General features: G+C 73.7%; 107 protein-coding genes and 1 riboswitch (2 of these 108 running past the window's edge). Of the genes, 53 read left to right on the forward strand and 54 right to left on the reverse strand.

Annotation, left to right across the window (positions count from 1 at the left end; genetic code table 11):
* A protein-coding gene (locus tag EEW87_RS13480; RefSeq protein WP_163562459.1) for an alpha/beta fold hydrolase crosses the window boundary here: on the forward strand, positions 1 to 81 show its final stretch. Its footprint begins 732 nt before the window's first position; only the last 81 of its 813 coding nucleotides appear in the window; its start codon lies beyond the left edge, outside the window; its stop codon occupies positions 79 to 81.
* Positions 82 to 114: 33 nt separating this feature from the next.
* Here the strand turns inward: EEW87_RS13480 and EEW87_RS13485 are convergent, their stop codons facing one another.
* From EEW87_RS13485 to EEW87_RS13495, 3 genes are read right to left on the reverse strand one after another with little or no spacing between them, the layout of a single operon-like run.
* Entirely contained in the window at positions 115 to 2,877 is a 2,763-nt protein-coding gene (locus EEW87_RS13485) for a multicopper oxidase domain-containing protein (protein ID WP_123092545.1), read from the reverse strand.
* Entirely contained in the window at positions 2,874 to 3,329 is a 456-nt protein-coding gene (locus tag EEW87_RS13490; RefSeq protein WP_123092544.1) for a hemerythrin domain-containing protein, read from the reverse strand. Before EEW87_RS13490 ends, EEW87_RS13485 begins: the two co-directional genes overlap by 4 nt.
* 21 nt (positions 3,330 to 3,350) lie before the next feature.
* Positions 3,351 to 3,647, reverse strand: coding sequence for a DUF2249 domain-containing protein (locus tag EEW87_RS13495; protein ID WP_123092543.1), 297 nt, complete (start codon positions 3,645 to 3,647; stop codon positions 3,351 to 3,353).
* A 61-nt stretch (positions 3,648 to 3,708) separates the two neighbouring features.
* Here EEW87_RS13495 and EEW87_RS13500 point away from each other — a divergent pair, with 61 nt between their 5' ends.
* From EEW87_RS13500 to EEW87_RS13535, 8 genes are all read left to right on the forward strand, one after another.
* The gene (locus EEW87_RS13500; RefSeq protein ID WP_123092542.1) at positions 3,709 to 4,383 is read left to right on the forward strand and encodes a helix-turn-helix transcriptional regulator; all 675 of its coding nucleotides are present in this window, start codon (positions 3,709 to 3,711) and stop codon (positions 4,381 to 4,383) included.
* Between the two features lie 97 nt (positions 4,384 to 4,480).
* Positions 4,481 to 6,097, forward strand: a complete 1,617-nt coding sequence (locus tag EEW87_RS13505; protein ID WP_123092541.1) for a flavin-containing monooxygenase — start codon at positions 4,481 to 4,483, stop codon at positions 6,095 to 6,097.
* Complete coding sequence (locus EEW87_RS13510; protein WP_123092540.1) at positions 6,094 to 6,972, forward strand: SDR family NAD(P)-dependent oxidoreductase; 879 nt, start codon at positions 6,094 to 6,096, stop codon at positions 6,970 to 6,972. The genes EEW87_RS13505 and EEW87_RS13510 overlap by 4 nt, the downstream gene beginning before the upstream one ends.
* Positions 6,973 to 7,152: 180 nt before the next feature.
* Positions 7,153 to 8,154 carry an NAD(P)H-dependent flavin oxidoreductase gene (locus EEW87_RS13515; RefSeq protein ID WP_123092539.1) on the forward strand — a complete coding sequence of 334 codons (1,002 nt, stop codon included), beginning with the start codon at positions 7,153 to 7,155 and terminating at the stop codon, positions 8,152 to 8,154.
* Positions 8,151 to 8,987 (forward strand): fumarylacetoacetate hydrolase family protein, encoded by an 837-nt coding sequence (locus tag EEW87_RS13520; protein WP_123092538.1) that lies wholly within the window; start codon positions 8,151 to 8,153, stop codon positions 8,985 to 8,987. Before EEW87_RS13515 ends, EEW87_RS13520 begins: the two co-directional genes overlap by 4 nt.
* Before the next feature lie 59 nt (positions 8,988 to 9,046).
* Positions 9,047 to 9,952 (forward strand): crotonase/enoyl-CoA hydratase family protein, encoded by a 906-nt coding sequence (locus EEW87_RS13525; RefSeq protein WP_123092537.1) that lies wholly within the window; start codon positions 9,047 to 9,049, stop codon positions 9,950 to 9,952.
* A gap of 150 nt (positions 9,953 to 10,102) precedes the next feature.
* Positions 10,103 to 10,942, forward strand: coding sequence for an aldo/keto reductase (locus EEW87_RS13530; RefSeq protein WP_123092536.1), 840 nt, complete (start codon positions 10,103 to 10,105; stop codon positions 10,940 to 10,942).
* Positions 10,943 to 10,955: 13 nt separating this feature from the next.
* Entirely contained in the window at positions 10,956 to 12,308 is a 1,353-nt protein-coding gene (locus tag EEW87_RS13535) for an aspartate aminotransferase family protein (protein WP_123092535.1), read from the forward strand.
* 18 nt (positions 12,309 to 12,326) lie between these two features.
* On the opposite strand, the gene EEW87_RS13540 is transcribed toward EEW87_RS13535, so the two are convergent.
* Together EEW87_RS13540 and EEW87_RS13545 are read right to left on the reverse strand one after the other, a co-directional pair.
* A complete protein-coding gene (locus EEW87_RS13540; protein ID WP_068271687.1) occupies positions 12,327 to 12,521 on the reverse strand; it encodes a hypothetical protein in 195 nt (64 codons plus the stop codon).
* A gap of 87 nt (positions 12,522 to 12,608) precedes the next feature.
* A complete protein-coding gene (locus tag EEW87_RS13545) occupies positions 12,609 to 13,907 on the reverse strand; it encodes an MFS transporter (protein WP_240341603.1) in 1,299 nt (432 codons plus the stop codon).
* Between the two features lie 110 nt (positions 13,908 to 14,017).
* Between EEW87_RS13545 and aztD the strand changes: the two genes are divergently transcribed.
* Positions 14,018 to 15,334, forward strand: a complete 1,317-nt coding sequence (gene aztD / locus EEW87_RS13550; protein ID WP_123092533.1) for a zinc metallochaperone AztD — start codon at positions 14,018 to 14,020, stop codon at positions 15,332 to 15,334.
* A 34-nt stretch (positions 15,335 to 15,368) separates the two neighbouring features.
* Positions 15,369 to 15,656: an HGxxPAAW family protein gene (locus EEW87_RS13555; RefSeq protein ID WP_123092532.1), complete on the forward strand. Its 288-nt coding sequence runs from the start codon at positions 15,369 to 15,371 to the stop codon at positions 15,654 to 15,656.
* Between the two features lie 76 nt (positions 15,657 to 15,732).
* Here EEW87_RS13555 and EEW87_RS13560 read toward each other — a convergent pair whose 3' ends face one another.
* Complete coding sequence (locus EEW87_RS13560) at positions 15,733 to 17,844, reverse strand: NAD(+) synthase (RefSeq protein WP_123092531.1); 2,112 nt, start codon at positions 17,842 to 17,844, stop codon at positions 15,733 to 15,735.
* 195 nt (positions 17,845 to 18,039) lie between these two features.
* Between EEW87_RS13560 and EEW87_RS13565 the strand changes: the two genes are divergently transcribed.
* Positions 18,040 to 19,386 (forward strand): cryptochrome/photolyase family protein, encoded by a 1,347-nt coding sequence (locus EEW87_RS13565; RefSeq protein WP_123092530.1) that lies wholly within the window; start codon positions 18,040 to 18,042, stop codon positions 19,384 to 19,386.
* Positions 19,387 to 19,395: 9 nt separating this feature from the next.
* Here EEW87_RS13565 and EEW87_RS13570 read toward each other — a convergent pair whose 3' ends face one another.
* The gene (locus tag EEW87_RS13570; protein WP_123092529.1) at positions 19,396 to 20,301 is read right to left on the reverse strand and encodes a LysR family transcriptional regulator; all 906 of its coding nucleotides are present in this window, start codon (positions 20,299 to 20,301) and stop codon (positions 19,396 to 19,398) included.
* An 83-nt stretch (positions 20,302 to 20,384) separates the two neighbouring features.
* On the opposite strand from EEW87_RS13570, the gene EEW87_RS13575 reads away from it, so the two are divergent.
* Positions 20,385 to 20,648, forward strand: a complete 264-nt coding sequence (locus tag EEW87_RS13575) for a hypothetical protein (protein WP_068271709.1) — start codon at positions 20,385 to 20,387, stop codon at positions 20,646 to 20,648.
* Between the two features lie 85 nt (positions 20,649 to 20,733).
* Here EEW87_RS13575 and ppdK read toward each other — a convergent pair whose 3' ends face one another.
* The 4 genes from ppdK to EEW87_RS13595 all read right to left on the reverse strand — a co-directional run bounded on the left by ppdK (position 20,734) and on the right by EEW87_RS13595 (position 26,473).
* The gene (ppdK, locus tag EEW87_RS13580) at positions 20,734 to 23,454 is read right to left on the reverse strand and encodes a pyruvate, phosphate dikinase (RefSeq protein ID WP_123092528.1); all 2,721 of its coding nucleotides are present in this window, start codon (positions 23,452 to 23,454) and stop codon (positions 20,734 to 20,736) included.
* Positions 23,455 to 23,610: 156 nt separating this feature from the next.
* Entirely contained in the window at positions 23,611 to 24,663 is a 1,053-nt protein-coding gene (locus tag EEW87_RS13585; RefSeq protein ID WP_123092527.1) for an NAD(P)H-binding protein, read from the reverse strand.
* A 60-nt stretch (positions 24,664 to 24,723) separates the two neighbouring features.
* Positions 24,724 to 25,233 carry a GNAT family N-acetyltransferase gene (locus EEW87_RS13590; RefSeq protein ID WP_123092526.1) on the reverse strand — a complete coding sequence of 170 codons (510 nt, stop codon included), beginning with the start codon at positions 25,231 to 25,233 and terminating at the stop codon, positions 24,724 to 24,726.
* A gap of 4 nt (positions 25,234 to 25,237) precedes the next feature.
* Entirely contained in the window at positions 25,238 to 26,473 is a 1,236-nt protein-coding gene (locus EEW87_RS13595; RefSeq protein WP_240341604.1) for an MFS transporter, read from the reverse strand.
* A 325-nt stretch (positions 26,474 to 26,798) separates the two neighbouring features.
* On the opposite strand from EEW87_RS13595, the gene EEW87_RS13600 reads away from it, so the two are divergent.
* The 3 genes from EEW87_RS13600 to EEW87_RS13610 all read left to right on the forward strand — a co-directional run bounded on the left by EEW87_RS13600 (position 26,799) and on the right by EEW87_RS13610 (position 29,583).
* The gene (locus EEW87_RS13600) at positions 26,799 to 27,539 is read left to right on the forward strand and encodes a hypothetical protein (RefSeq protein WP_123092524.1); all 741 of its coding nucleotides are present in this window, start codon (positions 26,799 to 26,801) and stop codon (positions 27,537 to 27,539) included.
* Between the two features lie 92 nt (positions 27,540 to 27,631).
* Positions 27,632 to 28,444: a crotonase/enoyl-CoA hydratase family protein gene (locus EEW87_RS13605; protein WP_123092523.1), complete on the forward strand. Its 813-nt coding sequence runs from the start codon at positions 27,632 to 27,634 to the stop codon at positions 28,442 to 28,444.
* 59 nt (positions 28,445 to 28,503) lie between these two features.
* Entirely contained in the window at positions 28,504 to 29,583 is a 1,080-nt protein-coding gene (locus EEW87_RS13610) for a GNAT family N-acetyltransferase (RefSeq protein ID WP_240341605.1), read from the forward strand.
* A 24-nt stretch (positions 29,584 to 29,607) separates the two neighbouring features.
* Here the strand turns inward: EEW87_RS13610 and EEW87_RS13615 are convergent, their stop codons facing one another.
* Entirely contained in the window at positions 29,608 to 30,858 is a 1,251-nt protein-coding gene (locus EEW87_RS13615; RefSeq protein ID WP_123092521.1) for a saccharopine dehydrogenase family protein, read from the reverse strand.
* 123 nt (positions 30,859 to 30,981) lie between these two features.
* A complete protein-coding gene (locus EEW87_RS13620; RefSeq protein ID WP_163562460.1) occupies positions 30,982 to 31,434 on the reverse strand; it encodes a hypothetical protein in 453 nt (150 codons plus the stop codon).
* A 6-nt stretch (positions 31,435 to 31,440) separates the two neighbouring features.
* Here EEW87_RS13620 and EEW87_RS13625 point away from each other — a divergent pair, with 6 nt between their 5' ends.
* Together EEW87_RS13625 and EEW87_RS13630 are read left to right on the forward strand one after the other, a co-directional pair.
* Positions 31,441 to 32,676: a cupin domain-containing protein gene (locus EEW87_RS13625; RefSeq protein WP_240341606.1), complete on the forward strand. Its 1,236-nt coding sequence runs from the start codon at positions 31,441 to 31,443 to the stop codon at positions 32,674 to 32,676.
* 34 nt (positions 32,677 to 32,710) lie between these two features.
* Positions 32,711 to 33,589 (forward strand): sucrase ferredoxin, encoded by an 879-nt coding sequence (locus EEW87_RS13630; RefSeq protein WP_123092519.1) that lies wholly within the window; start codon positions 32,711 to 32,713, stop codon positions 33,587 to 33,589.
* Here the strand turns inward: EEW87_RS13630 and EEW87_RS13635 are convergent.
* Positions 33,566 to 35,095 (reverse strand): metallophosphoesterase family protein, encoded by a 1,530-nt coding sequence (locus EEW87_RS13635; protein ID WP_163562461.1) that lies wholly within the window; start codon positions 35,093 to 35,095, stop codon positions 33,566 to 33,568. The two genes, EEW87_RS13630 and EEW87_RS13635, sit on opposite strands and share 24 nt — an antisense overlap.
* A 51-nt stretch (positions 35,096 to 35,146) precedes the next feature.
* Here EEW87_RS13635 and EEW87_RS13640 point away from each other — a divergent pair, with 51 nt between their 5' ends.
* The gene (locus EEW87_RS13640; RefSeq protein ID WP_123092518.1) at positions 35,147 to 36,808 is read left to right on the forward strand and encodes an FAD-binding dehydrogenase; all 1,662 of its coding nucleotides are present in this window, start codon (positions 35,147 to 35,149) and stop codon (positions 36,806 to 36,808) included.
* A gap of 129 nt (positions 36,809 to 36,937) precedes the next feature.
* Here EEW87_RS13640 and EEW87_RS13645 read toward each other — a convergent pair whose 3' ends face one another.
* The 5 genes from EEW87_RS13645 to EEW87_RS13665 form a co-directional block, all read right to left on the reverse strand.
* Positions 36,938 to 39,739, reverse strand: coding sequence for an ABC transporter permease (locus EEW87_RS13645; protein ID WP_123092517.1), 2,802 nt, complete (start codon positions 39,737 to 39,739; stop codon positions 36,938 to 36,940).
* Positions 39,736 to 40,500: an ABC transporter ATP-binding protein gene (locus EEW87_RS13650; RefSeq protein ID WP_123092516.1), complete on the reverse strand. Its 765-nt coding sequence runs from the start codon at positions 40,498 to 40,500 to the stop codon at positions 39,736 to 39,738. The genes EEW87_RS13645 and EEW87_RS13650 overlap by 4 nt, the downstream gene beginning before the upstream one ends.
* On the reverse strand, positions 40,497 to 41,147 hold the full coding sequence (locus EEW87_RS13655) for a PadR family transcriptional regulator (RefSeq protein ID WP_123092515.1): 651 nt from the start codon (positions 41,145 to 41,147) through the stop codon (positions 40,497 to 40,499). The genes EEW87_RS13650 and EEW87_RS13655 overlap by 4 nt, the downstream gene beginning before the upstream one ends.
* 200 nt (positions 41,148 to 41,347) lie before the next feature.
* The gene (locus EEW87_RS13660; RefSeq protein ID WP_123092598.1) at positions 41,348 to 42,325 is read right to left on the reverse strand and encodes an NAD(P)H-quinone oxidoreductase; all 978 of its coding nucleotides are present in this window, start codon (positions 42,323 to 42,325) and stop codon (positions 41,348 to 41,350) included.
* A gap of 41 nt (positions 42,326 to 42,366) precedes the next feature.
* Complete coding sequence (locus EEW87_RS13665; RefSeq protein ID WP_123092514.1) at positions 42,367 to 42,645, reverse strand: DUF4235 domain-containing protein; 279 nt, start codon at positions 42,643 to 42,645, stop codon at positions 42,367 to 42,369.
* A 94-nt stretch (positions 42,646 to 42,739) separates the two neighbouring features.
* Positions 42,740 to 42,844: riboswitch (TPP riboswitch) on the forward strand.
* On the opposite strand from EEW87_RS13665, the gene EEW87_RS13670 reads away from it, so the two are divergent.
* From EEW87_RS13670 to EEW87_RS13680, 3 genes are all read left to right on the forward strand, one after another.
* Positions 42,837 to 43,958 carry a thiamine ABC transporter substrate-binding protein gene (locus EEW87_RS13670; protein ID WP_123092513.1) on the forward strand — a complete coding sequence of 374 codons (1,122 nt, stop codon included), beginning with the start codon at positions 42,837 to 42,839 and terminating at the stop codon, positions 43,956 to 43,958. Its footprint overlaps the riboswitch before it by 8 nt.
* Positions 43,937 to 45,601 (forward strand): ABC transporter permease, encoded by a 1,665-nt coding sequence (locus EEW87_RS13675; protein ID WP_240341607.1) that lies wholly within the window; start codon positions 43,937 to 43,939, stop codon positions 45,599 to 45,601. Before EEW87_RS13670 ends, EEW87_RS13675 begins: the two co-directional genes overlap by 22 nt.
* On the forward strand, positions 45,601 to 46,266 hold the full coding sequence (locus tag EEW87_RS13680; RefSeq protein WP_123092512.1) for an ABC transporter ATP-binding protein: 666 nt from the start codon (positions 45,601 to 45,603) through the stop codon (positions 46,264 to 46,266). The genes EEW87_RS13675 and EEW87_RS13680 overlap by 1 nt, the downstream gene beginning before the upstream one ends.
* Before the next feature lie 110 nt (positions 46,267 to 46,376).
* On the opposite strand, the gene EEW87_RS13685 is transcribed toward EEW87_RS13680, so the two are convergent.
* The 12 genes from EEW87_RS13685 to EEW87_RS13740 form a co-directional block, all read right to left on the reverse strand.
* Complete coding sequence (locus EEW87_RS13685; protein ID WP_123092511.1) at positions 46,377 to 46,961, reverse strand: hypothetical protein; 585 nt, start codon at positions 46,959 to 46,961, stop codon at positions 46,377 to 46,379.
* Entirely contained in the window at positions 46,958 to 47,881 is a 924-nt protein-coding gene (locus EEW87_RS13690) for a PKD domain-containing protein (protein WP_148041594.1), read from the reverse strand. The genes EEW87_RS13685 and EEW87_RS13690 overlap by 4 nt, the downstream gene beginning before the upstream one ends.
* Before the next feature lie 23 nt (positions 47,882 to 47,904).
* Positions 47,905 to 51,219, reverse strand: coding sequence for a LysM peptidoglycan-binding domain-containing protein (locus tag EEW87_RS13695; protein WP_123092509.1), 3,315 nt, complete (start codon positions 51,217 to 51,219; stop codon positions 47,905 to 47,907).
* Entirely contained in the window at positions 51,216 to 51,668 is a 453-nt protein-coding gene (locus tag EEW87_RS13700) for a TadE/TadG family type IV pilus assembly protein (protein ID WP_123092508.1), read from the reverse strand. Before EEW87_RS13700 ends, EEW87_RS13695 begins: the two co-directional genes overlap by 4 nt.
* Before the next feature lie 3 nt (positions 51,669 to 51,671).
* Positions 51,672 to 52,106, reverse strand: a complete 435-nt coding sequence (locus tag EEW87_RS13705; protein WP_123092507.1) for a TadE/TadG family type IV pilus assembly protein — start codon at positions 52,104 to 52,106, stop codon at positions 51,672 to 51,674.
* The gene (locus EEW87_RS13710) at positions 52,103 to 52,591 is read right to left on the reverse strand and encodes a TadE family protein (protein WP_123092506.1); all 489 of its coding nucleotides are present in this window, start codon (positions 52,589 to 52,591) and stop codon (positions 52,103 to 52,105) included. Before EEW87_RS13710 ends, EEW87_RS13705 begins: the two co-directional genes overlap by 4 nt.
* Positions 52,588 to 52,800, reverse strand: a complete 213-nt coding sequence (locus EEW87_RS13715; RefSeq protein WP_205473734.1) for a hypothetical protein — start codon at positions 52,798 to 52,800, stop codon at positions 52,588 to 52,590. Before EEW87_RS13715 ends, EEW87_RS13710 begins: the two co-directional genes overlap by 4 nt.
* A 124-nt stretch (positions 52,801 to 52,924) precedes the next feature.
* Positions 52,925 to 53,839 (reverse strand): type II secretion system F family protein, encoded by a 915-nt coding sequence (locus EEW87_RS13720; RefSeq protein WP_123092505.1) that lies wholly within the window; start codon positions 53,837 to 53,839, stop codon positions 52,925 to 52,927.
* On the reverse strand, positions 53,836 to 54,708 hold the full coding sequence (locus tag EEW87_RS13725) for a type II secretion system F family protein (protein ID WP_229300246.1): 873 nt from the start codon (positions 54,706 to 54,708) through the stop codon (positions 53,836 to 53,838). The genes EEW87_RS13720 and EEW87_RS13725 overlap by 4 nt, the downstream gene beginning before the upstream one ends.
* On the reverse strand, positions 54,705 to 56,360 hold the full coding sequence (locus EEW87_RS13730; RefSeq protein ID WP_123092504.1) for a TadA family conjugal transfer-associated ATPase: 1,656 nt from the start codon (positions 56,358 to 56,360) through the stop codon (positions 54,705 to 54,707). The genes EEW87_RS13725 and EEW87_RS13730 overlap by 4 nt, the downstream gene beginning before the upstream one ends.
* Entirely contained in the window at positions 56,353 to 57,150 is a 798-nt protein-coding gene (locus EEW87_RS13735; RefSeq protein WP_191564058.1) for a CpaE/TadZ family protein, read from the reverse strand. Before EEW87_RS13735 ends, EEW87_RS13730 begins: the two co-directional genes overlap by 8 nt.
* Complete coding sequence (locus EEW87_RS13740; RefSeq protein ID WP_123092503.1) at positions 57,150 to 57,953, reverse strand: SAF domain-containing protein; 804 nt, start codon at positions 57,951 to 57,953, stop codon at positions 57,150 to 57,152. The genes EEW87_RS13735 and EEW87_RS13740 overlap by 1 nt, the downstream gene beginning before the upstream one ends.
* A gap of 173 nt (positions 57,954 to 58,126) precedes the next feature.
* On the opposite strand from EEW87_RS13740, the gene EEW87_RS13745 reads away from it, so the two are divergent.
* Positions 58,127 to 58,609, forward strand: coding sequence for a flavodoxin family protein (locus EEW87_RS13745; protein WP_123092594.1), 483 nt, complete (start codon positions 58,127 to 58,129; stop codon positions 58,607 to 58,609).
* 12 nt (positions 58,610 to 58,621) lie between these two features.
* On the opposite strand, the gene EEW87_RS13750 is transcribed toward EEW87_RS13745, so the two are convergent.
* Together EEW87_RS13750 and EEW87_RS13755 are read right to left on the reverse strand one after the other, a co-directional pair.
* Entirely contained in the window at positions 58,622 to 59,140 is a 519-nt protein-coding gene (locus EEW87_RS13750) for a hypothetical protein (RefSeq protein ID WP_123092502.1), read from the reverse strand.
* A 12-nt stretch (positions 59,141 to 59,152) separates the two neighbouring features.
* Positions 59,153 to 59,980: a hypothetical protein gene (locus EEW87_RS13755; protein ID WP_123092501.1), complete on the reverse strand. Its 828-nt coding sequence runs from the start codon at positions 59,978 to 59,980 to the stop codon at positions 59,153 to 59,155.
* A 62-nt stretch (positions 59,981 to 60,042) separates the two neighbouring features.
* Between EEW87_RS13755 and EEW87_RS13760 the strand changes: the two genes are divergently transcribed.
* The 3 genes from EEW87_RS13760 (at position 60,043) to EEW87_RS13770 (ending at position 64,594) form a co-directional block, all read left to right on the forward strand.
* Positions 60,043 to 60,807, forward strand: coding sequence for a DUF1361 domain-containing protein (locus EEW87_RS13760; protein ID WP_123092500.1), 765 nt, complete (start codon positions 60,043 to 60,045; stop codon positions 60,805 to 60,807).
* A gap of 31 nt (positions 60,808 to 60,838) precedes the next feature.
* A complete protein-coding gene (ppc, locus tag EEW87_RS13765) occupies positions 60,839 to 63,547 on the forward strand; it encodes a phosphoenolpyruvate carboxylase (RefSeq protein WP_123092593.1) in 2,709 nt (902 codons plus the stop codon).
* A 99-nt stretch (positions 63,548 to 63,646) separates the two neighbouring features.
* Positions 63,647 to 64,594 carry an SDR family oxidoreductase gene (locus tag EEW87_RS13770; protein ID WP_123092499.1) on the forward strand — a complete coding sequence of 316 codons (948 nt, stop codon included), beginning with the start codon at positions 63,647 to 63,649 and terminating at the stop codon, positions 64,592 to 64,594.
* A gap of 9 nt (positions 64,595 to 64,603) precedes the next feature.
* On the opposite strand, the gene EEW87_RS13775 is transcribed toward EEW87_RS13770, so the two are convergent.
* On the reverse strand, positions 64,604 to 65,383 hold the full coding sequence (locus tag EEW87_RS13775; protein ID WP_123092592.1) for an NAD-dependent epimerase/dehydratase family protein: 780 nt from the start codon (positions 65,381 to 65,383) through the stop codon (positions 64,604 to 64,606).
* 76 nt (positions 65,384 to 65,459) lie between these two features.
* Here EEW87_RS13775 and EEW87_RS13780 point away from each other — a divergent pair, with 76 nt between their 5' ends.
* Positions 65,460 to 66,665 (forward strand): MFS transporter, encoded by a 1,206-nt coding sequence (locus tag EEW87_RS13780; RefSeq protein ID WP_123092498.1) that lies wholly within the window; start codon positions 65,460 to 65,462, stop codon positions 66,663 to 66,665.
* Here the strand turns inward: EEW87_RS13780 and EEW87_RS13785 are convergent.
* Genes EEW87_RS13785 through EEW87_RS13795 form a run of 3 tightly spaced genes read right to left on the reverse strand, consistent with a single transcriptional unit; the run spans position 66,662 to position 68,306 of the window.
* Positions 66,662 to 67,318, reverse strand: a complete 657-nt coding sequence (locus EEW87_RS13785) for a maleylpyruvate isomerase family mycothiol-dependent enzyme (RefSeq protein WP_123092497.1) — start codon at positions 67,316 to 67,318, stop codon at positions 66,662 to 66,664. The genes EEW87_RS13780 and EEW87_RS13785 overlap by 4 nt on opposite strands.
* On the reverse strand, positions 67,315 to 67,893 hold the full coding sequence (locus EEW87_RS13790; RefSeq protein WP_123092496.1) for a DinB family protein: 579 nt from the start codon (positions 67,891 to 67,893) through the stop codon (positions 67,315 to 67,317). The genes EEW87_RS13785 and EEW87_RS13790 overlap by 4 nt, the downstream gene beginning before the upstream one ends.
* Before the next feature lie 5 nt (positions 67,894 to 67,898).
* Positions 67,899 to 68,306 (reverse strand): VOC family protein, encoded by a 408-nt coding sequence (locus tag EEW87_RS13795; RefSeq protein WP_123092495.1) that lies wholly within the window; start codon positions 68,304 to 68,306, stop codon positions 67,899 to 67,901.
* A 144-nt stretch (positions 68,307 to 68,450) separates the two neighbouring features.
* Here EEW87_RS13795 and EEW87_RS13800 point away from each other — a divergent pair, with 144 nt between their 5' ends.
* Both EEW87_RS13800 and EEW87_RS13805 read left to right on the forward strand, forming a co-directional pair.
* Positions 68,451 to 68,957: a DUF3995 domain-containing protein gene (locus EEW87_RS13800; RefSeq protein WP_123092494.1), complete on the forward strand. Its 507-nt coding sequence runs from the start codon at positions 68,451 to 68,453 to the stop codon at positions 68,955 to 68,957.
* A 93-nt stretch (positions 68,958 to 69,050) separates the two neighbouring features.
* On the forward strand, positions 69,051 to 70,202 hold the full coding sequence (locus EEW87_RS13805; RefSeq protein WP_123092493.1) for a geranylgeranyl reductase family protein: 1,152 nt from the start codon (positions 69,051 to 69,053) through the stop codon (positions 70,200 to 70,202).
* Positions 70,203 to 70,208: 6 nt separating this feature from the next.
* On the opposite strand, the gene EEW87_RS13810 is transcribed toward EEW87_RS13805, so the two are convergent.
* A complete protein-coding gene (locus EEW87_RS13810; protein ID WP_123092492.1) occupies positions 70,209 to 70,709 on the reverse strand; it encodes an SRPBCC family protein in 501 nt (166 codons plus the stop codon).
* Between the two features lie 90 nt (positions 70,710 to 70,799).
* Positions 70,800 to 72,323, reverse strand: coding sequence for a SulP family inorganic anion transporter (locus EEW87_RS13815; RefSeq protein WP_123092491.1), 1,524 nt, complete (start codon positions 72,321 to 72,323; stop codon positions 70,800 to 70,802).
* A 149-nt stretch (positions 72,324 to 72,472) separates the two neighbouring features.
* On the opposite strand from EEW87_RS13815, the gene EEW87_RS13820 reads away from it, so the two are divergent.
* On the forward strand, positions 72,473 to 72,901 hold the full coding sequence (locus EEW87_RS13820; protein ID WP_123092490.1) for a MerR family transcriptional regulator: 429 nt from the start codon (positions 72,473 to 72,475) through the stop codon (positions 72,899 to 72,901).
* A 114-nt stretch (positions 72,902 to 73,015) separates the two neighbouring features.
* Here EEW87_RS13820 and nhaA read toward each other — a convergent pair whose 3' ends face one another.
* Positions 73,016 to 74,284 carry a Na+/H+ antiporter NhaA gene (gene nhaA / locus EEW87_RS13825; protein WP_123092489.1) on the reverse strand — a complete coding sequence of 423 codons (1,269 nt, stop codon included), beginning with the start codon at positions 74,282 to 74,284 and terminating at the stop codon, positions 73,016 to 73,018.
* A 63-nt stretch (positions 74,285 to 74,347) separates the two neighbouring features.
* Complete coding sequence (locus tag EEW87_RS13830; RefSeq protein WP_163562348.1) at positions 74,348 to 74,503, reverse strand: hypothetical protein; 156 nt, start codon at positions 74,501 to 74,503, stop codon at positions 74,348 to 74,350.
* A 354-nt stretch (positions 74,504 to 74,857) separates the two neighbouring features.
* Between EEW87_RS13830 and dnaK the strand changes: the two genes are divergently transcribed.
* From dnaK to EEW87_RS13860, 6 genes are all read left to right on the forward strand, one after another.
* Positions 74,858 to 76,750 (forward strand): molecular chaperone DnaK, encoded by a 1,893-nt coding sequence (dnaK, locus tag EEW87_RS13835; RefSeq protein WP_068271851.1) that lies wholly within the window; start codon positions 74,858 to 74,860, stop codon positions 76,748 to 76,750.
* On the forward strand, positions 76,747 to 77,397 hold the full coding sequence (grpE, locus tag EEW87_RS13840; RefSeq protein ID WP_201464962.1) for a nucleotide exchange factor GrpE: 651 nt from the start codon (positions 76,747 to 76,749) through the stop codon (positions 77,395 to 77,397). Before dnaK ends, grpE begins: the two co-directional genes overlap by 4 nt.
* Positions 77,398 to 77,429: 32 nt before the next feature.
* Positions 77,430 to 78,458, forward strand: coding sequence for a DnaJ C-terminal domain-containing protein (locus EEW87_RS13845; RefSeq protein WP_123092488.1), 1,029 nt, complete (start codon positions 77,430 to 77,432; stop codon positions 78,456 to 78,458).
* A 3-nt stretch (positions 78,459 to 78,461) separates the two neighbouring features.
* Positions 78,462 to 78,908 (forward strand): heat shock protein transcriptional repressor HspR, encoded by a 447-nt coding sequence (locus EEW87_RS13850; protein ID WP_123092487.1) that lies wholly within the window; start codon positions 78,462 to 78,464, stop codon positions 78,906 to 78,908.
* Positions 78,909 to 79,146: 238 nt separating this feature from the next.
* The gene (locus EEW87_RS13855) at positions 79,147 to 79,572 is read left to right on the forward strand and encodes a hypothetical protein (protein ID WP_123092486.1); all 426 of its coding nucleotides are present in this window, start codon (positions 79,147 to 79,149) and stop codon (positions 79,570 to 79,572) included.
* An 11-nt stretch (positions 79,573 to 79,583) separates the two neighbouring features.
* Positions 79,584 to 79,787, forward strand: coding sequence for a helix-turn-helix transcriptional regulator (locus EEW87_RS13860; protein WP_123092485.1), 204 nt, complete (start codon positions 79,584 to 79,586; stop codon positions 79,785 to 79,787).
* Here the strand turns inward: EEW87_RS13860 and EEW87_RS13865 are convergent.
* Together EEW87_RS13865 and EEW87_RS13870 are read right to left on the reverse strand one after the other, a co-directional pair.
* Positions 79,763 to 80,566 (reverse strand): tryptophan-rich sensory protein, encoded by an 804-nt coding sequence (locus EEW87_RS13865; RefSeq protein ID WP_123092484.1) that lies wholly within the window; start codon positions 80,564 to 80,566, stop codon positions 79,763 to 79,765. The genes EEW87_RS13860 and EEW87_RS13865 overlap by 25 nt on opposite strands.
* 28 nt (positions 80,567 to 80,594) lie before the next feature.
* Positions 80,595 to 81,428 (reverse strand): SGNH/GDSL hydrolase family protein, encoded by an 834-nt coding sequence (locus tag EEW87_RS13870; RefSeq protein WP_225985074.1) that lies wholly within the window; start codon positions 81,426 to 81,428, stop codon positions 80,595 to 80,597.
* Between the two features lie 188 nt (positions 81,429 to 81,616).
* Between EEW87_RS13870 and EEW87_RS13875 the strand changes: the two genes are divergently transcribed.
* Positions 81,617 to 82,180, forward strand: coding sequence for a TIGR03086 family metal-binding protein (locus EEW87_RS13875; protein ID WP_123092590.1), 564 nt, complete (start codon positions 81,617 to 81,619; stop codon positions 82,178 to 82,180).
* A 42-nt stretch (positions 82,181 to 82,222) separates the two neighbouring features.
* Here EEW87_RS13875 and EEW87_RS13880 read toward each other — a convergent pair whose 3' ends face one another.
* On the reverse strand, positions 82,223 to 82,684 hold the full coding sequence (locus EEW87_RS13880; protein WP_123092482.1) for an SRPBCC family protein: 462 nt from the start codon (positions 82,682 to 82,684) through the stop codon (positions 82,223 to 82,225).
* A 65-nt stretch (positions 82,685 to 82,749) separates the two neighbouring features.
* Between EEW87_RS13880 and EEW87_RS13885 the strand changes: the two genes are divergently transcribed.
* Both EEW87_RS13885 and EEW87_RS13890 read left to right on the forward strand, forming a co-directional pair.
* Positions 82,750 to 83,022 carry a ribonuclease E inhibitor RraB gene (locus EEW87_RS13885; RefSeq protein WP_123092589.1) on the forward strand — a complete coding sequence of 91 codons (273 nt, stop codon included), beginning with the start codon at positions 82,750 to 82,752 and terminating at the stop codon, positions 83,020 to 83,022.
* 148 nt (positions 83,023 to 83,170) lie between these two features.
* Complete coding sequence (locus EEW87_RS13890; protein ID WP_123092481.1) at positions 83,171 to 84,655, forward strand: LCP family protein; 1,485 nt, start codon at positions 83,171 to 83,173, stop codon at positions 84,653 to 84,655.
* Positions 84,656 to 84,724: 69 nt separating this feature from the next.
* Here the strand turns inward: EEW87_RS13890 and EEW87_RS13895 are convergent, their stop codons facing one another.
* On the reverse strand, positions 84,725 to 85,636 hold the full coding sequence (locus EEW87_RS13895) for a LysR substrate-binding domain-containing protein (RefSeq protein WP_123092480.1): 912 nt from the start codon (positions 85,634 to 85,636) through the stop codon (positions 84,725 to 84,727).
* 131 nt (positions 85,637 to 85,767) lie between these two features.
* Between EEW87_RS13895 and EEW87_RS13900 the strand changes: the two genes are divergently transcribed.
* The 3 genes from EEW87_RS13900 to EEW87_RS13910 are packed head-to-tail and all read left to right on the forward strand — an operon-like array spanning position 85,768 to position 88,658.
* Positions 85,768 to 86,919 (forward strand): acyl-CoA dehydrogenase family protein, encoded by a 1,152-nt coding sequence (locus EEW87_RS13900; RefSeq protein WP_123092479.1) that lies wholly within the window; start codon positions 85,768 to 85,770, stop codon positions 86,917 to 86,919.
* 54 nt (positions 86,920 to 86,973) lie between these two features.
* Positions 86,974 to 88,200 (forward strand): acetyl-CoA C-acetyltransferase, encoded by a 1,227-nt coding sequence (locus tag EEW87_RS13905; protein ID WP_123092478.1) that lies wholly within the window; start codon positions 86,974 to 86,976, stop codon positions 88,198 to 88,200.
* On the forward strand, positions 88,197 to 88,658 hold the full coding sequence (locus EEW87_RS13910; protein WP_123092477.1) for a MaoC family dehydratase: 462 nt from the start codon (positions 88,197 to 88,199) through the stop codon (positions 88,656 to 88,658). The genes EEW87_RS13905 and EEW87_RS13910 overlap by 4 nt, the downstream gene beginning before the upstream one ends.
* A 130-nt stretch (positions 88,659 to 88,788) precedes the next feature.
* Here the strand turns inward: EEW87_RS13910 and EEW87_RS13915 are convergent, their stop codons facing one another.
* From EEW87_RS13915 to EEW87_RS13940, 6 genes are read right to left on the reverse strand one after another with little or no spacing between them, the layout of a single operon-like run.
* Complete coding sequence (locus EEW87_RS13915; RefSeq protein ID WP_123092476.1) at positions 88,789 to 89,877, reverse strand: acyl-CoA dehydrogenase family protein; 1,089 nt, start codon at positions 89,875 to 89,877, stop codon at positions 88,789 to 88,791.
* A 3-nt stretch (positions 89,878 to 89,880) separates the two neighbouring features.
* Entirely contained in the window at positions 89,881 to 91,050 is a 1,170-nt protein-coding gene (locus EEW87_RS13920) for an acyl-CoA dehydrogenase family protein (protein WP_123092475.1), read from the reverse strand.
* A gap of 38 nt (positions 91,051 to 91,088) precedes the next feature.
* A complete protein-coding gene (locus tag EEW87_RS13925) occupies positions 91,089 to 91,793 on the reverse strand; it encodes a class I SAM-dependent methyltransferase (protein WP_123092474.1) in 705 nt (234 codons plus the stop codon).
* Positions 91,790 to 92,569 (reverse strand): ABC transporter ATP-binding protein, encoded by a 780-nt coding sequence (locus EEW87_RS13930; protein ID WP_123092473.1) that lies wholly within the window; start codon positions 92,567 to 92,569, stop codon positions 91,790 to 91,792. Before EEW87_RS13930 ends, EEW87_RS13925 begins: the two co-directional genes overlap by 4 nt.
* A complete protein-coding gene (locus tag EEW87_RS13935) occupies positions 92,566 to 93,567 on the reverse strand; it encodes an ABC transporter substrate-binding protein (RefSeq protein WP_123092472.1) in 1,002 nt (333 codons plus the stop codon). Before EEW87_RS13935 ends, EEW87_RS13930 begins: the two co-directional genes overlap by 4 nt.
* A 16-nt stretch (positions 93,568 to 93,583) precedes the next feature.
* Entirely contained in the window at positions 93,584 to 94,711 is a 1,128-nt protein-coding gene (locus EEW87_RS13940; RefSeq protein ID WP_123092471.1) for a FecCD family ABC transporter permease, read from the reverse strand.
* A gap of 158 nt (positions 94,712 to 94,869) precedes the next feature.
* Between EEW87_RS13940 and clpB the strand changes: the two genes are divergently transcribed.
* Entirely contained in the window at positions 94,870 to 97,443 is a 2,574-nt protein-coding gene (gene clpB / locus EEW87_RS13945) for an ATP-dependent chaperone ClpB (RefSeq protein WP_123092470.1), read from the forward strand.
* Positions 97,444 to 97,503: 60 nt separating this feature from the next.
* Here the strand turns inward: clpB and EEW87_RS13950 are convergent, their stop codons facing one another.
* A complete protein-coding gene (locus EEW87_RS13950) occupies positions 97,504 to 98,778 on the reverse strand; it encodes an MFS transporter (RefSeq protein ID WP_123092588.1) in 1,275 nt (424 codons plus the stop codon).
* 125 nt (positions 98,779 to 98,903) lie between these two features.
* On the opposite strand from EEW87_RS13950, the gene EEW87_RS13955 reads away from it, so the two are divergent.
* Complete coding sequence (locus tag EEW87_RS13955) at positions 98,904 to 99,590, forward strand: LppX_LprAFG lipoprotein (RefSeq protein WP_148041593.1); 687 nt, start codon at positions 98,904 to 98,906, stop codon at positions 99,588 to 99,590.
* Positions 99,587 to 101,281: an MFS transporter gene (locus EEW87_RS13960; protein WP_240341608.1), complete on the forward strand. Its 1,695-nt coding sequence runs from the start codon at positions 99,587 to 99,589 to the stop codon at positions 101,279 to 101,281. The genes EEW87_RS13955 and EEW87_RS13960 overlap by 4 nt, the downstream gene beginning before the upstream one ends.
* Here the strand turns inward: EEW87_RS13960 and EEW87_RS13965 are convergent.
* Both EEW87_RS13965 and EEW87_RS13970 read right to left on the reverse strand, forming a co-directional pair.
* Complete coding sequence (locus EEW87_RS13965) at positions 101,259 to 102,152, reverse strand: alpha/beta fold hydrolase (RefSeq protein WP_123092468.1); 894 nt, start codon at positions 102,150 to 102,152, stop codon at positions 101,259 to 101,261. The two genes, EEW87_RS13960 and EEW87_RS13965, sit on opposite strands and share 23 nt — an antisense overlap.
* Positions 102,153 to 102,157: 5 nt before the next feature.
* Complete coding sequence (locus EEW87_RS13970) at positions 102,158 to 102,949, reverse strand: exodeoxyribonuclease III (RefSeq protein ID WP_191680801.1); 792 nt, start codon at positions 102,947 to 102,949, stop codon at positions 102,158 to 102,160.
* Between the two features lie 268 nt (positions 102,950 to 103,217).
* On the opposite strand from EEW87_RS13970, the gene EEW87_RS13975 reads away from it, so the two are divergent.
* The 8 genes from EEW87_RS13975 to EEW87_RS14010 all read left to right on the forward strand — a co-directional run.
* Positions 103,218 to 103,970, forward strand: coding sequence for a dienelactone hydrolase family protein (locus tag EEW87_RS13975; protein WP_123092466.1), 753 nt, complete (start codon positions 103,218 to 103,220; stop codon positions 103,968 to 103,970).
* Positions 103,967 to 104,734: an SDR family NAD(P)-dependent oxidoreductase gene (locus EEW87_RS13980; protein ID WP_123092465.1), complete on the forward strand. Its 768-nt coding sequence runs from the start codon at positions 103,967 to 103,969 to the stop codon at positions 104,732 to 104,734. Before EEW87_RS13975 ends, EEW87_RS13980 begins: the two co-directional genes overlap by 4 nt.
* A 177-nt stretch (positions 104,735 to 104,911) precedes the next feature.
* Complete coding sequence (pyrE, locus tag EEW87_RS13985; protein ID WP_123092464.1) at positions 104,912 to 105,469, forward strand: orotate phosphoribosyltransferase; 558 nt, start codon at positions 104,912 to 104,914, stop codon at positions 105,467 to 105,469.
* 150 nt (positions 105,470 to 105,619) lie between these two features.
* Positions 105,620 to 106,672: an ABC transporter substrate-binding protein gene (locus EEW87_RS13990; RefSeq protein WP_123092463.1), complete on the forward strand. Its 1,053-nt coding sequence runs from the start codon at positions 105,620 to 105,622 to the stop codon at positions 106,670 to 106,672.
* Positions 106,669 to 107,661, forward strand: a complete 993-nt coding sequence (locus EEW87_RS13995) for a FecCD family ABC transporter permease (protein WP_123092462.1) — start codon at positions 106,669 to 106,671, stop codon at positions 107,659 to 107,661. Before EEW87_RS13990 ends, EEW87_RS13995 begins: the two co-directional genes overlap by 4 nt.
* Positions 107,658 to 108,698, forward strand: a complete 1,041-nt coding sequence (locus EEW87_RS14000; RefSeq protein WP_123092461.1) for a FecCD family ABC transporter permease — start codon at positions 107,658 to 107,660, stop codon at positions 108,696 to 108,698. The genes EEW87_RS13995 and EEW87_RS14000 overlap by 4 nt, the downstream gene beginning before the upstream one ends.
* Positions 108,695 to 109,558 (forward strand): ABC transporter ATP-binding protein, encoded by an 864-nt coding sequence (locus EEW87_RS14005; protein ID WP_068271951.1) that lies wholly within the window; start codon positions 108,695 to 108,697, stop codon positions 109,556 to 109,558. The genes EEW87_RS14000 and EEW87_RS14005 overlap by 4 nt, the downstream gene beginning before the upstream one ends.
* Positions 109,555 to 110,178 carry the 5' portion of a siderophore-interacting protein gene (locus tag EEW87_RS14010; RefSeq protein ID WP_123092460.1) on the forward strand. It continues 255 nt past the right edge of the window, so only the first 624 of its 879 coding nucleotides appear in the window; its start codon is at positions 109,555 to 109,557; its stop codon lies beyond the right edge, outside the window. The genes EEW87_RS14005 and EEW87_RS14010 overlap by 4 nt, the downstream gene beginning before the upstream one ends.

Here is a 110,178-nt window from a genome sequence, read left to right on the forward strand (position 1 = left end):
GTCGACGACCCGGACGCGGTGCTCGCCGTGGCAACGTCGACCTTCGCCCGGGCCGCCGACCCGGCCCCGTCGACGAGCTGACGGGTCCCCCTTCGCGCTGCCGTCGCGCCGGTCTCAGCGCCGGTCTGTGACCTCGAAGACCCCGTGCGCGCCCCGCTCGGCGTCGGCCATGACGTGGCTGACGAAGGGGTAGCGCCCGGCCTGGACGAAGCGCGTCTCGACGAAACCGCCCTGCGCCGGCAGCAGTCCTAGGGCCTGCGCTCCACCGGCACCCGCGTCGCGCCGGTCGAGCGTGGAGGCGCCCTCGAGCCACGTCGTGTCGAGCTGGCCGCCGACGACGTGGAAGGAGGTCGGCCGGCTCGGTCCCGCGGCGAGCAGCCAGATGCGCACGCGCTCGCCGACCCGGGCCGGCAGCGGCTGCGCGTCGTACTGGAAGGCCGCGCCGTTGAAGGTCATCAGGCTCGGCCGGTCGCCCGCCGCGGCCTCGGCGTCGACCGGACGGACCCCGTCGGCGTCCGGAGCCCCGAGGTGCATCTCCGAGGCGACGAGGACGTAGCTGCGGTCGACCTCGGTCAGGTCCTCGGGCTCGATGACGACCGCGCCGTGCATGCCGGCCCCGATGTGGGTCGACATCGGCATCGTCGAGCAGTGGTACATCCACATCCCGGCCCGCGTCGCCGTGAAGGTGTAGGTGAGCCGCTCGCCGGGCGCGATGGTGCGCATCGGCCGGTCGGGGGCGAGCTCGCCGGCGTGGAGGTCGACCGAGTGCCCCATGGAGCCGTCGTTGACGAGGGTGATGACGAAGCGGTCGCCGACCCGCCCGTGGAGCACCGGCCCAGGACCGGTGCGGCCGGACCCGTCGTCGAAGGTCCACCGCGTCGCCCGGACCCCGGGCGCGACCTCCGCGGTCGTCTCGCGCACGGTGAGCGTCACGCGGTGCACCCGGTCGTCGTCGAGCGGCGGGAGGACGGCGTCGGCGGCCTCGAAGCCGTCGGACCAGCGCGCGGTCGGGTCGAGGGCGAAGGGGGACCCTCCCGAGCCGGCCGTGCCCGGAGCGGCCGCTCCCGCGGCGTCGTCGTGGCCGGTGTGCCCGCCGCCGTCGGACCCCTGCGTGCCACCTGCGGGCTCGCCGCGGACCGCGACGGTGAAGGTCATCCCCATGAGCCGGTGCCCGGTGACCGAGCAGAAGCCCTCGCGGGTGCTGCCGACGACGCCGAGGTCGAGCGTCGAGCTCTCGCCCTCGCCGATGCGCTCGGAGCGGTGCTCGTCGTCGAAGACGAGGTCGTGCCGGGTCGAGGCGTCGGTGCTGCGCACGGTGATGACGACGCGGTCGCCGGGGTCGACGTCGACCCGGCTGGGCTCGAAGGTCATGTCGGCGGTCGCCGTGACCTCGACGTCGCGGGTGACGCCGGTCGGGGCCACCTGCTCGCTCGCGGCCGCCGGGACGTCGGCGCCGAGCACGGGGGCCGTCGCCGGGCCGGCCGCGACGGCGAGCGCGAGCGCGGCCAGCCCGGCGCCGAGCTGGTGCACCGGGACCGGTGCGTCGAGCACGGCGGCGACCTCCGCGCGGCCCTGGGAGGGCGAGGGCGGGGGCTCCCCCTTCGCCGTGCGCTCGGCGATCGCACGACGCTGCGCGATGCACGCCCGGATGGCCCGGAAGAGCAGCGGGACGAAGGCGACGAGGGCGAGGAGCACGAGGACCGAGCACAGGACGCGCGCGCCGGAGGGCACGGGGAGCAGGCACAGCACGAGCCCGCCGTTGACGACGACGAGGCGCAGGACCCACCACCGGTCCATCTCGCGCATGCCAGCACGCACGACCGACGGACCGCCCCCGATGACCGACGGCACGAGGTGGCTCAGCGCGCCGAGCAGCACCTGGAGCATGAAGCCGATGACGAAGACCGCCGCGACGGCGTCGTACCCGGTGGCGGCATCGGCCCAGGTGGGTGCGGTGGCCACCCGCCACGCGACGGCGAGGACCCCGGCGACGAGCCAGAGCAGCCCGGCGGCCACGGATGCCGGGGCGTGGTGGCGCGTCGGCCGAGCACGGGCCGGGCCAGCCATCGAGGACGCCGACCGGGCGAGGCCGGCGAGGTAGACGAGCAGCCCGACCGCGACGAGCGGCCGGCTGCCGACGAGCGCGGCGGTGACGGCGAGGGCCAGCCCGCCGACGAGGACCGGCAGGGCGGTGCGTGCCCGCCGCTCGGCGTCGGCGTCCATCGGGGCGCGCAGCATCGTCGGCCACAGCGTGACGACGGTCGCGACGACCGTGATCCCCAGCCAGCCGAGGACGTTGACGAGGGAGTGCGCGACGACGAGGCGCGCGTGCATCTCGTCGTCCGGCCCGCGGGCGAGCAGGGTGCCCAGGAGCGCGCCGACCGGCAGGCAGGTCGCGGCGACGAGGTAAGAGCGCACGGTGACCCGGAAGCGGCCCGGCAGTGCGTGGCGCAGCCGTCGCCACAGGGCGACCGCGTGCCAGGCCACCGCCGCGACGACGAGGGTGGCGCCGACGACCGTCGCGGGCCACAGGGCGCTCGGCACGCCGACGAGCACGAGGACGGCCCCGGCGTGCAGCAGGAGCAGCCGCCGCCCCTGCGCCGCCCGGGGGTCGAGATCGGGCGCGGTCTTGAGCAGGGTCGTCGCGAAGTGGGTGCTCCACACCATGACCGAGTGGCTCATCGCGCCGAGCGCGACCATGTGCACCATGAGCCACGTCGACCCCGGGACGAAGGGGTGGACGAGCGCCGTCGTCGCGGCGAGGACGAGCCAGACGAGCCCGGGCCGGTCGCGCAGGCCCCACGTGCCACGTGTCGGGCGGCCGGGGGCGCCAGGCGACGCCGAGGGGCGGGCCGTCGTGCCCCCGGCGGTGCTCACCGGTGGGCCCGGTGACGCGGTGCGGGCGTGAGCGCGTCGACCCGCTCCCAGTCCTGCGCGGAGAGGCCGACGGCGGCGGCGGGGAAGAGGCCGTTCTCCTCCTTGTGGATGTGCTCGCGCAGGTCGGCGTAGAGGCGGTCGACGACCGAGTGGTCACCCGCGCGCAGCGCGCTCAGCTGTGCGTCCAGCTGCTCGTGCTCGGCGCACAGCCCCTCGACGTGGTCGGCGAAGGTCTCGTCCTCGCGCAGCACGGCGAAGAGGCCGACCTCCTCGGCCCGGGTGTGCGGGTCGAGCAGGCCGCGGACGAGGTCGACGAGCGCGACGACCTGCTCCCGGGGGACGCCGTCGTGCACAGCCCGCCGCAGCAGCCCGGCCGTGTTGATGACCTCGACGTGCTCGGCGGTGAAGCGCCCGACGACCTCGAAGGTCTCGCACCCGCAGTACGTGCACATGGCGTCTGCCTCCTCGTGCGGTCAGGCCCGCGTGAGGCGCAGGGTCCAGACCTCGGGGCCGCGCTCCAGGTAGGTGACCGACCAGGTGCCCGGCTCGCGGGCGTCGACCTGCGCGAGGAGGGGCACCGGGTCGTGGTGCGCGACGAGGTCGATCGAGCCGCCCGACGGGATCGCGCCGAGCGCGCCGATGACGGCGGCGTGCCGGACGGCGCGGGGGATCGACCGCACGTCGAGCGCGGGCACCCCCTCGTCCGTGCAGCCGCAGGCGCACTCGTGCTGGGCGGCTGCCAGGGGCAGGGTGCGGGTCGGCTCGGTCATGGGTCCTCCTGCGTCGTGGGCAGGGGTAGACCCTCCGCCCGATATTTAATACGGTGTCTTCATGAAAAATACTCCTCCGCTCGGACCGGCGCCAGCTCGGGGTGCGCCGGGGGAGTCCGGGCTCACGACGGCGCAGCGCCGCACCCTCCTCGCGCTCCAGGAGGCCGGCGGCCCGCGCTCGGTCGTGGAGGTCGCCGCGGCCACGGGAGTGCACCCGAACACCGTGCGCGCGCACCTCGAGGCGCTCGTCGCGTCCGGCCACGTCGAGCGAGCCCGGCGCCATGCGGGTGGCCGTGGGCGGCCCAGCGCCGTCTACGCCGCCGAGCCCTCCGACCACTCGGTGCGCGAGTACCGCGCGCTCGCGACGGCCTTCGTCGAGCAGCTCGCGTCCGGCCCGGGGACGGGGGAGCGGCTGCGCGACATCTCGCGCGCCGTGGGACGCACGTGGAGCGGGCACCGCGACGTCGAGCCCGTCGACGGCGACGACGCCCGCCCGGTGGTCGTCGGCGCCCTGCGCCGGCTCGGCTTCGCCCCTGACGACACCGACCCCGACCACGTGCGGCTGCGCACGTGCCCCCTGCTCGACGTGGCCCAGGTCCACCCCGACGTCGTGTGCCAGGTCCATCTCGGGCTCGTCGACGGGCTCCTGCGTCGTGCCGGTGACGACGCGACGCAGGCCGGGCTCGCCCCCTTCGCCGAGCCGGGGGCCTGCGTCCTGCACCTCGAGCGGCCCTGACCGGGCTCTCGGCTGCCGGGGCCGGCGATCTGCCGGGCGGTGATCTGCCGGGCGGTGATCGGCGGCAGCGCCCAGGTCGGTGGGGCAGAGTGGTCCCATGAGTGTTACTCGTGAGTACGACCAGGCTGCTGCCGCGGTGCGGCGCGGCCCGGCCGACCTGCCCGACGAGCTCGACGTCCTCGTCGTCGGTGCCGGCATCTCCGGCATCGGGGCCGCCTACCGCCTGCTCGAGCGCGACCCCGACCTCGACCTCGCCGTCCTCGAGGCGCGCGACAGCAGCGGCGGCACGTGGGACCTCTTCCGCTACCCGGGCGTGCGCTCGGACTCCGACATGTACTCGCTGTCCTTCCCCTTCCGCCCGTGGGACCGGGAGCAGTCGATCGCCGACGGCGCCTCGATCCTCGAGTACCTGCGCGAGACCGCCGCCGACAGCGGCATCGCCGAGCGGACCTACCTCGGGTGCTCGGTCGTCGCCGCCAGCTGGTCGAGCCAGGCGCAGCGGTGGTCCGTCGAGGTCGAGGGAGCCGACGGGTCGGCCCGCGTGGTGCGGGCCCGGTACGTGCACCTGGGGTCGGGCTACTACGACTACGACAGCCCGCACGACCCGGGCTTCGTCGGGGTCGAGGACTTCGCCGGCGAGGTCGTGCACCCGCAGCACTGGCCGCAGGACCTCGACCTCGCCGGGCGGCGCGTCGTCGTCATCGGTTCGGGGGCGACCGCGGTCTCGCTCGTCCCCGCAGCGGCGCAGACGGCCGCGTCGGTGACGATGCTGCAGCGCACCCCGAGCTACGTCATCGCCGTCCCGGCGAGCGACCGGCTCGTCGAGCGCCTGCGCCGCGTGCTGCCCCCCGGTCCGGTGCAGCAGGTGGCCCGCACGAAGAACGTCCTCGTCCAGCGCTTCCTCTACGTCCTGTCCCGGGTGCGCCCCTCGGCGGCGCGGGGGATCGTGCTCGGCGCGCTGCGGCGGGTGCTGCCCCAGGACGTCGTCGACGAGCACTTCACCCCGCCGTACGACGTGTGGGACCAGCGGCTGTGCGCCGTGCGCGACGGCGACCTCTTCACCGCGATCCGTTCCGGCTCGGTCGAGGTCGTCACCGGGCACGTCGACCGCTTCGAGCACGGCGGGATCCGTCTGCAGGACGGGCGGCTCGTCGAGGCCGACGTCGTCGTCACCGCGACCGGCCTGCGGCTCAAGGCGCTCGGCGGCATCCGCCTCACGGTGGACGACCGCGCGGTCGACATCGGGCGCACCTTCGCCTACCGCGGGCTCATGCTCAGCGGGGTGCCGAACATGTCGATGACCGTCGGCTACGTCAACGCGTCGTGGACGCTGCGCGCCGACCTCGTGTCGGGCTTCGTCGCCCGGCTCGTGCACCACATGCGCGAGCACGGCATCGGCGCCGCCGTGCCCGTCGCGCCCGAGGGGATGACCCCCGCCCCGATCCTCGACCTCACCTCCGGGTACGTGCAGCGCGCCGTCGGCGCCTTCCCGAAGGTGGGCGACCGTGACCCCTGGACGATGGAGCAGAGCTACATGAAGGACCGCCGCGCGTTCCGCGCCGCCGACGTCACCCAGGACATGCACCTCGTGCCGCTCGGCGCGGTGGGCGTGCACCTGCCCACCGGGGCTGCCGCCCCGGCGACCGTCGACCTCCCGGGGTCGTCGAGCAACACCGACGACTCCGTCGGCGACCTCGTCGAGGTGAGGGCATGAGCCGCCCGGCCCTCCGGCGTCCCTCCCGGCCCCCGCTCGACGTCGCCGGTGCGACCGCCGTCGTCACCGGGGCTGCCGGCGGGATGGGCGAGCACATCGCACGGGGTCTCGGCCGGCGCGGGGCGCACCTGGCGCTCGTCGACCGCGACGCCGACGGGCTCGAGCGGGTCGGCGGGCTCGTCGGTGACGAGTCGCCCGGGGTGAGGGTGAGCACCTACGTCGCCGACCTCTCCGACCGCGACGCGGTGACCGCGCTCGCCGCCCGCCTGCGCGATGCGCACCCCGACGTGCGGGTGCTCGTCAACAATGCCGGCGTCGCCCTCGGCGGGCGTTTCGTTCAGACGAGCGAGGCCGACTTCGACTGGCTGCTCGAGGTCAACCTCCACACCCCGATCCGGCTCACCCGGGCGCTGCTGCCGCTGATGATCGAGAACGGCCAGGGCCAGGTCGTCGGCCTGTCGAGCCTCTTCGGTCTCGTCGGCCCGGCCGGTCAGACCGCCTACTCGACGAGCAAGTTCGGGCTGCGGGGCTTCAACGAGTCCCTCGCCAGCGAGCTCGACGCCGAGGACCAGCCCGTCGGTGTCACCTCGGTGCACCCGGGCGGCATCGCGACGAACATCGCCCGCAACGCGCGCACCGCGTCGGGTGTCGACCCCGACGAGGCGGCCCGCGGGCGGCGGGCCTTCGACAAGGCGCTGCGCTACCCGGCGGACAAGGCCGCCGAGGAGATCGTCGAGGCGCTCGTCGCGCGCCGCCGGCGCCTGCTCGTCGGCAACGACGCCCGGGCCCTCGACGCGCTCGCCCGGGTCGCCCCGTCCGGCTACTGGTCGGTGATGCAGTGCGGCCTCGAGCTCGCCGCCCGCCGCTCCCGCTGACCCCGCACCCCGCACCACCCCCTTCGCCGAGGTATGGCAATCGGTCGGATCTCACGGCGCATCCTGCCCGATCTCCATACCTCGGCGAAGGGGGGAGGCGTGGGGCGAGGGGGGAGGCGGGCGGTGTGACACATGCCGCGCGACTGGTGCATCCCGGCCGATCTCGGAGAGAGTGAGCCCATGACCCTCCCCGCACAGCTGCAGGGCCGGCTCCGCCTGCCGGTCGTCGCCTCGCCGATGTTCCTCGCCTCCGGGCCCGAGCTCGTCATCGGCACCAGCCGAGCGGGGGTGCTCGGCACCTTCCCGGCGCTCAACCAGCGCACGACGGCAGGCTTCGACGAGTGGCTGTGCGAGATCGAGGAGGGGCTCGCCGCCCCCGCGGCGCCGGGCGCCCCCGAGCCCGCCCCCTTCGGCGTCAACCTCATCGTCCACCGGACGAACGCGCGCATCGAGGCCGATCTCGAGCGGATCGTCGAGCACGAGGTGCCCCTCGTCATCACCAGCCTCGGTGCCGTCCAGGAGGTCGTCGACGCGGTCCACTCCTACGGCGGGCTCGTCTTCCACGACGTGACCGGTGCGGTGCACGCCCAGAAGGCCGCCGACGCGGGCGTCGACGGGATCATCCTCGTGAGCGCCGGTGCCGGCGGTCACGCGGGCGGGATCAACCCCTTCGCCCTCATCGCCGACGTGCGCCGCGTGTGGGACGGCACGCTGCTCCTCGCCGGGGCCCTGTCGAGCGGTCAGGACGTCCTCGCCGCGCAGGCGGCCGGCGCCGATCTCGCGTACATGGGCACGCGCTTCCTCGCGACGCAGGAGGCGACCGTCGCCGAGGAGTACAAGGCGATGATCACCGACCACACCGCGCAGCAGATCGTCTACACGCCCTCGATCTCCTCGATCCCGGCGAACTTCCTGCGCGGCAGCATCGAGGCCGCGGGGCTCGACCCCGAGCACCTCGCCTCGCCCGAGCGGGTCGACCTGCACCACGTGACCAACCCGCACGACGAGCACGCGAAGGAGAGCAAGGCCTGGCGCGACATCTGGTCCGCCGGCCAGGGCGTCGCGGGCATCGAGGACGTCCTGCCCGTCGCCGAGCTCGTCGACCAGCTCGCCCGTGAGTACGAGGAGGCGACGCAGCGGCTCCTCGCCGCGCTGCCCACCCGGGAGGGCGCGCCGGCATGAGGCTCGCGACGATCCGCACGGCGGGCGGCACCCGCGCCGTGCGCCGTGAGGGCGACACCCTCGTCGAGACCGGTCACGCCGACGTCGGCGCGCTGCTCGCCGACCCGGGCTGGCGCACGGCGGCCCTCGCGGACGGCCCGACCCACCCGGTCGACGGCGCCGACTTCGCCACGCTCGTCACGACGCCGAGCAAGGTCGTGTGCGTCGGTCTGAACTACACGAACCACATCGTCGAGATGGGGCACGACCTGCCGACCCACCCGACGCTCTTCGCGAAGTTCGCCGACGCACTCGTCGGCGCGCACGACGACATCCCGCTGCCGCCCGAGACCGAGGCGCTCGACTGGGAGGTCGAGCTCGGCGTGGTCGTCGGGCAGCGCGTGCGCCGGGCGAAGGGGGAGAGCGCCGAGGCGGCGATCGCGGGCTTCACCGTCGTCGACGACATCAGCTGCCGCGACTGGCAGATGCGCACCGGCGAGTGGCTCCAGGGCAAGACGTGGGACTCCTCGACGCCGGTCGGGCCCTACCTCGTCACCCCTGACGAGCTGCCCGGCGGGGTGCGCCCCGAGCTCGAGGTCTCGCTCCACGTCGACGGCGTCCTGCGTCAGCGCGACAGCACCGCCGACCTGCTCTTCGACCCCGTCGCGCTCGTCGAGCACATCTCGACGGTCGTGCGCCTCAACCCCGGTGACATCATCGCGACGGGGACCCCGGGCGGGGTCGGCCACGGCATGACGCCGCCGACCTACCTCGCGCAGGGCCAGGTCGTCGTCGCCGAGGTCGAGGGCATCGGCGCCCTGACCAACCGCGTCGTCGCCGACCCGACCGCCTGACCAGCCCGCAGCACCACCCATCAGCCCGAGGCTACGGCCCGAGGCGCGAGAGGACGACGATGACCGAGCGCACGTACGAGACCCTCACCTACGAGGTGGACGACGAGGGGATCGCGACGATCACCCTGAGCCGGCCGGAGGCGATGAACGCCTTCACCGTCCAGATGCACGAGGAGCTCGTCGACGTCTTCGGGCACGTGAGCGGTGACGACGACGCGAAGGTCGTCATCGTCACCGGGGCCGGGCGGGCCTTCTGCGCGGGCATGGACCTCTCGCGCGAGGGCAACGTCTTCGGCATCGACGAGGAGCAGGTCGTCACGCCGGCCGACATCCAGGAGCGCCCCGACGACCCCGAGCTCGTCGACGGCATCCGCGACACCGGCGGCAAGGTGTCGCTCGCGATCTTCCGCTGCACCAAGCCGGTCATCGCGGCGATCAACGGCGCGGCGGTCGGCATCGGCGCGACGATGCCGTGCGCGATGGACTTCCGGCTCGCGTCGAGCAGCGCGCGGATCGGCTTCGTCTTCGGCCGGCTCGGCATCGTGCCCGAGGCCGCGAGCAGCTGGTTCCTCCCACGCATCGTGGGCCTGGAGGCGGCGCTCGAGCTCTTCTACACCGCCGAGATCCGCACGGCGCAGGAGATGCACGACATCGGCTACCTGCGCTCGGTGCACGAGCCCGACGAGCTCATGCCCGCCGCGCGCGAGCTCGCCCGCCGCCTCGTCGCCGGCCGCTCCCCGGTGAGCACCGCGCTCATGCGCTGGATGGTCTACCGGGGCTCCGCCGCCACCCACCCGTTCGACGCTCACGCCGTGGAGTCGATCGCGATGCAGCAGACCTCGATGGGCGACGGCAAGGAGGGTGTCGCGGCCTTCCTCGCCAAGCGCGAGCCCGACTTCACCGCCCGCGCCTCGCAGATGCCGGACTTCGTGCCGTGGGACAGCCGCGACGAGATCGTCCCCTGACCTCTCTGGGCGGTGGTCTCGAGGCTCCTGCGTCGCACCTCGACCAGCGAGCGTCTCGACCAGCGAGGCCTTCGCTGGTCGAGGTGCGAAGGCCCTCCGGGGCCTGAGCCTCGAGACCGCCGCCGGGGTGGCGCGGGTAGCGTGCGAGACATGAGCGTCGCACCCACCCGCACCCTGTCGACCGACCCCGGCACCGAGGTCCCCGTCATCGGCTTCGGCACCTACCCGCTGCGCGGCAGCGAGGGTGTCGCGGCGATCGCCTCGGCCCTCGAGGTCGGCTACCGCTTCGTCGACACGGCGGTCAACTACCGCAACGAGCGCGAGGTCGCCGAGGCCGTGAAGGCCAGCGGCATCCCCCGGGAGGACGTCTGGCTGCAGACGAAGGTCCCCGGCCGCGACCACACCGGCGCGCGCCGCTGCGTCGAGACCTCCCTGCAGGTCATGGACCTCGACTACCTCGACAGCGTCGTCATCCACTGGCCCAACCCCTCGCGCGACGAGTACCTCACCGCGTGGGAGCAGCTCGTCGAGGCCCGCGAGGCCGGCCTCGTGCGTCACATCGGCGTCAGCAACTTCACCGCCGCCCACCTCGACCGTGTCGTCGAGGCCACGGGTGTCACCCCCTTCGCCAACCAGGTCGAGCTGCACCCCTACTTCCCGCAGGAGCGGATGCGCGCGGTCGACTCCGAGCGCGGCATCCTCACCCAGTCGTGGTCGCCGATCGCCCGCGGTGGCGACCTCTTCGAGGAGCAGGCGGTCGTCGCGGCCGCCGAGGCGCACGACCTCACCCCCGGCCAGGTCGTGCTCGCGTGGCACGTCGCCCTCGGCGCGATGCCCCTACCGAAGTCTGCCGACGCCCAGCGCCAGCGCGACAACCTCGCGGCCGCCTCCGTGCAGCTCGGCGAGGACGAGGTCGCCGCGATCACCGCCCTCGGACGCGCCGACGGACGTCTCTTCGACGCAGACCCCGACCACCACGAGGAGCTGTGACTAGCCTGCGGTCATGAGCGATCTGCCGCAGCTGTCCGCCGAGAGGGTCCACGAGCTCGACCGCGCCCACGTCTTCCACTCCTGGTCGGCGCAGGCGCAGATCGACCCCCTGCCGATCGCCTCGGCGTCGGGGGTGCGCTTCACCGACTACGACGGTCGCGAGTTCCTCGACTTCTCGAGCCAGCTCGTCAACGTCAACATCGGTTACCAGCACCCCCGGCTCGTCGCGGCGATCCAGGAGCAGGTCGCCCGGATGGCTACTCTCGCACCGGGATTCGCCTACGACATGCGGTCCGAGGCGGCGCGGATGATCGCCGAGCGCGCCCCCGGCGACCTCGACCACGTCTTCTTCACCAACGGCGGGGCCGAGGCCAACGAGAACGCCCTGCGGATGGCGCGCGTGCACACCGGTCGGCACAAGGTGCTCGCCGCCTACCGCAGCTATCACGGGGCCACCGCGGGGGCGATCGCCCTCACCGGTGACCCGCGCCGGTGGGCGAGCGAGCCGGGCATGCCCGGCGTCGTGCGCTACTGGGGACCGCACCTCTACCGCAGCGCCTTCCACGCGAGCACCCCGCAGGAGGAGTGCGAGCGCGCGCTCCAGCACCTGCTCGACCTCGTCGCGGTCGAGGGCCCGGGCACGATCGCCGCGATCATCCTCGAGAGCGTCGTCGGCACGAACGGCGTCCTCGTGCCGCCGGACGGCTACCTCGCCGGCGTGCGCGAGATCTGCGACGAGCACGGCATCGTCATGATCGCCGACGAGGTGATGAGCGGCTTCGCCCGCTGCGGTGAGTGGTTCGCCATCCAGCGCTGGGGCGTGACGCCCGACCTCATCACCTTCGCGAAGGGGGTCAACTCCGGCTACGTCCCCCTCGGCGGGGTGGTCGTCTCGCAGCGCATCCGCGACACCTTCGCCGACCGCCCCTACCCGGGTGGCCTGACCTACCAGGGGCACCCGCTCGCGTGCGCGAGCGCGGTCGCGTCGATGCGCATCTTCGAGGACGAAGGGGTGATCGAGGCCAGCCGTCGGGTCGGCGAGGAGGTCATCGGGCCGGAGCTCGCCCGCATCGCCGAGCGCCACCCGAGCGTCGGCGAGATTCGGGGCATGGCGACCTTCTGGGCCCTCGAGCTCGTCCGCGACCCGAGCACCCGCGAGCCGCTCGTGCCCTACAACGCGACGGGCGACGCCGCGAAGCCGATGGCGGCCTTCGCCGCGGCCTGCAAGGAGCGGGGGCTGTGGCCCTTCGTGCACATGAACCGCACGCACGTCGTGCCGCCGTGCGTCATCTCCGACGAGGACGCGCGGACCGGGCTGGCGATCCTCGACGAGGCGCTCGAGGTGGCGGACTCCTTCGTCGTCTGACGCACGGGTGACGCCGGGTCAGGGCAGCAGGTGGTCCAGGACCCGGCGCACGGGTCCGGGGTCGTCGTGATCGGTCACCGTCCAGGAGTGCCCGTCCGGGCAGGTGAGCGTGAGCTTCTCGTGGGCGCCGCTGGCGTCGAAGCGGCTGTCCGCGACGACGGACGCAGCATCGCCACCACAGGTGGGGCAGGGGCCGGCTGCGAGGATGTCCATCTCTCGACGGTGCCACGGACGCGGCGGAGGTCTCCCCACCCCTAGGGGTTGGTCCCGACCCGACGGTGCGGCTCCCCCTTCGCCGCCTCAGGCTGCGGCGACCTCACGGTCTGCGTCCACCGCACGGCGCGGGATCGTCCAGCACACGGCGGCGGCGAGCAGGCAGAGGACGGCAGCGGTCACCCACGCGTTCGCGTAGGTGCCGGTCGCCGTGCGGATCGCGCCCGCCACCCACGCGCCGGCGCCCGCCCCGACCATGTGGGCGGCGAAGACCCACCCGAAGACGACGCCCGAGCGCTGCAGCCCGAAGTGGGTGCGGCACAGCGCGACGGTGGGCGGCACCGTGGCCACCCAGTCGAGGCCGTAGAAGACGATGAAGACCCACATCCCCGGCTGCACGTGCGGGGCGAGGAGCGCGTCGATGGTCAGCAGGCTGAGGCCGCGCAGGGCGTAGTAGGCGCACAGGAGCAGGCGGGGGTCGACCTTGTCGGTGAGGTAGCCCGAGGCGATCGTGCCGACGACGTCGAAGATGCCGACGAGCGCGAGCAGCCCGGCGGCGGCCGTCGCGGGCATCCCGTGGTCGTGCGCGGCGGGCACGAGGTGGGTCTGGACGAGGCCGTTCGTCGACCACCCGCACACCCAGAAGGTCAGGGCCAGCGCCCAGAAGGCCCAGTGCCGAGAGGCCTGGCGCAGCACGCGCAGCGCGGTGACCGCGGGGTTCTCGCTCGGCGGGCCCGGGTCGGTGACGGCGTAGCCCTCGGCGACCCCGTAGGGCATGAGCCCGCGGTCGGACGGGCGGTCGGTGAGGAAGAACCCGACGAGCACGGCGACGACGAGCGAGAGCGCCGCGACGATCCCCGCGGCGGCGCGCCACCCGAGCTCGGTCGCCGTCCACGCGATGACCGGCAGGAAGAGCAGCTGACCGGTCGCGTTGGCGGCGGAGAAGAGGCCGGTGACGAGCCCCCGGTGCGCGACGAACCACCGGTTGGCGACGATCGCGCCGAAGACGAGCGCCATGGCCCCCGTGCCCAGCCCTATGACGAAGCCCCACAGCAGCCACAGGTGCCACGGCGCGGTCATGACGAGGGTGGCGCCGCTGGCGAGGCCGACGACGACGAGCGCGGTCGTCACGGTCCGCCGGATGCCGAAGCGCTCCATCACGGCAGCGGCGAAGGGGGCGGCGAGGCCGTAGAGGACGAGGTTGAGGCTCACCGCCCCGGAGGTCGTCGCGCGGTCCCAGCCGAGCTCGCGCTCGATCGGCTCCATGAGCACCCCGGTGCTCGAGCGGAAGGTCGCGGCGGCGACGAGGGCGAGCAGGGTCACGGCGGCGACCACCCAGGCAGGGTGGATCCGGCTGCGGGTCGCCGCTCTCTGCTGGGTCGTCACCCGGTCATGATGCCGCTCCTCCACGCGCTGTGCGACGGGGTGACCGCGGCTCGGTCCGCGCTCCCCTCCAGGTTGACATTTGAGAATGCTACTGACAATCATTCTCAACTATGAGACGCCTCCTGACCCCCTTCGCCCCCACCCGTCCGCTCCTCGCCGGCTCCGCCGCGCTCGCCGTCCTGCTCACCGCGGCGTGCGGCAGCAGCACGACCGGCAGCACCGACGCCGAGCCCGCTGCGACGCCCTCCGCCTCCCCGGTCCCGCGCGCCGAGGAGGTCTCGACCGCCGTCGGCGCCCCCTCGGGCAAGACGACCGAGGAGGGGCGGCGCGCCTCACGCATCGCCGTCACCCACGACGGAGGGGTCGTCGTGCTCGACGCGACCGACCTCACCCTGCTCGGTGAGTTCCCCGTCGAGGGCTACGCCCGGCTCAACCCCGCCGGCGACGAGCGCCACCTCTTCGTCACCGAGGGCGACGGCTTCCGCCTCCTCGACCTCGGCGGGTACTCGCTGCCGCACGGCGACCACGACCACCACCACGCGACCACCCCGACGCTGACCGACCTGCGCTACCCGGCGAAGCACCCCGGCCACGTCGTCGTGCACGACGGCCGCACGGTCCTCTACGGCGACGGCGACGGCCGGGTGCGGTCGATCGACCCGGAGGACCTGCGCGACGGGCCGACCGCCCTGCCGAAGGGGCGCACGTGGACCGAGCGCAGCCCCCACCACGGCGTCGCGGTCGAGCGCGAGGACGGCTCGGTGATCACGACCGTCGGCGACGAGGAGTCGCGATCCGGCGTGACGATCCGCGACGCGAAGGGGCGCACCGTCGCCTCGTCGGACGAGTGCCCGGGCGTCCACGGCGAGGCCGCGGCGCAGGACGGGGTCGTCGTCCTCGGCTGCGAGGACGGCCTGCTCGTCGTCGACGGCGACACGATCACGAAGGTCGACTCGCCCGACGACTACGGCCGGATCGGCAACCAGGCCGGGCACGACGAGTCCCCCTTCGTCCTCGGCGACTACAAGTCCGACCCCGACGCCGAGCTCGAGCGGCCGACGAGGGTCAGCATCACCGACACCCGGGACGCGTCGCTGCGGCTCGTCGACCTGCCGGCGAGCTACTCCTTCCGCTCGCTGGGTCGTGGGCCGCAGGGCGAGGCGCTCGTCCTCGGCACCGACGGCAAGCTGCACGTCATCGACCCCGAGTCGGGCGAGATCACCCGCTCGACGCAGGTGGTCGACGCGTGGGAGGAGCCGACGGAGTGGCAGCAGGCCCGCCCGACCCTGCACGTGCAGGACGAGACGGCCTACGTCACCGACCCGAGCACGAAGACCCTGCACATGGTCGACATCGCCAGCGGCGAGGTGATCCGCTCCGGCGTCCTGCCGGTCGTGCCCGACGAGGTCGACGGCACCCGGGGCTGAGCGAGCCCGGTCGGGCTCGTGGGAGGATGTGGCCATGAGTCACGCCAAGCTCTCCGCGCGCCCGACCGGTCCCCACGCGGCCGAGGACCTCGGTCACGGCTACAACATCGCCACCTGGGCCGCCGTCGCGGTCTGCCTCGTGGGCTTCACCATCGGCACCATCGGTGTCGTGCTCCTCGAGTGGTGGCTGCTCGTCGTCGGCCTCGTCATCGCCGTGCTATCGCTGGCCGTCGGCCGCGTGCTCTCGCTCATGGGCTTCGGCTCGTACTCCCGCGGGGAGGGCGACTCGCCCGAGGGCAAGGACGCGCTCGGCGTCAAGTAGCCGACCCGCACCTGCTCGACGAGACCCCCGGCCCGCCACGCGCGCCGGGGGTTCGTCGTGCCCGCGGTGCGACAGGTCAGGACTGCGGCACGCCGTCCTCGACGTCGGCGAGCCACCGCCGGGCCTCGCTGTCGCTCGGCATCCGCCAGTCACCGCGCGGCGAGAGCGTGCCGCCGGGCACGACCTTCGGGCCGTTGGGCAGCGCCGAGCGCTTGAACTGGTTGTCGAAGAAGCGCTGGACGAAGACGAGCAGCCACCGTCGGATCGTCGCGAGCTCGTAGGCGACCCGCTCCGCCTCGGGCACCGAGCTCGGCCACTCGCCGCGCTCGGCGTCGGCCCACGCGTGCTCGGCGAGGAAGGCGATCTTGCTCGGCCGGTAGCCGCGGCGCAGCACGTGGTAGAGCGTGAAGTCCTGCAGCGAGTACGGCCCGATCTTGTCCTGGGTCGACTGCGGGCGCTCGCCGTCCTTGCTCGGCACGAGCTCGGGGGAGATCTCGGTGTCGAGCACGGACAGCAGCGTCTCCGAGGCGGACTCCTCGAGCTGGCCGGAGCCGGCGACCCAGCGCACGAGGTGCTGCATGAGGGTCTTGGGCACCCCGGCGTTGACGCCGTAGTGCGACATCTGGTCGCCGACGCCGTAGGTGCACCACCCGAGGGCGAGCTCGGAGAGGTCGCCCGTGCCGAGGACGAGCCCACCGCGCTGGTTGGCGATGCGGAAGAGGTAGTCGGTGCGCAGCCCCGCCTGGACGTTCTCGAAGGTGACGTCGAAGACCTCGTCGTCCATCTCCTCGACGGGCGTGCCGGCCTGCGCGGCCTCGCCGAAGGGGTGGCCCATCCCCTCGAGCATCTGCGTCGCCGCCGGGCGGATGTCGAGCTCCTCCCACGTGATGCCGAGGGTCTCCATGAGCGCGATGGCGTTGGTCTTCGTGCGGTCCGAGGTCGCGAAGCCGGGCATCGTGATGCCGATGACGTCGGTGCGCGGCCGCTCGAGGCGGTCCATCGCCTTGACCGCGACGATGAGCGCGTGGGTGGAGTCGAGCCCGCCGCTGACGCCGATGACGATCTTCGGCGCCCAGGTCTGGCTCGTCATCGAGCGCAGCCGCTGCTCGAGCCCGCTCACCTGGATGTTGTAGGCCTCGTAGCAGTCGAGGGCGAGGCGCTCCTCGTCGTCGGGGACGAAGGGGTAGCGGTCGATCGGGCGCAGCAGGCCGAGGTCACCGGCCGGCGGGTCGAGGGTGACGTGCAGCTCGCGGTACTGGCGCGGCGAGATGCCGAGCGCGACGGCGTTGTCGTCGAAGGAGCCCTGGCGCATCCGCTCCTGGCGCAGCCGGTCGACGTCGACGTCGACCGTGGTGCGCCTGGGTCCGGCGGGGAAGCGCTCGGACTGGCCGAGCAGCTCGCCCATCTCGTAGACCATCGTCTGCCCGTCCCACGACAGGTCGGTGCTCGACTCCCCTTCGCTCGCGGCCGCGTAGAGGTAGGCGGCGGTGCAGCGCATCGAGGCCGACCGGGCGAGGAGGTGACGGTCCTCTGCGCGGGCCACGGTGATCGGCGAGGCGGAGAGGTTGAGCAGCACCGTCGCCCCGGCGAGCGAGGCCTCGTGGCTCGGCGCGATCGGCACCCAGAGGTCCTCGCACACCTCGACGTGGACGACGAGGCCGGGCACGTCGTCGACGTGGACCATGAGGTCGGTGCCGAAGGGGGCGTCGCGCAGCGCGTCGGCCCCGGGCCACGTCGGGCGGAAGGTCTCGCCGACGACGCCCGCGCCCTGTGCGAACCACCGCTTCTCGTAGAACTCGCGGTAGTTGGGCAGGTAGGACTTCGGGGCGATGCCGAGGACCTCGCCGTCGTGGAGGACGACGGCGCAGTTGTAGACCCGGTTGCCGTGGCGAAGGGGGGCGCCGACCGCGAAGACCGGACGCAGGCCCGCGGTGGCCCGGGCGAGCTGGTCGATCGCGGCCTCGGTGTCGCGCAGGAGGACGTCCTGGAGGAAGAGGTCGTCGAGCGAGTACCCGGTGAGCCCGAGCTCGGGGAAGACCGCGACGGCGACGCCCTCGTCGTGCAGCTCGCGCACGATCGCGCCGACCGCGTCGGCGTTGGCGAAGGGGTCGGCCTGCGTCACCGGCATCGTGCACGCCGCCACCCGCGCGAACCCGTGCGTGTAGATGTTGCGGAAGTCGCGAGTCATGGCCTCACCCTATGGCTCGCGCCCTTGGTGGTTGAGGTGCGAGGAGCTCTGCGACGAGCCTCGAAACCACTCCTTCAGTGGTTGAGGTGCGAGGAGCTCTGCGAGCGAGACCTGGTGGTTGAGGTGCGAGCGCCAGCGAGCGGAAGGCTGGACGCGAGGAGCCTCGGTGACGGCGGGCGGCCGTAGCGTGGCGGGGTGAGCACCTCGATCCTCTGGCTGCGCCGCGACCTCCGTCTGCACGACCACCCTGCGCTCGCCGCGGCGCACGCCGACGGGGGAGAGGTCATGCCGGTCTTCGTGCTCGACCCCAACCTCCTGGCGAAGGCCGGCAAGGTCCGCACCGCCGCCCTCGTCGAGGTCCTCCGCGCGACCGACGAGTCCTACGACGGTCACCTCGTCCTCCAGGAGGGTGACCCGGCGGAGGTCCTGCGCCGCCTGGCGACGAAGGTCGGGGCGACGCGCGTGCACATCTCGCGGGAGACCGAGCCGTGGGGCGCCGAGCGTGACGAGCGCGTCCGCGAGGCCCTGGCGCAGGACGACGTCGAGCTCGTCGAGACCGGCACCCCCTACGTCCTGGGTCCCGGCACCGTCCTCAACGGCAGCGGCAATCCCTACAAGGTCTTCACCCCCTTCGCCAAGGCCTGGCGCGACCACGACCACCCCAAGCCCTGCCCCGTCCCCGACGACCTCCGGCTCACCCGGGGCGGCGTCGACTCGGTCGACCCGCCGCACGTCGAGGCGCCCGTCGAGCTGCCCCCGCTCGGCGAGGAGGCCGCGATGCAGCGGTGGGCCGACTTCCTCGACGAGGACGTCGCCGGCTACGACGACGGCCGCGACCAGCCGGCGCTCGACTCGACGTCACGCATGTCGGTGCACCTCAAGTGGGGCGTGGTCCACCCCCGCACCCTGCTCGCCGACCTCGCCCCCCGGCGGGGCAAGGGCGTGCACACGTACGTCACCGAGCTCGCGTGGCGCGAGTTCTACGGCGACGTCCTGCACCACAACCCGCACTCGGCGACCCGCGACCTCACCGACTCCCTCGCCGGGCTGCGCTACGACGACCTCGACGACGAGACCTTCTCGGCCTGGGCGGAGGGGCGCACGGGCTACCCCTTCGTCGACGCCGGGATGCGCCAGCTCCTCGAGCAGGGGTGGATGCACAACCGGCTGCGGATGGTCACGGCGAGCTTCCTCACCAAGGACCTCCACTGCTGGTGGCCGCGCGGTGCCGCGTGGTTCATGGACCACCTCGTCGACGGCGACGTCGCGAGCAACCAGCACGGCTGGCAGTGGGTGGCCGGCACCGGCACCGACGCCTCGCCGTACTTCCGGGTCTTCAACCCGGTGACCCAGGGCGAGCGCTTCGACCCGAAGGGGGACTACGTGCGGCGGTGGGTGCCCGAGCTCGCGCACATCCCGGGCAAGGCCGTCCACCAGCCGTGGTCTCACGACGAGGGCTACGACCACGACTACCCGAAGCGGCTCGTCGACCACGCCGAGGAGCGCAAGGAGGCCCTCGACCGTCTCGAGCAGACGCGCTGACCCGTGCCGTCAGCCGCGGGGCGCGGGCTTCGTCGCGATCTCCCGCAGCAGCTCGACCGCCCGTGCCGCCGCCGGGTTGGAGCGTGCGACGGGCGCGGTGAGCGCGACGATGTCGCGCGTCGGGACCGGTCGGGTCAGGCGCACCCGCCGGACACCCGTGGGCAGACGCGTGCGGCTCGCGAGGTCCGGGATCACGGCGATCCCGACGCCCGCGGCGACGAAGGCTGCCGCCGTGTAGTGGTCCTGCGCCTCGACCGTGTACCGCGGGCGGAAGCCGGCCGCCGCGCACGCCCGGGCGATGAGCGACTCGGTGACACCGGCGGAGATGTCGCTGCTGATCCACGACTCCTCGGCGAGCTCGATCATCGGCACGCTGCGGCGACGCGCGAGACGGTGGTCCTGGGGGAGCAGGGCGACGAAGGGGTCGGACGTCAGCGGGGTGATCGAGTAGCCGGGCCGCAGCGTCTCGCGCGGGTCGTCGGGCACGACGTCGATGTCGACCGGCGGGGACTCCCCGGTGGGATAGCCCTCGGTGAGGATCATCTCGAGGACGAGGTCGGGCATCTCCGACTGCAGCCGACGGGCGATCCGCGGCAGCCACAGCGACCCGACCGAGGCGAAGTAGCCGATGGACAGCGACCCGGTGTTGCCCTCGCGCAGGTCGGTGATGACCGACTCGAGCCGCTTGACCTCCGACATGAGCGGCTCGCTCTCGGCGGCGAGGGTGCGGCCGGCTGCCGTCGGCTCGACCCCGCGGCCCACGCGCTCGAGCAGCGTGAGCCCGGTCTGCTTCTGCAGGGCGGTCATGTGCTGGCTCACGGCGCTGCCCGTCATGCCGAGCAGGTCGGCCGCGGCGCTGATCGACCCGTTGGCGACGACGGAGCGGAAGATGCGCAGCCGGTGGACGTCGATCACGTCGTTCAACCTATCAGTGCTGCTTAACGATCGAGTAGCGGAAGCAACTTGTGGTTAGTAGATGACGGCGCAACCATAGATCCATGACCAACTGGCTGAGCACCGTCCTGACCCGCCGTCCCTCCTCCTCGCGCCACGTCGGCGCCGGCTTCGACGCCGACATGATGCGCATGGCCCACGAGCTCTCGCTCATGGCCCAGCAGAGCCCGAAGTCCGGCTCGCACTCCCGCACCTCCTCGGACCGGATCGCGACCTCCCGCGAGGGCGTCACCGAGTCCTACAAGGTCTACCCGAGCGCCGTGCGCCGGATGCCGGACCGCTACCACCCCACCCTCTCCACGCGCTGACCTCGACCGCCAGCCCGGTCGCACGCCGAAGGGCCCGCCCCCAGCAGGGGGCGGGCCCTTCGGCGTGCGCCTCGCGGCGCCCAGGTCACGCGGTGCTCGATCCGACGCCGTTCATCGCCGCGGCACGGCCGGCCTCGAGCCGGGCGACGGGGACGCGGAAGGGCGAGCAGCTGACGTAGTCGAGGCCCACCTCGTGGAAGAAGTGGATCGACTCCGGGTCACCGCCGTGCTCGCCGCAGACACCGGTCTTCAGGCTCGGCTTCGTCTTGCGACCGCCCGCGACGCCCTGCCGGACGAGCTCGCCGACGCCGATGCCGTCGAGGGTCTCGAAGGGGGAGACCGCGAGCACGCCGTTCTCCATGTACGTCGTGAAGAACTCCGTCTCCACGTCGTCGCGCGAGAAGCCCCACGTCGTCTGGGTGAGGTCGTTGGTGCCGAAGGAGAAGAAGTCCGCCTCGTGGGCGATCCGCTCCGCCGTGAGCGCCGCGCGCGGCAGCTCGATCATGCAGCCGATCGGCAGGTCGAGGGTCATGCCCGCGGCCTCGCCGACCTCCTGGAGGATCTCCTGGCCCTGCTCGCGCACGAGGTGCAGCTCACGGCGCGAGCCGATGAGCGGCACCATGATCTCGGGCTGCGGGTCCTTGCCCTGGCCGCGCAGCTCGACGACCGCCTCGGCGATCGCGCGGATCTGCAGGGCGAAGAGGCCGGGGTACTTCAGGCCCAGGCGCACGCCACGCAGACCGAGCATCGGGTTCTGCTCGTGGGTCGCGCGGACCGCCTCGAGCAGGACCTTGTCGCGCTCGAGCTCGGGGCCCTCCTCGCCACGGGCCTTCGCGAGCTCGACCTTGACGGTGAGCTCGGTGAGGTCGGGGAGGAACTCGTGCAGCGGCGGGTCGATGAGCCGGATCGTCGCGGGCAGGCCGTCCATGACGGTGAGCAGCTCGACGAAGTCGGCCCGCTGGAGCGGAAGCAGCTCGGCCATGACGCTCGCCCGGGCCTCGTCGTCCTCGGCGAGGATGACGCGCTCGATGTACTCACGGCGCTCGCCGAGGAACTGGTGCTCCGTGCGGCACAGGCCGATGCCCTCGGCGCCGCGGTCGCGGGCGCGCTGGGCGTCCTCGCCGGTGTCGGCGTTGGTCCGCACGCGCAGCCGGCGACGGGCGTCGGCGTGCCGGAGCAGACGGTCGACGGCCGCGACGAGCTCGCGGGTGTCGTCGTCCTCGGCCTTGGCCTGGGCGGCCTCGAGGCCGTCGGCGATGTAGGTCATGACCGGTGAGTCGATGACGTCGACCGCACCGAGGTAGATCTGACCGGTCTTGCCGTCGATGGAGATGACGTCGCCCTCGGAGACGACGGTCTCGCCGACCGTGATCGTCTTCTTCGAGACGTCGATCTGCAGGTCCTCTGCGCCGACGACGGCGCACATGCCCATGCCGCGGGCGACGACCGCGGCGTGCGAGGTCTTGCCGCCACGGGCGGTGAGCACGCCCTGCGCGGCGATCATGCCGGGCAGGTCCTCGGGCGAGGTCTCGCGCCGCACGAGGACGACGTCCACCCCTTCGGCCGCCTTGGCCGTGGCCGAGGCGTTGTCGAACGCTACGGCACCGACCGCGGCGCCGGGGGAGGCCCCCATGCCGGTCGCGAGGAGCTGGCGCACCGCGTCCTTGTCGAACTGCGGGAAGAGCAGGTTGGTCAGCTGCTCACCGGTGACGCGCTCGAGCGCCTCGTCCATGGTGATGAGCTGCTCGTCGACGAGCTGGGTGGCGACGCGGAAGGCGGCGGCCGCCGTGCGCTTGCCGACACGGGTCTGCAGCATCCACAGCTTGCCGCGCTCGATGGTGAACTCGATGTCGCACAGGTCGCGGTAGTGCGTCTCGAGGCGGCGCATCGCCGAGCGCAGCTCGCGGTAGGCGTCGCGGTCGCGCTCCTTGAGGTCCGACAGGGCCAGGGTGTTGCGGATGCCGGCGACGACGTCCTCGCCCTGGGCGTTCGGCAGGTAGTCGCCGTACACGCCGGAGTGGCCGGAGGAGGGGTCGCGGGTGAAGCACACGCCCGTGCCGGAGGTCTCGCCGAGGTTGCCGAAGACCATGGCCTGGACGTTGACCGCGGTGCCGAGGTCGTCCGGGATGCGCTCACGACGGCGGTAGAGCATCGCGCGCTCGGTGTTCCAGCTGCGGAAGACGGCCTCGATGGCCATGTCGAGCTGCTTGCGCGGGGTCTGCGGGAAGGGCTTGCCCGTCGCGTCCTCGACGATCGCCTTGTACTCCTTGACGAGGGTGCGCAGCTGCTCGACGTCGAGCTCGACGTCGGAGGTCACCCCGGCCTCGGACTTGCGGGCGTCGAGCGCCTCGGAGAAGAGCTCGGAGTCGATGTCGAGCACCGTCTTGCCGAACATCTGGATGAGGCGGCGGTAGGAGTCCCAGGCGAAGCGCTCGTCACCGGCGAAGTCTGCGAGCGCGTGCACGGTGTCGTCGTTGAGACCGACGTTGAGGACGGTCTCCATCATCCCCGGCATGGAGAACTTCGCGCCCGAGCGCACGGAGAGCAGGAGCGGCTCCTCGCTGTCGCCGAGGGTGCGGTCGATGTGGTCCTCGACCTCGCGCAGCCGTCGGGTCACCTCGACCCGGACCTCCGGCGGGACCTTGCCCTCGCTGAGGTAGGCGCGGCACGCATCCGTGGAGATGGTGAAGCCGGGCGGGACGGGCAGACCGAGCTTGACCATCTCGGCGAGGTTGGCACCCTTGCCGCCGAGGAGGTCCTTCTGGTCCTTGTCGCCGTCGCTGAACATGTACACGTACTGCGTCATCGCTGCTCCTCGCCGTCCGGGCGCGTCGACGCGCCCGAGGATCCCTGGGGTTGGCTCATGGTGGCAGACACGAGCGGCAGTGCCGCCTCGGGGTTCCGACTGGCGGGACGGACAGGTGTGCGAAGGGGGACAGCCGGTTCCCCGGCAGCGCGAGGGTCAGGTGCCGCGCACCCGGTCCACCGCGCCACGCACGGCGTCGGCGGAGCGGGCGAGGAGAGAGGCGTCGGTGTCGCCCCCGGACGACCAGGACGGGTCCTGCGGCAGCGGTCCCATCGGGTCGGCCTGCTCCGGGTCGTCGGCGGACTCGACGCGCGGGTCGGCGAGGGAGCGACGGATCGCGTCGTCCAGCGGCACGAGCTCGTACCCCGCGGGGAGGAGGTCCCGGCGGACGTCGTCCTCGGCGGCGACCATGTCGTGGTGCAGGCTCTGGACGAGCGCCTTGACCGTCGGGGAGGGCACGTCGGTCAGGGCCGCGACGAGCGAGCCGACGAGATCGGTGGGCAGCAGCGGGACCTCGACCTGGGGTCGGGAGAGCCCGGCGATCGCAGCGTAGCGGTCGAGCAGACCGGCGTAGGACAGCGCCTCAGGGCCGCCGACGTCGTAGTGCCGGCTGGGTCCGGGGGCGTCCAGCGCGCCGACGAGCGCCTCGATGACGTCGACGACGGCGACGGGCTGGACCTGCGTGTCCATCCAGCTCGGCACGGTCTGCACCGGCACCCTCTCGCTCACCTGGCGGATGATCTCGAAGGACGTCGAGGCGCTGCCGACGAGCACGGCGGCCCGCAGGGTGATGACGACCGCCGAGCTGCGCCCGAGGATCTCCTCCACCTCGAGGCGAGAGGACACGTGGGCGCTGAGGTCGTCGTGGTCGACCTCGGGCACGATCCCGGACAGGTAGACGACCCGCTGGACGCCGTGGGCGTCGACCGCCGTCGCGACGTGCTGCGCGGCCGCACGGTCCGTGTCCTCGAAGTCGCCGCCGTCCATGCCGTGCACGAGGTAGTAGACGGCCTCGACCCCGCGGACCGCCGCGTCGACGGAGCGCTCGTCGGCGATGTCCATCTCGACGACCTCGACGCGGTCGCCCCACCACGGCGCGGGCCTGTCGAGGTCTCGGGTCGTCGTGCGCACCTCGTGCCCCTCTGCGAGGAGCCGGGGGACGAGTCGCCCTCCGACGTAGCCGGTGGCGCCGGTGACCAGGACCTTCACAGATGTGCTCCTCGCAGGGCCCGGTGGGGCCACGTCGTCGAGAGGTCGACGCTACCCGCGTCAGCCCTCCGCGAGGCCGGCGAGCGCGTGGCCGGTGAGACGCTGCGTCGTCCACTCGTCCTGCGGGAGTGCACCGGCCGCGCGGTAGAAGGCGATCGACGGCTCGTTCCAGTCCAGGACGGTCCACTCCAGGCGGGGGTAGCCGCGCTCGCGGCAGACCTGGGCGAGCGTGCGCAGCAGCGCCAGGCCGAGGCCCGACCCGCGCTGGTCGGGCTCGACGTAGAGGTCCTCGAGCCAGATGCCGTTGCGGCCGGTCCACGTCGAGAAGGTGAGGAACCACAGGGCCATGCCGACCACCCTTCGCTCCTGCGGCCCGTCGACCTCGGCGACGTGGCAGAAGGCGGTGGGTGCCCCGTCGGCGGGGAAGAGAGCCGCGGAGAGGGACTCGACGGTTGCCTCGACGGCGTCCGGCTCGCGCTCGTAGACGGCGAGCTCGGTGATGAGCCGCAGGATGTCGGGGACGTCGGCGACGGTCGCCTCTCGGACGGGGGCGCTGGTCGAGGTGCTCATGGGCTCAGCCTGCCGTGCGGGGCGCGACCTGCGCGCGGGTGTCCCGGCGGTGGGCGAGCAGGGACAGGCCGAGGACGAGCAGGCCCGCGGTGGCGAGCAGGGCGCCGACGGCGCTCGGGGCGCGCCAGCCGTAGCCCGCTGCGACGACGAGACCGCCGAGCCAGGCGCCGAGCGCGTTGGCGGTGTTGAGGGCGGCGTGGTTGCCCGCGGCGCCGAGGGTGCGCGCCGACCCGGCGACGGCCATGAGCCGCAGCTGCAGCGAGAGGACGAAGACCGAGGCGCTCGCGGAGGCGAGGAAGACGGCGCACGCGACGAGCACGACGGAGCCGGCCGACAGCGCCACGAGGAGCAGGGCGACGGCGAGGGAGAGGGCCGACCCGGCGACGGTGCGCAGCACCGAGCGGTCCGCGAGCCGTCCGCCGGCGATCGTGCCGATGACCCCGGCGACACCGAAGACGAGGAGGTAGAGCGGCACGGTCGACGCGCTCACCCCGGTCTCCTCGCGCAGCATCGGCGAGATGTAGCTGTACATCGAGAACATGCCGCCGAAGCCGATGGCGCCGACGAGGAGCGTGAGCCACACCTGCAGCGAGCGGAAGGCGCGCAGCTCGGTCCGCACGCTCGCCCCCTCCTCGGGGGCGAAGTAGGGCAGCGTGAGCAGGACGAGGACGGCCGTGACGAGCCCGACGGCGGTGACGCCCCAGTACGCGCTGCGCCACCCGAGCTCTTGCCCCATCCACGTCGAGACGGGCACGCCGACGACGGTGGCGAAGGGGATGCCGAGCATGATCTGGCTCACCGCGCGTCCGCCGCGGCCGGGGGCGGCGAGGTCGACGGCGACGATCGAGGCGACGGCGAAGAAGGCGCCGTGCGGCAGCCCGGCGAGCATCCGGGCGCCGAAGAGCACGGGATAGCTCGTCGCGAGCGCGCTCAGGGTGTTGCCGACGACGAAGGCGGCCATGAGCGCGACGAGCATCGCGCGCCGCGGGACGCGCGTGCCGAGGACGGCGATGGTGGGAGCGCCGACGACGACCCCGATCGCGTAGGCGGAGATCGTGTGGCCGGCCTCGGGGATGCTCACCCCGATCCCCTCGGCGATCTCGGGCAGCAGCCCCATGGTGACGAACTCGGTCGTCCCGATGGCGAAGCCGCCGAGGACGAGGGCGGTCATCGCGGCGCGGTGGGCGGTCGGTCCGAGGGCGGGGGGCGAAGGGGGAGCCGGGGGTGCAGCGGTCGTCACCGCAAGATTCTCCCCCTTCGCGAGGTGCGCGGCGAAACCGTCTCGGGCGGGCAGCCGGCGCCACCTGCTCGTGACGGGTGGGTATTTCTCCCCATCGACGGTGCCACCTGCACCTCCATAGCGTGGGTGCAGCGCCCCACGGGGGAGGCGCCGCGCCCGAGGCGGGACCAGCAGGGGAGGTCCCGCCTCGTGGTGTGCCCCCCTTCGCCGGTCGAGGGAGGAGGGTGAGCCCCCGCACGCAGGCCCGTGCCGACGCTGGGCAGACGCGCGAATACCGCTGGTCCGTGGGGTCATCCGCGGGTTGGGCTGTGCCACGATTACCCGCATGTCACACAACGCAGGGGGCCCCTCTGGCCCGAACGTCCCTCCGCCCCCCGGTCAGGGTCCCGGCGGTTCTTACGGCGGCCCGCAGGGCCCCGGCGGTCCTGGTGGTCCGGGTCAGCCCTACGGCGCCCCGCAGGGCGGCGCCCCCCAGAAGAAGAGCAAGACCGGCCTCATCGCCGGGATCGCGGGCGGCATCGCCCTGATCCTCGTGCTGTGCTGCGTCGGCGGCTTCTTCCTCTCCCGCGGTGACGACGACGAGTCGAGCTCGACGAGCACGAGCGCCGCCTCGACGAGCGAGAGCACCTCCGAGACCTCCTCGGAGAGCCCCAGCGAGTCCGAGACCTCTTCGGAGACCCCGAGCGAGTCCGAGACCTCGAGCGACACCTCGAGCGAGTCCAGCAGCGACAGCGGCTCCGGCGGCGACATCAGCCTGCCCTCCGAGTTCGACGGCTGGAAGAAGGTCGACACCAGCGTCAGCGCGCCGGCCGGCGGCCAGGTCGGTGCCTACACGAAGGGGTCCGAGGCCCTCTCGATCGTCACCATGGGCGAGAGCCCGGGCGTCATGGACAGCTTCGAGGGCCTGTGGTCGAACGAGGAGAAGGTCGGGGACACGTCCTGCGGCAAGTACTCGAACCAGACCCAGTGCGCGAAGGTGCAGGACGGCAACATCATCCTCATCACGCACAGCGGTGACGCGAAGACCACGGCCGGCTACCTGGACGACTTCATCGCCGCCCTCTGACCGACCGCCCGTCTCGACGGCCCTCGCCCCTCCCGGGCGGGGGCCGTCGTCGTGCCCGCCGACCCGCGGCACCCACGTCATAGGCTCCCGGCATGGCGACCTCTCACATCCGCACCACCCGTGACGGCGGCGTGGCCACCGTCGAGCTGCACCGGCCCGACAAGCTCAACGCGCTGACGCTCGACATGCTCGACGGCCTCGTCAGCACCGCCCACGAGCTCGGGCGCGACCGCTCGCTGCGGGCCGTGATCATCGCCGGCTCGGGCGAGTCCTTCTGCGCCGGGCTCGACTTCGCGACCGTCATGTCCGACCGGGCGGGTCTCTGGCGCGCCTTCGCCCCGCGGCCCTGGCGGGGGACGAACACCTTCCAGGAGGCGTGCTGGGCCTACCGCCGTCTGCCCGTGCCCGTCGTCGCCGCCGTGCACGGCAACTGCCTCGGCGGCGGGCTGCAGATCGCGCTCGGGGCCGACTTCCGGGTGACCACGCCGGACGCCCGGTGGTCGGTCCTCGAGGGCCGCTGGGGGCTCATCCCCGACATGAGCGGCATCCAGGCGCTCTCGGAGCAGGTCGGCAAGGACGTCGCGAAGCGCCTGACGATGACCGCCGAGGTGCTCGACGGCGAGCGGGCGGTCGAGCTCGGCCTGGCCAGCGAGGTGGCCCTCGACCCGCGCGAGCGCGCCGGAGCGCTCGTCGACGAGCTGCTCACCCGCAGCCCCGACGCGCTGGCCTCGGCGAAGCGTCTCTTCGAGGGCACGTGGCACCGCGGGCCGCGGCACACCTTCGCCCGCGAGCGCGTCGAGCAGCTCGGCCTCCTCGTCGCCGCCAACACCAAGCGGGCGCGCTCGGCCGCCTTCGCCCGCACGACCCCGGAGTACGCCGACCGGGGACGCCGGCTGCTGCCCTGACCCGCCCGGATGGTGCACGCGCCCCGCACCGGAGGAGGGTGCGCTGGGAGACTGGGTCGGTGACCTCACCTCACCTCCCCATGCCCGACCTCGCCCCCGGCCTGCACGTGGTGCCCCCGACCCACGACGACGTGGCGGCGCTCGCGGCCCTCGCGACCGCGCAGAGACGGGCGGTGACCGGCGGCGGGTCGGTCGGCGTCGACGAGGTCGCGATGGAGGTCACGGGCATCGGGTCGTGGACGCGTCGCCAGCTCCTCGTGCGCGACGGCGAAGGGGAGGACGCCCCCGTCGTCGCGTGGGCGAGGGTGCACGACCGTGCCGCCGGCCGGACGAACGTCGAGCTGACGGTCGCGCCCGACCGGGCGGACGGCGACGAGATCGCGGCGGCCCTGCTGCGTTGGGCCGAGGAGGTCGGCGTGACCTTCGCCGCCTTCCGCGGGCTCGGGGGCACGCTGCTCGACGTCAGCGTGCGCGCCGACGACGAGACCTACCGCCGCCGCCTCGAGGCTGCCGGGTACGAGGCGGTGCGCACCTGGCTGCAGATGAGCCGACCGGTGACCGAGGACGACGCCGGGCTCCCCGGCCCGCGCGAGGGGGTCGTCGTGCGCCGGGTCGCCACGCACGAGGACGGCATGCCGGTCGCCGAGGACGTCCAGACCGTGCACCGGATGCTCGAGGAGTCCTTCGCCGACCACTTCAACTCCTACCGGGAGTCCTTCGCGGAGTTCGTCCAGCGGCAGCGCGAGGCGACGGGTCACCGCTGGGACCACTGGTGGATCGCCGAGATCGACGTCGACGGGCAGTGGGTGCCCGGGGGCGCGGTCGTCTCCTCGGTGTCCGGCCGCGACGCCGACGGCCGGGTCGGCAGCTATGTCGACTACATCGGCGTGCACCGGCTGGCACGCGGGCGCGGGGTCGCGAAGGCCCTGCTGCACACCGTGATCCGCGACGCGCTGGAGCGGGGCCGCAACCGGGTCGCGCTCGAGGTCGACGCCGACAGCCCGACCGGTGCCGACGGGCTCTACGAGTCGATGGGGTGGGCCACCGCGTACCGCACGACGTCCTTCCACCGCCACGTGGAGGTGCCCGGGGCGGACGCCCCGGTGCCAGTGGCCAAGCCGATCGACGACGAGGGCTGAGCCCGCCGCACCGATCGGCTCGGCTCAGTCCTGCACCTCGAGCTCGAAGTCGAAGCCGCGCAGGCGCCCGGCGAGGGGCTCGGCCATCGCGGCCGCGGGGGTGAGCACGCCCCCGGGGCTGTCGAGCTCGTCGAGCGCCAGGCACAGCGCCGCCTGACCGAGCATGATCGCGGTGCCGTTGTAGCCGGGGTCGTAGGGGGCACCCACCCGGGTGCGCACCTGCTGCCCGCTCGTCGTGCCCGCGACGACCTCCATCGCGAACATGCCCCGCTCGCGGGTCTCCTCGCTCGGGCCCTCGCCGGGCTCGGGGAGCACGCGGTCGAGGACGGCGCGGGTGGGGCCGAAGGCCATGCCCCCGGCCACCCCGAGCAGCCCGGCGGTCATCGCGACGGCCTTGAGCGGCGCGGTGCGCGAGCGTCCGAAGTCGCTCACCTCCTGGTAGCGGAAGTCGCGCCCGTAGGCGTAGCCGAGCAGCGCGTTGGTCCGGCGCACGACCCGGGTGTTGTACGACGCCATGACGAAGGGGCCCGTCCACCGGCCCTCGTCGGTGCGGCGCACCGGGATCGCCCGGGTGACGCGGGAGAGGGGAGAGGACCCGCCCCGAGACCTCGGGGCCGGCTCGGCTGCCCGGTCGGGGGACAGCCCGTAGGGGTCGGCGACGGTGCGTCGGGCGGTCTCGTCCTCGCGGGCGGCGATGGCCTGCTGGCGCATCGAGTCGATCGTGCCGCCGCTCAGCCCGCCGCGCATGCGCCGCACCGACAGGGTGGTCGTCGTCAGCTCGCCGAGCCCGCGCTCGCGGGCGGCCTCGGCGGTGAGCCAGACCCCGAGGTCCGAGGGCACGGAGTCGAAGCCGCAGGACGGCACGATGCGGGCTCCTGTGCGCCCGGCGAGCTCGTGGAAGGCGTCGGCCACGTCGTGCACGAAGAGCACCTCGCCGGTGAGGTCGGCGTAGTGGGTGCCGGCCTCGGCGCACGCTCGGACGACCTCGCGGCCGTGGCGCGCGTACGGGCCCACCGTCGTGGCGAGCACCCGGGTCCGGGCGGCCAGTGCGTCGCACGCGGGTCCGTCGGAGGCGTCGAGGACGACCCGCTCCCACTCGGCGGCGACCCCGCCGAGACGCTCGGCGACCGCGTCGAGCCGGGCGCGCGAGCGACCCGCGAGGGCGACCCGGAGGCCGGCGGGCGCGTGGTCGCGCAGGTGGGCGGCGGTCAGCTCGCCGACGAAGCCGGTCGCGCCGAAGAGGACGACGTCGAGGTCACGGGTGGTCGAGGCCATGACGCGACCCTACGCGGGCGAATTTCGGGGGAGCGCAAGACGCCTCCCCGAGCTGCTGAGCAGGTAGAACGGCAGGGCAGGGATCCCCTGACCGGCCCGAGGAAGTCCCCGCGGGCCCCCGCTTCAAGGAGGACGAGCATGACTCAGCCGAACGACGAGACGGTGCCCTCGGACGCAGCCCTCGGCGGTGTCCCGACGACCAGCGGTGACGGCGGCGCGGACGGCGGTGCCGATGGTGGCGCCGACGGCGGCGCGACCCACGGCCCGGCCGACGGCGGTGCCCATGGCCCCGCGGACGGCGGCGCCGGTGCGGGTGGCGACGGCGGTGCTGACGGTGGAGCCGATGGCGGTGCCGATGGTGGCGCGGACGGCGGTGCCGATGGCGGTGCTGACGGTGGAGCCGATGGCGGTGCCGACGGCGGCGCGACCCACGGCCCGGCCGACGGCGGTGCCCACGGCCCCGCGGACGGCGGCGCCGGTGCAGGTGGCGACGGTGGCGCTGACGGTGGTGCCGATGGTGGCGCGGACGGCGGTGCCGACGGCGGCGCCGACCCCGTCGCACGTGGTCTCTGACATCTGTCGGTGAGCACCACGACCTCGGGCCGGGCCGGTCAGGTGACCGGCCTGGCCCGACTCATCCGTACCGGGCGTGACGACTTCGCCCGGGATCACTGGGGCCGCGGGCCCCTGCTGTCCACCGCCGACGAGCTCGGCGGAGGAGGCTTCGACAGCCTCCTCGGCGAGGACGCGGTCGACGAGCTGCTGACGACGCGGGGTCTGCGGACCCCCTTCGTCCGGGTGGCGAAGGCGGGTCGCACCCTCCCCGAGCGCTCCTTCACCGGACCGGCCGGTGTCGGCGCGAGCATCACCGACCAGGTCCGCGACGACGAGCTCGCGCGGCTCTTCGCCGACGGCCACACGATCGTCATGCAGGCTCTGCACCGCACGTGGGAGCCGGTGATGCGACTCGTCCAGGAGCTCTCGGACGACCTCGCGCACCCCGTGCAGGCCAACGCGTACATCACGCCGCCGCAGAGCACGGGCTTCTCCGCGCACTACGACGTGCACGACGTCTTCGTCCTGCAGATCAGCGGCGAGAAGAGGTGGCGCATCCACGCCCCCGTCCTCGTCGACCCCCTTCGCACCGAGCCGTGGGACCAGCGCGGCGACGCCGTCGCCGAGCAGGCGACGGGCGAGCCCGCGCTCGAGGCCACGATGCGGCCCGGTGACGTCCTCTACCTCCCGCGCGGGTGGCTGCACTCCGCGACCGCTCTCGGGGGCACGAGCACCCACCTCACCCTCGGCGTGCACACCTGGCAGGGCGGGCACGTCCTCGACGCCCTCGTCGACCACGCCCGTCGCGCCGTGGCCGACGACCCGCGGGTGCGCGCCTCGCTGCCCCTCGGCGTCGACCTCGGCGACCCGCACGCGCTCTCCGGCACCCTCGACCACGTGCGCGACGCCCTCGTGCGCGCCGTCCAGGAGGTGCCCGACGACGTCCTCGCGCAGAGCCTGCTCGGCCGGTCGCACGGGTCGCGCCGGGCCGCCCCCGTCGCGCCGCTGCGCACGGCGCGCGACCTCGCCGCCCTCGAGCAGGACCCGACGGGCTGGGTGCTGCGTCGGCGCGACCACCTCGGCGCCGTGCTCGACGGCGGCGTGCTGCGCAGCCGCGCCGGGACCGTGACCGTCGCCGCCGACGACTCCGCCTGCGTCACCCGTCTGCTCGACGAGGGCGTCGTCCCCGTGGGCGACCTCGGCGTCGACCTCGCCCGCCGTCTCGTCCTCGCCGGTCTGGCGACCCCGGACCGGGCGGCGTGACGAGGGCGGGAGCGCGCGGCCTAGGCTCGTGCCGATGACCCTCACCCCTGCCGACCAGCGATGGCGGTGCTCGGTCGCCGCCCGCGAGCGCGACGACGCACCGATCGGCACGGCGGTGCCCGCCCCCCGGTGGATGCTCGTCGGGCACCCGGGCCCGTGGGCCGAGAAGGCCGCACGCACCGATCCCGTGGCGGGGGTGCGCCCGGCTCTCGTCTCTCGGCTCGACGCCGTCGGGGCGCGGCTGCAGCTCATCCGCCCGCACGGCCGGTCCGAGGACTTCCAGGCCCCGTGGCCGGTCTTCCTCGTCGACTGCACGACGGGACGGATCGGGCGCTACACCTGGTCCGAGCCCGAGGATCTCGTCGAGATCGCCGCGCACTTCGCCGAGCTGCCCGAGGTCTGCACCGACCCCCTGGTCCTCGTGTGCTGCCACGGCAAGAAGGACGTGTGCTGCGCGGTCGAGGGGCGTCTCGTCGCCCGTGTCCTCGACGACATGCTGCCCGGGTCGGTGTGGGAGACCACCCACCTCGGCGGTGACCGCTTCGCCGGCAACCTCGCGATCCTCCCGGAGGGCTCGATGTACGGCCGGGTCGACGGCACGAGCGCGCCCGAGGTCGTCGTCGGTCATCTCGACGGGGTCGTCGACCTCGAGCGGTGGCGGGGCCGGTGCACGTGGAGCTCGCCCGAGCAGGTCGCGGTGCGCGACGTCCTCGCCGGCGGGGTCCGTCTGGCGGACGTCGCCTCGGCCCGGGCGAGCGCTGCGGGCCGGCACGAGTGGGACGTCGTCGTGAGCGCCGGGGGCGAGGAGCACGTCCGCCGCGTGCGGCGCGACTTCTCCGAGCCGCGGCGGCTGACATGCGGTCTCGACCTCGCGGTCATGGCGCAGTGGTCAGTCGCCGAGCGGGCGCACTGACAGCTCGCCCGTGCCGCAGGTGCGGCCCTCCGCCGGCGGCTCCATGATGCGGGCCGCGTTGAGCACCGACACCCGGTCCAGGCTCGGCCGGCCCTCGAGGACCGAGCGGTAGAGGTAGCGCGTGAGTGTCTGCCCGCGGCACTGGTCGTCGATCGTCAGCAGGTCGAAGGAGCTCGGCTGGCCGACGAGCTCCTGGTCGGCCTCGTCGAGGCGGAAGTGCGAGAGCGTGCCGCCCCCGGTGAAGGTGCCGAGAGCCACCCTGTTGCCGTCGACGTCGGGGACGTGCCCGTGGCCGTGGACGCGCAGCCGGCCGGGGGCGTCGGCGAGGGCGGGGGCCTCGTGGGAGAGCGTCAGGTCCGGCGGCTCGGCGTCGCCGAGGGCCTCGACCCATCGGTCGCGGGCGGCCTCCTGCGGCTCCGTGCTGCCGTCGTCGGCATCGCCGTAGTACCGCGGGTCGCCGAAGCCGGCGATGCGCACACCGCCGACGTCGGCGAGGGCGTAGCTGCCGTCGCCCGGGTCGGGCAGGACGACGTTGTCGACCGTCGACAGGGCGTCGAGGAGCGCGGTGTCGTCGGCGGATGTCGCGTCGTGGTTGCCGCGGACGAAGACGTAGGGGACCCCGAGCGACTCGATGCCGCGGGTGATCCGGGAGAGCCGCAGCTCCTCGACCCGGCCGAGGTTGACGAGGTCACCGGTGTCGACGACGACGTCGACGTCGCGCTCCTCGACGATCGTGCGCATGAGCGCGTACTGGTTGGAGGCGTGGATGTCGGAGACGAGCAGCACGGTGACCGCCGGGCGGGTGGCGATCTCGGTGGGCGTGTACTCGCTGCCCAGCGCGGCCGACAGGGCGAGGAGGTTGCGCAGGTAGGGCGCGGCCTGGCCGGCCCGCTCCTCGACGTCGGTGAAGAGCGAGGCGTTGTCGGCGGCCAGGCGCAGCAGACCGGTCGTCTCCAGCGCGGCGAAGCGCTCCTCGCGGTAGGTGCTCGCGGCGCCGATGCCGACGGCGGCGCACGTGAGGCCCCACACGAGCGCGGTGCCGACGACGGCCCGGGCCCCAGGTCGGCGGCGCCTCCACAGCGAGCGCACGGCGAGGACGGCGCCGGCGCCGAGCAGGGCGCCGCCGGCCATCCGCAGGCCCACGCCCACCGCGGCCTCCTCGATGACCCGGGCGCGCTCTGCCCCGCCGACGACGAGCTCGGTCGTGCTCACCCGGCCGCCGGCCACGACGTCGGTGACCTCCTCGCGGATCTGCGGCTCGACCTCGATGCCCGGGGCGAGGCCCGTGAAGTCGGCCGAGACGCTCCCCACGACCGTCTCGGCGCTGATCGAGGAGCGCTGCTCCCACGACGGCGACAGCCGGACCTGCGCGGAGTAGTAGTCGGTGCTCACCGTCGTCGGGAGCAGGACCGTCGTGACGACGCCCGTCACGAGGGCGACGAGCGCGGTGACGACGGCGGTGAGGACCACCCCGCCGACGCGGCGCACGGCGAAGGGGGACGGCATGGCTCGATGGTACGAAGGACGCCCCGGGTTACCCGCGGGTAGGATCTGGCCATGGATGCAGACGTCGTCGTCGTCGGACATGGCCTCGCCGGTCTCGTCGCCACCGCAGAGCTCGCCGACGCCGGTCGCCGGGTGCTCGTCGTCGACCAGGAGCCCCGCTCGGGGATCGGCGGCCAGGCCCACTGGTCCTTCGGCGGGCTCTTCTTCGTCGACAGCCCCGAGCAGCGCCGGATGGGCATCTCCGACAGCCACGAGCTCGCGCTCGCCGACTGGATGGGCTCGGCCGGCTTCGACCGGCCCGAGGACCACTGGCCCCGGGAGTGGGCGCAGGCCTACGTCGACTTCGCCGCCGGGGAGAAGAGGTCGTGGCTGCACCAGCAGGGCATGCGCTTCTTCCCGCTCGTCGGCTGGGCCGAGCGCGGCGACGGCACCGCGGACGGCCACGGCAACTCCGTGCCTCGCTTCCACATCACCTGGGGCACCGGACCGGGGGTCGTCGCCCCCTTCGCCGAACGGGTGGCCGCGGCCGAGCAGGCCGGCCTCGTCACCTTCGCCCACCGTCACCGCGTCGACGAGCTGCTCGTCGACGGAGGAGCGGTCACCGGGGTCCGGGGGGTCGTCCTCGCACCCGACGACCACCCCCGCGGCGAGAGCACGAACCGCGACCCCGTCGGCGACTTCGAGCTGCGCGCTCCCGCCGTCGTCGTCGCGAGCGGCGGTATCGGCGCGAACCACGACCTCGTGCGCGCGGCCTGGCCGCAGCGCCTCGGCGAGCCGCCGCGGCGGATGGTCACCGGGGTCCCGGCGCACGTCGACGGGCGGATGATCGCCATCACCGAGCAGGCCGGCGCGCGGGTCATCAACCGCGACCGGATGTGGCACTACGTCGAAGGGGTGCGCAACTGGGACCCGATCTGGCCTGGCCACGGCATCCGGATCCTGCCGGGGCCGAGCTCGATCTGGCTCGACGCGACCGGCCGCCGGCTGCCCGCGCCTCTCTTCCCCGGCTACGACACCCTCGGCACGCTCGCCCACCTGCGCCGCACCGGGCACGACCACTCGTGGTTCGTCACCAACCGCACGATCGCCGGCAAGGAGTTCGCCCTGTCGGGCTCCGAGCAGAACGCCGACCTCACCGGGCGATCCGTGCGCGCGGTCGCCCGCCGACCGGTGACCCCGGTGCCGCCCTCCGTCCAGGCCTTCCTCGACAAGGGCGTCGACTGGGTCCAGGCCGACTCGCTCGACGAGCTCGTCGCGCGGATGGGCGAGCTGCGCGAGGAGGGCGAGCCCGAGCTCGACGTCGAGACGGTGCGCCACGAGGTGCTCGCCCGGGACGCGCAGGTCGGCAACTCCTTCAGCAAGGACGCGCAGCTCGCGGCGATGGCGGTCGCCGGGCGCTACCGCGGTGACCGGCTGAGCAAGCGGGCCTACCCGCCCCACCCGATCACCGACCCCGCCCGCGGCCCGCTCGTCGCCGTGAAGCTCCACATCCTGTCGCGCAAGACGCTCGGGGGCTTCGAGACCGACCTGTCCGCCCGGGTGCTCGGCCACGACGGCGAGCCGATCCGCGGCCTGTACGCGGCGGGCGAGGCGGCGGGCTTCGGCGGCGGCGGGGTCCACGGGTATCGCGCGCTCGAGGGCACCTTCCTCGGCGGGTGCATCTTCTCCGGCCGCACCGCGGGCCGGGCGATCGCCGGCGAGCTCGCCGACTGACGCCGCCCGGGTCGAGGTGATGCGGTGCGTCCGGACGCACGACATCACCTCGACCGGGCTGATCCCCCTTCGCCCCCTGACCGAGGAGGGCGGCTCGGCCCCCTGCGCCGGGCCGCCCTCCTCGGCGGTCTAGGCCGTGCGCCGGGTCGCGTCCGGGGCCCGGCGGATGCCGGCCGCGGCGATGGCCCCGGCGAGGAGCGGCACGACGACGAGCACGACGAGCAGCGGCAGCCACGGGATGACGACGATCGGCGAGGCCACCACGGAGGTGCCCTCGACCGGGTCGAAGGACGTGCCCGTGAGCGGGACCGTGAGGGCGATGCCGGGCACTGCGCCGACGACCACCCCCAGGCAGACCCCGACCACCGCGAGGGCGAAGGTCTGCGCCCCGGCCATCCACCGGCGGGTGCGCCGGTCCGCGCCGACGGCCGCGAGGGTCGCCTGGTCGCTCTCCTGCTCCGCGAGGCTCAGCGCCGTCGACGTCGTCGTGACGACGAGGAGCACCGCGGTGAAGATGCCGAGCAGGATCGCGATGATGAGGAAGAGCGGGTTCTGGTAGCCGCGCTCGACCTGCACCCCGCCGGTGTCGCCGACCTCGGTCTGGACGCGGTCGGCGACCTCCTGGCTCACCCCGTCGTCGCTGTGACCGACGAGGGTCCCGGTGACGAGGGGCCAGCCCGCGTCGTCGGCGACCTCGTCGGGGACGAGCAGGGTGAACCCCAGGCCTCGAGCAGCGTCGTCGTCGGACTCCGGCAGGTGGACGACCGGCAGGCGGGTGGCGCTCGTGCGGCCGTCCACCTGCGCGGTGCCGGTGTCGCCGTAGCGGACGTCGCCCCGGGTGACGGTGATCTCGCCGTCGCGCACCGCCCCGGCAGTGCGGTCGCCGCCGAGGAGGACGGCAGCGCCCGACCGGACCTGGCTCGCCTCGTCGCCGTCGAGGTCGAGGCGGCGCACGATCTCGTCGGCGGGCAGGACGGCCAGGCCCGAGGCGTCGGTCAGCGACAGGCTGCCGGAGACAGAGGCGCACCGGCCGCCCTGGGCGTCCGCCGTCGCGTCAGCCGCCTGCTCGAGGGTGCACCCGGGGGGCAGGAGCTCGAGGACCGGCTGCGCCGCATCGGGGTCGGAGTCCTGCGAGCCGGGCGTGCGCGCCGTCGCGAAGGTGACGCCGGGGGCGATCTGGCCGGCGCGCGCGATGACGGCCTGCAGCGCGTCGGGCGAGGCGTAGGCGACGAGCTCGCCGGGCAGCGCGGAGGCGAGGTACTCGCGGCGGGACTGCTCGTCGTCGCTCGCGGTCGCGACGAGGGTCATCGTCAGCACGGCGGTGCCGGCGAGGATCGCGGCCACCGTCGGGGCGCTGCGGGAGCGGTGCCGGGCGAGGTCACGCGTCGCCATCCGCAGGGGCAGCGGCAGCCGGCCGCCGATCCTGGCGAGCAGGTGCAGGATGGTCGGGACGACCATGAGCGCGCCGAGCACGAGCGCGAAGGCGGCCGCCGCGATGACGAGGGCAGACAGCTGGCGCAGGGCGCCGCCGATGACGCCGGTACCGCCGAGGAGCACGAGCACGAGGCCGAGGACGAGCATCCACCGGCTGGGCGGCGGGGGAGCGTGCTGGCCCTTCATCACCCCGACGACGTCGAGCCGTGACAGGCGCTGCGCGGGCATGAGCGCCGCGATGACCGACGACAGCACGGCGAGCGCCGCGATGGCGAGGACGGCGGGCACGGGCACCTCGAAGGGCCCCATCGGCCAGCCGCGGCTGGCCGAGATCCACTGCGCCAGACCCCACGCACCGGCGACCCCGAGCCCGGCGCCGAGCACCGAGCTGAGCCCGCCGAGGACGACCGCCTGGGCGAGGACGCTGCGGCGCAGCTGGCTCGTCGTCGCGCCGTTGCTCGCGGCGAGCGCGAGGGTGCGGCGCTGACGTGCCGCGCCGACGGCGAAGGCCGGTCCGACGAGGAGGGTGACGACGAGGACGAGCAGGACGCCGCCGATGACGACGATGTCGGTGACCTGGCCGTCCTGGGAGCTCTGCTGCGCGGCGATCGTCTCGGGCAGCTCTGACGTCGCCGGGGGGTCGCGCAGGACGGCGGCGCTCGTCACCGCGAGGCCGTAGCCGCCGAGCCGTCGCACCTCCTGCCAGCCCATCGGCTCGTCGCGCTCGACGAACCACGACACGGGAGACCCGGAGCTCGCCGGACCGAGGTCGGTCGTCACGGCGTCGTAGATGCCGCCCCACGTCGTGTAGGCGCGGACGGTGCCCACGACCTCGACGGTGCGGGTCGAGTCGCGGCCGTCGACGACCTCGACGCCGCCCGACTGGGGGATCCCGCGGTCGGCCACGGTGGGCGAGACGAGGATCTCGTCGGGGGAGGTCGGCCAGCGGCCCGAGAGCAGCTCGACCTTGTCGCCGAGAGCCTCGGGGTCGGTGACGCCGAGGGCGAAGAGGCGCGGGGTGCGGTCGCCGACACGCATCGCGAGCTCGCGCTCGGTCCACGAGATGGCGCGCCCGTCGACGAGCTCGCCGATCGCCGCGGCGTCGCTCTCGACGTCGGTGCCGTCGCCGTACCCGGGGATCGGCGCCGCGGCCTCGTCCCGCGCGCTGAAGCCCTCGGAGTCCGGAGACGGGCCCTGGTCGATCGCGGACGTCTCCGGGGGCCGGACGAGCGCCGTCGTGCCGCCGACCTTGTACTGCACGTCCTCGGACATGCTGATCTGCTGCGTCGCGCCGAGGGTGAGCGCCGCGCAGATGAGCGCGGTGGGCAGGCCCACCATGAGCAGGACGACGAGGCTGCGCCCCCGGTAGCGGCCGACGTCGCGGCGGGCCATGCGCAGGGCGACGCGCCAGGACGAGACGAAGGTCCCCGTGGGGCGCTCGCCGATGCTGCCGCGCTCGGGCAGGGTGTCGCGGTCGGGACGGGTCAGGGTGCTCATGACGCGTCTCCGGGGAGCAGGTCCTCGACCCGGCCGGGGTCGCCCGTCGTGTCGACGACCCGGCCGTCGCGCAGGAAGACGACGCGGTCGGCCCACGCGGCGTGGCGGGCCTCGTGCGTGACGAGCAGGCCCGCGACGCCCTCGTCGCACCGGCGACGCAGGATGCGCAGGACCTCCTCGCCGGTCTCGCTGTCGAGCGCACCCGTCGGCTCGTCGGCGAGGACGAGGCGTCGGCCGCCGACGAGGGCACGGGCGATGGCCACCCGCTGCTGCTGACCGCCCGACATCTGGTCGGGGTAGCGGTCGGTGAGCTCCTGCAGATCGAGCATGCCCAGGGCCTCACGGGCGGCACGACGACCGGCGCGCACCCCGACCCCGTCGAGCTCGAGGGGGAGCGCGACGTTCTCGCCCGCCGTGAGCGAGGGGATGAGGTTGTAGTCCTGGAAGACGAAGCCGACGCGGCGGCGGCGCAGCTCGGCGAGCTGGCGCGGTCGCAGCTGGGCGACGTCGTGCCCCTCGATGATCACCTGTCCGCTCGTCGCCCGGTCGAGGCCGCCGGCGAGGTTGAGCAGCGTCGACTTGCCCGACCCGCTGGGGCCCATGACGGCGACGAGCTCGCCGGGCCGGATCGCGAGGTCCACCCCGCGCAGCGCGCTCACCGCGGTGTCGCCCTCGCCGTGCGTGCGGGTCACCCCGCTCAGCTGGAGGATCGCCCCCTTCGAGTCGGTGCGGGTGTCCCTGACCTGCGCCGTCGTCGTCATCGCTGCTCCCCTGCTCGTGCCGAGGCCGCCGCGGACGCGGGGGCCGTGCTGCTCGTGCCGCCGTCGGGCGGCGGCGTGGCCACCGGGCCACGCGGTCGGACCCGCTCGCGGGCGAGGCGCGACTCGACGTGGTCGAGCCAGCGCACCTCCGACTCCGCGGCGAAGATGAGGTTCTCGACGACGAGGAGCCAGGCGAGGTCGTGCCGGCCACCGCTCGTCGGACCCGACTCGTGCTGGTCGAGCGCGCTCTGCTTGAGACGGGTGAGGTCGCGCAGGTGGCGCAGGCTCGCCGTGCGCTGGGTCTGCACGAGGGTCGGCACGTCGACGCCGGGCGCGGTCACCGCGAGGGCGAGCTTGATGACGAGCTCGTCGCGGGGGCTGCTGTCGCGGACGACGGGCGTGCCCCACCAGCGCAGGACGTCGGTGCGACCCTCCTGAGTGAGGCGGTAGGTGATCCGCCCCTCCTCGTCGGGGGCGTCGGCCTGCTCGACGAGACCGTCGCGCTCGAGCCGGGCGAGGGTGGTGTAGACCTGCCCGATGTTGAGCGGCCACGTGCCGCCGGTGCGGGCCTCGAACTCCGCGCGCAGCTGCGCGCCGTACATGGGCTGCTCGTCGAGCAGTGCCAGCAGACCGAGCCGGACGGACATGAGGACCTCGCATCATCAGGGCGAATACTCGGTATGCATCGCCGGTTCGGCGAAGATATACCCGGTATGCACTCGGCGGCAAGCGGGTCGCCCGGTCGGCGCGTCCTCGCGTCCGACAGGGCCGGGTACGGCTCTCCCCCTCCGCCCGGCGGGCGAAGGGGGAGATGAGGGGCGCCTGCAGCGGCGCGGCGAGCCGGGGCTCAGGGCACGAGGAGGACCTTGCCGATGTGCTGGCTCTCCTCGAGCTCGCGGTGCGCGTCGGCGGCGCGCTCGAGCGGGTGGGTGCCCTGGATGACCGGGCGGAAGACGCCGTCCTCGATCAGGGGCCACACGTGCTCGCGGACCGCGGCGACGATGGCCGCCTTCTCCGCGGCGGGCCGGGCGCGCAGCGAGGTCGCGATGACCGCGGCCCGCTTCTTCACGAGCGACCGGAGGTCGAGCTCGGCCTTCGCGCCACCCATGAGGCCGATGTTGACGAGACGGCCGTTCGTCGCGAGAGCGTCGATGTTGCGGGCGAGGTACTTCGCGCCGATGTTGTCGAGGAGGACGTCGGCGCCGTGGCCGTCGGTCTCCTCCTTGAGCCGCTCGACGAAGTCCTCGTCCTTGTAGCTGATGAGGATGTCGGCACCGAGCTCGCGGCAGGCGTCGAGCTTGGCCTGCGAGCCGGCGGTGACGGCGACGCGGGCGCCGGCGGCCTTCGCGAGCTGGATCGCCGTCGTCCCGATGCCGGAGGAGCCCCCGTGGATGAGCAGGGTCTCGCCGGGCTGGAGGACGGCGGTCATGAAGACGTTGCTCCACACGGTGCAGACGACCTCGGGCAGACCGGCCGCGTCGACGAGCGAGACGCCCGCGGGCACCGGGAGGACCTGGGTCGCCGCGACGGCCACCGCCTCGGCGTAGCCGCCCCCGTCGAGCAGCGCGCAGACCTCGTCGCCGACGGCGAGGCCCTCGACCCCTTCGCCGATCTCCGCGACGGTGCCGCTCACCTCGAGACCGGGCAGCGGGGAGGCCCCGGGGGGCGGCGGGTAGGCGCCCTTGCGCTGGAAGAGGTCGGCCCGGTTGACCCCGGCCGCGGCCACGTCGATGACGACCTGACCAGGACCGGCCGCGGGGCGCTCGACCTCCGTGACCTGCAGGACGTCGGGCTCTCCGGGCTCAGTGATCTCGATCGCACGCATCATGGGCCCCACCCTACGGACGGGGCTCCGACGCGGGTCGCTCAGGCGCCGCCCTGCTGCATGTCCTTGGGGAGGTGGCCGGCGGAGCGCTGGTAGAGCTGCGCAGCCTTGCGGGTGGCCATCGTGCGGGCCAGGCCCATGGCCAGACCGGCGAGGGCGGCGTAGACGAGCGCCTCGCCGACGGGGCTCTCGGGGTTGCGCGGGTCGATCTCGACGTCGCGACCCGCTTTCTTCCACGCGGCGGTCACGACCTTGTTCGCGACGGTGCCCGCGGCGATGGCCAGACCGGTGCCCAGGACCTTCCAGAGTGCGTTGCCCATGACTTCCTCACCTCGACGTGCGTTGCTCACGAGCGCCCGACCTGGGCGTTCATGACTGCCCTCGGCACTCTGCCACAGCCTGGGCTATCCTCGGCCCGTACGACAGGGGAGCGCTGAGCAGCGCTGAGAGTGCGGGTAGCCGCAGACCCTCCGACCTGATCCGGTTCGCACCGGCGTAGGGAGTCACGAAGATGACCCGATCCACCCGTCCCGTCCGCCTGCTCGCGCTCGCCGCGACCAGCCTGAGCCTCGCCGCGTGCTCGTTGACCTCCGGCACCGACAGCGGGAGCGGCGGCGAGAGCTCGTCCGCCGGCTCCGGCAGCAGCACCACCGCGGCCTCGAGGTCGTGCGAGCCCGGCAGCACCCTCACCGTCCTCGCGCACGAGAGCTTCTCGCTGCCCGAGGAGGTCACAGCAGACTTCGAGGAGGAGACCGGCTGCACGGTGGAGGTCGTCACGGCCGGTGATGCCGGCCAGGTGACGAACCGCCTCGTGCTCACCAAGGGCAGTCCCGTCGCCGATGTCGTCTTCGGCATCGACAACACCTTCGCCGGGCGAGCGGTGAGCGAGGGGGTCCTCGCGCCGTACTCGCCGCAGCTGCCCCCGGGCGCCGACCAGTACGCGCTCGAGGGCGAGGGCGCCGACGTGCTCACCCCCGTCGACTTCGGCGACGTGTGCGTCAACGTCGACGACGCGTGGTTCGCCGCGAAGAAGATGGACCCGCCGAAGACCCTCGACGACCTCACCGACCCCGAGTACCGCGACCTCTTCGTCACCCCGGGTGCGTCGAGCTCGAGCCCCGGTCTCGCCTTCCTCCTCGCGACCGTCGCGGCGAAGGGCGAGGACGGCTGGCAGGACTACTGGCGCGACCTCATGGACAACGGCGCGAAGGTCACCTCGGGCTGGTCCGACGCCTACGGCGTCGACTTCACCGCCGGCGAGGGCCAGGGCGACCGCCCGGTCGTCCTGTCCTACGCGAGCTCGCCGCCCTTCACCGTGCCCGAGGGCGGGACCGAGCCGACGACCTCGGCGCTGCTCGACACGTGCTTCCGCCAGGTCGAGTACGTCGGCGTCGTCGCCGGCACCGAGCAGCCGGGCGGTGCCCAGGCGCTCGTCGACCTCATGGTCGACCCGCAGGTGCAGTCCGGCATCCCCGAGTCGATGTACATGTACCCGGTCTCGGGCGAGGTCGAGCTCCCGCGCGACTGGGCCCGGTGGGCGAAGGTCGCGCCCGAGCCCTTCGAGGTCGAGCCCGCGACGATCGAGGAGAAGCGCTCGACGTGGGTGCGCGAGTGGACGGACCTCACCTCCTGAGACGCGCGGGCTCACCGGCCGCGGCCGCGGCACTGCTCGCGCTGCTGCCGCTGGCCTTCCTCGCCGTCTTCTTCGTGCTGCCGTTGCTCGGCATGCTCGGGCGCGGCTTCGTCACCGACGGGGCGCTCGACCTCTCCGGCGTCGGTGACGTCCTCGGCCGGTCCCGCACGGCCCGGGTGCTCGCCTTCACCGCCGGCATCTCGACGCTCGCGACGGCGGTGACTCTCGCGCTCGGTGTGCCGACGGCCTACGTCCTGCACCGGCTGCGGGTCCCCGGCGCGGGCCTGCTGCGGGCGCTCGTCGTCATGCCCTTCGTCATGCCGACGGTCGTCGTGGGCGTGCTGTGGCGCGGGCTGCTCGCCTCGTCCGGCCCGCTCGGCGTCCTCGGCCTCGACGGGTCCTGGGTGGCGATCCTGCTCGCGATGGTCTTCTTCAACGTCGCCGTCGTCGTGCGCACGGTCGGCGCCGCGTGGGACGGGCTCGACCCGCGCACCGCCCAGGCCGCTGCCGCTCTCGGCGCCTCGCCCAGGCACGTCCTGCGCACGGTGACGCTGCCCGCCCTTCGCCCCGCGGTCGTCTCTGCGGCCAGCGTGGTCTTCCTCTTCTGCTCCACGGCCTTCGGCGTCGTGCTCACCCTCGGCGGGCTGCGCTACGCGACGGTCGAGACCGAGATCTACCTGCTGACGACCTCGCTGCTCGACCTGCAGGGCGCGGCGGTGCTCAGCGTGCTGCAGCTCGTCGTCGTCGTCACCCTGCTCGTGCTCTCCGAGCGCACGCGCAGCCGCGCGCGGGGGGTGCGTCGTCGCTCCCGCGCGAGCGTCCCGCGCGTGCCGGTCGCCCGCCGCCACCTGCCCGCTCTCGTCGTCGCCGCCGTCGCCGCGCTCCTCGTCCTCGCACCGCTCGTCGGCGGCGTCGTGCGCTCGCTGCGCCGGGGGTCGACGTGGACGTTCGCGAACTACGGCCAGCTGACGAGCGAGGTGCCCGGCACCGGGGCCTCGGCCTGGCACGCGCTCGGCACGTCGTGGCGGATCGCCGTCGACGCCGCGCTCCTCGCGCTCGTGCTCGGCCTGCTCGTGGCCCTCGCCGTGACGCGACGTCCGCGCTCGCGGCGGGGTCGCTCGGTCCTCGCCACCCTCGACGCGACCTTCATGCTGCCGCTCGGCGTCTCCGCGGTGACCATCGGCTTCGGCTTCCTCATCACCCTCGACCGCCCGCCGCTCGACCTGCGCTCGACGCCGCTGCTCGTGCCCGTCGCGCAGGCAATGGTCGCCCTGCCCCTCGTCGTGCGCACCATCGCGCCGGTGCTGAGAGACGTCGACCGCCGTCAGGGCGAGGCCGCGGCGACGCTCGGGGCGGGCCCCCTTCGCGCCTGGGCGACGGTCGAGCTGCCCGTGCTGTGGCGCCCGCTGCTCGCGGCCGTCGGCTTCGCGCTCGCGGTCTCGCTCGGCGAGTTCGGCGCGACCGCCTTCCTCGCCCGGCCCGACGAGCCGACCCTGCCCGTGCTCGTCTACACGCTCATGGGGCGGCCCGGCGCGGAGGCGCAGGGCGGCGCGATGGCCGCCGCCGTCCTCCTCGCCGCGGTCACCGTCGCCGTCATGGGCCTCGTCGAACGGCTGCGGCTGTCGTCCGTGGGGGCCTTCTGATGAGCGACGGGGGACCCGGCCTCACCCTCGACGGCGTCACCGTGCGCTTCGGCGCGCTGACCGCCGTCGACGACGTGAACCTGCACCTGCCGACCGGGCAGGTCCTCGCCGTGCTCGGGCCCTCGGGCTGCGGCAAGTCGACCCTGCTGCGCGCCGTCGCCGGGCTCGAGCCGCTGGCCGCCGGGCAGGTGCGCTGGGACGGGGCGGACCTCGGGACGACGCCGACGCACCGGCGCGGCTTCGCGATGATGTTCCAGGACGGGCAGCTCTTCGGGCACCTGTCGGTGGCACGCAACGTCGGGTACGGCCTGCGGCTGCAGGGTCTGCGTGGTGCCGAGCTCACCCGTGAGGTCGACCGGCTGCTCGAGCTGGTAGGTCTGTCGGGGCGCGGTGACGACGACCCGCTGACCCTCAGCGGCGGGCAGCAGCAGCGCGTGGCGCTGGCCCGCGCGCTCGGCGCCCGCCCCCGGCTGCTCCTGCTCGACGAGCCGTTGTCCGCGCTCGACCGCGAGCTGCGCGAGCGCCTCGCCGCCGACCTGCGCGAGGTGCTCGTCGAGACCGGCACGACGGGCGTGCTCGTCACCCACGACCACGCCGAGGCCGAGGTCGTCGCCGACGACGTCGTGCGGATGGCCGACGGCCGCCTCGTCCCCCCTTCGCCCTGACCCGTCGCCTCAGCTTTCCCGCCCAGGGCGGGAACATACGACTTCGGGAAGGAAATGTTCTTGCCCGAGGTCGAGCCTTCCCGCCCTGGGCGGGAAAGTGCGAAGGGGGATCAGCAGGGGGTCTTGCTCTCCTTGAACCACGACAGCCGCCAACCGTCGCGGGAGGGCCAGGAGGTGTTGCGCACCGAGAAGGTCGCGCGGACGCTGCGCAGGGCGGGGTCCTTCACCGGGGCGCCCGAGGCGTCGACGGTCTTGAGCGCGGAGCGGTCGATGCACCCGGACAGACGCACCGTGGGCCACACGGTGATCTTCTTCGAGTCGTCGAAGGTGAGGTCGAGCGAGGTGACCGTGAGATCGGTGATCTCGGTGCGGCCGGTCTGCGCCCGCTCGGCCAGGATCAGCCGGTTCGCCCGGGTCGACGCGACGGTCTTCGCTGAGCCCTCGGCGACCGCCTCGAGGGTCGCGCCGCCGGGGTCGGCAGACGGGTTGTCGAAGATGCCGTCGGCGCTCGCGAAGTAGCCCGTGACGACCCCCTTCGCCCGCTGCCGGGCGTCGTCCTCGGGCGAGATCTTCTCGACCGGCGCGCGGTCCACCCCGCCGGTCCGCACGACGAGCGGGGTGGGCTCCTGTGCGCAGCCGGCGAGCACGACGAGACCGGCCGCGGCGACGAGCGCGAGCGGACGTGACGTCCTCATGCCGCGTTGACCGTCTGCGACTCGAGGACGCGGATGATCGCCGAGCGCTCGAAGTCGAGCTGCTGCTGCTGCACCGCGTCCTGGGTGGAGTCCCGCCACTGGATCGTCCAGTAGGTGCGGATGGTCACCCGGTAGTACCCGGGCTCCTTGTACCGGTGCCCGCACGTCGGCGAGTCGCGCAGCTTGAAGGAGGGGAAGTACTCGGTGCCCTTCTTGCAGCGCACGGTCGTGCCGTCACCCATGTCCCACGTCGTGTGGGTCGTCTGTGCGCTGACGAAGTACGGCGTGCCCGGCTCGCGCACCGTGACGGGCGGGTCGGCATAGGTGTAGAGGTACTGGCCGGCGGCCCACATCCACACCGGCATGCCGACGACGCCGGCGCTGCCCTCGGCGTAGCGCCGAGCGCTAGGTGCCAGGCCGATGGGGAAGGCGACGAAGCGCATGTTGAGCACGGTCTCGGCGTTGTCGCGCGGGGTCCCCTCGGCGCGGGGAGGGTCCGCGTACCAGTACGTGCCGATGGTCAGCCCGACGCGGTTGACGCAGTCGTAGAGACGGCCGGTCGTGTGCCCCTCCCACTCGGGTCGGGAGTAGTCGACCTCGTCGTTGTTCTCCGCGAGGTAGCACTGTCGCTCGTTGTTCCACGGGCCGTTGATGCTGAAGCAGCTGATCGCGTCGTACCCAGGGGGCCCGGTGTGGCACAGCGGTCGTCGTGGCCCGTCCCCGGAGCCGCCGCCGTTGCCCCCAGGACGACCGAGGTCGAGCCGGCAGCCCGCCTGCAGCCCGAGCTTGCGGCAGATCTCGGCCTGGCTGCTCGGGGCGACCGCGAGGGCGGTGATGAGCAGCAGGGCCGTCGCGCACAGCACGGACAGCGCGCGCGAGGACCGGCGGCGGGCGGGGTCGAGACGGCGGGTCCGGGGCATGGGGCGGTGCTCCTTCGGTGAGGTCATCCGACGCCTCGCACGGCATGGGTGCGCTCGAGCTGGTCGACCTGCTCGAGCAGCCGGCGCGACCCGGTGTCGAGGTCGGCGTCGTCGGTGCCGCCGAGCTCGCGCAGACCGGCGACCGCGCCCTCGAGCAGCTCGTCGTCGAGCTCGTGGGCGGCGAGGACCTGCAGGCGCCACAGGGGCTCGGCGTGCGGCTCGACGGTGAGCCCGACGACGGTCGCGTCGTACGCGGCGCTCACCCGGCCCTCGAGCAGACGGCGTCGGGCGAGCTCGGCCGCGGCCTCGCAGATGGCCTCGATCATCGTCGATCGCAGCGGTACCGCCCAGAGGTAGTGGCGCGATCGCGACCCGACGAAGGGGCGCCCGCGCACGAGACCGAGGGCCTGCTCGAGGTCGGTGGTCTGGGCCGAGCGGGTCTCGCCGGGCAGCAGGCGCTGCCAGATGTCCCAGTCGGACGGCAGCGCTGCAGCGGCTGCACGGCCCGACTCGGGCGCCCCGGTGAGGTCGTGGGCACCGCGCTGCGGCGCGAGCTCGCCGATCCAGTCGCCGAGCGCGGCGAGGGCGCCGAGCCGGGCGCGGGCGTGGTCGTGCCCGCTGCGGTTGGGCCACATCGCGTCGTCGAGCTCGGCGTCGCTCGCGCCGGGGTGGAGGTGGAGGTAGGCCGCCAGCTCTGTGAGCCGCGCACGGTGCACCTCGCGCACATCGGGCCCGTGGTCGATGTCGACGGGGCCGAGGAGGCGAAGGACGGGCCCGGCCACCTGCGCGGCGAGGTCGGCGTCGCGCAGCGGGAAGTCGACGACCGGCGGCAGCGGCACCCCGGGGGTCGGTGTCACCTGGTTGCTCAGCCAGCGGGGAGTGCTCGCCGTCGCGGTCCACGAGCTGTCGGTCGCCCGTCGCACGGTCTCGACGAGGGCGGCGGTGTCCTCCTCGGCAGACCGCCCTGAGGTCGCTACGACCGGGGTGTTCCAGCGAAGGGGGACCCGTCGCGCCGCCGTGATCTCGTCGACGTGGCGTCGGGTGGGCTGGTCGTCCTCGCTGCTGACGACGACCCGGCCGTCGTCGTCGAGGACGACGCCGGGCGAGCCCATCGCGGCCGCGGCGGCGCCGACGGTGGCCAGCGTCGGCTCCTGCGCCGGTGCCCAGTAGTCGTCGGACTGCACGGCGAGCTGGAAGAGCTCGACGACGGCGGCGACCGCGGCGTCGTCGGCACGCTGGGCGCGCAGCTGCAGCTGGCTGGGGGCGAGGACCGCGGCGTCGGGGTCGGCGCCCACCGACAGCGACCACAGACCGTCGACGGGGGTCTCGCTCGTGTGCACGAGGGCGATGCGCGGCGAGCTGGCTGCCGCCCGCACGAGACGGTCGCGGTCGGCCGCGCTCGGCTCGCCGCTCACGAGGACGACCTCGCGCGCCGTCGTCTCAGCGGTGACGCCCGCGGCGACGAAGTAGCCGGTCGCGTCGGGCACGTGCCGCAGGCGGGGAGAGCCGATGGCGTCGACGAGCGCGGGGTCGCCGCCGACGACGGTGATCGTCGTCCGGTCGGCCCACGCGCTGCCGGCGAGGTCGAGGGCGAGGGCGGCGACGACCGCGCGGGTCGTGCGCTGCTCGCCGACGACGGCGAGGGTCTGCGCGTGCGCGAGGTCGACGAGCACGTGGGCGTCCTCGGCGTCGGTCCCGAGGGAGACGAGCGCCGGGTACGGCGGGGGCACCTGGGCCAGGGCGAGGGTGTCGAGCCCACGGGCGCGCTCCGCCGCCAGGGTCCAGACCCGGGGGTCGGCGGTCGACGTCCACGGCGCGGGGAGCACGAGCGGGCTGTCGAGCTGCACGTCGACGTGGTGGCGGGTCAGCCGCACCGACTGCAGGCCAGGCAGCGCGACGTCCTGGGCGGCGGCCGCCCGGGCGAGGTCGCGCAGCGCGAGGTCGACCGTGTCGCGGGAGTGGCCCTCCGCCGCCAGGCGCAGGGTGCCCTCGAGCGGCGTCGTCTCGCTCGTCCGGCGCCCGGCTCGCAGGCCCCGTCGGCGGGCCGCGCCGAGCAGCCCGAGCAGGCCGACGGCGGTGAGCCCGCCGATGCCGATGGCCGTGCCGGCCCAGCCGTCGTCGGGGTCGGCGACGAGCACCGGGTCGGCGGTCTCGGAGGACTCGCCGGTCGCCGGGGTGGCAGCCGCGGTCTGCCCGACGGTCGTCGCGGCGTCGCCCGCGGTGACCGCGGACCGGGCATCGGCGGCGGTCTCGGCGCCCAGGTCATCCGGCACGTCAGCGGTCGGGTCGTCGTCGGTCGTGGGGGAGGACGGCGCCGTCGTGGACGGCGCGGTCTCGGCCGACCGGGCCGCACCGGGGGACGCGGTCCCGGCGTCGGACGCGGTGCTGTCAGAGTCGGCGCCGCCGGACCCCGTGCCGTCGGACCCCGTGCCGCCGGGGACGGAGAGCTGCCAGCCGGGCTTGATGAGGTCGGGATCGGTGAGCCGCTCGCCACCGGGCTGCTCGAGGTCCGAGGAGGCCTGGGCGATCTCGTCGTACCGCGAGCCGTCGCCGAGCTCGTCCTCGGCGACCTCCCACAGGGTGTCGCCGGGCTGGACGGTCACCTCGTGACCGGCGTCGTCGGCGGAGGGCGCGGGCGTCTCGTCGGGGACCTGGAGCTCGGCGCCGGGGGTGATCCAGTGCGAGGAGATGCCGGGGTTGAGCTCGAGGATCTCGTCGTACCGGGCGCCGTCGCCGAGGTGCTGCTCGGCGATCGACCACAGCGTCTCGCCCCGCGCGACCGTGTGCGTCCGGGTGGCGACCTCCGGTGCGGCCTCGACGGAGCTCGCGGCGTCGTCGGCCGCACCGATGCCGGTCTCGGCGGTCGTGCTCGCGACCGCCGCCGCCCCGCCCGCCTGGTCGGCGACGACGCTCGCCGTCGCGCTGGCCGTGGCGGCGCTCGCCGCACCGCCGCCCGGGGACGCGCTCGCGCTGCCGGCCACGCTCGTCACGGCCGGAGCGGCGATGAAGAGCAGGGCGGCCGTCGCGACGAGGCTGCGGGCCATGCCCTGCGGCAGGGACAGGCCCGGCAGGTCGGGCGCCTGCGCGCCGGCGAGCCGGGCGACGACCTCGACGACGATGCACAGCGCGAAGAAGAGCCAGGCCAGCCAGGCCGCGTAGGTGAAGATCGTGCGGAAGACGGCGCCATCGGCGGGCTGGCGCACGGCGTCCCAGATCTCGCCGACCTGCGGGGTCGACGACGGCACGGGGCTCGCCCCGATCGCGAGCAGCAGCCACGGGACGCCGCCGAGGATCGCGAGGATCCCGACGAGCGCGAGCAGACCCCGCAGACGTCTCATCGCCGGTACTCCTCGCCGTCGAGATCGGTCTGGGCCAGGGTGGCCGTCGACTCGCCCTCGACCGTCCACGGGCCGAGGCCGATGGCGCCGAGGAAGACCGGCTCGTAGGTCGCGCGGGTCCGCACGGTGATCTCGCGACCTCCCGGCTCGAGGACGACCGAGTCGACCTCGAGACCCTGAGCGACGACGTAGTCGCGCGCGGCCTGGGTCGAGCGGTTGTCGAGCACGACGCGGTCGCCCTGGATCGCGTCGCCGGCCTCGATCTGCTGGCCGGCCGCACGTGCTGCCTCGTCGGCGACGAGATCGGCCCGCTGCGTCGCCCGGACCTGGCCGCCGCCGTCGACGACGAGCCCGAGGAGCGGGATGACGGCCAGGGTCGCACTGATGAAGTAGGCCGAGAGCGACCCGCGGTCGTCGCGGACGCGCCGGCGAAGGGGGGGACGGGCCACGACTCAGCGCTCCCGGTAGACGTCGAGCGGGCTCGTCGCCGAGCCCTCGAGCGTCACGTCGCCCAGGCCCGGGATCTCGACCCCGGAGATGTCGACCTGGCAGCTGACGGTCACGGCGACCTCGGCCGGGGTGCCGGGGTCGGTGCGGAAGGCCGCGAGGTCGACCGTCACGGCCGGGGTCCCGCGGCACTGGAGGTCCTGCTCGGCGAGGTACTCGTCGGCGGCGCGCTGCGCGTTGGCCGTCGCGGCGTCCTCGCCGCGGCTGAGCGTGGCAGAGCGTGCCGCCTCGGAGGCGGCGTTGCCGATCGCCTGCTTGGCGATGGCGACCCGTCCGCCGATGATGAGCATCGCGAGGAGCAGCACGAAGGCCGGGCCGAGGATGACGAGCTCGATCGAGGTCGACCCCCGCTCGTCGCGCACCTGTGCACGCCGGGTCACGGGCCCGCACCGCCGATCGGCAGCGGCTCTGCCGGGTCCTCGGGTCCCCCTTCGCCGACCCCGTCGGGGTTGACCGGGTTGCGGGGGGCCGAGAAGTCCTCGAGCGGGCGGGTCGAGGACTGGGTGACCTTCGGGTCCCAGCCGGGGATGACCGACAGGGTCGTGCCCGTGACGGTCACCGTCACCGCGTCGTCGGTGCGCTCGACGCTCACCTCCGGCGAGCCGAGGATGCCGTCGCCACCGGCTCGCCCGGCGAAGGACATCGCCGCCTCCTGGCCGAGGCTGTCGCTCGACCCCTTCGCCGCCGCGTCGCGGGCACCCTCCTGCGCGGAGGCCATGGCCACCCCGCGGGCGTGGTAGTAGATCGCGCCCTGGACCGTGACGAAGAGCAGCGTGAGGGCAAGGGGGAAGAGGATCACCATCTCGATGGAGACCGACCCTCGCTCGCGCGCCCGGCGGGCGCGCGCCCCCTGCCCGCGCGTCACTTGATCTCGTTGGCCTTGTCGGTCACGAATCCGCGCACGGCGACGACGACGAGACCGGCGATCGCGATGGCGGCGACCGCCCACAGCACCTGCTCGATGGTCACCGAGCCGCGGTCCTCTCGTGCCCGCCGCAGGACGTCGACCTGGTCGGCGGTGTGGTCCGTGGCCCGCAGGCCGAGGATCTGGAGGGTGGTGATCAGCGCGATCATGGCTGCTCCTGCTCTGGGGTTCGAGGGCGCGCGGGGGCGACAGACCGAACCCCCGGCATGCTGAGGGTAACGGGGTGCGACCCTGCGGTGGAACGGGGAAGAGTCCCCGTCGTCGGTGGTCTCATCACGACCCCATGATCCGCAGCAGCGCGGGGGTGACGAGGATGGCCATGAAGATCAGGCCGAGGGTGGACATCGGGATCGAGAGCCGCTCGCCGGTCGCGTTCGCCTCTGCGAGAGCGGAGTTGAGCTCGGCGGTGCGCATGCTCTGGCTGCGGGCGCGCAGGGTCGTGTAGACCTGGGCCCCCTCCTCGCCGGAGAGCCGCATGATGTCGGCGAGGTCGGCGAGCTCGGGCAGCCCGAGGTCGTCGGAGAGCTTGCGCAGCGCGTCCCACGGGGGCTGGCCGGACCAGCGCGACCGGGCCAGCTCCTCGCCGATGCGGCGGAAGACCCACGCGTCGCCGATGCCCGCTGCGATCTCCATCGCCTGCCGCGGGCCGGACCCGGCGTTGCGCTCCAGCGCGACGAGGTCGATGTAGGAGGCGAGCGCCCGGCCGAACTCCTTGCGCGCCTTCGCGGCGTCGTCGCGCACGTTGTAGTCGGGCAGGAAGAACATCAGGCTGCCCAGGAGCAGCGCGCCCATGATCGCGAAGAAGACCGGGACGGCGAGCCCGACGGCGGAGAAGAGGATCATCAGCGCGAAGGGGATGACCAGCCCGACGACGGCGAAGAGCACCTTCTCGCCGAAGAAGCGGTGCACGGGGATGCGCAGGAGGGCCAGCTCCTTGGTCGGCACCGCGCCGAGCGCGTCGAGCGGCAGCGTGCGCATGGCCCAGCGGCCGAGCGTGTCCTTCGCATCGGCGTCCGTGCCCGCGCGCTGCGTGCGGTCCTCCTCGGCGAGCGAGCGCTCCGGCGAGAGCCGGTCCAGCGCGGAGGAGAGGTCGACCTGGGCGGGTCGAACGCGCCACAGCAGCATCGACAGGCCGAGCCCGACGAGGGCTCCGGCGAGGAGCATGAGGGGCAGGTCGCCGGTGGTCATGCGTCGGCCTCCTCGGCGACGGCCGTCCCGATGAAGCGGGGCAGCTCCTTGCCCTTGGCCATCTGCTTCATCCACACGAGGGCGGCGACGTACAGGCTGAGCAGGAAGCCCAGGGCGATCTGCCCGACCCCGCTCTTGTACGGCTCGACGTACTCGTTGGTGAGGAAGAGGACGCCGAGGACGACCATCGTGATGATCGTGACCCAGCGGGCCGTCGCGCGGGGCTTGGCGCGGTCGGCCTCGATCATCCGGCGGGCCCGCACGTCCTCGGCGACCGACATCGCCACCGACTCGAGGACGCTGGCCAGGCCTGCACCGCGACGCTGGGCGCCGAGCAGGAGGTTGGCGGCGAGGAGGTCGCCGGTGGAGTCGTCGAGGTCGTCGGCGAAGGCGCGCAGCGCATCGCCCGTGGGCCAGCGGGCGCGCAGCCGGGCGGCGAGCAGGCGGACCTCCGGCTGGATGGCCTTGGGCGCGCTGCGCAGGGTCGCGATGATGGCCTGCTCGAGACCGACGCCGACGGTGAGGACACCGGCGAGCGAGCGGGTCCACTCCTCCATCGCCTCGAGCCGCTCGATGCGCTGGTCGGCGTCGCCCGACCCGAGCAGCCAGGGCAGGCCGAGGACGAGGGCCGGCAGGATGACCATGGCGATGACCCAGCCGGTGAGCAGCGCGATGACGAGCCCGAGCACGACCGAGGCGACGGCGAGCTGCTGGGTGCGCCTGGGCAGTCGACCCCACCGCGAGTCGTCCCGCGCGCGGGCGACGGCCGGCTGCTTGACCCGCACCGGGGTCTTGCGCACGCCGAGCACGAAGGTCACGACCGCCAGCGCGAAGATCGCGCCGACGAGCAGCGACCAGAGCCAGATCACGCCGAGCTCCGGGCGAAGTAGTCGGCGATGTCGAAGCCGTAGCGCTCGAGCTCGCGGTAGTCGTCGGGCAGCACGCCCGGCACGGGCGGGCCGCCGTTCGGGTTGGGCTGGTAGACGTGCGTCGTCGCCGCCCCGTCCTCGCCGGGCTGCACGACGACGATCTCGCTGATGTAGCGCTCGCGGCGGGACTCGCCGTCGGGCGAGGACTGGGTGTCGAGGTGCAGTTGGACGATGACGTTGATGTGCTCGGCGATGGCACGCTGCGCGTAGGCCTCGGTGACGTGCGAGCCGGCCTCCATCGCGCAGGTGATGAGCTTGCGGATCGCGCCCACGGCGTTGGCGGAGTGGGTCGTGCTGATCGACCCCGAGCCTGACTGCATCGCCTTGATCATCGCGAGCACCTCGCGCCCGCGGACCTCTCCGACGATCTGGCGCGAGAGGTTGAAACGGAAGGAGTCGTAGAGCAGGTCGTCGAGCGGGATCTCGCCGGCCTGGCGCCCGTCGGGGCCGACCTCGCCGGAGCCGGGCCGCGACTCCCACGCGACGATCCGCCGGTGCTTCTCCGGCAGCTCGTGCAGGTGCAGCTCGTACTCGGTCTCGAAGGTGCCGATCCGCTCCCACGGGTCGAGCTCGGCGCACAGCGCACGGACCATCGTCGTCTTGCCCGCGCCCTGGGGGCCGGCGACGACGATGCTCTTCTTCGCCCGGACCGCGGCGCGCAGGAAGGACACGGCCGTCATGTCGAGCATCCCGCGCTGCGCGAGCTCCTCGAGGGTGATCTCGCGCAGCCGGTGGCGCCGGATGACGAGCGAGGGTCGCGGGGTGACCCAGGCGGTCGCGGCGAGACGGGCACCGCCGTCGAGCCGCATGTGCAGCCGCGGCTGGGCCTCGGAGAAGGGCCGGGCGTTGACCTCGGAGCGGCTGGCGAGGAAGACGAGGAAGTCGATGAGCTCCTGGTCGGTCTCGGCGACGGGCGGGCCCGGCCGCAGCGTGCCGTCGGTGTACTCGAGCATCACCTGGTCGCACCCGGTGATCTCGATGTTCTCGACGCGCTCGTCGTCGACGAGGGGCTGCAGCCGTCCGAGCCCGAAGAGCGCGTTGAAGACGGCCTCGGCGACCCGCTCCTGCTCGTCGAGCGACCACGCACGCCGACCGGTGGCGAGGTGCTCGGCGGCGGTGGTCTGCAGCAGCTCCATGATGATCGCCCGGCCGAGCTCACGCTGCTGCGCCGTCGTGAGGTTGCTCCGGTCGTGCAGCGCGCCGGTGAGCATCTCCGAGGCCTGGGTGCGCAGGTCGGCGACCTGGGTCCAGTCGATGTCGCTGCCGTGGACGGCCTCGGCGGGCAGGGACCCGCCCTGGACCCGGCTCACGGACGGCAGTGCGGGCGACGAAGGGGGCAGCGGCGCGGCGTCCGGCGCGAAGGTGCCCGACGGCGGGGGGCCGACCTCGGGCAGGGGTGCGCTGCCGGCGTCGCCCGGCACCGACGGCACGGCCGGTCGAGGGGCGGCGGTGTGGCGGGCGTAGGGCGAGGAGGTGCCCGCACCCGCGGCGAGCCGGGCGGAGACGTCGGCGTCCTGCGGCGCCGGCTCGTCGAGGTCGCCCCCGGCGAAGAGCGGCAGCGAGGTGGGGTCGGTCGGTCCGTGCTCAGACATTGCTGTCGGCCTTCCGCTGGACGGAGCTGAGGCGCTGCCGGTTCGTCGCGATGACGCCCTGCGCCGAGCTCACGGCGGCGGCGAGGCTGCGCTGGAAGGCGCCCGAGGCGTACTTCTTGCCCGGCTGCGCCCCCGTCGACAGCACGAGCGCGTCCTCGGGCGCCCAGGCGATCTCGGCGACGACCGGCAGCCCGAGGACCTTGCGGATCTCACGGGCGCTGTAGGGGCGGCCCGAGCCGACGACGACGAGACCCAGGCTCTCCTCCGAGCCGGTGCTCAGCAGCTGCTCGCGCACCGCCTTCGCCCAGGAGCGGGCGCCGGCGACGGCCGGCAGGTCGGAGCGCACGACGAGCAGGGAGAGGTCGGCGGAGCGCACGAGCGGCTGGGCGGAGTGGGCCACACCGATGCGGCCGGCGTCGACGACGACGTCCATGCCCCGCTGCTCCATCCCGCGCAGCACCCCGGTGAGCGGCTCCCAGAGGTTGACGAGCGACGCGGCCTGCTGGTGCGAGCGGATGCCGGGGACGAAGGAGACGGGGGAGCCGGGGATCTCCATGGCCACGGTGGCGATCGCGGCGTTGAGGTTGCCGACCCGGTTGGCGACGGCGAGCTCGACGAGCCCGCGGTCGTGCGCCGCCTGGCCCTGGAGGTAGCCGGCGAGGACGGCGGGGGAGCCGGTCGCGTCGGCGTCGACGAGGTAGACGGGGCGCTGCCAGGCCAGGGCCAGGCCGAGCGCCGTCGTCGTCACGCCGGGCGCGCCCGCGGCGGAGAAGAGGGTGATGACCGCCATCAGCTGCTCGACCCGCTGGAGGTGGGGGAGCTGCTGCCAGAGGAGCTGGAGCCGCTCGGGGACGTCGACCCCGCGGGCACGTCCGCCGGCGCCCCGTCGACGGGGAAGCCGTCGGTCTTGGCGTTGAGGTCCTGCTCGGCCCGGTCGCGGGTGTTCAGCACGAGCGAGACGTTGCCGGTGCCCGACGCGGCGGCCACCCGAGGGGCGTCGTCCGCGCGCACGAGGATGTCGACGATCATCCCGCGGGCGTCGGTGGCGGGGCGGGTGCTCGTCACGTAGCCGAGGTACTCGTCGGGGTTGGCCGCGGGGTCCTCGTCGAGGGAGTAGACGACGCGCACCTGGTCGCCGTTGCGCAGGATGTCGCTCGGCATGCGTCCCGGCTCGAGGTAGAGACCGACGACCGAGGTGTCGGCGGGCACGTCGAGCTCCTCGGTCACCGCGTCCTGCGTGACGATCGAGCCCGGCGCGAGGTCGTACTGCGCGTAGAGCCCCTCGAGCTTGCGCGCGTCGGACCACGGGAGCGGGCGGACCGCGCTGTCGTAGCTGACGTTGGCCATGACGAGGTCGTCGGCGGTGATCTGCTCGCCGCGCGACACCCCTTCGCGCACCGCGACGACCTCGTTGGTGCCAGCGATCTCGGTGAGGAGGTACGCGGCGAGGAGCGCGCCGACCGCGGTGAGGATGACCGAGACGGCGATGAGCATGGGGCGCCGGCGCAGCTTCGGCGGGGCCGCGGCGACGTCGCCGTCACGCCGGGTCGACCGCGTCTGCTCGGGCGGGATCTGCTCGGTCGGGATGCTCATGCTCGCGGGCTCCTGAGGGCGGGTTCGGGTGGGGGAGCCTCGCAGCCCCCTGCTCCAGCGCGCTCAGGCTATGCGACGGTGAGGGTCCCCGGTACCCGCGCAGCCGTTGGGTTTTGGCGATGTCGGCCGTCCGCGACGACGGGGTCGGCCCGCCTCGCTGGCAGCATGACCGCATGGCCACGTTGCTCGTCGTGCACCACTCGCCCACGTCGTCGATGCGCGCCCTGCTCGACGCAGCGCTCGCAGGCGCCGGTGACGACGAGATCGAGGGGGTCGAGGTCGTCGTGCGCGACGCGCTCGAGGCGACGGCGCAGGACGTGCTCGACGCCGACGGCTACGTGCTCGGCACGACGGCGAACTTCGGCTACATGTCGGGCGCGCTCAAGCACTTCTTCGACAGCACCTTCCTCGCCGTCGGCGGCGCTCTCGACGCGGACGGCCAGGGCGCGGCGGGGACGCCGCGGCGCACCCCCTTCGGGCTCTACGTGCACGGGCGCTACGACACGACAGGCGCGGTCCGCTCGGTCCACGGCATCGTCGGGGCGCTCGGCTGGACGCAGGCGTCGGCGGACGTCGAGGTGCTCGGCGACGTCGACGACGACGCCCGGGCGCGGGTGCGCGAGCTCGCCGCGACGATCGCGGCGCTGCTGGGCTGAGCCCGGTCGGTCTCAGCCGTGACGCGGGACGTGCCGGGTGTGCCGGGCGGTGTAGCGACGGTTGAGGAGGTGCTGGGCGAGGAGCAGCCCGCCGACGAGGAGCGCGTAGCCGGCGAGGGCGACCCAGCCGCCGATCAGCCCGACGACGGCGCCGAGCAGGACGATCGCGGTGACGACGACGGCGAGGGCGACCTGGTTGCGGCGCACCGCGTCGAGCGACTCGGCGCTCGCGTGGCGGTGGCGGGTCGAGGGGGAAGCCACGGGGGACGGAGCCGGTGCAGCGGCGGGGGCGGGCGGGGCCGCCGTGGGGGCAGCGGGTGCCGTCGTGGGTGCCTGCGAGACCGGGGCGGTCGTGGCGCCGGCGGGCAGCTCGACGGGGACGACGACGTGGTGGCCCAGGGCCAGGCGCGGGATGACCGCGGTCTCGACGTCGTCGGTGTCGACGTCGAACCAGGCGGCGAGCATCTCGGCCTCGAGGACGCCGTAGTCGTTCGCGGAGGTCTCGGGTCGGGTGGTGGCGCGCTCGGTCATGCCTGCGATTGTCTACTGCCGCCGGGCTGCTCGGGCGCAGGCACGCCGCAGCCGGGTCGCCTCCTTGGTGAGCCGCTCGCGCTGCGTCGTCTGCGTGCGCAGCCGCTCGCGTGCCTGCGCCACCGCCTCCCGAGCCCGGGCGAGCGCCTCCTCTGCCTCGGCGAGCTGCGAGGTCGCCAGGTCGACCTTGGCCTCGACGGTCTGCAGCCGCAGCTCGGTCTCGCGCAGCTCGGCCGCCTCCGGCGGCTCCGGGGGCTCCGGGGGGTCCTGCGTCTGCTCCTCGTCGGTGGTCTCGACCCCCTCGCCCCGACCGGCGCCGGCCGCGCCCCCGGGCAGCACCCGCAGCCGAGCTCGCGCAGCGACCGCGTCGTCGAGGTCGACCTCGCCGAAGCCGGAGTAGCGCAGGGCCCGCACGAGCATCCCCGACGCCAGCGCCGCCTGGCTCGTCTCGTCGGCCAGGGCGGCGACGACGGTAGCGGCGACCTCGTCCTCGCCCGCGGGGGAGAGCTGCCGGTCCTCCCCCTTCGCGACCTCTCGGGTCGCCGCGACGACCCGTCGCACGAGGGCGTCCCGCTCGGGACGCGCGTCGCGCAGGGCGGCCGCGTCCCCTTCGCCCTGGGCCGAGCGCATCCGCTCGCCGAGCTCGCCGACCTCGGCGAGCAGCTCGGGGGAGCGGCGGGCGAAGAGGTTGAGCAGCCATGCGGTGACCGTCGGCTTGCGCAGGGCCTTGATCTCGCGGCCCAGGTCCCCACCGGCCTCCTTGGCCAGGCGGGTGCGCACCGCGACGAAGTCGCCGAGCCCGCCCCCGTAGAGCTCGCCCACCGCCTCGTCGAGGTCCATGCGCCGATCCTGCCAGCACGCTCCCACCTCGCGCCCAGGCCACGCCCCTAGGCTGGCGCCGCATGAGCGGCCTGACGTCCACCCCTGCGCGCACCCGCCCGGCGACCCGATGGGTGGCCGTGGTCACGACGCTGCTCGTCCTCGGCTCGCTCGCCGCCTGCGGCCTCGTCGCGCTGCGGGCCGACCGGGTCGGCGAGGGCAGCGGTCTCGTCTTCGGCTTCCTCGCGTGGAATCTCTTCCTCGCCTGGGTGCCGTACGTGCTCGCCCTGCTCATCGGGACCCTCGACCGCGATGGCCGGCCGGGCTGGTTGCTCCTGGGAGTCGGCGCGGTGTGGCTCGCCTTCCTGCCCAACGCGCCGTACATCCTCACCGACTTCATCCACCTCGGCGCGGTGGCCGGGGTGCCGCTGTGGTTCGACGCGGCGCTCATCGCCACCTTCGCCGGGACCGGTCTGGCCCTCGGCCTCGTCTCGCTCGTCCTCGTGCACCGGGTCGTGGCGCGTCGCCTGGGGCCCGCCGCGGGCTGGGTCGGCGCGATCCTCGTGCTCGCGCTGAGCGCCGTCGGCGTCTACCTCGGCCGCTTCCCGCGCTTCAACTCCTGGGACGTCGTCACCAACCCCGGCGGGCTCGTCTCGGTCGTGCTGAGCCGCGCCTCGGACCCCCTGGGCAACCCCTTCCTCCTGCAGTTCGTCCTCGGTCTCTCGGTCCTCCTGCTCGTCAGCTACGTCCTCACGTGGATGCTCGCGGCGGGCCTGCTCGGCCCGGCGCGGCGCACCGCCGTGCCGCCCTCGCGGACGCCGGCGCGCGGCCCCCTTCGCGCTGACTAGCGTGGTCGGCACCGACCGAAGGGAGATCGACATGGGTGCGCTCACCACCGAGGACCCCACGACGGGCACCGCGGTGCCGGAGGACGCGCTGCGTCGCGACATCCGGCTCGTCACCTCGCTGCTGGGTCAGACGCTCGTGCGGGCCGAGGGGCAAGAGCTGCTCGACCTCGTCGAGGAGGTGCGCGCGCACTCGAAGGAGGGCTCGCTCGCCCAGCTGCCGACCATCGACCTCGACCTCACGACGAAGGTGGCCCGCGCCTTCACCGCGTACTTCCACCTCGCCAACGTCACCGAGCAGGTGCACCGCGGGCGGGCGCTCGTCGAGCAGTGCGCCCGGGAGGGCGGCTGGATCGCCCAGGCGGTCGAGCGCATCCGCGCGGCGGGGATCGACGGCGAGCGGCTCGGCGAGGAGGCGGCCCGCGTGTGCGTGCGCCCCGTCCTCACCGCGCACCCCACGGAGGTGACCCGACGCTCGACGCTCGACAAGCTGCGCCGCATCGCCGCGCTCCTCGACGAGCCCGACAGCACGCGACGCACGCGACGTCTCGCCGAGAGCATCGACCTGCTGTGGGCGACCGACGAGATCCGGGTCGAGGCTCCCGAGCCGACCGACGAGGCGCGCAACGGCATCTACTACCTCGAGGGCCTCTCGCGGGCCGCCGTGCCCGACGTCGTCGAGGAGCTGCGCGACGAGCTCGGCGAGGCCGGGGCGGGGCTCTCGCTCGACGCCGTGCCGCTGCGCTTCGGCACGTGGATGGGTGGCGACCGCGACGGCAACCCCAACGTCACGCCGGAGGTGACCCGTGAGGTGCTCAGCCTGCAGGCGGTCCACGGCATCGGGCTGCTGCGCGACCGGGTCGACGTGCTGCGGCGCGACCTGTCGGTGAGCGACCACCTCTCGACGACGTCGGACGAGCTCGACGAGCGCCTGGCGACGATGCTCGACCAGCTGCCGCAGATCGAGCTGCGCTACCGCCGGCTCAACGCCCAGGAGCCCTACCGGCTCTACCTCACCGCGGTCGGCGTGCGCCTCGGGCTCACGCAGGAGCGGGTGCGCCGGGCCGAGGCCCACGTGCCCGGCCAGGACTACGCCGACGACGTCGAGCTGCTCGACGACCTGCTCGTCCTGCACCGCTCCGTGAGCGAGCACCAGGGCGAGCTCGTCGCCGCGGGCGAGCTCGAGCGCCTCGTGCGCACGGTGCGCTCGACCGGTCTGACCCTCGCCGCGCTCGACGTGCGCGAGCACTCGGCGAAGCACCACGACGCCGTCGGGCAGCTGCTCGACCTCACCGGCGACCTCGACGAGCCGTACGCGGCGCTCGACCAGCCCGGCAGGATGCGGGTGCTCGGGGCCGAGCTCGCCGGCCGGCGGCCGCTGGCCCGTCGTCCGCTGCCCCTCGAGGGCGACGCGGTGACGACGGCGCGGGCCTTCGACGCGGTCGTGTGGGCGCTCGACTCCTTCGGGGCGCGCACGGTCGAGAGCTACATCATCTCGATGACGCGGCACGCCGACGACGTGCTCGCCGCGGTCGTCCTCGGCCGCGAGGCCGGTCTCGTCGACATCCAGGCCGGGGTCGCCCGGGTGGGCTTCGTGCCGCTGCTCGAGACCGTCGAGGAGCTCGGCAAGGCGCAGGAGATCATCACCGCGCTGCTGTCCGAGCCGTCCTACCGCGAGGTCGTGCGCCTGCGCGGCGACGTCCAGGAGGTCATGCTCGGCTACTCGGACTCGAACAAGTCGGGCGGCATCGCCGCCTCGCAGTGGCAGATCCAGCGTGCGCAGCGGGTCATCACCGACCTCGGCGCCCGCTTCGGGGTGCGGATGACCTTCTTCCACGGCCGCGGAGGCTCCGTCGGGCGTGGTGGTGGCCCGACGTACGACGCGATCCTCGCGCTGCCCGCGGGCACCGTCGCCGGCGAGGTGAAGATCACCGAGCAGGGCGAGGTCATCTCCGACAAGTACGCGCTGCCCGTCCTCGCCCGGCAGAACCTCGAGCTGATGATCGCCGCGACGCTCGAGGCGAGCGTGCTGCACCGCGAGCACCGGCGCAGCGCCGACGAGACCGAGCGCTGGGACGCGCTCATGGACCGGGTGGCCGGGGCGGCGCAGGAGCGCTACCTCGAGCTCACCGAGCGCGAGGGCCTCGCGGGGTACTTCCTCTCGGCGACGCCGGTCGACCTGCTCGGGCAGCTGCGGATCGGGTCTCGTCCCTCGCGCCGGCCCGGTGCCGACGCGGGGCTGGACGACCTGCGCGCGATCCCGTGGGTCTTCGGCTGGACCCAGAGCCGGCAGATCGTGCCCGGCTGGTACGGCGTGGGCTCGGGCCTGGCCGCGGCCGACGAGGACCTCGAGACCCTGCGCGAGATGTACCAGAGCTGGCCCTTCTTCCGCTCCTTCCTCGACAACGTCGCGATGACGCTGGCCAAGACCGACCTCGGCATCGCCCGGCAGTACGTCGCCGCGCTCGCGCCCGACGGCGAGGGCACGCTCGACGACATCGCCGCCGAGCTCGACCGCACGGTCGCCGAGGTCCTGCGGGTCACCGGCGACGCGGCGCTGCTGGACCGGGAGCCGACGCTGCGCACGACGCTCGAGATCCGCGAGCACTACCTCCAGCCGCTGCACCACCTGCAGGTCGACCTGCTGCGCCGTCAGCGCGACGGCGAGGACGACCCGCGCCTGGGCCGGGCGCTGCTGCACACGGTCTCCGGCATCGCCGCGGGGATGCGCAACACGGGGTGACCTCGGCCCCGAGGTGACCGGGCGAGGGGCGAAGGGGGGGCTCGTCCCCCCTTCGCCGCCGGCCTGGTCGTCGTCGGTGCCAGGCCCTACCGTCGTGCCATGAGCGCGAGTGGTGGGGACCGACCGCTGACCGGGCGGGTGGCGCTGGTGTCCGGTGCGACCCGAGGCGCCGGGCGAGGGGTCGCCCGCGCTCTCGGCGAGGCGGGGGCGACGGTCTGGTGCACCGGGCGCACGACGCGTGAGCGGCGCTCGGAGTACGACCGTCCCGAGACGGTCGAGGAGACCGCCGAGCTCGTCACCGCAGCGGGCGGCGAGGGCGTCTGGGCCGAGGTCGACCACGCCGACGAGGCGAGCGTCCGCGCCCTCGTCGAGCGCATCCGCGAGGTCCACGGGCGTCTCGACATCAGCGTGTCGAGCCTGGGTGGCGAGCACCTCCACGGCGAGTGGGACCAGCCGGTGTGGGCCCAGGACGTCGAGACCGGGCGACGGATCCTGCGCGGCGGGATCGAGACCCACCTCCTCACGGCGACGTACGCGCTCGACCTGCTCCACCGCACGCCCGGCGGGCTGCACGTCGAGCTCACGGACGGCGACGCGGCCTACAACGACACCCGCTACCGGATCAACGCCTACGTCGACCTCGTCAAGACCGGGCTGACCCGGCTCGCGCACAGCCTGGGCCACGAGCTCGCCGAGCACGGGGGCACCGCGATGGCCGTGAGCCCGGGCTGGCTGCGCTCGGAGATGATGCTGGACGCCTTCGGGGTCGACGAGGAGACCTGGCAGCAGGCCTGGACCGACACCGGGCGGGGTGGTGTGGCGCCCGAGGCCTTCGCGGTGTCCGAGTCGCCCCTGCTCGTCGGGCGGTGCGTCGCGGCCGTCGCCGCGGACGAGGGCCGGACCCGGTGGAACCAGCTCTCGACGACCTCGGAGGTGCTCGCCGCCGAGTACGACGTGCGCGACGCCGACGGCTCGCAGCCGCGGGCGTGGTCGTACATCACGGCCATGGAGGACGGCAGCACGCCAGACGTCGCGGACTACCGCTGAGCGTCCGGCTCAGGACCCCTTCGGCCAGTCGTCGGGGGTGCTGGCGCCGCCGGGGACGACCTGCTCGCCCTCGGGCACGTGGTCGGTCCAGCGGTCCTGGGGGCGGTAGCCCAGCTCGAGCATCGTGCTCGTGACGTCCCAGCGACGGTCGGGATTGTCCGAGATCGCGTAGTAGAGGCCGTAGCCGACGTCCTCGACCTCGATCGCGCAGCGGAAGACGCGCTCGGCGTCGTCCTCGCTGAGCCACATGGCGCGGAGCAGCTCGACGTCGGTCTCGGTCGGGTCGGGGCTCACCCACCCGATGCGCAGGCACAGCACGGAGATCCCGTGCGCGTCGTGGTAGTAGCGCCCGAGCGTCTCGCCGAAGACCTTCGTCACGCCGTAGAGCGAGTCCGGCCGCGGCAGGTCCGTCGGGCCCACCGGCCACTGCTCGTCGCGGTCGTACATGCCGAGGACGTGGTTCGAGGAGGCGTAGACGACCCGGCGCACGCCCGCGTCGCGGGCCGCCTCGAGCACGTTGCGGGTGCCGACGACGTTGGCGCCGAGCACGTCGTCCCACGTCGACTCCGGCGACGCGGCCCCGGCGAGGTGGACGACCGTGTCGACGCCGTCCATGAGGGCGCGGACCTCGTCGTAGTCGGTGAGGTCGGCCTCGCGCAGCTCGCGCTCCTGCTCCGGCGTGCGCGGGGTGCGGCCGTGCATGACGACGTCGTAGTCGTCGCGCAGCCGGTCGGACAGGACGAGGCCGATGCCTCCGGTGGCACCGGTGATGAGGATGCGTCGGGTCATGGCCCCAGTCTCACGTCCGGCGAGGGCCCGTCGGGCGAAGGGGCGGACCCGATCCGCGGACGTAGGCTGACCGACGATGTCCAGCTCGAGCGCCCCGGAGCGCATCCCCCGTGAGATCTGGGTCCTCGTCGCCGCTGCCTTCGTCATCGCCGTCGGCTTCGGTCTCATCAGCCCCGTCCTGCCGGCCTACGCCCGCAGCTTCGACGTCGGCGTCGCGGCGGCCTCGGTCGTCGTCTCGGCCTTCGCCTTCTTCCGGCTCGTCTTCGCACCGGCCGGCGGGTCACTCGTCTCGCGGCTGGGGGAGCGGCCGGTCTACCTCGCCGGGCTCGTGATCGTCGCGCTGTCCTCGCTCGCGACCGCCTTCGCCCAGTCGTACTGGCAGCTGCTCGTCTTCCGCGGCGTCGGCGGTCTGGGGTCCACCCTCTTCACCGTCTCGGCGATGTCGCTCCTCGTGCGTCTGGCGCCGCCGCGCATCCGTGGCCGGGTGTCGTCCGCGTACGCCAGCTCCTTCCTCCTCGGCGGCATGCTCGGCCCGGTGATCGGCGGGCTGCTCGCCCAGCTCGGCCTGCGGGTCCCCTTCGTCCTGTACGCCGTGGCCCTGCTCGTCGCGGCGGGCGTCGTCGCCGTCTTCCTCGGCGGCACCCGGCTGCGCAGCGTGTCCGACGGCGAGTCGCGCCCGACGATGCTCGTCTCCGAGGCGCTCGCCTCGCCGACCTACCGCGCGGCGCTCGCCTCCTCCTTCGCCAACGGGTGGTCGAGCTTCGGGGTCCGGGTCGCCGTGCTGCCGCAGTTCGCGGTCGCGATCCACGACGCGACGTGGGTCGCGGGCGCCGCGCTGGCCATCTCTGCCGTCGGCACGGCCGCGGCGCTGCAGGTCGCGTCCCGGTGGTCGGACACCATCGGACGGCGCCCTCTGGCCCTCGCCGGCCTCGCGATCACCGCCGTCGGGATCGGGCTCGTCGGCACGAGTCAGCGCCTCGACGTGCTCTTCGTGCTGTGCGTCGTCGCAGGCGTCGGCGCCGGGCTGCTCAACCCCTCGCAGCAGGCCGCCGTCGCCGACGTCGTCGGCAGCGAGCGGGCCGGAGGGCGGGTCCTCGCCCGCTTCCAGATGGCTCAGGACGCGGGAGCGATCATCGGGCCGATCCTCATCGGGGTCGTCGCCGACCGCTTCGGGTGGACGACCGCCTTCGCCGTCACCGGGGTGATCACCGCTCTGGCCATCGGCCCGTGGCTGCGGGCGCGCGAGAGCGCCCCCGGCGTCGTCGCGCCCGAGACGGCCTAGCCGGAGACGGACCCGCCCCCGACCGGCCGGGCGGGGATCGACGACAACCCCGGCCCGTGCAGCTCGTCGACGGCGTGCCGGCGACCGCTGAGCAGCAGGACGATCGCGAGGGCGGGACCACGCACCTCCGGGCCCTGGCCGACGACGAGGTCCGTGTCGTCGGCGACCAGCCGCACCGCCCGGGCGACGGAGCGGCCGCCGCCGATGGCGTCGGGGGTCTTCGCCTGGTAGCGCGCGGCACCCTCGAGGGTCTTCGCCGGGTAGGCCCGACGGATCCCGAGCGCGCCACGGATGTCCTCGCCGTGGGCGACCTCCTCGACGAGCCGCGACTCGAGCGAGGCCAGCCATGTCGGTGGCCCGCTCGTGCGGTCGACGACCTCGCGCAGCCGAGCGAGGGTCTGCTGCGGCGTCGCCCCGCGCTGGGCGGCGACGCCCGCGGTGTTCTGCCGGTCGAGGTCCCCCTTCGCCCGCACCATGGCGCGCAGCAGGCCGACGGGGGTCGTCAGCGCGTTGTCGACGAGGTGAGCGGCGACGTCGTGCACGCTCCAGCCGGGCGCGAGGGAGGGCGTGTCCCACTGCGACGGAGCGAGGCCGGAGAGGTCGTCGACGAGCGCACGCCGCTCGGCGTGGACGAGGGGCCAGATCTCGCTCATCGTGTGTCGGCGATCTCGTGCAGGCGGGCGACGTAGTCGGCCCACCACCGCTCGCCCTGCTCCGGCAGGTTGTCGCCCGCGCGGCGCAGGCCGACGGACCCGTCGAGCTGCTCGCGCAGGACGTCCATGTGGCCGGCGTGACGAGCCTCGTCGACGGCGAGGTGGACGATGATCTGGTCGAGCGTCACCTCACGACCCTCCGGTCCCCACCACGGCACGAACCCCCTCGCGTCCAGGTCGAGCGCCCCGACCGTCGCGTCGGCGTGGGCGAAGGCCCGGTGCGCGAGGTCGAGGACGTCTGCCATCGACTCGTCGGCCGTCGCGTAGAAGTCGAGGTTGTCGTCGAGCGAGGCGCCGGGCGCATCCCATGGGTAGGCGATGCCCGCGGGCCGCCCGAAGCAGTCGCCGAGGTAGCCCAGCTCCATGAGGGCGCAGTGCTTGAGCACGCCGAGCAGGTTGGTGCCCGTCACGGTGCGTGGGCGCCGCGCGTCGGCCTCGCTCACCCCGTCGAGCTTGGCGAGCATCGCCTGACGCTGCTCGCGGACGTAGCCGTGCAGGACCTCCTTCGTCGTCACGCCGCTCAGCTCTGCTCGCCGGCGATGTTGACCATCCACGGCATGCCGTAGCGGTCGACGAGCATGCCGAAGTCGTCGCCCCACATCTGCCGCTCGAGCGGCATCGTCACCTGACCGCCCTCGGCCAGGCGCTCGAAGCACCCACGCAGGTCGTCGTCGGGCCCGCCGCTGATGGACAGCGTGATCGCGTCGCCGATGGCAGGCGTGCCCTCGGTGCCGGGGGCCATGTCGCTCGCCATGAGGGACAGCCCGGTCGGTGTGTCGAGGCGGGAGTGCATGACCCCCTCGTTGCCCGGGTCGCCCATCTCGGCGAAGGTCGAGACCGACAGCTCGCCGCCGAGGGCGGAGCGGTAGAACTCCATCGCCTCGCGCGCGGTGCCGGGGAAGGTGAGATACGGGTTGAGCGTCGCCATCGCAGTGTCTCCTCGTCGGGGCCGTCCTCGTCGACGGCCAGGCGCCGAGACTAGGACCGAGCCCTGACAGCCCGCAGCGTCCCGGCGCCCGCCGGTCCCCCCTTCGCCTCCCGTCGTCCGCCGACGTCTGGCAGGGTCGGCCCGGTGACAGGACGCGCGCGGGGGTGGCTGGTGCTCGCGGCGCTGGCGGGGACGGTGCACGCGTTCTTCAGCCTGTACTGGGCGATCGGCGGCGACTGGCTGCTCGAGACCCTGGGCGAGCGGATCGTCACGACCTTCGCCGACATGCGCTGGGTCCTCGTGCCCGTCGGCCTCGTCAAGCTCGTCGCCGCTCTGGCGCCCCTGTGGCTCGACCGCCGCGGCTGGCCGCTGCGACCGCTCACCCGAGGTCTCGCCTGGCTCGGCGGCGCCGTGCTCGTCGTCTGGGGCGGTCTCAACACCGTCGTCGGCCAGCTCGTCCTCGCCGGCGCGATCCGGCCCGACCGCGGGTTCGACCGGCCCGGGATGATCGGGCACGCGTGGCTGTGGGACCCCCTCTTCCTCGTGTGGGGTCTCGCCCTGCTCGTCCACCTCGCCGCCACCCGGCGCCGTCGTGGCCGCGAGGGCGCCGGTCCGGTCCGCGTGTCGGACGGCACCTCGCGGCAGCGGTGATCGCAGCTCGCCGGAGTCTCGGGGGCGGGGCGTCGACGAAGGTGTGAGCCGCCGTCCGACACGCACGGCGGTCGCGCTCCCTAGGGTGGCGCCATGACGACGACCGACGACTGGGACGTGGTCGTCGTCGGTGCCGGGCCGGCGGGCAGCATCACCGCGCTCGCCGCCCTGCACGAACGGCCGAGGGCGCGGGTGCTGCTCCTCGACCGGGCCGACTTCCCGCGGGACAAGTCGTGCGGCGACGGCATCGCCCCTCACGTCCTCGACGTGCTCGACGCCGTCGGTGCCTCGGACGTGGCCGCCGACCTGCGCCGTGAGCACCGGGGGATCGGCACGCTCGAGCTCGCCCTCGGCGACCTGAGCAGCACGCGCGAGATGCGCCGCCCCGCCCTCGTCATTCCCCGAGAGCGTCTCGATGCCCGACTCGTCGAGGCAGCCGTGGCGGCGGGTGCGGTCCTGCGGCGGCACCGCGTGCGCGACGTGCAGGTCGAGGCCGACGGGGTCGTCGTCGACGGCGAGACCAGGGCTCGCGTGCTCGTCGGCGCGGACGGCGCGCAGTCGCAGGTCCGTCGTTCGCTCGGCCTCACCCTGCCTGGCCGTCTCGCGCTCGGCCTGCGCGGCTACGCGCCGACACCCCCATCACGCGTCGGGCGACAGGTGATTCGCTTCGCGCAGGACCGCCAGCCGTCGTACGCGTGGGCCTTCGACCGGGGCGACGGGTGGTCCAACGTCGGGTACGGCGAGATCCTGCGCGACCGGCGAGACCGGCCGACCCACGCGCTGATGCGCCATCGGCTCGAGCACCTGCTGCCCGGCTCGACCGAGGGCGGTCAGTCGTGGCGCGGCCACCACCTGCCGCTGTCGACCGCGCGATGGGGCTCGGTCCAGCCCGACGGTCGCGTGCTGCTCGTCGGCGACGCGGCCGGGCTCATCAACCCGATGACGGGTGAGGGGATCTACTACGCGGCGGTGACCGGGCAGGTCGCCGGTCGCACGGCCGCGCGGGCGGACGAAGGGGGAGACCCCGGCCGTCTCTACCGCAGCGAGGTGCGGCGGCGGCTGCGGGCGAACCTCGTGAGCACGGCCGTCGGTGGGAAGGTGGCGTCTCACCCCTTCGTCCTCGCCGCGGGGCTGCGGGCCGCCGCGGCCGACCAACGGGTCTTCGACGACCTCGTCGAGCTCGGGCTCGGGCCTGGCCGGCTCACCCCTCGGGTCGTCGCCGGGCTCGTCCGGCACGCCCGCTGACGTGGCTCAGCGGCTCTCGAGGTCCTCCCGCAGCCGGTCGAGGGTGCGGCGGATGTTGCCCGCCTGGTAGACGTCGAAGGTCCGTCCGCGCGTGACGAGGCGGTCGAAGCGTGCCGCGAGCGGGTCCGGCCATCGAGTGCGGTCGTCCTGCCAGGTCTCGATGACACGGGTCCGACCGGGGGCGACCTCCTCGAAGGTGTAGGACCAGGTCGCGACAGACACCGGCACGAGGACCCGGCCGAAGCCGTAGCGATGCACCCGGAAGGCGAAGCGCTCGCCGGGCTCGGCCGCGATGACGGTGCACCTCGTCGACCACCGCGCGGGCCCACGACGGTTGTGCCCGACGAAGCTCTCGCCCGTCGTCAGCGCGCCGCGGCGGGGGTCGCCCGTGCCGACGTTCTCCGGGCTCCACCGCCCCATCCGGTCGGGGTCGGCGATCTCGGCGTAGATGGTCTGGGGGTCGGCGGCGATCTCGACGCTGCCGGACACGGTCATGGGGCGGGACATGGCTCGACCCTGCCAGAGGGAGCCTGCCCCTTCGCGCTGCGTCGGCGTGGCCTCGGCCTCAGTGCTCGATCACCTCAGTGCCCCATCACCTCAGTGCCCCTCACCGAGCCGTCCGCTCAGCAGCTCGTGCCGCTCCGCCGACGCCGCGTTCAGACCGACGACGTCGAGCTGCTTGCCCATCCGCTCGTACTTCGCCCGCACGCCGTCGAGGGCGGCGACGCTCGACGCGTCCCAGATGTGGCTGTCGGTGAGGTCGACGACGACGCGCTGCGGGTCGGCCGCGTAGTCGAACTGGTAGACGAGGTCGTTGCTCGAGGCGAAGAAGAGCTCGCCGGTGACCCGGTAGGTCTGCACCTCGCCGGTGCCGGGCACGCGCTCGACCTGGGCGACATGGGCGACCCGTCGGGCGAAGGCGACCATCGCCGCGAGCACGCCGGTGATGACGCCGTAGGCGAGGTTGTGGGTGGCGACGGTGACGGCGACCGTGAGCAGCATGACGAGGGTCTCGCTGCGCGGCATCCGGCGCAGGGTGGCCGGCGCGACGCTGTGCCAGTCGAAGGTCGCGACGGAGACCATCCCCATGACGGCGACGAGCGCGGCCATGGGGATCATGCCGACGAGCGGGCCCGCGCCGACGACGAGGGCGAGGAGGAAGGCGCCGGCGAGGAAGGTCGAGATGCGCGTGCGGGCCCCGGAGACCTTGACGTTGATCATCGTCTGCCCGATCATGGCGCAGCCGCCCATCCCGCCGAAGAGGCCGGACGCAACGTTGGCGACGCCCTGCCCCCAGGACTCGCGGGTCTTGTCGGAGTGGGTGTCGGTGATGCCGTCGACGAGCTTGGCGGTCATGAGCGACTCGAGCAGGCCGACGAGGGCCATGGCGAGGGCGTACGGGGCGATGATGCGCAGCGTCTCGAGCGTCAGCGGCACGTCGGGCAGCAGCAGCGAGGGCAGCGAGCGCGGCAGCTCGCCCTGGTCGGAGACGTCGGGCAGCTGCCAGCCGGCGGCCGCGACGAGGGCGGTGATGACGACGATGGCGACGAGCGGGGCGGGCAGCGCGGTCGTCACGCGCGGCATGACGACCATGACGAGCACGCCGAGCGCCACCATCGGGTAGACGAGCCACGGCACCCCGAGGAGGTAGGGCACCTGGGCGAGGAAGATCAGGATGGCCAGCGCGTTGACGAAGCCGACCATGACCATCCGCGGGATGAAGCGCATGAGCCGCGCGACGCCGAGCAGGGCGAGCACCACCTGCAGGACCCCGGCGAGGATCACCGTCGCGAGGAGGTAGCTCAGGCCGTGCTCGCGCACGACGGGGGCGACGACGAGCGCCACCGCGCCGGTCGCCGCCGAGATCATCGCGGGCCGCCCGCCGACGACGGCGATGGTCACCGCCATGACGAAGCTCGAGAAGAGCCCGACCTGAGGGTCCACCCCGGCGATGATCGAGAAGGAGATGGCCTCGGGGATGAGGGCGAGGGCGACGACGAGACCGCCGAGCACCTCGGTGCGCAGGCGCCGCGGGTCGCGCAGGGCAGCCCGCACGGAGGTCTCGCGGGCACCGGCCTCGGGCGGGCCGGTGACGGGGGCGGCGGTGACGGGCTCGGGCACAGGGGTCCTTCGGGTGGGGCGGCGGGACGGCGACGGTGGCGGCGCGGCCGGAGCGGGGCTCGACGGACGCGACGGTTAACTCTACCGCAACGTGAGAGTTGGTCCGGTCGCCCGCCGGGGGGCCGGGTCGGCCCGGTAGCGTGCGCCCCATGGACGGCCAGGGCGAAGGGGTGCGCGGCCGCCACGTGCACATCGGCGAGGTCGCCGAGCTCACCGGGCTCTCGCACCGCACGATCCGGTACTACGAGGAGATGGGGCTCGTCACCCCCGCAGCGCGCACGGACGGCGGCTTCCGCCTCTACGACGACGCCGACATCGCTCGGCTCCTCCTCGTGCGCCCGATGAAGCCGCTCGGCTTCTCCGTCGAGGACATGCGCGCCCTGCTCGAGGCGCTGGATGTCCTCGCCGACCCTGCGGGGGAGCCCGCCCGCGAGGCGCAGGCGCGCGAGCACGTCGCCGCGGTCTACGCCGACGCCGAGCAGCGCCTGACCGACCTGCGCCGTACGACGGCGCGGGCCGAGGAGCTCACGGCGAGCCTGCGCGAGGCGATGGCGACGCCCCCGCCGCCGCCCGGCTGACCCCTTCGCCCCCTTCGCGGTGCCAACCTCACGACCCGCCTACGGCGCAGTACTGGTCGTGATCGCGACCAGTACTGCGCCGTAGCTCGCGGGGTCGGCAGGGCGAAGGGGGAGTCAGCCCACCCCGGCCGTGCGGGCCCGGCGGCTGCGGACCGACAGGATCGTCCCGCCGATGACTGCGGCGGTGAAGGAGCCGAGGAGCACGCCGATCTTCACGTGCTCGTCAGCCACGCTCGAGGCGCCGAAGGCGAGCTCGCCCACGAGCAGCGAGACGGTGAAGCCGACACCGGCGACGAATCCCGCGCCGACGAGGTCGCCCCACCGTAGGCTCGGGTCGAGCGCGAAGGACGGCAGCCGGCTGAGGAGCAGGCTCGTGCCGACGATGCCGACGGGCTTGCCGAGGACGAGGCCGACGATGATCCCGAGCGTGATCGGGTCGCCGAGCGCGCTGCGCAGGCCCTCGACGCCACCGACGGCCACCCCGGCGGCGAAGAAGGCGAAGACCGGCACGGCGACGAGCGTCGAGAAGACGCCCCACTGGTCGGCGAGGTGGGCGGTGAGGCTGTCGTAGACCGGTTCGCCGTCCTCGGTGCCGGTCTGCACCCGCGCCCGCGTCGACGCGATCGCCGGCACGGTGAAGCCGAGGAGCACGCCGGCCACGGTCGCGTGGATGCCGGACGCGTGGACGAGCGCCCACGTCGCGACGCCGAGCGGCAGCAGCAGCCACCACGTGCGCACCCCGCGCTGGGTGAGGAGCCCGAAGAGCGCGAGGGGGACGAGCGCGAGGAGCAGCCACTGCAGGTGCAGCCCCTGGGTGTAGGCGACGGCGATGATCGTGATGGCGATGAGGTCGTCGACGATCGCGAGCGTCAGGAGGAAGATGCGCAGCGCCGGCGGCAGGAAGCGCCCGACGACCGCGAGGACGGCGACGGCGAAGGCGATGTCGGTCGCCGTTGGGATCGCCCAGCCCTGGAGGGCGCCCTCGGACGAGCGGGCGATCGCGACGTAGATGAGGGCGGGCACGACGACGCCGCCCGCGGCAGCGGCGATGGGCATCGCGGCCCGGCGCGGGTCGCGCAGGCTGCCGGCGACGAGCTCCTCCTTGAGCTCGAGGCCGACGACGAAGAAGAAGATCGCGAGGAGGCCGTCGGCCGCCCACTGGCCGATCGTCAGGTCGAGGTGGAGGGCGGCGGGGCCGACGGTCGTGTCGCGCACCGACTCGTAGAGGTCGACGGCGGGGGTGTTGGCCAAGAGCAGCGCGAGCAGGGTGGCGACGAGCAGGAGCGAGCCGCCGAAGGCGTCGCTGCGGGCGCTCGCGCGCACGCCGCGCCACATCTCGTGGGGCATGCGACGCAGGGGGGTGTCGGTCAGGGGTCCGGGCATGAGGTGCCTTACGTGGTCAGGGGAGATGGGCGCGTCTGCGCCCCGCGACTGGGGGCGCGTCGCTCACGCAGGCGGCGGGCAGCCGGCGATCTCGCCGTGCGCGTTGGTGCCCCACTCGCTCGTCCACCCGTTGGTCCCGGGGTGGCGGACCGTGCGCTGCAGCGCACGCATGCGCGTCGCGTCCGCCAGGTGGCGGGGGAGGCGCAGCAGTCCGATCACCCGCCCGATCCTACGGGCGTCGGGGTGCCGGCTGCCGTTCGCGCTGCCTCGCGAGACGCCCGGCTCTGCTTTCCCACCAGCCCGCTGCCGCCCCTGCGCCGAGCCTGTCGCTGGGTCGAAGAAGGATCGTCACGTCGAGGTGACGATCCTTCTTCGAACCAGCAGTTGATGGGTGGCGGTTGGTGATCAGGGGGCGGGAATCATCTGCACCGGTCGGTAGTTGAGTCAGACGTACTCAACTTTTCGGCTCCGGATTTGCGCAGGCCCACGAGGGCTTCGTAGGTTGAGCCGCAGAGACCAACCCCTCCCGAAGGGGGCGCCCGCCCCCTTCGACCCGGACGAAGGAGAACCCCCATGGGACGTGCCGTCGGCATCGACCTCGGTACCACCAACTCGGCCGTCGCGTACCTCGACGCCGGCGAGCCCGAGATCATCGCGAACGCCGAGGGCGGTCGCACCACCCCGTCCGTCGTCGCCTTCTCCAAGGGCGGCGAGGTCCTCGTCGGCGAGATCGCCAAGCGTCAGGCCGTGACGAACGCCGACCGCACCATCCGCTCCGTCAAGCGCCACATGGGCACCGAGTGGACGAGCGAGGACGTCGACGGCAAGAAGTACACCGCGCAGGAGATCAGCGCCCGCACGCTGATGAAGCTCAAGCGCGACGCCGAGGCCTACCTCGGCGAGGACGTCACCGACGCGGTCATCACCGTGCCGGCGTACTTCGACGACGCCGAGCGCCAGGCGACGAAGGAGGCCGGCGAGATCGCGGGCCTCAACGTCCTGCGCATCGTCAACGAGCCGACCGCGGCGGCCCTGGCCTACGGCCTCGACAAGGGCAAGGAGGACGAGCTCATCCTCGTCTTCGACCTCGGTGGCGGCACCTTCGACGTCTCCCTGCTCGAGGTGGGCAAGGACGCCGAGGACGGCTTCGCGACCATCCAGGTCCGCGCCACCTCCGGTGACAACCAGCTCGGTGGTGACGACTGGGACGACCGCGTGGTCAAGCACCTCCTGCAGAGCGTCAAGAGCAGCACCGGTGTCGACCTGGCCGGTGACAAGATCGCCATGCAGCGTCTGCGCGACGCCGCGGAGCAGGCGAAGAAGGAGCTCTCCTCGAGCAGCTCCACGTCGATCAACCTCCAGTACCTCTCGATGGGCGAGAACGGCCCGATCCACCTCGACGAGACGCTCACCCGGGCGCAGTTCGAGCAGATGACCAAGGACCTCCTCGACCGCACGAAGACCCCCTTCGAGAACGTCATCAAGGACGCCGGCATCAAGCTCGGCGACATCGACCACGTCGTCCTCGTCGGTGGCTCCACCCGCATGCCCGCCGTCTCCGAGCTCGTCAAGCAGCTCACCGGCGGCAAGGAGCCCAACAAGGGCGTCAACCCCGACGAGGTCGTCGCCGCCGGCGCGGCCCTGCAGGCCGGTGTCCTCAAGGGCGAGCGCAAGGACGTCCTGCTCATCGACGTCACCCCGCTCTCCCTGGGCATCGAGACCAAGGGCGGTCTCTTCACCAAGCTCATCGAGCGCAACACCGCGATCCCGACCAAGCGCAGCGAGGTCTTCTCGACGGCGGAGGACAACCAGCCCTCCGTGCTCATCCAGGTCTTCCAGGGCGAGCGCGAGATCGCGCAGCAGAACAAGCCGCTGGGCACCTTCGAGCTCTCGGGCATCGCCCCGGCGCCCCGCGGCGTGCCGCAGGTCGAGGTGACCTTCGACATCGACGCCAACGGCATCGTCAACGTCTCCGCGAAGGACCGTGGCACCGGCCAGGAGCAGAAGATCACCATCTCGGGCGGCAGCGCGCTGTCCAAGGAGGAGATCGAGCGCATGGTGCAGGAGGCCGAGGCCCACGCCGAGGAGGACAAGCAGCGGCGCGAGGAGACCGAGGCCCGCAACACCGCGGAGAACCTCGTCTACTCGACCGAGAAGTTCCTCTCCGACAGCGGCGACAAGCTGAGCGACGACCAGCGCAAGCCGGTCGACGACGCCCTCGCCGACCTCAAGGACGCCCTCAAGCCGGAGTCGGGCGTGAGCGCTGCCGACCTGTCGAAGAAGGTCGACACCCTCAACGAGGAGTCGCAGAAGATGGGCGCCGCCCTCTACGCGGCCTCCGCCGAGCAGGGCGAGGGTGCCGGCACCGCCGGTGACCAGCCCGGCGCCGACGCGGGTAGCACCCCGGCCGACGACGACGTCGTCGACGCCGAGGTCGTCGAGGACGAGGACGAGGAGCGCAAGTGAGCGACTCGACGAGCAACCACGAGCCCGAGGACGTCGTCCACGACGCCGACGGCGACGCGGTGAACGTCGAGGCCGTCAACGACGGCGTGCCGGCCCCCGCGCAGGGGGCCGGCACCCCGGCCGCCGACGCGGACGGGACGCCTGCGGCCGAGGCTGCACCGGGGGCGGACGCCGCCCCCGGCGCGGGCTCCGACGCCCACCCCGACACCGCGCTCGCGGCCGAGCGGCTCGGCGACCTGCAGCGCCTGCAGGCCGAGTACGTCAACTACAAGCGCCGCGTCGACCGCGATCGCGCCGACATCCAGATCCGGGCGGCGCACGACGTGCTCGAGACCCTGCTGCCGGTGCTCGACGAGATCCACCTCGCGCGCCAGCACGGCGACCTCGACGAGGGCCCCTTCCGGGCCATCGCCGACAAGCTCGAGCAGGCGCTCGGCCGGTACGGCCTGGTCCAGGTCGGCGCGAAGGGCGAGCCCTTCGACCCGGCGGTCCACGAGGCCCTCATGCACGCCGCGTGGGACTCGAGCGACAGCGAGCTGCCGAGCGACGCGACGACGACCACGGTCGTCACCGTGCTCCAGCCCGGGTACAAGGCCGGCGAGCGCGTGCTGCGCGCGGCGCGCGTCGCCGTCGCCGACCCCGAGTGACCCACCCGCACACCCCCTGAGAGGAGGACGGCATGGCTAGTCAGGACTGGTTCGAGAAGGACTTCTACAGCATCCTCGGCGTCTCGCAGGGCGCCGACGACGCGGAGATCAAGAAGGCGTACCGCAAGCTCGCCAAGCAGCACCACCCCGATCGCAACCCCGGGGACGCCGCGGCGGAGCAGCGCTTCAAGGACGTCGGCGAGGCGCACGCCGTCCTCTCCGACCCCGAGCAGCGTCGTGAGTACGACGCCGTGCGCCAGATGGCGCGCGGGGGCGCCCGCTTCACCGCGGGCGGCCCCGGCGGGGCCGGGGGCGCCGGCTTCGAGGACGTCTTCTCCTCGATGTTCGGCGGCGGGGGCGGTGGTGGCTCCCGGGTGCGCTACTCCTCGCAGGGCTTCCCCGGCGGGGGCGGCGGCGAGCCCGACCTCGAGGACATCATGGCGATGTTCGGGCAGGGCGGGGGATCCCCCTTCGGCGGTGGCGGTGGTGGTGCGGGCTTCCGCGCGCCCCGCGGCCCGCAGAAGGGTCCCGACCTCACCGCCCGCACGACCCTGTCCTTCCGCGACGCGGTCGAGGGGTCGACGGTGCAGCTGAGCGCCGACGGCGAGCGGATCACCGCGAAGATCCCCGCGGGCGTCAAGGACGGCCAGCGGATCCGGCTGCGCGGCAAGGGCGGTCAGAGCCGCACCGGCGGCGAGCGGGGAGACCTCATGCTCACCGTCGCGGTCGAGCCGCACCCGGTCTTCGGCCGGGACGGCGACAACCTGACGATCGAGCTGCCGGTGACCTTCGCCGAGGCCACGCTCGGCGCGACGGTGAGCGTCCCGACGCTCGACGGCCGCCCGGTCAAGGTCAAGGTCGCCCCGGGCACCCCGAGCGGGCGCGTCCTGCGGGTCAAGGGCCGCGGCGTGCCGACGAAGGGGGGATCCGGTGACCTCCTCGTGCGCGTCGAGGTCGTCGTCCCGACCGACCTCACCGACGAGCAGCGCGCGGCCGTCGAGGCCCTCGCGCAGGATGCCGACTCCCTGCGTGCCGACCTGCTCGCGAGGGCGGGGGACTGACCCGTGGCCCGCTCCGCCTTCAGCCCCGATGACGAGACCCCGGTCTTCGTCATCTCGGTCGCGGCCGAGCTCGCGGGCATGCACGCCCAGACCCTGCGGCAGTACGACCGCATCGGTCTCGTCACCCCCTCGCGCACGCGCGGCGGCGGTCGCCGGTACTCGGCGGCCGACGTCGCGCGTCTGCGCGAGGTCCAGCGGCTCTCGCAGGACGAGGGCGTCTCGCTGAGCGCGATCCAGCGCATCTTCGAGCTCGAGCACCAGGTCGACGCGCTGCGCGCCCGCGTCGGCGAACTCACGGAGGAGCTCGAGTCGGCCCGCGTCGCGCTGGGCCAGGGCTCCCGCTTCTTCGCCGTGGGCTCCAGCGGTGACATCGTCGCGCTGCGCCACGGCCAGCGACCCCGACCGCGCACGGCCTCGCAGGCGCTCGTCCTGTGGGACTCGCGCCGCTGACGCGCCCCCGCCCCACCCCCCTTCGCCCCCTTCCCCCTTCGCCCACCCCTTCTGCGCCGAGCCCCGCTCGTCGTCCGTGACACCCGCTCTCCGCGGGACCGCGACGAGCGGGGCTCGCGGACCAGGAGCGGGGTTCAGCGAGGCGTGTCAAGGACGCTTGACAACGACCGGTCTCCCCTCTGTAAAGTCTGCTTGACACCGCACCGGAGGGACCGGCCGCGGGCGAAGGGGGACCGCCATGACCCGCACGACCACCACCGCGCCGACCTCGGCCTACCTCCGCGCCGGGCTGCTCGCCGCGGGCATCACCGCCGCCGCGGGCATCGGGGCCGGCCTCGTGCGGGGCGAGGACTTCTGGCTCGCCGCAGGGGTCTTCGGCGCCGCCGCGCTCGGCCCGGCCCTCGCCCTCGGCTGGCTGCTCTTCGTCAGCGACCACACGGTGCCCCAGGACGCGCACGCCGAGGACAGCGTCGAGCGGCGCTGGGCCGAGCAGGCCGGGGCCGGCGCCTTCCTCGACGTCGTCATCGCCTCGGGCGTCACGCTCACCCTGCTCTCCGTGCTCGACGTCGGCATCTCCGCGACCGGCGTCCTCACCCTCCTCGTGGTGCTCGCCCTCGCCGACTCCGCTGTGCGCTACGCGGTCGTCTCGCGCCGCGGCGCCTGAGGGGGCACCGGATGGACAACGACCTCGCGGCCCGGCGCGCCGAGCGCGGCTGGTCGCAGGCGCGCCTGGCCGAGGAGCTCGGCGTCTCGCGTCAGACGGTGATCTCCATCGAGCGCGGGCGCTTCGACCCGAGCCTGCCGCTGGCCTTCCGGGTGGCCCGGACCTTCGGCTGTCGGGTGGAGGACGTCTTCTACCCCGGCACCGCCGAGGACTGAGCGACGCGCCCGCGGGCTGCGACGTAGACGCCGACGACCGCGAGGGCCGCCACGACGGCGGCGAGACCGACGACCTGCGAGCTCGGCTCGTCGCCGAGCCGCCCGGCCGCGATCCACGCCAGGCCCCAGGTGATGGCGGCGGTGATGCCGAGGCGAGGTCCGACCCGCCGGGCGAGCACGGCGGCCACCCCCACGACGACGACGATGACGGCGACCGCCACGACCTCGCCGACGCCCTGGCTCGTCTCGACGCCGTAGCCCACGAGCGCCGCGGCGACGTTGGCGCAGGTCGCGACGCTCACCCAGCCGAGGTAGAGCCCGAAGGTGCCGTCGACGAGCAGCGCCTCCGCGGCGCCGACCGCGGGCCGGTCGTGCAGCCGCGCGACGAGCACGCCGAGCACGAGGAGCAGAGCGACGATGACGACGACGCTCAGCCACAGCAGGCCCCACTGGGTGACGAAGATCCACGCCGCGTTGAGGAGCATCGACGCGGCCGCGAGGTAGCCCGTGCGCCGGTGCCTGGGGTCGGTCGCCGTGCTCGGGAAGAGCTGGTAGACGGCGTACGCCGTGAGCAGCGCGTAGACGAGGGACCAGATCGAGAAGGCGGTGCCCGCGGGCGCGAGGAGGGTGGCGTCGGCGGACAGCGCACCGCTGCTCGACTCCGAGACCTCGGTGCCGATGACACCGACCCCGGTGAGCACACCGAGGACGCCGACGAGGTGGCTGACGACGACGACGACCTGACGGGTGCGGTCCGCGCGGGTGGGCTGCTCGCTCATCCTTCGACGATAGGAGCCGGCCCGCCTCTCACCGGCCTCGGGCGCCCGCGCTGTCCAGGGTGGTTGCCTCGAGCGCCCGCGCCGCGGCGAGCCTCTTCATCCCCTCGGCGGGGCGGATCGGCTCGGGCCACCGCGCGGCGATGCGGTCGCCCTCGTACTCGCGGCGCAGCCGCCGCCGCACGAGCGGCACGACCTCCTGGCGCACGAAGGCCGCCTCCTGGCGGGCCGCGTGCCGCCAGCCGCGGGGCTCGTGCGGGACGAGGTCGCCGATCTTCAGCGTGTGGGGCACGCCCATCGTCTCGGCGACGAGCGCCGCCATCCGCTTGTGTCCCTGTCGGGACATGTGGATCCGGTCCGGCGCCCACAACGCCGGGTGGTCGAAGTCGCGGACGCGGGCGTGGTCGACGAGCAGCGTCCCCTGCCGGTCGGAGAGCTCGCGCACCCCGTCGTTGAAGAGGTGGACCCGGCGCACGAGCGGGTCGAGCAGCCGGGTCGTGCGCACGTCGTACGCGGTGAAGAGGACGACCTGCGCACCGGAGCCGACGAGCCGGTCGAGGGCCGCCTCGTAGCGCTCCAGCAGCGAGGTGATGTCGGCCCGCAGCGAGAGCAGGTCGTTGCCCCCGGCGTAGAAGGTGACGTGAGTGGGCCCGAGGGCGAGCGCCGCGTCGAGCTGGTCGGCGACCACCTGGTCGAGGAACTTGCTGCGGATCGCGAGGTTCGCGTAGCGCCACGTCGGGTCGGCGCGGCCCAGCTGGCGGGCCAGCCGGTCGGCCCAGCCGCGCACGGAGTTCGGGTAGTGCAGGTGGGGGTCGCCGATGCCCTCGGTGAAGGAGTCGCCCACGGCGACGAGCAGGCCAGTCATCTCGCGCCCCATGCCACCCGCCCGGGCGGCCGGGTCGCAAGCCACGCGCGGGGTGGTGACGAAGGGTTGTCCGAGCCGTCATCGGGGGTCGCCGGGCGGCCGTCGTGCGTTCACCTCTCGCCCGGGCGACCGCTCGAAGGGGGAGCGAAGGGGTGGTCGTCGTCGGTGCTCGCTGCCAGGGTGGGGCCATGCCGATGCCCCAGGACCCCGCCTCTCGCTACGACCGCCGCAACACCCCGCTCGTGCGGGTCGTCGACGCCGTGCCCGACGACGCGTGGGACGCGCCCTCGCCCTGCGAGGGGTGGAGCGCGGCCGACGTGCTCCAGCACCTCGTCGACACGCAGCGCACCTTCTTGCTGACGAACGGCGCGAGCCTGCCCGACCCGGCGCCGGTCGTCGCCCAGGGCCCGGCGCTCGCCTGGCGGACGCACTCCGAGGCGGTCGCCCGCGCCCTCGCCGACCCGCGCGTGGGCGAGGCGCCGTACGAGACCCCCTTCGGCGTCTCGACCGTGGGCCAGGTCCTCGACGACTTCTACGGCTTCGACATGGTCGTCCACCGGTGGGACGTCGCCCGCGCCACCGGGGGCGACACCTCGATCACGGACGCCGAGCTCGACACGCTCGACGCCGCGGCCGACGGCTGGGGCGAGCGCCTCTACGGCGACGGCATCTGCTCCGGCCCGCTCGAGGTCGGCGCCGACGAGCCGCGCCCGGTGCGGGTCCTCGCGCGCTTCGGCCGGGACGCCCGGTAGGGGCGCCCCGGCCGAGGTGGGGGGTGGCGGGTCAGGGGGAGATCAGGAGGAGACGGCCGCCGCGAGGTTGCCGAGGCTGTCCTCGAGCTGGCCCTTGCTGATGAGCGGGAAGCTCACCTGCTGCAGCAGCTCCTTGTCGGTGACCTTGCTCCAGTCGTAGGTGAGGCTGACGAGCGTGCTGTCGGGGCCCTGCGCGTCGAGCTCCCAGAGCCACTCCCAGCCCTTGGGGTCGGTGCCGGCGGGGGCGGTCTGCCAGCCGACCATCGTGTTCTCCGCGTAGGCGGTCACGTGGTTGTCGGTCTGGTACTCGCCGCCCATGTGGTCGCCCTCCATGTTCATCGTGAAGACGTCGCCGACGCCCTGGATGCGGTTGGACCTCTCGTCCGAGCGGACGAAGCCGGAGCCGTCGAGCTCGGTGTGGCGCTTGGGGTTGGTGAGCACCTCGAAGAGGTCCTTCGCGGACGCGTCGACGGTGCGCTGGACGGTGATCTTCTGATCGCTCATCTGACGAGCGTGCCCAGGCGCGCCGGTCATGTCCACACCCTGTCGAGGGTGCGAGCATGGCGGTCATGAGCGAGCACCTCATCGTCCTGCCCGACCGCGACGACGCCGAGCGCGTCGCCGACGACCTGCGCGAGGAGGGGCTCGGCGAGGTCCGGGTCGTGCGCGAGGCGCTCGCGGGGGAGGACGACGGCGAGGACCACGAGTGGGCCATCTACGTGCGCGTCGAGACGGTCACCGACGAGGCGAGCGCCGTCGGTCAGGGGCTGAAGGAGCGCTTCAGCGCGCTCGCCGAGGAGCACGACGGCTGGTACGACGACCGCACGGGCGGGCCGGCCTGATCCTCTCTCGGCCGGACGACGTCCGGGACCCGGGACGACGCGGGGCGCCTCTCCCTTCGCATCCAGCCGACCTCCAGCCCGGTGTGCCAGGATCAGGCGGCTGACCGTGCCCGGCAGCCAGCTCCCGAACGACCCCAGGACTGCCCGTATGAGCGAGATCGGCCGACACCGGCGCGACAAGCCTGCGACCCCGATGCTCTCCGAGCGCGCGCGGTCCCGGCTGAGCCGCCGCTTCTACGTGCTCACCGCCGCGAGCACCGTCGTGCCCGGGCTCGGGCTCATCCCCAGTCGTCGGCGCACCGGGCAGGTCATGGTCGCCGCCTTCGTCGTCGCGCTCGTCGCGGGTGTCGCCTACCTGCTGTCGAAGGGGGTGACGACCTCGGTCCTCGAGGTCGGCGTGAGCCGCCGGGCGCTCGCCGTGCTCATCCCCGTGCTCGTCGTCGGCGCGCTCGTCTGGCTCTTCGGCATCGTCGCCACCGCCCGCGACAACATGCCCGCGGACGTGTCGGGCCGGCCCCGCGTCGCGATGCTGCTCTTCGCCTCCTTCGCCGCCCTGCTCGTCATCGCCCCCGCGGCCCAGGCCGCGCGCTACGCCCTCATCCAGCGCTCGGTCATCGGCGAGGTCTTCTCCTCGATCCGGCCCGAGGGCGCGGCCGCACCGGTCGACGCGGAGGACCCGTGGGAGGGCACCGACCGGGTCAACATCCTGCTCGTCGGCTCCGACGCGGGGCCCGACCGGACCGGCGTGCGCCCCGACTCGACGATGGTCGCGAGCATCGACACGACGACCGGCAAGACCGTGCTCTTCGGCATCCCGCGCAACCTGCAGAACATCCCGCTCTCGCCCGACAGCCCGCTGCGCGCGCAGTACCCGGACGGCTACAGCTGTGGTGACCAGTGCCTCTTCGAGTACGTGTGGACCCTCGGCGAGGACAACGCGGCGCTCTTCCCCGGCGACCCGAGCCCCGGTCTCACCGTCACCAAGGACGCGGTGAGCCAGATCCTCGGGCTCGACATCGACTACACGACGATCATCGACCTCAAGGGCTTCACCGAGCTCGTCGACGCGATGGGCGGGGTGCAGATCGACGTCAAGGAGCGGGTCTGCATCGGGTGCAAGGTCGAGGGCGGCGTCGTCGTCGGCACGACCGGCTACATCGAGCCCGGCGTCCAGCGGCTCGACGGCTACCGGGCGCTGTGGTACTCGCGCTCGCGCGCCGACAGCCGGGACGGCGACTTCAGCCGGATGCGGCGGCAGCGCTGCATGGTGGGCGCGCTCATCAACCAGGTGAACCCCGTGAGCATGCTGCGGCGCTACCCCGAGCTCGCCGCGGTGCTCAAGAAGAACGTCGCGGTCGACATCCCCCAGGACGACCTGTCGGCCTGGGCGGTCCTCGTCGAGCGGATCCAGGACGGTGGCTCGATCAAGTCGTTGCCCCTGACGAACAAGGTCATCGACGTGACCAACCCGGACTACGGCGTCATCCACACGAAGGTGCGTGACGCGATCGACCCGCCGCGTCGCAGCGCGACGAAGAAGCCCACCTCGAGCGCGAGCCCGAGCGCGACACCGAGCGGCAGCTCGACGACCGAGCCCACGGACGAGCTGGCGGACATCACCGCCACCTGCTGACGGACAGGGCCGGGAGCGGCGAAGGGGACGAGGCGCGGCCTCGTCCCGCGTCGCGCGTCCGTGACCGGCTCAGCCCCCGGCCCCCGGTGGTGTCGGCAGGGCGTCCTCGCCGAGCGCGAGCACCCGACGCAGCACCGGGCTGGCGTCGTCCGCGCGCCACACGAGACGGGCGTGCACCTGCTCCGCGCTGCCGTCCAGCGGGATGACGACGAGACCGTCCGGGCCGGGACTGCCGCCGAAGGCGGTGTCGACGGTGAGCGTGACGCCGACCCCCGCCGCGACGAGCGCGAAGATCGTCCACGAGTCGGGCGCGTGCTGGGCGATCCTGGGCAAGAAGCCCGCCTCCTGGGCCGCGCGCAGCGTGAGCTCGCGCAGGCTCGACCCACTGGTGGGCTGGAGCATGACCCACGACTCGTCGGCGAGGTCGGCCATCGTCACGGTGTCGCGGCCGGCGAGGGGGTGGTCCTCGGGCAGGGCGACGACGAGGCGGTTGACCGCGACGACGCGCGAGCCGAGACCGACGGGGACGCTCGGGTACATGACGATCGCGAGGTCGAGCGAGCCCTCCTGGATCCGCTCGATCGCGCCGCTGCCGTACGTGGTGCTCGTGAGGGTCAGCTCGACCCCGGGCAGGTCACGTCGGACCCGGCGGGCCAGCTGGCTGATCGGGCGATGCGAGGACGGGCCGGCGAAGCCGACCCGGACCTCGCCGATCTCGCCTCGACCGGCATGGGCGACGGTGCGCTCGGCCGTCGCGAAGGAGCGCACGATCTCGCGGGCTGGGTCGACGAGCGCAGCGCCCTGCGCTGTCAGCCGCACCGAGCGGGTCGTCCGCTCGAAGAGGGGAGCCCCGAGCTGACGCTCCAGCTGCTGGATGGTGCGGCTCAGCGGCGGCTGCGCCATGTGCAGCCTCGCGGCCGCTCGCCCGAAGTGCAGCTCCTCCGCGACCGCGAGGAAGGCGGTGACGTGGTGCAGGTCCATGGGTGCTCCTCCGAGCGGCATCGGCGGGACCGACTGTTGCTCCCGGCATATCAGTGTCATACCCACTATGCCCTTGATCGACATAATCCTCGTGGGCAGTCTGGCGCCACCGACGAAGGAGTCCGATCGACGTGGAGAGCACCGAGTTCGACGAGGTCCTGGCGACCGTGGCAGCGCTCGTGGAGGAGGTGGTCGTGCCCGCCGAGGACGAGATCGAGAGCACCGACGCCATCCCGGAGCGTGTCCGCCGCGCCGCGGCCGACATGGGCCTCTTCGGGTACGCCCTGCCCGAGCAGTACGGCGGGCTGGGGCTGACGATGAGCGAGGAGGTGCGCCTGGCGATGGTCGTCGGGCGCACGACCCCTGCCTTCCGCTCGATGTTCGGCACGAACAACGGCATCGCCGGCCAGGTCCTCGTGAACTTCGGCACCGACGAGCAGAAGCAGGCCTACCTGCCGGGCCTGGCGGCGGGCGAGCTCGTCGCGTCCTTCGCGCTCACCGAGCCCGACGCCGGCTCGGACCCCTCGGGGCTGCGCACGAAGGCGGTGCGCGACGGCGACGACTACGTCATCAGCGGGCAGAAGCGGTACATCACCAACGCGCCGCAGGCCGATCTCCTCATGGTCTTCGCCCGCACGGGCGACGTCTCCGAGGGCACGAAGGGGATCTCGGTCTTCGTCGTCGACACCTCGCTCGAGGGCGTGACGGTCGGCCCGAAGGACGCGAAGATGGGCCAGCGCGGCGCGCACACCGCCGAGGTCTCCCTCGAGGGGGTGCGGGTCGGGGCCGAGTGCCTCGTCGGCGGGGTCGAGGGCGAGGGCTTCGCCGCCGCGATGCGCTCGCTGGCGAAGGGCCGCCTCCACATCGGCGCGACCTGCGTCGGTCTCGCCGAGCGGCTCACCGACGAGGCCCTCCGGCACTCCCTCGACCAGACCCAGGGGGGCACCCGCATCGCCGACTTCCAGCTCGTGCAGGGGATGCTCGCGGACTGCCGCACGGAGGCGATGGCCGGCCGGGCGCTCGTCGTCGAGGCGGCCCGCGCCTACGACGACGGGAGCGACCGACGCCTCGGCCCGTCCGCGGCGAAGCTCTACTGCAGCGAGATGGTCGACCGGGTGGCCGACCGGGCGGTGCAGATCCACGGGGGGATGGGCTACATGCAGGACTCGAAGGTGTCGCGCTTCTACCGCGACGCCCGTCTCTTCCGCCTCTACGAGGGCACGAGCGAGATCCAGCGCACGATCATCGCCAAGCAGATGATCCGCGGGGCGTCGACCCGATGAGCGTCACCGCCCCCTTCGTCAGCCGGACCGTCCCACCAGCTCGGGAGATCTCTCATGCGTGACCCCCAGGACGTCGTCGTCTGCGCCCCGTACCGCACCGCGGTCGGTGCGTTCGGCGGCTCGATGCAGCCCCTGCTGCCCGCCCAGATCGGCACCCAGCTGATGACCGGTCTGATCGAGCGCACGGGCATCGACCCGGCTGCGGTCGAGGACGTGATCCTCGGCCACTGCTACGCCAACGGCGAGGCCCCGGCCATCGGCCGGGTCGTCGCGCTGGATGCCGGTCTGCCGGTCACGACGACCGGCATGCAGCTCGACCGGCGCTGCGGCTCGGGTCTGCAGGCGATCATCCAGGGCGTGATGCAGGTCCTGACCGGCGCCAACGACTGCGTCGTGGCCGGTGGGGTGGAGTCGATGAGCAACGCGCCCTTCTACTCCATGGACATGCGCTGGGGCGCGAAGGGCACCGGCGTGCGCGTGCACGACATGATGAGCCGCGGCCGCGAGACCGCGGGCGGGGTGAACTACCCGGTGCCGGGCGGGATGATCGAGACGGCGGAGAACCTGCGCCGCGAGTACTCCATCAGCCGTGAGGAGCAGGACGCGCTGGCGGTGCAGTCCCACCAGCGCGCCGCGGCGGCGCAGCGCGAGGGGCTGCTCGCGCAGGAGATCGTGCCGGTGCGCGTGCCGCAGCGCCGGGGCGAGGACCTCGTCGTCGAGGTCGACGAGCACATCCGCCCCGACACCTCGATGGAGTCCCTGGCGCGGCTGCGCCCGATCCTGGGCGCGGGTGATCCTGAGGCGACCGTGACCGCGGGCAACGCCTCGGGGCAGAACGACGCGGCCGCCTTCGTCGTCGTCGCCGACCGCGCGACCGCGGCCGCGCAGGGCCTGACCCCGCTGATGAGCCTGCGGTCCTGGGCCGTGGCGGGCACACCACCGAAGACGATGGGCATCGGCCCGGTCCCGGCGACCGCGAAGGCGCTGGACGTCGCCGGTCTGACCCTGGCCGACATCGACGTCATCGAGCTCAACGAGGCCTTCGCCGCGCAGGCCCTGGCGGTGATGCGCGAGTGGGGCTTCACCGAGGCCGACCACGAGCGCACCAACGTCCACGGCTCGGGCATCTCCCTGGGTCACCCCGTCGGGGCCACCGGCGGCCGGATGACCGGGGCGCTGGCCCGCGAGCTGCACCGCCGCGAGGGCCGGTACGGACTGGCCACGATGTGCATCGGCGGCGGCCAGGGCCTGGCCGCGATCTTCGAGAGGGCACACGCATGAGCACCCCGCGCACCATCGCCACCATCGAGGACCTGCGGGCGCTCGTCGGGCACGAGCTCGGCAGCACCGAGTGGGTCGAGATCACCCAGGAGCGGGTCGACCTCTTCGCGGATGCCACCGGCGACCACCAGTGGATCCACGTCGACGTCGAGCGCGCCGAGGCCGGCCCCTTCGGCGGCACGATCGCGCACGGCTTCCTCACCCTGTCGCTGCTGCCCTCCTTCGGCGCCGAGCTCTTCGCGCTCGAGCTCGGCAGCGCCCGGCTCAACTACGGCCTGGAGGGCGTGCGCTTCACCAACCCCGTGCGGGTCGGCTCGCGGATCCGGGGGACCGCGACCTTCGAGGAGGTCAACGACCTGCCGAAGGGGACCCAGGTCGTCACCCGCTACGTCGTCGAGATCGAAGGTGTCGAGCGACCTGCCTGCGTCGCGCGGCAGATCACCCTCGTCACCGGCTGAAAGGGCCCCACCCCTCCGGGGACGACGAAGGGGGACGAAGCCTGGCCTCGTCCCCCTTCGCACGTCCGCTGCGGGCTACCACGCAGTACTGGTCGCGATGACGACCACTACCTGCGCCGTAGCGCGGGGTCTAGCCGAGCACGTCGACCGAGCGGTGCTCGGCGACCCGGCTGCCCAGGGTCGCGAGGTGGCTGCGGGTGCTGCCCCACGTGCGCGAGATCATCGTCAGGCGCGCGCTGAGGTGGCCCACCGGGTACTCCGCGGTGACGCCGATGCCGCCGTGCAGCTGGATGGCCTCCTGGCCGATGAGCCGGGCGGCCTTGTCGACGACGACCCGGGCCCGCAGGACCGCGTCGACGTCGACCGGCGACTCCTCCGCCGACATCGCGGCGAAGAGGGTCGCGCTGCGCGCCAGCTCGAGCTGGGCGTACATGTCCGCGGCGCGGTGGGTGAGCGCCTGGAAGGCGGCGAGCGGGACGCCGAACTGCTTGCGCGTGCGCAGGTAGTCGGTCGTCATCCGCAGCGCCTCCTCCATCGCGCCCAGCGCCTCGGCGCACAGCAACGCTCCGGCGACGGCGAGCGCGTCGCGCAGCGCCTCCTCGGCGGCCTCGCCCTCGGCGAGCAGGGTGACCGACGCGCCGTCGAGGTCGAGCCGCTCGGCGGTGGCGCCCGGGTCGGTGAGGAGGAAGACGCCCGTGCCGCTCGCGGTGCGGGCGGTGAGGACGACGTGGGTGGCGGCCGGGGCGTATCGCACCGGGGCCTTGACGCCGGTGACCTGCCAGCCGTCGGCGCCCTCCTCGGCCCGCACGTCGTGCGGCGTCGGGTCGAAGGTGCGCATCGGCTCGTCGAGCGCCGGCACGAGCAGGGCCTCGCCCTCGCTCACCGCACCGAGCACCTGCTGGCGCAGCTCGGCGGGGGCGAGGCGGGCGACGAGGGTGCCGGCGAGGACGGTCTCGGCCAGCGGGGCCTGGATGCGGCCCCGGCCGAGCTCGGTCGCAGCGGCCGCGAGGTCGGTGATGCCGGCCCCGACGCCGCCGTCCTCCTCGGACCACGGCATCGCCGGGATGCCGAGCTCGACGAGCGCCTGCCACAGCGCGGTGTCGTGGGCGGGGGGCTGCGCGGAGGAGCCGGACTCGGCGGCGGGGGAGCCGTGGCGCGAGAGCACGCCCCGGGTGGCGTCGGCGAGGGCGCGCTGCTCGTCGGTGGTCGTGAAGTCCATGTGTCAGCCCTTCAGCTTCAGGATCGTGGCCGCGATGATGCCCCGCTGGACCTCGCTCGAGCCGCCGTAGATGGTCGCCTTGCGGAAGTTGAGGTACTCCGGGACCGAGCCGGTCGCCCACTCGGGCAGCTCGTCGTCGTCCCAGACGTGGGCCATCGGGCCGGCGACGTCGATCGCCAGCTCGAGGACCTCCTGCTGCAGCTCCGAGCCGCGCAGCTTGAGGATCGACGAGGCCGGGTCCGGCCGGCCGTCCTTGCTGCCGCCGCTGACGCGCACGACGGTGAGCTCGAGGGCCATGAGCTCGGCCTCGAGCTCGGCGAAGCGGGCCGCGATCGCGGGGTCGTCGAGCAGGCTGCCCTCGCCCTCGCGGACCTGCGCGGCGTGCTCCTTGACCTCCGAGAGCCAGCGCTTGATGAGCCCGACGTTCGCGACGCCGACGCGCTCGTTGCCGAGGAGGAACTTCGCGTAGTCCCAGCCCTTGTTCTCCTCGCCGACGAGCTGGTCGGCGGGCACGCGGACGTCCTCGAAGAAGACCTCGTTGACCTCGACGCCGCCGTCGAGCAGGCGGATCGGGCGCACGGTGATGCCCGGGGTCTGCATGTCGATGAGCAGGAAGGAGATGCCCTGCTGCTTCTTCGCGGTCGGGTCGGTGCGCACGAGGGCGAAGATCCAGTCGGCGTGCTGGCCGAGCGTGGTCCAGATCTTCTGCCCGTTGACGACGTACTCGTCGCCCTCGCGCACGGCCGTCGTGCGCAGCGAGGCGAGGTCGGAGCCGGCGTCGGGCTCGGAGAAGCCCTGGCACCACCAGATCTCGCAGCTCGCGGTCTTGGGCAGGAAGCGCTCCTTCTGCTCCTGCGAGCCGAAGGTCGCGATGACCGGGCCGACCATCGAGGTGTTGAAGGCCAGCGGCGGCGCGACGGAGGCGCGCTGCAGCTCGCTGTCCCAGATGAACTTCTGCAGGCTCGTCCAGTCCTGGCCGCCCCACTCGCTCGGCCAGCCCGGGGCGGCGAGCCCGGCATCGGCCAGCGCGGCCTGGCTGCGGCGCAGGTCCGCGGGGTCGAAGTCGTCGGATCGGGCGAGCAGACCGCGCAGCTCCTGGGGGAACTCCGTGGTGAAGTACTCGCGCATCCGCTGCTGGTGGGCGGCGTCCTCAGGACTCAGGCGTCGGTGCATGTCTGGACCCTAGCTGAGCAAGCGCTCACCTAGAAGGGTCAGGTGCGCGCGGTCACGAGGTGCTGCATCCGCGGGCGATGGCCGGGCGCCGCACCGTGGCGCTCGTCGGCCTCGAGGACCTCGGTGAGGTCGCGCACGAAGACGTCGGTGAACCCGGCCTCGCGGATCGCCGCCACCGTCGGCTCGATGCTCGACGCGAGGGCCAGCGGCAGGTCGGCGAGCACCGGTCCGTACGCGTCGACGAACTCGGGCGGCGAGCCCTCGAGGCCGTCGGTGAACCACGTGCTGTCGACGACGGCGAGCACCCCTCCCGGCCGCAGCAGCCCGCGCCACCGCGAGAGCGCGGCCACCGGCTCGCGCAGGGTCCACGTGACGTAGCGACAGATGACGGCGTCGAGCGAGCCCTCGGCGAAGGGGGGATCCACGGCGTCGCCGAGGGCGAAGGTGGGTGCGGGGCGGCCGTCCGCCCGGGCGCGGTCGGCGTGCTCCTGCGCGATCTCGAGCATTCCCGGCGAGCTGTCGACGCCGGTGACGTCGTGGCCGAGCCCGGCGACGAGCAGCGCGGCGTGCCCGGTGCCGGTGCCGAGGTCGAGCACTCTCGAGGGGGTGTTCGGCAGCGCCTGCGACCAGATGGACGACCACATCGCCGCGTCGTCGTCCCAGCGCTCGGGGCGGCGCTGGCCGGAGTCGTAGGCGGGGGCCCGGTGGGTCCAGTAGTCGTCGATGCGGGGCTGGATGCTCATGCGGAGATCTCCTCGTGGCGGGCCAGGGGGGTGAAGAGCAGGTGGACGCGGCCGTCCCGGTCGAGCCGGTCGACGTCGATCTCGTAGACCCGGCGCAGCAGGTCGGGGTCGAGGACCTCGGAGGTCGTCCCGCGCCCGGCGACCCGGCCGCGGTCGAGCAGGACGAGGTCGTCGCAGTAGGCCGCGGCGAGGTTGAGGTCGTGGAGTACGACGACGACGGTCTGCTCGAGCCCGCGCAGCAGGGTGAGCACCTCGTGCTGGTAGCGGATGTCGAGGTGGTTGGTCGGCTCGTCGAGGAGGAGGTGGCCGGCCTGCTGGGCCAGGCCGCGAGCGACGAGGACCCGTTGGCGCTCGCCGCCGGAGAGCTCGGAGATGTCGCGGCGGGCGAGGTGCAGCGCGCCGACCCGCACGAGGGCGGCCCGGGCGGCGGCCTCGTCCTGCGGCCGGGCCCGCACGAAGCCGCCGAGGTGAGCGGTGCGCCCGAGCAGGACGAGCTCGGCGACGCTCAGCGTGCTCTCGCCGCCGGCCTCCTGCACGACGACGGAGATCTCGCGGGCGAGCTGGGCCGGCGACATCGCGCTCACCGGGGTGCCGTCGACCGCCACCGAGCCGGCCCGCGGGCGCAGGCCGCCGTGGAGGCAGCGCAGCAGCGTCGTCTTGCCCGAGCCGTTGGGCCCGATGAGTCCGAGGACCCGGCCGGGCCGCACGGTGAGGTCGACGTCGTCGAGGACCGTGCTCGCGCCGTAGGCGAAGCTCAGCCCGCGCGCCTCGATCACCGGGCACCCTCCGTCGCCAGCTCCTCGACGATGCGCTCGAGGCCGTCGACGGCGAGCGGGCTGGCCGGCTCGGTGAAGTTGAAGAGCTGGGTGATGACGGCGTCGTCGCGCACGGCCGTGAGGCGCTCGGCGCCCGGCAGCGCCGTGAGGGCGTCCTCGACCTTCGCCGGTTCGCCGTCGGAGTAGAGCAGGACGACGACGTCCGGGTCCTCCTCGAGCAGGCTCTCGGTGGTCACCTCGAAGACCCGCTCGTCGACGTCCGCGTAGACGTTGGTCAGCCCGGCCGCCTCGAGCTGCGGGTCGGCCATCGAGCGGCTGCCGTAGGCGTACGTGGTGCCGCCGCCGACCGTCGGGTAGAGCACGGCGGCCGTGCGGTCCTCGTCCGAGGGCACGGAGGCGGTGATCGTCTCGACGCGCTCCTCGAGGTCGCGGGCAGCATTCGCCGCCTCGTCCTCGCGGTGGAAGACCCGCCCGAGCTCCTCGAGCTCGGTGCCGATCGCCTCGAAGGAGGGGGCGGGGCCCCCGGTCGGGCACAGGCCCCCGACCTCGAGCAGGGGGATCCCGAGCTCGGCGAGCGAGGCGCGGTCGAGGTTCTCGACCTGACCGAGGACGAGGTCGGGCTCCCGGGCGACGACCGCCTCCTTGGAGATGAGCAGGTGGCCGCTCGAGTCCATCCGGTCGGTGAGCGAGTCGATGCCCTCGACCGCGGCGTTCGTCTCGTCGTCGTAGTAGCCCTGGGGGTAGGCGCCGGCCTTCGCCGTCACGTGGTCGAGGACGCCGAGGGTGTCGAGGTAGGGCACCCACGCGCTCTTGAGCAGCACGACGTCGGTGGGCTCGGCCTCGATCGTCACCTCCTCGCCGCAGCTCGTCGTCGTCAGCGGGTAGTGCCCGTCGTCGGGCGCCGTCGCGGCGGTGCCCGCCGGCTCGTCGGTGCCGCACGAGGCGAGCAGGGCGACGGCGGCGGCCAGGGACGCGGCGCGCAGGGGGCGAAGGGGCATCGAGGGCCTTCCGGGATCAGGTGGACGAGACGTGCATGCGGCGGATGAGGACGAGCAGGAAGGGCGCGCCGACGAGGCTGGTGAGGATGCCGATCGGGATCTCCTGCGGCTGGAGCAGGGTGCGCGCGACGACATCGGCCCAGACGAGCAGGATCGCGCCCATGAGCGCGGCGACGGGTACGACGGCGCGGTGCGACGAGCCGACTGCCCGCCGGGCGAGGTGCGGGACGACGAGGCCGACGAAGCCGATGCTCCCGGCGGCCGAGACGACGACGCCGATGCACAGCGAGACGAGCACGAGCAGGCGCACGCGCAGCCGGTCGGGCGTGAGCCCGAGGGTCTGCGCGGTCTCGTCGCCGATGGCGAGGACGTCGAGCCGGCGCCCGGCGTGGGTGAGCACGAGGACGGTCCCGAGGACGACGACGCACACGACGGCGAGCGGGGCGGTCCACGACGCGAGGCCGAGCGACCCGAGGAGCCAGAAGAGCACCGAGCGCGACCCCTCGGCGGAGTCGGCGGCGAAGATAAGGAAGCTCGTCAGGGCGTAGAGCGCGTACCCGACCGCGACGCCGGCGAGCAGCAGCCGGATCGAGGTGACGCGCCCGCCGGAGCGGGCGACGACGAGCACGAGGAGGGAGGCGGCGAGCGCCCCGGCGAAGGCGCTCACCGGGAGGGCGTGCTGGCCCAGGCCCGCGCCGACGCCGAAGAGGATGGCGGCGGCCGCCCCGCTCGAGGCCCCCGAGCTCACGCCGAGCAGGTAGGGGTCGGCGAGGACGTTGCGCACCATCGCCTGGAGCGCGACGCCGCACACCGCGAGGCCGGCGCCGACCGCAGCGCCGAGGACGACGCGGGGGAGGCGGACGTCCCAGATGATCGCGTCTCGCGACAGGCTCCACGTCCGCTCGCCGAGGCCGAGAGCGTGGTGGCCGACGACGCGCAGGGTGGTGCCGGCGGGCACCGTGACCGCGCCGATGCCGACGGCGAGGACGAGGGTGGCGAGCAGGCCTGCGCCGAGGCCGAGCAGCCAGGCCGTCGTGCGGCGACGGCGGCCCACGACGCCGAGGTCGTCCTGCGCGAGGAGCGTCGTGCTGCGGGCGGGCGAAGGGGTCGCCGGCCCGGCCGTGGGCGGGGCGGGCTGGGGCACGACGGCTCCTCGGGTCGGGGGGTTCGTGTTGCGAACGATGTGCAGCTAGACCGTACGCCCCGGACGGTGACGCCGACGAAGTTGAGCGAAATAGACTCAACTTCGCAGGCGTTGCACCTGGCAGATCACCTTCCCTGCTCGTGAAGACAAGGAGTCACATGGAGCTCAAGCCGACGACCAAGGTCGCCGAGGCCCTCGCCCTCGCCCAGCGGTCCGCCCAGACCGAGGGGCACGCCGAGATCACCCCGGCCCACATCACCAGCGCGCTGCTGCGCGTCGACACCGCGCAGGCCGACGCGCTGCTGCAGGCCGCCGGCACCGGGGCGAGCCATGTGCTCGCCATGGCCGACCGGGCGGTCGCCGCCCTGCCGTCGGTCGCCGGGTCGACGACCCAGGCACCCACCTTCGGCCGTGAGGCGATGGCCGTCCTCCAGCAGGGCGACACCCTCATGCGGGCGAAGGGGGACACCTTCCTCGCCTTCGACCTCCTGCTGCTCGCGCTCGCCGAGACCGGTCACCTCGCCGCCGTCGAGAAGCGCGGCGCCGCCGATCTCGAGGCGAAGGTCGACGAGCTGCGCGCCGGTCGCAAGGTGACCTCGGAGACCCCGGCCGAGGGCGGCGACGCCCTCGCCGAGTACGGCACCGACCTCACCCAGATGGCGCGCGACGGCAAGCTCGACCCGGTCATCGGCCGTGACTCCGAGATCCGCCGCGTCGTCCAGGTGCTCTCGCGCCGCACGAAGAACAACCCCGTCCTCATCGGCGAGCCCGGCGTCGGCAAGACCGCCGTCGTCGAGGGTCTGGCGCAGCGCGTCGTCGACGGCGACGTGCCCGAGAGCCTGCGCGACAAGCGCCTCGTCAGCCTCGACCTCGGGGCGATGGTCGCCGGTGCGAAGTACCGCGGCGAGTTCGAGGAGCGGCTGAAGTCCGTCCTCGAGGAGATCAAGGCCAGCGACGGGGAGATCATCACCTTCATCGACGAGCTGCACACCGTCGTCGGCGCCGGGGCCACCGGCGAGGGCGCGATGGACGCGGGCAACATGCTCAAGCCGATGCTCGCGCGCGGCGAGCTGCGGCTCGTCGGCGCGACGACGCTCGACGAGTTCCGCCAGCACGTCGAGAAGGACCCTGCCCTCGAGCGCCGCTTCCAGCAGGTCTACGTCGGGGAGCCGAGCGTGCCCGACACCGTCGCGATCCTGCGCGGTCTCAAGGAGCGCTACGAGGCGCACCACAAGGTCGAGATCGAGGACTCGGCGCTCGTCGCCGCGGCCGCCCTGTCCGACCGCTACATCAGCGGCCGCCAGCTGCCCGACAAGGCGATCGACCTCGTCGACGAGGCCGCCTCGCGGCTGCGCATGGAGATCGACTCGAGCCCCGTCGAGATCGACGAGCTGCAGCGCGCCGTCGCGCGGATGGAGATGGAGAAGCTCCACCTCGCCCGCGAGACCGACGACGCCAGCCGTGAGCGCCTCGACCGGCTCGAGACCGAGCTCGCCGAGCGTCGTGAGGAGCTCGCCGCCCTCACCGCCCGCTGGGAGCAGGAGAAGACGGGCCTGAACCAGGTCGGCGAGCTGCGCGCCCGCCTCGACGACCTGCGCACCTCCGCCGAGCGGATGCAGCGCGACGGCGACTACGAGGGGGCCTCGCGGGTCCTCTACGGCGAGATCCCGGCTCTCGAGGCCGAGCTCGCCCGGGCCGACGCGGCCGAGAGCGCCCGCAGCGGCGACGAGGACCTCATGGTCAAGGAGCGGGTCGGCGCCGACGACATCGCCGAGGTCATCTCGGCGTGGACGGGCATCCCTGCGGGCCGCCTGCTCCAGGGCGAGAGCGAGAAGCTGCTGTCGATGGAGTCGATCATCGGCTCGCGCCTCATCGGGCAGACCAGCGCGGTCCAGGCCGTGAGCGACGCCGTGCGCCGCAGCCGGGCCGGCATCGCCGACCCCGACCGGCCGACCGGGTCCTTCCTCTTCCTCGGGCCCACGGGTGTCGGCAAGACCGAGCTCGCGAAGTCGCTCGCCGACTTCCTCTTCGACGACGAGCGCGCGATGGTGCGCATCGACATGTCGGAGTACTCCGAGCGGCACTCGGTGGCCCGCCTCATCGGCGCGCCCCCCGGGTACGTCGGGTACGAGGAGGGCGGTCAGCTCACCGAGGCGGTGCGTCGTCGGCCGTACAGCGTCGTCCTGCTCGACGAGGTCGAGAAGGCGCACCCGGAGACCTTCGACATCCTGCTCCAGGTGCTCGACGACGGGCGGCTCACCGACGGGCAGGGCCGCACGGTCGACTTCCGCAACGTCATCCTCGTGCTCACGAGCAACCTCGGCAGCCAGTACCTCGTCGACCCGCTCGTCGACCCGGCGACGGCGCGCGAGGCGGTCATGGGGGCGGTACGGACGGCCTTCAAGCCCGAGTTCCTCAACCGGCTCGACGAGGTCGTCATCTTCGACCCGCTGAGCCGCGACGAGCTCGGCCACATCGTCGAGCTGCAGGTGCGCGAGCTGGCGACCCGCCTCGCCGACCGTCGCATCGACCTCGACGTCACCGACGACGCGCGGACCTGGCTGGCGGAGAAGGGCTACGACCCGGCGTACGGCGCCCGGCCGCTGCGCCGCCTCGTGCAGAAGGAGATCGGCGACCGGCTGGCGACGGGGCTGCTCGGCGGCGACATCCGCGACGGGCAGACGGTGGTCGTCGACACCGACGACGAAGGGGTGTCCCTCACCCTGCGATGACGGGTGGGGTTCCCCCTTCGCCCGGGTCGAGGTGATCCGCGCCGACGAGGTCGGCGTGGATCACCTCGACTGTGTCTGGGGCCGCTCGAGGCGCCACCAGAGCAGGACGGGCACGAGGCACAGGGCGAGCAGGCCGGCGCCGAGACCGAGGGCGGGATAGCTCGTCGTCGCGACGACCACCCCGGACATGACACCGGCCGACGCGCCGGACAGGGCGACGAGGACGTCGAGGTTGCCCTGCACGCGCGAGCGCTGCGACGGCGTCGTCGAGTCGACGACGAGGGCGGTGCCCGAGACGAGGCCGAGGTTCCACCCCAGGCCGAGCAGGACGAGCGCGAGGACGAGGACGGGGAGCGAGTCGGCTGGTGCGACGGCCGCGGTCACCCCGGCGGCGAGGAGGACCACGGCTGCGCCGGTCGCGACGGGCACCCGGCCGAGCCGGTCGACGAGCATCCCGGTGACGGGTGAGGGCAGGTACATCGCGGCGATGTGCAGCCCGATGACGAGACCGACCGCGGAGAGGTCGTGGTCGTGCGCGCGCATGTGGACCGGGGTCATCGTCATGACGGCGACCATCGCCAGCTGCGTGAGCACCATGATCGCCCCGCCGACGACGGCGCCGCGGCCGACCGGTGCGGCGACCGCGCCGGCGTCGGCAGCCGTGGCGTCGGTGGCGGCACGGCTCTCGAGCTGGCGGGCGAGGAGCAGGGGGTCCGGGCGCATCAGGACGAGCACGGCGACCCCGGCGGCGACGTAGGCGACGCACGCGAGGAGGAAGGGGCCCGCGAGCGCCGGCAGCCCGAGGCCCTCGGCGAGGTCGCCGAGCGGCGAGACGAGGTTGGGCCCGGCCACCGCGCCGAGCGTCGTCGAGACGAGGGCGACGCTGATGGCCTTGCCCCGCTCGTGCGGCCGGGCGAGGTCGGTGCCGGCGTACCGGGCCTGGAGGTTGGTCGCCGTGCCCGCCCCGTAGACGAAGAGGGCCACGAGGAGCAGCGGCACGGTGTCGAGCGCCGCGGCGACGACGACCCCGGCGGCGCCCACGCCCCCGGCGACGAAGCCCGCCCCGAGACCCACCCGGCGCCCGCGGCGCTGGCTCACCTGGCCGACGAGGTAGGCGGTGAGGGCCGAGCCGAGGGTGAAGAGCGCGGTCGGCAGCCCGGCGAGACCTGCGCTGCCGAGCATCTGCTCGGCGAGCAGCGCTCCGACGGTGACGCCCGCGGCGAGCCCGGCACCGCCGAGCACCTGCGCGAGGACGACGACGCGCAGGACCCGTCGCTGGACGGTGGCGGGGTCGTGCTCGAGGACGGGTGCGCGCGGGGGCTCAGGAGGGGTCATGTCGGGGGACATCATGCCCGCGCCGACGGGTCGAGGTGATCCACGCCGACGTGGCCGGCGTGGATCACCTCGACCCGCGCGCGGCTCGCCACGGGGGCGGCGGCGCGACGGATACCGTGACGCCCATGCGCCGACGCCCGCTGATCGCCCTGCTCCCGCTGGCCCTGCTCCTGCCCGCGTGCTCGGGCGGCGAGGAGGCCGCGGCGCCCGCGGACGCGATGCGCACGGCGCAGGAGCGCTTCGAGCAGGCCGGGGGAGTGCACATCGAGCTGAGCAGCTCCGGCCTGCCGCAGGGCCAGGACGGCGTCTCGAAGGCCAGCGGCGACGGCTCGGTCGACGCGAAGACCCCGGCCTTCTCGGGTGAGGTCACAGGGGTCATCGACGGCACCGCCGCGTCCGTCGAGATCATCGCCGTCGGGGCCAAGACGTGGATGTCCTTCTTCTCCTCCGACTTCAACCCCGTCGACATGAGCGACCTCGGCGCGCCCAACCCGGCGGAGTTCTTCCGCACCGGCTCCGGGGTCGGCCAGGTCGTCGCCGAGAGCACCGGCGTCACGGCCGGCGAGCGCACCCGGGACGGCGACGTCGTCCTCCAGTCCTACACCGGCAGCGTGCCCGCGAAGCCCGTCCAGGACCTCTTCCTCCTCGGCGAGGACGCCGACACCTTCGAGGTGACGTACGGCATCGAGCCGGGGTCGGGCGAGCTGCGCACCGCCGAGATCACCGGGGAGTTCTTCACGGGCGAGACCACGACGTACACCGTCGACCTCAGCGAGTACGGCAAGGACGTCACCGTCGAGCCACCCGCGTGAGCGCCACCGCCGTGGGGCAGACCACCCGGCCCCGGGCGCTCCTCGCTCTCGCGTGCGCCGGCGTCGCCGTCGCGGCAGCCGACACCTACGTCGTCGTCCTCGCCCTCACCGACATGATGGCCGGCGTCGGCCTCACGCTCGACAGCCTGCAGCGGGCGACGCCGATCATCTCCGGCTTCCTCCTCGGCTACATCGCGGTGCTGCCGCTCATCGGACGCCTCGCCGACCTCGTGCCCCGCGGCCGGGTCCTCCTCGCCTGCCTCGTCCTCTTCGTCCTCGGCTCCGGGGTCACCGCGCTCGCCGTCGACCTCGACGTCCTCGTCGCCGGGCGGGTCGTCCAGGGGATCGGCGGCGGGGGCCTCGTCCCGGCGACCCTCGCGATCGTCGCCGACCTGTGGCCCGTGGGCCGCCGCGGCGTGCCGCTCGGGATGGTGGGCGCGGTCCAGGAGCTCGGCAGCGTCCTCGGGCCGGTCCTCGGCGCCGCCGTGCTCGCGGTCGCCGACTGGCGGGCGATCTTCTGGCTCAACGTCGTCCTCGCCCTCGTCCTCGCCGTCGCCCTGCGGGTCGTCGACCGGGAGGGGGCGAAGGGGGACCCGCTCACCCGCCCGGCCCGCCTGGGCCTCGCGCTGGGTGCGGTCGCGGTCGCCCTGCTGTGGCTGGCGCTCGCCGCGCCCCGACGGCTCGTCACCGACGTGACGCTCGGGCTCCCCTTCGTCCCCCTCGGGGATGCGGACCACCGCCTGGTCACGCCGGTGGGGGCGCTCGCGCTGGCCCTCGGCGCGATCGCGCTCGCGGTCGCCCTCCGGCGGGGGTGGCCGACCCTGCGCGAGGGCGACCTCGTCGGGGCGCTGCTGCTCGGCACCGCCCTCGGCTGCGTCGTGCTCACCTTCGCCGCCGCCGACCCGGAGCGCGAGGTCGTCGGGCCGCTCGGCTACGCGCTGCTCCCGGTCTCGCTCGTCGCGGCAGGCCTCTTCGCGTGGCGTCAGCGCACCGCCCCGTCGCCGCTCGTGCCGCGCGGCACCCTCGGCGGGCGGACCGGGTGGGCGCTCCTCGTCTCGGTGCTCGTCGGCGTCGCGCTCGTCTCCGTCGTCGTCGACGTGCCGCTGCTCGCGCGGCTGACGACCGACGGCGGCCAGACCCATGCGGCGATGGTCCTGCTGCGCTTCCTCGTCGCGGTGCCCGTCGGTGCACTCGTCGGGGGCTGGCTGCTGCGCCACCTCGGGGCCGGTCTCGTCGCGGGCACGGGCCTGGCGCTCATGGCCGCGGGGCTCGGGGCGATGTCGACGTGGGGGACCGGCTCGCTCGACGCGGTCGTCAGCTCGACCGCCGTCCTCGTCATGGCGGGCCTCGGCGCCGGCCTGGCCCTCGCGCCGGTCAACGACGCCGCCCTGGCCGACGCGCCGTCGTACGCCCACGGCACCGCGAGCTCGCTCGTCGTCGTCGCCCGGATGATCGGGATGGTCGTCGGGCTGGCCCTGCTGACGGGGGTCGGGCTGCACCGCTACTACGAGGCGGTCGCGGCGCTCAGCCCGGCCGACCGGACCTCCGCCGACGCGCTCGTCGGTGCGGCGATGGTGCAGGTCGAGACGGTCTTCGCCGGGGCCGCGCTGGCCGCGGGCCTGGGGGCCGTCGTCGCGGTGCTCACGCTGGGGCGCTCGCCCGAGCGGGTCAGGGCGTCGGCGAGCTCCTGAGCGGCCGCCCGAGGAGCAGGTCCTCGAGGTGCTCGACCACCCGGTCGGTGGCCTCGTAGGCGAGCATGTGCCCCGCGCGCGGCACGACGTCGAGCGCCGCCCCGGGGATGCGCTCGTGGTACATCCGGCTCCACCGCGCGGGCGTGAGCCGGTCGCGCTCGCCTGCGAGGACGACGGTGGGGATGCCGGCGAAGACGCGCAGGGAGCCGATCTCGTCGTGGCCCTGCAGCGCGGAGAAGTACCGGCCCGTCGCCCGCGCGCTCGTCGCCCGGCCCATGCTCATGACATGGGCGAGGTCGCGGGGGTCGGGCTCGTCGGCGCCGAAGGTGGCCCGTCGCACCATGTCGCGAGACATCGGCAGGGAGGGGACCGCCGAGGGGAGGACGGACTGCAGACCCATGACCACCCCTTCGCCCCGGATCGGGCGGCGCAGGGAGGCCAGCTCGGGGGTCGTCGCCATGAGCAGGACCCCGCGGGCGCGCTCGTGCAGCTCGTCGGGGTGCGCCCCGGCGTAGGCCATGACCGTCATGCCGCCCATCGAGTGGCCGCCGAGGACGAGGGGCCCGTCGGGGACCACCTCGCACAGGACCGCGCGCAGGGTCTCGCCGAGGTCGCGCACGGTGGCCCGACGCCCGCGCCCGAGCGTCGACAGCCCGTGGCCCGGCTGGTCGTAGGTGACGACGCGCACCGCGTGGCGCTGCTGCAGGGCGGAGACGACGCGCGCCCAGCTCGACTGGTCGAGCGTCCACCCGTGGGCGAGGACGAGCGTCGGCAGGTCGCCGTCGCCGGTCGTGCGGTGGTCGAGGACGTGGACCCGGGCGCCATCCGGGCTGACGACCTCGCGGGTGACGACCTCGGAGGTGCCCGTCATCTCGGTCAGTCCTTCAGCTCGACGACGACGGGGGCGTGGTCGCTCGCGCCCTTGCCCTTGCGCTCCTCGCGGTCGATGGCCGCGCCGAGGACGCGGTCGGCGAGGGCGGGGGTGCCGAGGACGAAGTCGATGCGCATGCCGCGCTTCTTCGGGAAGGCGAGCTGCTGGTAGTCCCAGTAGGTGAAGGTGCCCGGGCCCGGTGCGTGCGGGCGCACGACGTCGACGAGGCCGTCGTCGAGGAAGGCCTGGAAGGCGGCCCGCTCGCGCGGGGAGACGTGGGTGCTGCCCTCGAAGGCCGACATGTCCCACACGTCCTCGTCGAAGGGGGCGATGTTGAAGTCGCCGCCGAGCGCGAGCGGCAGGTCGGGCTCGGCCGCCCGCCAGGCCGCGGTCTGGGCGCGCAGGGTCTCGAGCCACTGCAGCTTGTACTCGAGGTGCGGGTCGTCGAGGGTGCGCCCGTTGGGCACGTAGAGGCTCCACGCGCGCACGCCGCCGCACGTCGCGCCGATGGCACGGGCCTCGGGGGCCGCGGGGTCGCCCCAGCCAGGGACGTCGGGGAAGCCGACCGACACGTCCTCGAGCCCGACCCGAGAGGCGATGGCGACGCCGTTCCACTGGTTGAGGCCGTGGTGCGCGACCTCGTAGCCCAGCTCCTCGAAGCGGGCGAAGGGGAACTGCTCGTCCTTGGCCTTGGTCTCCTGCATGAGCAGGACGTCGGTCTCGGAGCGACCGAGCCAGTCGACCACCCGGTCGACACGAGAGCGGATGGAGTTGACGTTCCAGGTCGCGATGCGCACGGCCGCCACCCTACGCAGCCCTACCGACAAGGGCCCGCCCCGTCGAGGGTCGAGGGCGAAGGGAGGAGCCGCTGTGCTGGTCGAGGTGCGACGAAGGGGCCGGTTGCTGGTCGAGGTGCGACGAAGGAGCCTCGAGACCACCGCCCTCTCTCCAGTGGTCTCGAGGCTCGGGCGCTGCGCGCCCTTCGCACCTCGACCATCGAGGGCTCGACCGGCCACGACCCCTCGAGCGAAGACAGGGGCCGCCGCAGGCCGTAGCGTCGCTGTCATGCGACCCCTCATCGAGATCCCCGCCGCCGACGGCACCGCGGAGGCCGTCGTCGCCCGCCCGGACGCCGACGGCAGCTACCCGGGTGTCCTGCTGTGCATGGATGCCATCGGCCTGCGCCAGCAGATCGAGACCATGGCCGACCGCATCGCCTCCTGGGGCTACGTCGTCCTCGCGCCGAACACCTTCTACCGCTCCGGCAACGCCGCGCAGACGACGCCGACCGCTGACCTGCGCGACCCGGCCGAGCGCAAGGCCTACGGCCCGATCTCCATGGGCTACCTCGCCGAGCTGACGACCGAGCGCATCGAGGCCGACCTGCCCCACTACCTCGCCGCGCTGCGCGCCCTGCCCGGCGTCGCCGACGGCCCGGTCGGCGTCACCGGCTACTGCATGGGCGCCCGCCTGGCGACCATCGCCGCCGGCATCGACCAGGGCGTCGCGGCCGCGGCCGGCTTCCACGGCGCCCGCGTCGCCGTCGACGCGCCCGACAGCCCCCACCTGCGCCTGTCCGGTGCACGCGCCGACTTCGTCTACGGCCACGCCGACAACGACGGCGCCAACCCGCCCGAGGACGTCGCCCGTCTCGACGACGCGCTCGCCGAGCACGGCCTGTCCGCCCGCACCGCGGTCTACCCCGACGCCCCGCACGGCTTCACGATGGCCGACACGAGCAGCTACCAGGAGGCCGGCGCCGAGCGTCACTTCGACGAGCTGCGCGAGCTCTTCGCACGCACCCTCGGCGGCCGATGAGCACCGCTCTCGTCACCGGTGCGACCGCCGGCATCGGGCGCGAGTTCTGCGAGCAGCTCGCGGCGAAGGGGGATGACCTCGTCCTCGTCGCCCGCGACGCGGCCCGCCTCGAGCGGGTCGCCGGCGAGCTGCGCGAGCGCCACGGCGTCGCCGTCGAGGTCCTCGTCGCGGACCTGTCCGACCGCGCCCAGCTGCAGCGGGTCGCCGACCGGCTGGGCGAGGCGGACCGGCCGGTCGACGTCCTCGTCAACAACGCGGGCTACGGGCTGGCCACCCCCTTCGCCCAGTCCGAGATCGCCGACGAGGAGCGCCTCCTCGACGTCCTCGTCCGCGCGGTCCTCGTCCTCTCGCACTCCGCCGCGCGCGCGATGACCACCCGCGGGCACGGGCGGATCATCAACGTCTCGTCGGTCGCCGGCTACCTCGCCGGCGGGCCGTACTCCGCGGCCAAGGCGTACGTCACGACCCTCACCGAGTCGCTCTCGGGGCAGCTGCGCGGGACCGGTGTCACGGCCACGGCGGTGTGCCCGGGCTACGTCGTCACCGAGTTCCACGAGCGGGCCGGCATCGACCACGGCGCGCGGTCCGGGCCGTTGTGGCTGGACGCCGCCGACCTCGTGCGCGAGGCGCTCGCCGACGCCGAGCGCGGCCGCGCCGTGAGCGTCCCGAGCGCGCAGTACAAGGCGATCGCCACCGCGCTGCGCCACCTCCCGCGCGGTGTCGTCCGCCGAGCGACGACCCGCAGCCCGCGCGGCGGTCGCTGACGAAGGGGGACTCATCCCCCTTCGCCACCCCTCCTACAAAACCCTGCTGGCTGGGTCTTGACGAGCCACGACCCCTTCGAGAGGGTCCTGGCTCGTCGAAAGGCTGCTGGCAGGGTCTTGTAGGGGCGCCGCGGACCGGGCGACCCGGCCGGAGCGCGATCCCTAAACTCGACGACCATGACCGACATCGCTGCCGACCGCGCCCGCCTGCTCGAGATCGTCCGCGAGAAGGCGATCGTCCACGGACGGGTCACCCTCTCCTCGGGCAAGGAGGCCGACTACTACGTCGACCTGCGGCGGATCACCCTCGACGGCGAGGCCAGCCCGCTCGTCGGCCGGGTCATGCGTGACCTCGTCGCCGACCTCGACGTCGTCGCCGTCGGCGGCCTGACCCTCGGCGCCGACCCGGTCGCCACCTCGATGCTCCACGCCGCCGCCGCGGCGGGGGAGCGGCTCGACGCCTTCGTCGTGCGCAAGCAGGGCAAGGCGCACGGTCTCCAGCAGCGCATCGAGGGTCCCTCGGTCGCCGGCCGACGCGTCCTCGTCGTCGAGGACACGACGACGACGGGCGGCTCGCCCCTCGACGCCGTCGCTGCGGTGCGCGAGGCCGGCGGCGAGGTCGTCGCCGTCGCGACGATCGCCGACCGCGACACCGGGGCGGGGGCGCGCATCGAGGACGAGGCGGGCGTGCCCTACCGCTTCGTCTACTCGCTGGCTGACCTCGGTCTGGCCTGAGGGCGGGGCGCGGCGGGGACCAGCACGGTCCCGCTCCGCGGAACATCGACGGACGAGACTTGCCTCGAGGGGTTAGGGCCTCCTAAGTTAGGCCTGCCTCACTGAGGCAGCGCTGACCTCGGCGCCCCGTCGTCCGTGAAGGAACCTCGCATGACCCGCCTCTCCCGCCGATCCTTCGTCGGTGCCGTCGCCCTCGCCCCCGTCGTCGCCCTCGGCGCCTGCTCGACCGGTCCGAGCGAGGACACCGCCGCTGCCGGCTCCGGCGCGAGCACCTCGGCCGCGGCCGACGCCTTCCCCGTGACCATCGAGCACGCCCTCGGCGAGACGACGATCGAGAAGGCCCCGACGAAGATCGCGACCGTCGGCTGGTCCGACCAGGACGTCGTCGCCTCCTTCGGCGTCGTGCCCGTCGGCGCGCCGGCCATCACCTGGGGCGGCAACAAGGACAAGTCGACCGACTGGTTCGACGCCGCCGTCGACGAGATCGACCCCGACGCCGAGATCGTGCGCTACGACGACGCGGACGGCGTCCCCGTCGACGAGATCGCCAAGCTCGCCCCCGACCTCGTCCTCGGCGTCAACTCCGGGATGTCGCAGGACGAGTACGACAAGCTGACGAAGATCGCCCCGACCGTCGCCTACCCGGGCGCCCCGTGGGGCACCTCGTGGGAGGACTCGGTCGAGCTCGTCGGCAAGGCCCTCGGCCAGGAGGACAAGGCGACGCAGATCACCGACGACCTCAACGCCGACATCGACGAGGCCGTTGCGAAGTACCCCGAGCTCAAGGGCAAGTCCGCCGCCTGGATCTGGTTCACCCCGACCGACCTGTCGACGATCGGCGTCTACGCCAGCACCGACCTGCGCCCGCAGATGCTCGAGCGCTTCGGCATGACCGAGCCCGACTTCGTGACGAAGGGGAGCAAGGACGGCGCCTTCAGCTTCGAGCTGTCCTCGGAGCGCTCGACGGACGTCGACGCCGACCTCGTCGTCTTCTACGTCGAGGAGGACGGCCAGGTCGAGAAGCTCAAGAAGGACCCGCTGCTCGGCAAGATCCCGGCCCTCAAGGACGACCACTACGTCGGCTCCGCCGACAACGCCACGGCGCTGTCGATGTCCTCGCCGACCCCGCTGTCGCTGCCGGTCGCGCTCGAGGACTTCCTGCCCAAGCTCGCGTCCGCGGCCGAGGGCAAGCCCGCGTCGTGACCTCGTCCGCGAAGACGACCGTCGTCGCGGCGAGCGGCCTCGTGCTGCTCGCCGCGACGGCGGCGCTCTCGCTGCTCGTCGGCTCCCAGGGGATCTCCCCGGCCGCCGTGCTCGGCGCCCTGCGCGGCGCCGGTGACGACCTCGCGAGCGGCATCGTCGCCGCCCGGGTCGACCGCACGCTCATCGCCGTCGTCGTCGGGGCGTGCATCGCCCTGGCCGGCGTCGTCCTGCAGGGCCTGACCCGCAACCCCATCGCCGAGCCAGGCATCCTCGGGCTCAACTCCGGCGCCGCCCTGCTCGTCGTCATCGGCATCCGGCTGGGCCTGCTGAGCGACGTCGTCGACTACCTGTGGACCGCGCTCGTGGGCGTCGTCATCACCGGTCTCGTCGTGCACCTCATCACCCTCAGCGTGCCCGTGCAGCGCCAGCCGATGACGACCGCGCTCGCCGGCGCCGCGATCCTCGCGGCGACCTCGAGCATCATGGTCGGGCTGCTCGTCAGCGACGACGGGGCGCTCGACGTCTTCCGCTACTGGCAGGTGGGCTCGGTCGCCGGCAAGGACGCCTCGATCATCGTGCAGGTCCTGCCCTTCCTCCTCGTCGGTCTCGTGCTGACGCTCGCCTCGGGCCGCACCCTCAACACCATGGCCCTCGGCGACGACGTCGCCCGGGCGCTCGGCCAGCGGGTGCTCCTCGCCCGCGGCTCGGCCCTGGTCGGCGCGCTCCTGCTCACCGCCACCGCGTGCGCGCTCGCCGGCCCCATCGCCTTCGTCGGGCTCGCCGTGCCGCACGTCGTGCGCCTGCTCGGCGGCTCGGACAACCGGCGGGTGCTCCTCGGCTCGCTGCTGCTCGGCCCGAGCCTGCTCCTGCTCGCCGACAGCCTCGGCCGGGTCGTCAGCCCGCCCTCGGAGGTCCAGGTCGGCGTGATGACCGCGGTCATCGGCGCCCCGGCGCTCATCATCGTCGCCCGCCGGGCGGTGCGCGGATGAGCACCACCCTCGCCTCCGCCGAGCAGGTCCGTCAGGTCCGCCGCTCGCGCTCGCGGCGCGCGCTGCGTCGCACCCTCGTGCTCCTCGTCCTCGTCGTCGCCGCCTTCGTCGTGCGCGTCACCCTCGGCGACTACACGGTGACGATCCCCGACACGCTGCGCATCATCGGCGGCGAGAGCATCCCCGGCGCGTCCTTCATCGTCATGGAGTCGAAGCTGCCGCGCGCGGTCCTCGCCCTCCTCGCCGGCGGCGCCCTCGCCGTGGCGGGCGCGCTCATGCAGGACCTCGTGCGCAACCCCCTCGCGAGCCCCGACATCCTCGGCGTGAGCGGCGGCGCGTCGACCGGCGCCCTCTTCGCGCTCGTGGTCCTCGGCTGGCAGGGCGGGGCGGTCAGCGCCGCAGGCTTCGCCGGGGCGGTCGTCGTCACCGCCCTCCTCCTCGTCCTCGGGCGGGGGGCGAAGGGGGGAGAGCAGGCGGTCATCGTCGTCGGCGTCGGCTGCGCCGCCCTCCTCGTCGCGCTCACCCACTGGGTGCTGCTCAAGGCCGACATCTACCGCCTCACCGAGGCGATGTCCTGGCTGTCCGGGTCTGTGGCCCAGGGCACGTGGACCGACATCGGCCGTCTCGCCGCCGTCGTCACGGTGCTGCTGCCCACCGTGCTGGTGCTCCACCGCGAGCTGCGCGTCGTCATGCTCGGCGACGACCTCGCCGCCGGGCTCGGCGTTCCCGTGGCCCGCCGCCGCGCCCTGGCCCTCCTGTGCATCGTGCTGCTCGTCGCGACGACGTGCGCGATCTGCGGGCCGATCGCCTTCGTCGCCCTGCTCGCCGGGCCGATCGGGCGGCGGCTGCACGGCGGCCGCACCCGGCTCGTCGACATCGCCCTCGTCGGCGCGCTCATGACGATCGTCGCCGACTACGTCGCCGCCTACCTCGTGCCCGGCGGCGCGAACCTGCCCGTGGGCGTCGTCACCGGTCTGGCCGGTGCGCCCTTCCTCCTGTGGCTCATCGCCACCCGATCCCGAGTGGAGCTGAGATGACGGTGACCGCTGCGCGACCGATCACGACCGAGCAGGCGGCCCCGACCGCCTCTCGTCTGCGTGCCGAAGGGGTGAGCCTGGGCTACCGCGACCGCACCGTGGTGCAGGGCCTCGACCTGTCAGTGCCCGACGGCCGGGTGAGCGCCATCGTCGGCCCCAACGGCTGCGGCAAGTCGACCCTGCTGCGCGGACTCGTGCGTCTGCTCGCCCCGAGCGCGGGCCAGGTCGTGCTCGACGGTGAGGACATCTCCTCGATCCCGACGAAGGAGGTGGCGCGCCGCATCGGGCTGCTGCCGCAGGCGCCGCTGGCCCCGGAGGGACTGAGCGTCGCCGAGCTCGTCGCCCACGGCCGGCACCCCCACCACTCGCTGCTGCGCCGCCCCGGCCCGCAGGACGACGCGATCGTCGCCGAGGCCCTCGAGCTCACCGACACCCTCTCGCTCGCCGACCGTGCGGTCGACGAGCTGAGCGGCGGCCAGCGCCAGCGCGTGTGGATCGCCCTCGCGCTCGCGCAGCAGCCGGGCATCCTCCTGCTCGACGAGCCGACGTCCTTCCTCGACATCGCCCACCAGGTCGAGGTGCTCGAGCTCGTGCGCCGGCTCAACGCCGAGCGCGGCACGACGTGCGTCATGGTCCTGCACGACCTCGCGATGGCCGCCCGCTACGCCGACCACGTCGTCGCCATGCGCGACGGCGAGGTCGTGGCGCAGGGCTCGCCGGTCGAGGTCGTCACCGAAGAGCTCGTCTCGAGCGTCTTCGACATCCGCTGCCGCATCCTCACCGACCCCGACACGGGGACCCCCGTCGTGCTCCCGCGCGGCATGCCGACCCCGACCGCGAAGGACCAGGAGATCTCATGACCGCGATCGTCACCAAGGCCGGCGCGAAGGTCCGCGACGCCCTGCTCGAGGGCGCCTCGAAGGCCTACGGCTCGGCGATGGCCCCGACCCGTGACCGCGACGGCCACGAGCAGCTCGAGATGACGGTGAGCCGGGTCGTCGACCTCAGCGCGTCGGTGCGGCGCCTGACCTTCACCTCCGAGGACCTGCGCCACTTCGAGCGGGTGGGTGCCGACGAGTACTTCGGGCTGCTCATGCCGCGCCGGGGCGTCCCGCTCGTCATGCCCGACCCAGAGCGCCGCGACTGCCGGGCCGCCGTCGCCGACATCGACGAGGACGTCCGCCCCGACCTGCGCTGGTACACGATCCGCGCCCACCGCCCCGAGCTCGGCGAGATCGACGTCGACGTCGTGACCCACGGCGACTCGGGCCCCGGGTCCTCCTGGGTGCGTCGGGCGACCGTCGGCGACCCGGCCGGCCTGCGCTCGGGTGGTGCCCTCTACCGCGGTGACGACGTCGCCGGGCCCCAGCTGCTCGTCGCCGACGAGACGGCGATCCCGGCCCTGCTCGCGATCCTCGACGACCGAGCCGCACGGGGGCTGACCGGCGAGGTCCGCATCCACGTCGAGGTGCCCGACGCC

This window comes from Janibacter melonis, assembly GCF_003721155.3.
GTDB lineage: Bacteria > Actinomycetota > Actinomycetes > Actinomycetales > Dermatophilaceae > Marihabitans > Marihabitans melonis.

Excerpts from the sequence above, each read along its gene's own strand:
- EEW87_RS13490 (WP_123092544.1), bottom strand. The coding sequence starts at position 3,329 with ATGTGCACGTACTGCGGGTGCGAGACCTTCGAGGTCGTCGGGCGCTTC.
- EEW87_RS13495 (WP_123092543.1), bottom strand. The coding sequence starts at position 3,647 with ATGACCGAGCCGACCCGCACCCTGCCCCTGGCAGCCGCCCAGCACGAG.
- EEW87_RS13500 (WP_123092542.1), top strand. The coding sequence starts at position 3,709 with ATGAAAAATACTCCTCCGCTCGGACCGGCGCCAGCTCGGGGTGCGCCG.
- EEW87_RS13505 (WP_123092541.1), top strand. The coding sequence starts at position 4,481 with ATGAGTGTTACTCGTGAGTACGACCAGGCTGCTGCCGCGGTGCGGCGC.
- EEW87_RS13510 (WP_123092540.1), top strand. The coding sequence starts at position 6,094 with ATGAGCCGCCCGGCCCTCCGGCGTCCCTCCCGGCCCCCGCTCGACGTC.
- EEW87_RS13515 (WP_123092539.1), top strand. The coding sequence starts at position 7,153 with ATGACCCTCCCCGCACAGCTGCAGGGCCGGCTCCGCCTGCCGGTCGTC.
- EEW87_RS13520 (WP_123092538.1), top strand. The coding sequence starts at position 8,151 with ATGAGGCTCGCGACGATCCGCACGGCGGGCGGCACCCGCGCCGTGCGC.
- EEW87_RS13525 (WP_123092537.1), top strand. The coding sequence starts at position 9,047 with ATGACCGAGCGCACGTACGAGACCCTCACCTACGAGGTGGACGACGAG.
- EEW87_RS13530 (WP_123092536.1), top strand. The coding sequence starts at position 10,103 with ATGAGCGTCGCACCCACCCGCACCCTGTCGACCGACCCCGGCACCGAG.
- EEW87_RS13535 (WP_123092535.1), top strand. The coding sequence starts at position 10,956 with ATGAGCGATCTGCCGCAGCTGTCCGCCGAGAGGGTCCACGAGCTCGAC.
- EEW87_RS13540 (WP_068271687.1), bottom strand. The coding sequence starts at position 12,521 with ATGGACATCCTCGCAGCCGGCCCCTGCCCCACCTGTGGTGGCGATGCT.
- aztD (WP_123092533.1), top strand. The coding sequence starts at position 14,018 with ATGAGACGCCTCCTGACCCCCTTCGCCCCCACCCGTCCGCTCCTCGCC.
- EEW87_RS13555 (WP_123092532.1), top strand. The coding sequence starts at position 15,369 with ATGAGTCACGCCAAGCTCTCCGCGCGCCCGACCGGTCCCCACGCGGCC.
- EEW87_RS13560 (WP_123092531.1), bottom strand. The coding sequence starts at position 17,844 with ATGACTCGCGACTTCCGCAACATCTACACGCACGGGTTCGCGCGGGTG.
- EEW87_RS13575 (WP_068271709.1), top strand. The coding sequence starts at position 20,385 with ATGACCAACTGGCTGAGCACCGTCCTGACCCGCCGTCCCTCCTCCTCG.
- ppdK (WP_123092528.1), bottom strand. The coding sequence starts at position 23,454 with ATGACGCAGTACGTGTACATGTTCAGCGACGGCGACAAGGACCAGAAG.
- EEW87_RS13590 (WP_123092526.1), bottom strand. The coding sequence starts at position 25,233 with ATGAGCACCTCGACCAGCGCCCCCGTCCGAGAGGCGACCGTCGCCGAC.
- EEW87_RS13600 (WP_123092524.1), top strand. The coding sequence starts at position 26,799 with ATGTCACACAACGCAGGGGGCCCCTCTGGCCCGAACGTCCCTCCGCCC.
- EEW87_RS13605 (WP_123092523.1), top strand. The coding sequence starts at position 27,632 with ATGGCGACCTCTCACATCCGCACCACCCGTGACGGCGGCGTGGCCACC.
- EEW87_RS13615 (WP_123092521.1), bottom strand. The coding sequence starts at position 30,858 with ATGGCCTCGACCACCCGTGACCTCGACGTCGTCCTCTTCGGCGCGACC.
- EEW87_RS13620 (WP_163562460.1), bottom strand. The coding sequence starts at position 31,434 with ATGTCAGAGACCACGTGCGACGGGGTCGGCGCCGCCGTCGGCACCGCC.
- EEW87_RS13630 (WP_123092519.1), top strand. The coding sequence starts at position 32,711 with ATGACCCTCACCCCTGCCGACCAGCGATGGCGGTGCTCGGTCGCCGCC.
- EEW87_RS13635 (WP_163562461.1), bottom strand. The coding sequence starts at position 35,095 with ATGCCGTCCCCCTTCGCCGTGCGCCGCGTCGGCGGGGTGGTCCTCACC.
- EEW87_RS13640 (WP_123092518.1), top strand. The coding sequence starts at position 35,147 with ATGGATGCAGACGTCGTCGTCGTCGGACATGGCCTCGCCGGTCTCGTC.
- EEW87_RS13645 (WP_123092517.1), bottom strand. The coding sequence starts at position 39,739 with ATGAGCACCCTGACCCGTCCCGACCGCGACACCCTGCCCGAGCGCGGC.
- EEW87_RS13650 (WP_123092516.1), bottom strand. The coding sequence starts at position 40,500 with ATGACGACGACGGCGCAGGTCAGGGACACCCGCACCGACTCGAAGGGG.
- EEW87_RS13655 (WP_123092515.1), bottom strand. The coding sequence starts at position 41,147 with ATGTCCGTCCGGCTCGGTCTGCTGGCACTGCTCGACGAGCAGCCCATG.
- EEW87_RS13660 (WP_123092598.1), bottom strand. The coding sequence starts at position 42,325 with ATGCGTGCGATCGAGATCACTGAGCCCGGAGAGCCCGACGTCCTGCAG.
- EEW87_RS13665 (WP_123092514.1), bottom strand. The coding sequence starts at position 42,645 with ATGGGCAACGCACTCTGGAAGGTCCTGGGCACCGGTCTGGCCATCGCC.
- EEW87_RS13670 (WP_123092513.1), top strand. The coding sequence starts at position 42,837 with ATGACCCGATCCACCCGTCCCGTCCGCCTGCTCGCGCTCGCCGCGACC.
- EEW87_RS13680 (WP_123092512.1), top strand. The coding sequence starts at position 45,601 with ATGAGCGACGGGGGACCCGGCCTCACCCTCGACGGCGTCACCGTGCGC.
- EEW87_RS13685 (WP_123092511.1), bottom strand. The coding sequence starts at position 46,961 with ATGAGGACGTCACGTCCGCTCGCGCTCGTCGCCGCGGCCGGTCTCGTC.
- EEW87_RS13690 (WP_148041594.1), bottom strand. The coding sequence starts at position 47,881 with ATGCCCCGGACCCGCCGTCTCGACCCCGCCCGCCGCCGGTCCTCGCGC.
- EEW87_RS13695 (WP_123092509.1), bottom strand. The coding sequence starts at position 51,219 with ATGAGACGTCTGCGGGGTCTGCTCGCGCTCGTCGGGATCCTCGCGATC.
- EEW87_RS13715 (WP_205473734.1), bottom strand. The coding sequence starts at position 52,800 with ATGATCGCGCTGATCACCACCCTCCAGATCCTCGGCCTGCGGGCCACG.
- EEW87_RS13720 (WP_123092505.1), bottom strand. The coding sequence starts at position 53,839 with ATGACCACCGGCGACCTGCCCCTCATGCTCCTCGCCGGAGCCCTCGTC.
- EEW87_RS13730 (WP_123092504.1), bottom strand. The coding sequence starts at position 56,360 with ATGTCTGAGCACGGACCGACCGACCCCACCTCGCTGCCGCTCTTCGCC.
- EEW87_RS13735 (WP_191564058.1), bottom strand. The coding sequence starts at position 57,150 with ATGGCGGTCATCACCCTCTTCTCCGCCGCGGGCGCGCCCGGCGTGACG.
- EEW87_RS13740 (WP_123092503.1), bottom strand. The coding sequence starts at position 57,953 with ATGAGCATCCCGACCGAGCAGATCCCGCCCGAGCAGACGCGGTCGACC.
- EEW87_RS13745 (WP_123092594.1), top strand. The coding sequence starts at position 58,127 with ATGGCCACGTTGCTCGTCGTGCACCACTCGCCCACGTCGTCGATGCGC.
- EEW87_RS13750 (WP_123092502.1), bottom strand. The coding sequence starts at position 59,140 with ATGACCGAGCGCGCCACCACCCGACCCGAGACCTCCGCGAACGACTAC.
- EEW87_RS13755 (WP_123092501.1), bottom strand. The coding sequence starts at position 59,980 with ATGGACCTCGACGAGGCGGTGGGCGAGCTCTACGGGGGCGGGCTCGGC.
- EEW87_RS13760 (WP_123092500.1), top strand. The coding sequence starts at position 60,043 with ATGAGCGGCCTGACGTCCACCCCTGCGCGCACCCGCCCGGCGACCCGA.
- ppc (WP_123092593.1), top strand. The coding sequence starts at position 60,839 with ATGGGTGCGCTCACCACCGAGGACCCCACGACGGGCACCGCGGTGCCG.
- EEW87_RS13770 (WP_123092499.1), top strand. The coding sequence starts at position 63,647 with ATGAGCGCGAGTGGTGGGGACCGACCGCTGACCGGGCGGGTGGCGCTG.
- EEW87_RS13775 (WP_123092592.1), bottom strand. The coding sequence starts at position 65,383 with ATGACCCGACGCATCCTCATCACCGGTGCCACCGGAGGCATCGGCCTC.
- EEW87_RS13780 (WP_123092498.1), top strand. The coding sequence starts at position 65,460 with ATGTCCAGCTCGAGCGCCCCGGAGCGCATCCCCCGTGAGATCTGGGTC.
- EEW87_RS13785 (WP_123092497.1), bottom strand. The coding sequence starts at position 67,318 with ATGAGCGAGATCTGGCCCCTCGTCCACGCCGAGCGGCGTGCGCTCGTC.
- EEW87_RS13795 (WP_123092495.1), bottom strand. The coding sequence starts at position 68,306 with ATGGCGACGCTCAACCCGTATCTCACCTTCCCCGGCACCGCGCGCGAG.
- EEW87_RS13805 (WP_123092493.1), top strand. The coding sequence starts at position 69,051 with ATGACGACGACCGACGACTGGGACGTGGTCGTCGTCGGTGCCGGGCCG.
- EEW87_RS13810 (WP_123092492.1), bottom strand. The coding sequence starts at position 70,709 with ATGTCCCGCCCCATGACCGTGTCCGGCAGCGTCGAGATCGCCGCCGAC.
- EEW87_RS13820 (WP_123092490.1), top strand. The coding sequence starts at position 72,473 with ATGGACGGCCAGGGCGAAGGGGTGCGCGGCCGCCACGTGCACATCGGC.
- nhaA (WP_123092489.1), bottom strand. The coding sequence starts at position 74,284 with ATGCCCGGACCCCTGACCGACACCCCCCTGCGTCGCATGCCCCACGAG.
- dnaK (WP_068271851.1), top strand. The coding sequence starts at position 74,858 with ATGGGACGTGCCGTCGGCATCGACCTCGGTACCACCAACTCGGCCGTC.
- EEW87_RS13845 (WP_123092488.1), top strand. The coding sequence starts at position 77,430 with ATGGCTAGTCAGGACTGGTTCGAGAAGGACTTCTACAGCATCCTCGGC.
- EEW87_RS13855 (WP_123092486.1), top strand. The coding sequence starts at position 79,147 with ATGACCCGCACGACCACCACCGCGCCGACCTCGGCCTACCTCCGCGCC.
- EEW87_RS13860 (WP_123092485.1), top strand. The coding sequence starts at position 79,584 with ATGGACAACGACCTCGCGGCCCGGCGCGCCGAGCGCGGCTGGTCGCAG.
- EEW87_RS13865 (WP_123092484.1), bottom strand. The coding sequence starts at position 80,566 with ATGAGCGAGCAGCCCACCCGCGCGGACCGCACCCGTCAGGTCGTCGTC.
- EEW87_RS13870 (WP_225985074.1), bottom strand. The coding sequence starts at position 81,428 with ATGACTGGCCTGCTCGTCGCCGTGGGCGACTCCTTCACCGAGGGCATC.
- EEW87_RS13875 (WP_123092590.1), top strand. The coding sequence starts at position 81,617 with ATGCCGATGCCCCAGGACCCCGCCTCTCGCTACGACCGCCGCAACACC.
- EEW87_RS13880 (WP_123092482.1), bottom strand. The coding sequence starts at position 82,684 with ATGAGCGATCAGAAGATCACCGTCCAGCGCACCGTCGACGCGTCCGCG.
- EEW87_RS13885 (WP_123092589.1), top strand. The coding sequence starts at position 82,750 with ATGAGCGAGCACCTCATCGTCCTGCCCGACCGCGACGACGCCGAGCGC.
- EEW87_RS13890 (WP_123092481.1), top strand. The coding sequence starts at position 83,171 with ATGAGCGAGATCGGCCGACACCGGCGCGACAAGCCTGCGACCCCGATG.
- EEW87_RS13895 (WP_123092480.1), bottom strand. The coding sequence starts at position 85,636 with ATGGACCTGCACCACGTCACCGCCTTCCTCGCGGTCGCGGAGGAGCTG.
- EEW87_RS13905 (WP_123092478.1), top strand. The coding sequence starts at position 86,974 with ATGCGTGACCCCCAGGACGTCGTCGTCTGCGCCCCGTACCGCACCGCG.
- EEW87_RS13910 (WP_123092477.1), top strand. The coding sequence starts at position 88,197 with ATGAGCACCCCGCGCACCATCGCCACCATCGAGGACCTGCGGGCGCTC.
- EEW87_RS13915 (WP_123092476.1), bottom strand. The coding sequence starts at position 89,877 with ATGGACTTCACGACCACCGACGAGCAGCGCGCCCTCGCCGACGCCACC.
- EEW87_RS13920 (WP_123092475.1), bottom strand. The coding sequence starts at position 91,050 with ATGCACCGACGCCTGAGTCCTGAGGACGCCGCCCACCAGCAGCGGATG.
- EEW87_RS13925 (WP_123092474.1), bottom strand. The coding sequence starts at position 91,793 with ATGAGCATCCAGCCCCGCATCGACGACTACTGGACCCACCGGGCCCCC.
- EEW87_RS13935 (WP_123092472.1), bottom strand. The coding sequence starts at position 93,567 with ATGCCCCTTCGCCCCCTGCGCGCCGCGTCCCTGGCCGCCGCCGTCGCC.
- clpB (WP_123092470.1), top strand. The coding sequence starts at position 94,870 with ATGGAGCTCAAGCCGACGACCAAGGTCGCCGAGGCCCTCGCCCTCGCC.
- EEW87_RS13950 (WP_123092588.1), bottom strand. The coding sequence starts at position 98,778 with ATGACCCCTCCTGAGCCCCCGCGCGCACCCGTCCTCGAGCACGACCCC.
- EEW87_RS13955 (WP_148041593.1), top strand. The coding sequence starts at position 98,904 with ATGCGCCGACGCCCGCTGATCGCCCTGCTCCCGCTGGCCCTGCTCCTG.
- EEW87_RS13965 (WP_123092468.1), bottom strand. The coding sequence starts at position 102,152 with ATGACGGGCACCTCCGAGGTCGTCACCCGCGAGGTCGTCAGCCCGGAT.
- EEW87_RS13975 (WP_123092466.1), top strand. The coding sequence starts at position 103,218 with ATGCGACCCCTCATCGAGATCCCCGCCGCCGACGGCACCGCGGAGGCC.
- EEW87_RS13980 (WP_123092465.1), top strand. The coding sequence starts at position 103,967 with ATGAGCACCGCTCTCGTCACCGGTGCGACCGCCGGCATCGGGCGCGAG.
- pyrE (WP_123092464.1), top strand. The coding sequence starts at position 104,912 with ATGACCGACATCGCTGCCGACCGCGCCCGCCTGCTCGAGATCGTCCGC.
- EEW87_RS13990 (WP_123092463.1), top strand. The coding sequence starts at position 105,620 with ATGACCCGCCTCTCCCGCCGATCCTTCGTCGGTGCCGTCGCCCTCGCC.
- EEW87_RS14000 (WP_123092461.1), top strand. The coding sequence starts at position 107,658 with ATGAGCACCACCCTCGCCTCCGCCGAGCAGGTCCGTCAGGTCCGCCGC.
- EEW87_RS14005 (WP_068271951.1), top strand. The coding sequence starts at position 108,695 with ATGACGGTGACCGCTGCGCGACCGATCACGACCGAGCAGGCGGCCCCG.